Annotated in this window: 94 protein-coding genes (1 of these 94 running past the window's edge); 43 read left to right on the forward strand and 51 right to left on the reverse strand. The window is 66.2% G+C overall.

Features of this window, described 5'->3' with window-relative positions:
* The coding region (locus AC56LU_RS20100; RefSeq protein ID WP_497177518.1) for a DNA gyrase subunit A at positions 1 to 210 on the reverse strand (210 nt) is incomplete at its 3' end.
* Between AC56LU_RS20100 and AC56LU_RS20105 the strand changes: the two genes are divergently transcribed.
* From AC56LU_RS20105 to AC56LU_RS20120, 4 genes are read left to right on the forward strand one after another with little or no spacing between them, the layout of a single operon-like run.
* Complete coding sequence (locus AC56LU_RS20105; RefSeq protein WP_497177523.1) at positions 117 to 317, forward strand: hypothetical protein; 201 nt, start codon at positions 117 to 119, stop codon at positions 315 to 317. The genes AC56LU_RS20100 and AC56LU_RS20105 overlap by 94 nt on opposite strands.
* Positions 317 to 787, forward strand: coding sequence for a type II secretion system protein (locus tag AC56LU_RS20110; RefSeq protein WP_497177388.1), 471 nt, complete (start codon positions 317 to 319; stop codon positions 785 to 787). The genes AC56LU_RS20105 and AC56LU_RS20110 overlap by 1 nt, the downstream gene beginning before the upstream one ends.
* 5 nt (positions 788 to 792) lie before the next feature.
* Positions 793 to 1176, forward strand: coding sequence for a type II secretion system protein (locus AC56LU_RS20115; RefSeq protein WP_497177389.1), 384 nt, complete (start codon positions 793 to 795; stop codon positions 1174 to 1176).
* Between the two features lies 1 nt (position 1177).
* On the forward strand, positions 1178 to 1867 hold the full coding sequence (locus AC56LU_RS20120; RefSeq protein WP_497177390.1) for a type II secretion system protein: 690 nt from the start codon (positions 1178 to 1180) through the stop codon (positions 1865 to 1867).
* A 101-nt stretch (positions 1868 to 1968) separates the two neighbouring features.
* Here the strand turns inward: AC56LU_RS20120 and murJ are convergent, their stop codons facing one another.
* Entirely contained in the window at positions 1969 to 3519 is a 1551-nt protein-coding gene (gene murJ, locus AC56LU_RS20125; protein WP_497177391.1) for a murein biosynthesis integral membrane protein MurJ, read from the reverse strand.
* 232 nt (positions 3520 to 3751) lie between these two features.
* On the opposite strand from murJ, the gene rpsT reads away from it, so the two are divergent.
* Together rpsT and AC56LU_RS20135 are read left to right on the forward strand one after the other, a co-directional pair.
* Positions 3752 to 4018: a 30S ribosomal protein S20 gene (gene rpsT, locus AC56LU_RS20130; protein ID WP_027864728.1), complete on the forward strand. Its 267-nt coding sequence runs from the start codon at positions 3752 to 3754 to the stop codon at positions 4016 to 4018.
* 304 nt (positions 4019 to 4322) lie between these two features.
* Positions 4323 to 6557, forward strand: coding sequence for an NADP-dependent isocitrate dehydrogenase (locus AC56LU_RS20135; RefSeq protein ID WP_497177392.1), 2235 nt, complete (start codon positions 4323 to 4325; stop codon positions 6555 to 6557).
* A gap of 54 nt (positions 6558 to 6611) precedes the next feature.
* Here AC56LU_RS20135 and AC56LU_RS20140 read toward each other — a convergent pair whose 3' ends face one another.
* The gene (locus AC56LU_RS20140; protein WP_497177393.1) at positions 6612 to 7163 is read right to left on the reverse strand and encodes a pseudouridine synthase; all 552 of its coding nucleotides are present in this window, start codon (positions 7161 to 7163) and stop codon (positions 6612 to 6614) included.
* A gap of 181 nt (positions 7164 to 7344) precedes the next feature.
* Here AC56LU_RS20140 and icd point away from each other — a divergent pair, with 181 nt between their 5' ends.
* On the forward strand, positions 7345 to 8598 hold the full coding sequence (gene icd, locus AC56LU_RS20145) for an NADP-dependent isocitrate dehydrogenase (RefSeq protein ID WP_497177394.1): 1254 nt from the start codon (positions 7345 to 7347) through the stop codon (positions 8596 to 8598).
* A 134-nt stretch (positions 8599 to 8732) separates the two neighbouring features.
* On the opposite strand, the gene AC56LU_RS20150 is transcribed toward icd, so the two are convergent.
* Entirely contained in the window at positions 8733 to 8936 is a 204-nt protein-coding gene (locus tag AC56LU_RS20150) for a cold-shock protein (protein WP_091875187.1), read from the reverse strand.
* Positions 8937 to 9255: 319 nt separating this feature from the next.
* On the opposite strand from AC56LU_RS20150, the gene clpS reads away from it, so the two are divergent.
* From clpS to AC56LU_RS20170, 4 genes are all read left to right on the forward strand, one after another.
* Positions 9256 to 9558: an ATP-dependent Clp protease adapter ClpS gene (gene clpS / locus AC56LU_RS20155; protein ID WP_231060199.1), complete on the forward strand. Its 303-nt coding sequence runs from the start codon at positions 9256 to 9258 to the stop codon at positions 9556 to 9558.
* A complete protein-coding gene (gene clpA, locus AC56LU_RS20160) occupies positions 9555 to 11855 on the forward strand; it encodes an ATP-dependent Clp protease ATP-binding subunit ClpA (protein ID WP_497177395.1) in 2301 nt (766 codons plus the stop codon). Before clpS ends, clpA begins: the two co-directional genes overlap by 4 nt.
* A gap of 207 nt (positions 11856 to 12062) precedes the next feature.
* Entirely contained in the window at positions 12063 to 15485 is a 3423-nt protein-coding gene (locus tag AC56LU_RS20165) for a S41 family peptidase (protein ID WP_497177396.1), read from the forward strand.
* 135 nt (positions 15486 to 15620) lie between these two features.
* Positions 15621 to 17201, forward strand: a complete 1581-nt coding sequence (locus tag AC56LU_RS20170; protein WP_497177397.1) for a methyl-accepting chemotaxis protein — start codon at positions 15621 to 15623, stop codon at positions 17199 to 17201.
* A 54-nt stretch (positions 17202 to 17255) separates the two neighbouring features.
* Here AC56LU_RS20170 and AC56LU_RS20175 read toward each other — a convergent pair whose 3' ends face one another.
* The 6 genes from AC56LU_RS20175 to prpR all read right to left on the reverse strand — a co-directional run bounded on the left by AC56LU_RS20175 (position 17256) and on the right by prpR (position 24450).
* Positions 17256 to 18692 (reverse strand): PA domain-containing protein, encoded by a 1437-nt coding sequence (locus AC56LU_RS20175; RefSeq protein ID WP_497177398.1) that lies wholly within the window; start codon positions 18690 to 18692, stop codon positions 17256 to 17258.
* A complete protein-coding gene (locus tag AC56LU_RS20180; protein ID WP_497177399.1) occupies positions 18679 to 19098 on the reverse strand; it encodes a post-PEP-CTERM-1 domain-containing protein in 420 nt (139 codons plus the stop codon). The genes AC56LU_RS20175 and AC56LU_RS20180 overlap by 14 nt, the downstream gene beginning before the upstream one ends.
* Positions 19099 to 19471: 373 nt before the next feature.
* Entirely contained in the window at positions 19472 to 19936 is a 465-nt protein-coding gene (locus AC56LU_RS20185; protein ID WP_497177400.1) for an FKBP-type peptidyl-prolyl cis-trans isomerase, read from the reverse strand.
* Between the two features lie 71 nt (positions 19937 to 20007).
* Positions 20008 to 21192 carry a trans-sulfuration enzyme family protein gene (locus AC56LU_RS20190; protein ID WP_497177401.1) on the reverse strand — a complete coding sequence of 395 codons (1185 nt, stop codon included), beginning with the start codon at positions 21190 to 21192 and terminating at the stop codon, positions 20008 to 20010.
* Positions 21189 to 22568: a pyridoxal-phosphate dependent enzyme gene (locus tag AC56LU_RS20195; RefSeq protein ID WP_497177402.1), complete on the reverse strand. Its 1380-nt coding sequence runs from the start codon at positions 22566 to 22568 to the stop codon at positions 21189 to 21191. The genes AC56LU_RS20190 and AC56LU_RS20195 overlap by 4 nt, the downstream gene beginning before the upstream one ends.
* Positions 22569 to 22824: 256 nt before the next feature.
* Positions 22825 to 24450, reverse strand: coding sequence for a propionate catabolism operon regulatory protein PrpR (prpR, locus tag AC56LU_RS20200; RefSeq protein WP_497177403.1), 1626 nt, complete (start codon positions 24448 to 24450; stop codon positions 22825 to 22827).
* A gap of 158 nt (positions 24451 to 24608) precedes the next feature.
* Here prpR and AC56LU_RS20205 point away from each other — a divergent pair, with 158 nt between their 5' ends.
* From AC56LU_RS20205 to AC56LU_RS20235, 7 genes are all read left to right on the forward strand, one after another.
* Entirely contained in the window at positions 24609 to 24917 is a 309-nt protein-coding gene (locus AC56LU_RS20205; RefSeq protein WP_497177404.1) for a DUF485 domain-containing protein, read from the forward strand.
* A complete protein-coding gene (locus tag AC56LU_RS20210; protein WP_497177405.1) occupies positions 24914 to 26575 on the forward strand; it encodes a cation acetate symporter in 1662 nt (553 codons plus the stop codon). Before AC56LU_RS20205 ends, AC56LU_RS20210 begins: the two co-directional genes overlap by 4 nt.
* 200 nt (positions 26576 to 26775) lie before the next feature.
* On the forward strand, positions 26776 to 27666 hold the full coding sequence (prpB, locus tag AC56LU_RS20215; RefSeq protein ID WP_497177406.1) for a methylisocitrate lyase: 891 nt from the start codon (positions 26776 to 26778) through the stop codon (positions 27664 to 27666).
* A gap of 31 nt (positions 27667 to 27697) precedes the next feature.
* Positions 27698 to 28858, forward strand: a complete 1161-nt coding sequence (prpC, locus tag AC56LU_RS20220; protein ID WP_497177407.1) for a bifunctional 2-methylcitrate synthase/citrate synthase — start codon at positions 27698 to 27700, stop codon at positions 28856 to 28858.
* Between the two features lie 11 nt (positions 28859 to 28869).
* The gene (gene acnD, locus AC56LU_RS20225; RefSeq protein ID WP_497177408.1) at positions 28870 to 31476 is read left to right on the forward strand and encodes a Fe/S-dependent 2-methylisocitrate dehydratase AcnD; all 2607 of its coding nucleotides are present in this window, start codon (positions 28870 to 28872) and stop codon (positions 31474 to 31476) included.
* 71 nt (positions 31477 to 31547) lie between these two features.
* Complete coding sequence (prpF, locus tag AC56LU_RS20230) at positions 31548 to 32762, forward strand: 2-methylaconitate cis-trans isomerase PrpF (protein ID WP_497177409.1); 1215 nt, start codon at positions 31548 to 31550, stop codon at positions 32760 to 32762.
* 126 nt (positions 32763 to 32888) lie between these two features.
* On the forward strand, positions 32889 to 35495 hold the full coding sequence (locus AC56LU_RS20235) for a sensor domain-containing protein (RefSeq protein WP_497177410.1): 2607 nt from the start codon (positions 32889 to 32891) through the stop codon (positions 35493 to 35495).
* Positions 35496 to 35617: 122 nt separating this feature from the next.
* On the opposite strand, the gene xth is transcribed toward AC56LU_RS20235, so the two are convergent.
* Positions 35618 to 36385, reverse strand: a complete 768-nt coding sequence (xth, locus tag AC56LU_RS20240; RefSeq protein WP_497177411.1) for an exodeoxyribonuclease III — start codon at positions 36383 to 36385, stop codon at positions 35618 to 35620.
* Between the two features lie 479 nt (positions 36386 to 36864).
* Here xth and AC56LU_RS20245 point away from each other — a divergent pair, with 479 nt between their 5' ends.
* From AC56LU_RS20245 to AC56LU_RS20255, 3 genes are all read left to right on the forward strand, one after another.
* Positions 36865 to 37212, forward strand: coding sequence for a phiTE_015 family protein (locus tag AC56LU_RS20245; protein ID WP_497177412.1), 348 nt, complete (start codon positions 36865 to 36867; stop codon positions 37210 to 37212).
* On the forward strand, positions 37212 to 37427 hold the full coding sequence (locus AC56LU_RS20250) for a DUF1653 domain-containing protein (RefSeq protein WP_497177413.1): 216 nt from the start codon (positions 37212 to 37214) through the stop codon (positions 37425 to 37427). Before AC56LU_RS20245 ends, AC56LU_RS20250 begins: the two co-directional genes overlap by 1 nt.
* A gap of 69 nt (positions 37428 to 37496) precedes the next feature.
* On the forward strand, positions 37497 to 37943 hold the full coding sequence (locus AC56LU_RS20255; protein ID WP_497177414.1) for a hypothetical protein: 447 nt from the start codon (positions 37497 to 37499) through the stop codon (positions 37941 to 37943).
* A gap of 119 nt (positions 37944 to 38062) precedes the next feature.
* Here the strand turns inward: AC56LU_RS20255 and AC56LU_RS20260 are convergent, their stop codons facing one another.
* Positions 38063 to 39565: a leucyl aminopeptidase gene (locus tag AC56LU_RS20260; protein ID WP_497177415.1), complete on the reverse strand. Its 1503-nt coding sequence runs from the start codon at positions 39563 to 39565 to the stop codon at positions 38063 to 38065.
* A 75-nt stretch (positions 39566 to 39640) separates the two neighbouring features.
* Here AC56LU_RS20260 and lptF point away from each other — a divergent pair, with 75 nt between their 5' ends.
* From lptF to AC56LU_RS20285, 5 genes are all read left to right on the forward strand, one after another.
* A complete protein-coding gene (gene lptF / locus AC56LU_RS20265) occupies positions 39641 to 40807 on the forward strand; it encodes an LPS export ABC transporter permease LptF (protein WP_497177416.1) in 1167 nt (388 codons plus the stop codon).
* Positions 40804 to 41988 carry an LPS export ABC transporter permease LptG gene (lptG, locus tag AC56LU_RS20270; protein WP_497177417.1) on the forward strand — a complete coding sequence of 395 codons (1185 nt, stop codon included), beginning with the start codon at positions 40804 to 40806 and terminating at the stop codon, positions 41986 to 41988. Before lptF ends, lptG begins: the two co-directional genes overlap by 4 nt.
* Complete coding sequence (locus tag AC56LU_RS20275; RefSeq protein WP_497177418.1) at positions 41988 to 42359, forward strand: sirohydrochlorin chelatase; 372 nt, start codon at positions 41988 to 41990, stop codon at positions 42357 to 42359. The genes lptG and AC56LU_RS20275 overlap by 1 nt, the downstream gene beginning before the upstream one ends.
* 163 nt (positions 42360 to 42522) lie before the next feature.
* Positions 42523 to 44853, forward strand: coding sequence for a DUF4214 domain-containing protein (locus tag AC56LU_RS20280; RefSeq protein ID WP_497177419.1), 2331 nt, complete (start codon positions 42523 to 42525; stop codon positions 44851 to 44853).
* A 59-nt stretch (positions 44854 to 44912) separates the two neighbouring features.
* Positions 44913 to 47021 carry a DUF4214 domain-containing protein gene (locus AC56LU_RS20285; protein ID WP_497177420.1) on the forward strand — a complete coding sequence of 703 codons (2109 nt, stop codon included), beginning with the start codon at positions 44913 to 44915 and terminating at the stop codon, positions 47019 to 47021.
* Positions 47022 to 47028: 7 nt separating this feature from the next.
* On the opposite strand, the gene cobA is transcribed toward AC56LU_RS20285, so the two are convergent.
* The 6 genes from cobA to AC56LU_RS20315 are packed head-to-tail and all read right to left on the reverse strand — an operon-like array spanning position 47029 to position 53014.
* Positions 47029 to 47760, reverse strand: a complete 732-nt coding sequence (cobA, locus tag AC56LU_RS20290) for a uroporphyrinogen-III C-methyltransferase (protein ID WP_497177421.1) — start codon at positions 47758 to 47760, stop codon at positions 47029 to 47031.
* 12 nt (positions 47761 to 47772) lie between these two features.
* Complete coding sequence (locus AC56LU_RS20295) at positions 47773 to 49080, reverse strand: sulfate adenylyltransferase subunit 1 (RefSeq protein WP_497177422.1); 1308 nt, start codon at positions 49078 to 49080, stop codon at positions 47773 to 47775.
* On the reverse strand, positions 49080 to 50018 hold the full coding sequence (cysD, locus tag AC56LU_RS20300) for a sulfate adenylyltransferase subunit CysD (RefSeq protein WP_497177423.1): 939 nt from the start codon (positions 50016 to 50018) through the stop codon (positions 49080 to 49082). The genes AC56LU_RS20295 and cysD overlap by 1 nt, the downstream gene beginning before the upstream one ends.
* A 25-nt stretch (positions 50019 to 50043) precedes the next feature.
* Complete coding sequence (locus AC56LU_RS20305; RefSeq protein WP_497177424.1) at positions 50044 to 50760, reverse strand: phosphoadenylyl-sulfate reductase; 717 nt, start codon at positions 50758 to 50760, stop codon at positions 50044 to 50046.
* A gap of 9 nt (positions 50761 to 50769) precedes the next feature.
* On the reverse strand, positions 50770 to 51333 hold the full coding sequence (locus tag AC56LU_RS20310) for a DUF934 domain-containing protein (RefSeq protein WP_497177425.1): 564 nt from the start codon (positions 51331 to 51333) through the stop codon (positions 50770 to 50772).
* A complete protein-coding gene (locus tag AC56LU_RS20315; RefSeq protein ID WP_497177519.1) occupies positions 51326 to 53014 on the reverse strand; it encodes a nitrite/sulfite reductase in 1689 nt (562 codons plus the stop codon). The genes AC56LU_RS20310 and AC56LU_RS20315 overlap by 8 nt, the downstream gene beginning before the upstream one ends.
* Before the next feature lie 179 nt (positions 53015 to 53193).
* Here AC56LU_RS20315 and AC56LU_RS20320 point away from each other — a divergent pair, with 179 nt between their 5' ends.
* The 4 genes from AC56LU_RS20320 to AC56LU_RS20335 all read left to right on the forward strand — a co-directional run bounded on the left by AC56LU_RS20320 (position 53194) and on the right by AC56LU_RS20335 (position 57851).
* Positions 53194 to 54132 carry a CysB family HTH-type transcriptional regulator gene (locus tag AC56LU_RS20320; protein ID WP_497177426.1) on the forward strand — a complete coding sequence of 313 codons (939 nt, stop codon included), beginning with the start codon at positions 53194 to 53196 and terminating at the stop codon, positions 54130 to 54132.
* A 16-nt stretch (positions 54133 to 54148) separates the two neighbouring features.
* Positions 54149 to 54808, forward strand: a complete 660-nt coding sequence (locus AC56LU_RS20325; protein ID WP_497177427.1) for a class I SAM-dependent methyltransferase — start codon at positions 54149 to 54151, stop codon at positions 54806 to 54808.
* Between the two features lie 112 nt (positions 54809 to 54920).
* A complete protein-coding gene (locus AC56LU_RS20330; protein WP_497177428.1) occupies positions 54921 to 57254 on the forward strand; it encodes a DUF4214 domain-containing protein in 2334 nt (777 codons plus the stop codon).
* Positions 57255 to 57377: 123 nt separating this feature from the next.
* Positions 57378 to 57851, forward strand: coding sequence for a hypothetical protein (locus AC56LU_RS20335; RefSeq protein ID WP_497177429.1), 474 nt, complete (start codon positions 57378 to 57380; stop codon positions 57849 to 57851).
* Between the two features lie 22 nt (positions 57852 to 57873).
* Here the strand turns inward: AC56LU_RS20335 and nhaA are convergent, their stop codons facing one another.
* The 3 genes from nhaA to AC56LU_RS20350 form a co-directional block, all read right to left on the reverse strand.
* The gene (gene nhaA / locus AC56LU_RS20340; protein WP_497177430.1) at positions 57874 to 59091 is read right to left on the reverse strand and encodes a Na+/H+ antiporter NhaA; all 1218 of its coding nucleotides are present in this window, start codon (positions 59089 to 59091) and stop codon (positions 57874 to 57876) included.
* Between the two features lie 205 nt (positions 59092 to 59296).
* Positions 59297 to 60784: an alanine/glycine:cation symporter family protein gene (locus AC56LU_RS20345; RefSeq protein ID WP_497177431.1), complete on the reverse strand. Its 1488-nt coding sequence runs from the start codon at positions 60782 to 60784 to the stop codon at positions 59297 to 59299.
* Between the two features lie 193 nt (positions 60785 to 60977).
* Positions 60978 to 61385 carry a DUF2141 domain-containing protein gene (locus AC56LU_RS20350; protein ID WP_497177432.1) on the reverse strand — a complete coding sequence of 136 codons (408 nt, stop codon included), beginning with the start codon at positions 61383 to 61385 and terminating at the stop codon, positions 60978 to 60980.
* A 94-nt stretch (positions 61386 to 61479) separates the two neighbouring features.
* Here AC56LU_RS20350 and AC56LU_RS20355 point away from each other — a divergent pair, with 94 nt between their 5' ends.
* Positions 61480 to 62034: a sterol desaturase family protein gene (locus AC56LU_RS20355; protein WP_497177433.1), complete on the forward strand. Its 555-nt coding sequence runs from the start codon at positions 61480 to 61482 to the stop codon at positions 62032 to 62034.
* Here AC56LU_RS20355 and crtB read toward each other — a convergent pair.
* The 9 genes from crtB to AC56LU_RS20400 all read right to left on the reverse strand — a co-directional run bounded on the left by crtB (position 61937) and on the right by AC56LU_RS20400 (position 72951).
* Complete coding sequence (gene crtB / locus AC56LU_RS20360) at positions 61937 to 62911, reverse strand: 15-cis-phytoene synthase CrtB (protein WP_497177434.1); 975 nt, start codon at positions 62909 to 62911, stop codon at positions 61937 to 61939. The two genes, AC56LU_RS20355 and crtB, sit on opposite strands and share 98 nt — an antisense overlap.
* Positions 62908 to 64437, reverse strand: a complete 1530-nt coding sequence (locus AC56LU_RS20365) for a phytoene desaturase (protein WP_497177435.1) — start codon at positions 64435 to 64437, stop codon at positions 62908 to 62910. The genes crtB and AC56LU_RS20365 overlap by 4 nt, the downstream gene beginning before the upstream one ends.
* A complete protein-coding gene (crtY, locus tag AC56LU_RS20370) occupies positions 64434 to 65624 on the reverse strand; it encodes a lycopene beta-cyclase CrtY (protein ID WP_497177436.1) in 1191 nt (396 codons plus the stop codon). Before crtY ends, AC56LU_RS20365 begins: the two co-directional genes overlap by 4 nt.
* Positions 65617 to 66933, reverse strand: coding sequence for a glycosyltransferase (locus AC56LU_RS20375; protein WP_497177437.1), 1317 nt, complete (start codon positions 66931 to 66933; stop codon positions 65617 to 65619). The genes crtY and AC56LU_RS20375 overlap by 8 nt, the downstream gene beginning before the upstream one ends.
* 17 nt (positions 66934 to 66950) lie before the next feature.
* On the reverse strand, positions 66951 to 68006 hold the full coding sequence (locus tag AC56LU_RS20380; RefSeq protein WP_497177438.1) for a polyprenyl synthetase family protein: 1056 nt from the start codon (positions 68004 to 68006) through the stop codon (positions 66951 to 66953).
* A gap of 346 nt (positions 68007 to 68352) precedes the next feature.
* On the reverse strand, positions 68353 to 69366 hold the full coding sequence (locus tag AC56LU_RS20385) for a porin (protein WP_497177439.1): 1014 nt from the start codon (positions 69364 to 69366) through the stop codon (positions 68353 to 68355).
* Positions 69367 to 69487: 121 nt separating this feature from the next.
* On the reverse strand, positions 69488 to 70681 hold the full coding sequence (locus tag AC56LU_RS20390; RefSeq protein WP_497177440.1) for a PAS domain-containing sensor histidine kinase: 1194 nt from the start codon (positions 70679 to 70681) through the stop codon (positions 69488 to 69490).
* A gap of 121 nt (positions 70682 to 70802) precedes the next feature.
* Positions 70803 to 71582: a LytR/AlgR family response regulator transcription factor gene (locus AC56LU_RS20395; protein WP_497177441.1), complete on the reverse strand. Its 780-nt coding sequence runs from the start codon at positions 71580 to 71582 to the stop codon at positions 70803 to 70805.
* An 82-nt stretch (positions 71583 to 71664) separates the two neighbouring features.
* Positions 71665 to 72951, reverse strand: a complete 1287-nt coding sequence (locus AC56LU_RS20400) for a sensor histidine kinase (RefSeq protein WP_497177442.1) — start codon at positions 72949 to 72951, stop codon at positions 71665 to 71667.
* A 303-nt stretch (positions 72952 to 73254) separates the two neighbouring features.
* Between AC56LU_RS20400 and AC56LU_RS20405 the strand changes: the two genes are divergently transcribed.
* Positions 73255 to 74193, forward strand: coding sequence for an exopolyphosphatase (locus tag AC56LU_RS20405; protein ID WP_497177443.1), 939 nt, complete (start codon positions 73255 to 73257; stop codon positions 74191 to 74193).
* A gap of 8 nt (positions 74194 to 74201) precedes the next feature.
* Here the strand turns inward: AC56LU_RS20405 and AC56LU_RS20410 are convergent, their stop codons facing one another.
* The 6 genes from AC56LU_RS20410 to AC56LU_RS20435 all read right to left on the reverse strand — a co-directional run bounded on the left by AC56LU_RS20410 (position 74202) and on the right by AC56LU_RS20435 (position 79776).
* Positions 74202 to 74540 (reverse strand): rhodanese-like domain-containing protein, encoded by a 339-nt coding sequence (locus AC56LU_RS20410; RefSeq protein ID WP_497177444.1) that lies wholly within the window; start codon positions 74538 to 74540, stop codon positions 74202 to 74204.
* Between the two features lie 29 nt (positions 74541 to 74569).
* Positions 74570 to 74983, reverse strand: coding sequence for a hypothetical protein (locus AC56LU_RS20415; RefSeq protein WP_497177445.1), 414 nt, complete (start codon positions 74981 to 74983; stop codon positions 74570 to 74572).
* A complete protein-coding gene (locus tag AC56LU_RS20420) occupies positions 74980 to 75303 on the reverse strand; it encodes a metalloregulator ArsR/SmtB family transcription factor (protein WP_497177446.1) in 324 nt (107 codons plus the stop codon). The genes AC56LU_RS20415 and AC56LU_RS20420 overlap by 4 nt, the downstream gene beginning before the upstream one ends.
* 81 nt (positions 75304 to 75384) lie before the next feature.
* Positions 75385 to 77775, reverse strand: coding sequence for an EAL domain-containing protein (locus AC56LU_RS20425; RefSeq protein WP_497177447.1), 2391 nt, complete (start codon positions 77773 to 77775; stop codon positions 75385 to 75387).
* Between the two features lie 128 nt (positions 77776 to 77903).
* Positions 77904 to 79172 carry a nitronate monooxygenase gene (locus AC56LU_RS20430; RefSeq protein WP_497177448.1) on the reverse strand — a complete coding sequence of 423 codons (1269 nt, stop codon included), beginning with the start codon at positions 79170 to 79172 and terminating at the stop codon, positions 77904 to 77906.
* Between the two features lie 118 nt (positions 79173 to 79290).
* On the reverse strand, positions 79291 to 79776 hold the full coding sequence (locus tag AC56LU_RS20435) for a YajQ family cyclic di-GMP-binding protein (RefSeq protein WP_497177449.1): 486 nt from the start codon (positions 79774 to 79776) through the stop codon (positions 79291 to 79293).
* Positions 79777 to 79921: 145 nt separating this feature from the next.
* Here AC56LU_RS20435 and murB point away from each other — a divergent pair, with 145 nt between their 5' ends.
* Together murB and AC56LU_RS20445 are read left to right on the forward strand one after the other, a co-directional pair.
* Positions 79922 to 80950 carry a UDP-N-acetylmuramate dehydrogenase gene (gene murB, locus AC56LU_RS20440; protein WP_497177450.1) on the forward strand — a complete coding sequence of 343 codons (1029 nt, stop codon included), beginning with the start codon at positions 79922 to 79924 and terminating at the stop codon, positions 80948 to 80950.
* A gap of 11 nt (positions 80951 to 80961) precedes the next feature.
* Entirely contained in the window at positions 80962 to 81672 is a 711-nt protein-coding gene (locus tag AC56LU_RS20445; protein ID WP_497177451.1) for an SDR family oxidoreductase, read from the forward strand.
* A 156-nt stretch (positions 81673 to 81828) separates the two neighbouring features.
* On the opposite strand, the gene AC56LU_RS20450 is transcribed toward AC56LU_RS20445, so the two are convergent.
* The 6 genes from AC56LU_RS20450 to AC56LU_RS20475 form a co-directional block, all read right to left on the reverse strand.
* Entirely contained in the window at positions 81829 to 84459 is a 2631-nt protein-coding gene (locus AC56LU_RS20450) for a sensor domain-containing protein (RefSeq protein WP_497177452.1), read from the reverse strand.
* A 128-nt stretch (positions 84460 to 84587) separates the two neighbouring features.
* Positions 84588 to 85820: an argininosuccinate synthase gene (locus AC56LU_RS20455; RefSeq protein ID WP_497177453.1), complete on the reverse strand. Its 1233-nt coding sequence runs from the start codon at positions 85818 to 85820 to the stop codon at positions 84588 to 84590.
* 99 nt (positions 85821 to 85919) lie between these two features.
* Positions 85920 to 86846: an ornithine carbamoyltransferase gene (argF, locus tag AC56LU_RS20460; RefSeq protein ID WP_497177454.1), complete on the reverse strand. Its 927-nt coding sequence runs from the start codon at positions 86844 to 86846 to the stop codon at positions 85920 to 85922.
* Positions 86847 to 87065: 219 nt separating this feature from the next.
* Positions 87066 to 87968, reverse strand: coding sequence for a ribosome small subunit-dependent GTPase A (rsgA, locus tag AC56LU_RS20465; protein WP_497177455.1), 903 nt, complete (start codon positions 87966 to 87968; stop codon positions 87066 to 87068).
* Positions 87965 to 88297, reverse strand: coding sequence for a 4a-hydroxytetrahydrobiopterin dehydratase (locus AC56LU_RS20470; RefSeq protein ID WP_497177456.1), 333 nt, complete (start codon positions 88295 to 88297; stop codon positions 87965 to 87967). The genes rsgA and AC56LU_RS20470 overlap by 4 nt, the downstream gene beginning before the upstream one ends.
* Positions 88294 to 89556, reverse strand: coding sequence for a M48 family metallopeptidase (locus AC56LU_RS20475; RefSeq protein ID WP_497177457.1), 1263 nt, complete (start codon positions 89554 to 89556; stop codon positions 88294 to 88296). Before AC56LU_RS20475 ends, AC56LU_RS20470 begins: the two co-directional genes overlap by 4 nt.
* 49 nt (positions 89557 to 89605) lie before the next feature.
* Here AC56LU_RS20475 and orn point away from each other — a divergent pair, with 49 nt between their 5' ends.
* Both orn and AC56LU_RS20485 read left to right on the forward strand, forming a co-directional pair.
* Positions 89606 to 90187 carry an oligoribonuclease gene (orn, locus tag AC56LU_RS20480; RefSeq protein ID WP_497177458.1) on the forward strand — a complete coding sequence of 194 codons (582 nt, stop codon included), beginning with the start codon at positions 89606 to 89608 and terminating at the stop codon, positions 90185 to 90187.
* A gap of 78 nt (positions 90188 to 90265) precedes the next feature.
* A complete protein-coding gene (locus tag AC56LU_RS20485; RefSeq protein WP_497177459.1) occupies positions 90266 to 92776 on the forward strand; it encodes a hybrid sensor histidine kinase/response regulator in 2511 nt (836 codons plus the stop codon).
* 4 nt (positions 92777 to 92780) lie between these two features.
* Here AC56LU_RS20485 and AC56LU_RS20490 read toward each other — a convergent pair whose 3' ends face one another.
* On the reverse strand, positions 92781 to 93731 hold the full coding sequence (locus AC56LU_RS20490) for an MBL fold metallo-hydrolase (RefSeq protein ID WP_497177460.1): 951 nt from the start codon (positions 93729 to 93731) through the stop codon (positions 92781 to 92783).
* A 137-nt stretch (positions 93732 to 93868) separates the two neighbouring features.
* On the opposite strand from AC56LU_RS20490, the gene AC56LU_RS20495 reads away from it, so the two are divergent.
* Entirely contained in the window at positions 93869 to 95023 is a 1155-nt protein-coding gene (locus AC56LU_RS20495) for an HPP family protein (RefSeq protein WP_497177461.1), read from the forward strand.
* Positions 95024 to 95156: 133 nt separating this feature from the next.
* Here AC56LU_RS20495 and AC56LU_RS20500 read toward each other — a convergent pair whose 3' ends face one another.
* Positions 95157 to 95849 (reverse strand): UPF0149 family protein, encoded by a 693-nt coding sequence (locus tag AC56LU_RS20500; protein ID WP_497177462.1) that lies wholly within the window; start codon positions 95847 to 95849, stop codon positions 95157 to 95159.
* Between the two features lie 109 nt (positions 95850 to 95958).
* The gene (locus tag AC56LU_RS20505; protein ID WP_497177463.1) at positions 95959 to 96999 is read right to left on the reverse strand and encodes an alpha/beta hydrolase; all 1041 of its coding nucleotides are present in this window, start codon (positions 96997 to 96999) and stop codon (positions 95959 to 95961) included.
* Between the two features lie 164 nt (positions 97000 to 97163).
* Between AC56LU_RS20505 and AC56LU_RS20510 the strand changes: the two genes are divergently transcribed.
* A complete protein-coding gene (locus AC56LU_RS20510) occupies positions 97164 to 98180 on the forward strand; it encodes a serine/threonine protein kinase (RefSeq protein WP_497177464.1) in 1017 nt (338 codons plus the stop codon).
* A 95-nt stretch (positions 98181 to 98275) separates the two neighbouring features.
* Positions 98276 to 100597, forward strand: coding sequence for a coiled-coil domain-containing protein (locus AC56LU_RS20515; protein ID WP_497177465.1), 2322 nt, complete (start codon positions 98276 to 98278; stop codon positions 100595 to 100597).
* 57 nt (positions 100598 to 100654) lie between these two features.
* On the opposite strand, the gene AC56LU_RS20520 is transcribed toward AC56LU_RS20515, so the two are convergent.
* Together AC56LU_RS20520 and AC56LU_RS20525 are read right to left on the reverse strand one after the other, a co-directional pair.
* A complete protein-coding gene (locus tag AC56LU_RS20520) occupies positions 100655 to 101059 on the reverse strand; it encodes a DUF8785 domain-containing protein (RefSeq protein ID WP_497177466.1) in 405 nt (134 codons plus the stop codon).
* Positions 101060 to 101160: 101 nt separating this feature from the next.
* On the reverse strand, positions 101161 to 102192 hold the full coding sequence (locus tag AC56LU_RS20525) for a DUF475 domain-containing protein (protein WP_497177467.1): 1032 nt from the start codon (positions 102190 to 102192) through the stop codon (positions 101161 to 101163).
* A gap of 178 nt (positions 102193 to 102370) precedes the next feature.
* Between AC56LU_RS20525 and AC56LU_RS20530 the strand changes: the two genes are divergently transcribed.
* The 4 genes from AC56LU_RS20530 (at position 102371) to AC56LU_RS20545 (ending at position 111896) form a co-directional block, all read left to right on the forward strand.
* Positions 102371 to 102790, forward strand: coding sequence for a divergent PAP2 family protein (locus AC56LU_RS20530; protein ID WP_497177468.1), 420 nt, complete (start codon positions 102371 to 102373; stop codon positions 102788 to 102790).
* Between the two features lie 269 nt (positions 102791 to 103059).
* Positions 103060 to 104235, forward strand: a complete 1176-nt coding sequence (locus tag AC56LU_RS20535; RefSeq protein WP_497177469.1) for an efflux RND transporter periplasmic adaptor subunit — start codon at positions 103060 to 103062, stop codon at positions 104233 to 104235.
* A gap of 12 nt (positions 104236 to 104247) precedes the next feature.
* Positions 104248 to 107454, forward strand: coding sequence for an efflux RND transporter permease subunit (locus AC56LU_RS20540; RefSeq protein WP_497177470.1), 3207 nt, complete (start codon positions 104248 to 104250; stop codon positions 107452 to 107454).
* A gap of 188 nt (positions 107455 to 107642) precedes the next feature.
* Positions 107643 to 111896 (forward strand): ATP-binding protein, encoded by a 4254-nt coding sequence (locus tag AC56LU_RS20545; protein ID WP_497177471.1) that lies wholly within the window; start codon positions 107643 to 107645, stop codon positions 111894 to 111896.
* A gap of 108 nt (positions 111897 to 112004) precedes the next feature.
* On the opposite strand, the gene AC56LU_RS20550 is transcribed toward AC56LU_RS20545, so the two are convergent.
* The 4 genes from AC56LU_RS20550 to AC56LU_RS20565 all read right to left on the reverse strand — a co-directional run.
* Entirely contained in the window at positions 112005 to 112382 is a 378-nt protein-coding gene (locus AC56LU_RS20550) for a hypothetical protein (protein WP_497177472.1), read from the reverse strand.
* A 376-nt stretch (positions 112383 to 112758) separates the two neighbouring features.
* On the reverse strand, positions 112759 to 113772 hold the full coding sequence (locus tag AC56LU_RS20555) for an NAD(P)H-hydrate dehydratase (RefSeq protein ID WP_497177473.1): 1014 nt from the start codon (positions 113770 to 113772) through the stop codon (positions 112759 to 112761).
* 8 nt (positions 113773 to 113780) lie between these two features.
* Positions 113781 to 114551, reverse strand: coding sequence for a histidine phosphatase family protein (locus AC56LU_RS20560; RefSeq protein ID WP_497177474.1), 771 nt, complete (start codon positions 114549 to 114551; stop codon positions 113781 to 113783).
* A gap of 122 nt (positions 114552 to 114673) precedes the next feature.
* A protein-coding gene (locus tag AC56LU_RS20565) for an L-cystine transporter (RefSeq protein ID WP_497177475.1) crosses the window boundary here: on the reverse strand, positions 114674 to 115343 show its final stretch. 731 nt of this gene lie beyond the right edge of the window; only the last 670 of its 1401 coding nucleotides appear in the window; its start codon lies beyond the right edge, outside the window; its stop codon occupies positions 114674 to 114676.

Here is a 115343-nt window from a genome sequence, read left to right on the forward strand (position 1 = left end):
GTCGCCGACCACGGTGGCCGACTTGCGCGGCTTGGCGGTGTGGCCCAGGCCCAGCTCGTGCATCGAGTACAGGATGCGGCGCTGGACCGGCTTCTGGCCGTCCGACACGTCCGGCAGTGCCGACGCCGGCGCCGGTCGGCACCCCTGCTGCGCCGGCGTCGGTGCCGCCGTCGCAGCTGCCGGTGACGCCGCAGACCGGTTCGCCGCAATCGGGCCCGCTGCCGACGGCGCCGGCGCCCGCACCCGGCATCCAGGTCATCCCGGTCGCGCCGCCGCCTCCGGCCCAGCCCCAGGCGCAGTCCCGGACCACGCAGTAATGTTCCGGCGCGGCTTCACGCTCATCGAGCTCCTGGTGACGCTGGCGATCCTGGCCCTGCTGGGAACGCTGGTGGTGCCGGTGGCCCAGGTCACGGCCCAGCGCCGCGACGAAGTGGAGCTGCGCCGCGCGCTGCGCGAGATCCGCGCCGGCATCGACGCCTACAAGAAGGCCAGCGACGAAGGCCGGGTGGCCAAGGCGCTCGGGGCGACCGGCTATCCGCCGCGCCTCGAGATGCTGGTCGAGGGCGTGCGCGACCTGCGCAGCCCGAAGCAGGCGCACATCTATTTTCTACGCCGCCTGCCGCGCGACCCCTTCCATCCGGACCCGGACGCGCCGGACGCCGCGACCTGGGGCAAGCGCAGCTACGCCAGCGAGCCGGATGAGCCGAAGGAAGGCGAGGACGTCTACGATATTTATTCGATGTCGGCGAAGGCCGGCCTGAACGGCATCCCCTACAACAAGTGGTGAGCACCATGCCTAGTCGACGGCGCCTGCGCGCCTTTACCCTGATCGAACTGCTGGTGGTGCTGGGCATCGTGGCCCTGTTGCTGACGCTGGCGGTGCCGCGCTTCTTGCCGAGCATCGACGCCAGCCGCGAGACCATCCTCGAAGAGAACCTGCGCAATACGCGCGCGGTGATCGACCAGTTCCGGGCCGATACCGGGCGCTATCCGGAGTCGATCGAGCAGCTGGTCGAGAAGAAGTACCTGCGCGAGCTGCCGATGGACCCGATCACCGAGAGCCGCGACACCTGGCTGGTCGAGCCGCCGCCGGACGGCGAAGAAGGCGCGGTCGGCAACCTCAGGAGCGGCGCGCCCGGCAACGGCCGCAAGGGCAAGCCGTACGCGGAGTGGTAGGGTGCGCGCCCGCGAACCATCCAGGCAGGCCGGCTTCACCTACCTCGGGCTGATCATCTTCGTCTTCATCCTCGGCATGGTCGGCGCGGCCACGCTGAAGATCGGTTCGCTGCTGCAGCGGGCCCACGCGGAACAGGAACTGCTGGAGATCGGCTATCAATTCAGCACGGCGCTGCGGACCTATGCCGAGGCCACCCCGCGCGGCCAGCCGCCCCAGCCATCGACCCTGCAGGAACTGCTGCGCGACACGCGCTTCCCGAACCCGCGCCGCCATCTGCGCAAGATCTTCGTCGACCCGGTGAGCGGCAAGGCGGAATGGGGCCTGGTGCGGGCAGGCGAGGGCGGACGCATCCTGGGCGTGCACAGCCTGTCGCAGGCGGCGCCGCTCAAGCTCGCCAACTTCGACAAGCGCTTCCCCGGTTTCGAGAACCGCGAGCACATCGCCGACTGGAAGTTCATGGCGGACAAACAGGGGGCTGCTGCGCCGTTGGCGCCGCTCGCGCCGGGAGCCAGGCCCCCAGGCATCGCGTCGCCGCCACAGCCGCTGACGCCACCGGCCGCGCCGCCGCCCCAGTCCGAGCCGGAACCGCTGACGGACGAGCCGCCGGCGGAGGAACCGGAGAAACCGGCCGAACCGGAGGAAAACGAAGCGAAAGAACCGCCCGGCCAATCACAGGACTCAGGACGGTAGGGTGGGCGGGTTCCCCGCCCACGCGTTCAAACCTAGCAAGATCCGCCCGCGCGATTGCAACACCGACACCTATCACCGCGTGGGCGGGAGACCCGCCCACGCTACTTTGCGCGGCGCTTGAAGTCGCGCGGACGGAAGCCCAGCACCAGCAGCACGGTGAAGTAGGTGACGGCGGCCACGGCGATGATCGCCGCCAGCGCGCCGGCACGCAGCAGCGGCGTGGCGCGCAGCGCGATCCAGTCGAACTGCGCCTGCCCGTACCACGACACCGCGCCCATCACGGTCACCGCCACCAGCAGCTTGAGGAAGAACTTGCCCCAGCCCGGCTGCGGCACGTAGATGTGGCGGCGGCGCAGGCCGGCGTACAGGAAGGCGGCATTGATGCAGGCGCCCACGCCGATCGACAGCGCCAGGCCGGCCACGCCGAACAGCGGCACGAAGGCGATGTTCAGCACCTGGGTGGCCACCATCACGCCCACGGCGATCTTGACCGGGGTGCGTACTTCCTGGCGCGCGAAGAAGGCCGGCGCCAGGGTCTTGACCAGGATGAAGCCGAGCAGGCCGGCGCTATAGGCCATCAGCGGCAGCGCGGACATCGCCACGTCGGCGGCGTCGAACACGCCGTAGTGGAACAGGGTGGCGATCATCGGCACCGCCAGCGTCGCCATGCCGACCGAGGAGGGCAGCGCCAGCAGGAAAGTCAGGCGCAGGCCCCAGTCGAGCAGCGAGGAGTATTCCTGGGTGTCGCCCTCGGTATTCGCCTTGGCAAGGCTGGGCAGCAGGATGGTGCCGAGCGCCACGCCCAGCAGGGCGGTGGGGAATTCCATCAGGCGGTCGGCGTATTGCAGCGCCGTCACCGCGCCGGTGCCTTGCCAGGCCGCGATCGTGGTATTGATCAGGAGGCTGATCTGGGCCGCCGCCACCGCGAACACGGCCGGCCCCATCTTGCCCAGCATGCGGCGCACGCCGCTGTCGCGCAGCCCGGTCATCGGATTGAGCGAGATGCGCGGCAGCATGCCGAGCTTGACCAGCGACGGGATCTGCAGCGCCACCTGGGCCAGGCCGCCGACGCAGACGCCCACCGCCATCGCATAGATCGGCTGCGTGAAGTAATCGGCCAGCACCAGCGCGGAGACGATGAAGGAGATGTTCAGCAGCACCGGCGTGATGGCCGGAATCTTGAACTGGCGCCAGGTATTGAGCACGCCGCTGGCCAGGGCCACGAAGGCCATGCAGGCGATGTAGGGGAACATCATGCGCGTCATGAGGATCGCGGCATCGTAGGCGGCGGGCTCGCGCTGCAGGCCGCCGCCGATCAGGTAGATCAGCAGCGGCGCGGCGAGGATGCCTCCGACGCTGGTCAGCACGGTGGCCCAGATCAGGACCGTGGCCACGCGGTCGACCAGGGTCTTGGTGGCGTCTTGCCCGTGCTTGGTCTTGTATTCGGTCAGGATCGGCACGAAGGCCTGCGAGAACGCGCCTTCGGCGAACAGGCGCCGCAGCAGATTCGGCAGGCGGAACGCGATGTTGAAGGCATCGGTGAAATTCGAGGCGCCGAAGGTGGCGGCAAACAGGCTGTCGCGCAGCAGGCCGGTGACGCGGGACACCATGGTCATGCTGGAAATTGCGGCGAGGGTACGGAGCAGGTTCATGGGCGGGGATTATACTTGGGCAACACCCGCGCCGGCCCGGCGCACGCACCCGGAGGCGACAATTATTGAATTATGAATTGCCCTGATCGGTTTCCTTCGCTATAATCGTGGGCTGTACTGAATTCTGTTAGCAGACACGAATCGTTGGGCAGGCTCCCGTTGGTTTCACTGAGGCGCCAGTTTCACTCGCGAATGTTTGCAAACGCAACTTGACCCCGATTTAGGAAATTTCATGGCAAATACCGCACAAGCGCGCAAACGCGCTCGTCAAGCAGTTAAGCAAAACGCGCACAACTCGTCGCAGCGTTCGACCCTGCGCACCGCAATCAAGGCAGTTCGCAAGGCCATCCAGGCTGGCGACAAGGCCGCTGCAACCACCATCTTCCAGCAGTCCGTGTCGACCATCGACAGCATCGCTGACAAGAAGATCATCCACAAGAACAAAGCAGCCCGCCATAAGAGCCGTCTGGCTGCTGCCCTGAAGGCACTGTCCGCTTAATTAGCGAGGTGCGTGCGGCTGAATAGCCGCGCAGGCAGTTCTGTGCAGAGCAAGACCCGCCCGACTTCGGTCCCGGCGGGTTTTGTCGTTTCTTGCTTATGCTCGAGCTCGCCCGGCCTGCATGGCGGCGCCGGGCCCCGTGGATGTTCTAAAACCGTGGCGCACAGTAAAATACTGGTGCATAATGTGAAACGCCGTCTTATGTCTTATAGAAGACTTCAATCAGTCCTCCTGTTGAAGACCTGAGCGTGTCCACCTGTTTTTTGACTTCGCGCCGATCGCGCGAGCATCGAGGAAAAAGCGTATGAGCAGTGATCCGACCATCATCTACACCCTGACCGACGAGGCCCCGCTGCTGGCGACCCACGCCTTCCTGCCTGTCGTCAGCACCTTCACCAAGCCGGCCGGCATCAAGGTCGAGCAGGCCGATATCTCGGTCGCTGCCCGTATCCTGGCCCAGTTCCCGGAAAACCTGACCCCGGAACAGCGCGTCCCGGACGTCCTGAGCGAGCTGGGCAAGAAGACCCTGGAGCCGGACGCCAACATCATCAAGCTGCCGAACATCTCGGCCTCGGTAGGCCAGCTGACTGTCGCCATCAAGGAACTGCAGGGCAAGGGCTACAACTTGCCCGACTACCCGGCCGACCCGAAGACCGACGAAGAAAAGGCCATCAAGGCGCGCTACAACAAGTGCATCGGCTCGTCCGTGAACCCGGTCCTGCGCGAAGGTAACTCCGACCGCCGCGCGCCAAAAGCGGTCAAGGAATACGCACGCAAGAACCCGCACTCGATGGCCCCATGGTCGCAGGCGTCGCGCACCCACGTCTCGCACATGACCCATGGCGACTTCTACCACGGCGAAAAGTCGATGACCCTCGACAGCGCCCGCGAAGTCAAGATGGAACTGGTCACCAACTCCGGCAAGACCATCGTGCTCAAGCCGAAGGTCGCGCTGCAGGCCGGCGAGATCATCGACTCGATGTTCATGAGCCGCAAGGCCCTGCTGGCCTTCTACGAGCAGCAGATCGACGATGCCCGCGAAACCGGCGTGCTGTTCTCGCTGCACGTGAAGGCGACCATGATGAAGGTCTCGCACCCGATCGTGTTCGGCCACTGCGTGCGCATGTTCTACAAGGAAGCCTTCGAGAAGCACGGCGCCCTGTTCGACAGCCTCGGCATCAACGTCAACAATGGCATGGCCGACCTGTACAACAAGATCGCCGACCTGCCGGCCTCGCAGCGCGAGGAAATCGAGCGCGACCTGCACGCCTGCCAGGAACACCGTCCGGAACTGGCCATGGTCGACTCGACCAAGGGCATCACCAACTTCCATTCGCCGAACGACGTCATCGTCGACGCGTCGATGCCTGCGATGATTCGCGCCGGCGGCAAGATGTACGACGCCAACGGCAAGCTGAAGGAAGTCAAGGCAGTCATTCCGGAATCGACCTTCGCCCGCATCTACCAGGAGATCATCAACTTCTGCAAATGGCACGGCGCCTTCGATCCGAAGACCATGGGCACCGTCCCGAACGTGGGCCTGATGGCGCAGCAGGCCGAAGAATACGGCTCGCACGACAAGACCTTCGAGATCCAGGAAGACGGCGTGGCCAACATCACCGACCTCGCCACCGGCGAAGTGCTGATGAGCCAGAACGTCGAGCAGGGCGACATCTGGCGCATGTGCCAGGTGAAGGACGCCCCGATCCGCGACTGGGTCAAGCTGGCGGTCACCCGCGCGCGCAACTCGGGCATGCCGGCCGTGTTCTGGCTCGATCCGTACCGTCCGCACGAGAATGAACTGATCAAGAAGGTCAAGACCTACCTGAAGGATCACGACACCAGCGGCCTGGACATCCAGATCATGTCGCAGGTCCGCGCGATGCGCTACACCCTGGAGCGCGTCAAGCGCGGCCTGGACACCATCTCGGTGACCGGCAACATCCTGCGCGACTACCTGACCGACCTGTTCCCGATCCTGGAACTGGGCACCAGCGCCAAGATGCTGTCGATCGTCCCGCTGATGGCCGGCGGCGGCATGTACGAAACCGGCGCGGGCGGCTCGGCGCCGAAGCACGTGCAGCAGCTGACCGAGGAAAACCACCTGCGCTGGGATTCGCTGGGCGAGTTCCTGGCGCTGGCGGTGTCGCTGGAAGACCTGGGCCTGAAGACCGGCAACAACCAGGCCAAGGTGCTGGCCAAGACCCTGGACACGGCCACCGGCCGCCTGCTGGACAACCGCAAGTCGCCGTCGCCGAAGACCGGTGAACTCGACAACCGCGGCAGCCAGTTCTACCTGTCGATGTACTGGGCCCAGGAACTGGCCGCGCAGACGGAAGATGCCGCCCTGGCGGCCAAGTTCGCGCCGCTGGCCCAGCAACTGGCGGAGAATGAGCAGAAGATCGTCCAGGAACTGCTCGAGGTGCAGGGCAAGCCGGCCGATATCGGCGGTTACTACATGCCTGAGGAAGCCAAGGTGAAGGCGGTGATGCGTCCGAGCGCCACCTTCAACGCGGCACTGGAGTCGTTCGCGGCTTGAGCGATCGTTCGCTTCAAACAAGAACGCCGGCTTTCATGCCGGCGTTTTTTTGCATTACGTCGAGTACCGGACTTCGACGAATTCGCCCGGCATCAGGGGATGGGTCGCTAGAGAAAACGGCCCGATACTCGAGCGCACCAGCCGCAAGGTCGGCAACCCGACCGCCGCCGTCATCCGCCGCACCTGGCGGTTCTTGCCTTCTTCCAGCGTGATCGCGATCCAGCCCGTCGGCTTGTCCAGGCGCGCCCGGATCGGCGGGTTGCGCGGCCACAGCCATTCGGGCTCGGCGATCCGCACCGCCTTGCATGGCCTGGTGACGAAGTCGCCCAGATCGAGCGGCGCCTGCAGGCGGGCGAGGGAGGCGGTATCGGGCACGCCATCTACCTGCACCAGGTAGGTCTTGGCTTCCTTGTGGTCCGGGTGCGCGATCTTGTGCTGCAGTTTGCCGTCGTCGGTCAGCAGCATCAGTCCCTCGCTGTCGGCGTCCAGCCGGCCGGCAGGGTAGATGTTCGGGATGTCCAGGTAGTCGGCCAGCGTCTCGCGATGGTCCTGCGCCGAAAATTGGCAGAGGACCTGGAACGGTTTATTGAAGAGGATCAGAGGCATGGATTGCGAATGGGGTCATAAAAGGTGCTGCGTGGCGTCGTGGAAAATACTGGTGCATAATGCAAGACGCTACGAGCGTCTTATACAAGACTTGCAGTCGTATTCCACATTGTAGTTCATACCGCATGCAGGGCCCGACGCCGCGACCGCGGCCTGCCATGCGACCACCTGGGAGAGCACGATGGTCCAACATATCAAGGTCCCGGCCGACGGCCAGAAAATCACCGTCAACGCCGACTTTTCACTGAGTGTGCCGGACAATCCGGTCATTCCCTACATCGAGGGTGACGGCACCGGCGTCGACATCACCCCGGTCATGATCAAGGTCGTCGATGCTGCCGTGGCCAAGGCTTACGGCGGCAACCGCAAGATCAGCTGGATGGAAATCTATGCGGGCGAGAAGTCGACCAATGTCTATGGTCCCGACGTCTGGCTACCGGCTGAAACCCTGGACGTGCTCAAGGAATACGTGGTCTCGATCAAGGGCCCACTGACCACCCCGGTCGGCGGCGGCATCCGCTCGCTCAACGTCGCGTTGCGCCAGGAACTCGACCTGTATGTCTGCCTGCGCCCGGTGCGCTACTTCGCCGGCGTGCCCTCGCCGCTGAAGCAGCCTGAGAAGACCCACATGGTGATCTTCCGCGAGAACTCGGAAGACATCTACGCCGGCATCGAATGGGCCGAAGGCTCGGAGGGCGTCAAGAAGGTCATCAAATTCCTCACCGAGGAGATGGGCGTCAAGAAGATCCGCTTCCCGGAGACCTCGGGCCTGGGCATCAAGCCGGTCTCGCGCGAAGGCACCGAGCGCCTGGTGCGCAAGGCGATCCAGTATGCGATCGACAACGACAAGCCATCGGTCACGATTGTCCACAAGGGCAACATCATGAAGTACACCGAAGGGGCTTTTCGCGACTGGGGCTATGCGCTGGCGCAGAAGGAATTCGGCGCCGAGTTGATCGACGGCGGGCCATGGTGCAAGTTCAAGAATCCCAAGACCGGCCGCGAAATCACCATCAAGGATTCGATCGCCGACGCCTTCCTGCAGCAGATCCTGCTGCGCCCGGCCGAGTACAGCGTGATCGCGACCCTGAACCTGAACGGCGACTATATCTCCGACGCGTTGGCGGCCCAGGTCGGCGGCATCGGCATCGCGCCGGGCGCCAACATGTCGGATTCGGTGGCCATGTTCGAGGCGACCCACGGCACTGCGCCGAAATACGCCGGCAAGGATTATGTGAACCCGGGTTCGCTCATCCTTTCGGCAGAAATGATGCTCCGCCATATGGGGTGGGTCGAAGCGGCCGATCTGATCATCAGTGCGATGGAGCGCGCGATTACCTCGAAAAAAGTCACCTACGACTTCGCGCGCCTGATGGAAGGCGCCACCCAGGTGTCGTGCTCGGGCTTTGGCGAGGTGATGATCGAGCAGATGTAATTGCATCGTATCGTCGCACCGTTGAAAGTGACCCGCGACGTCGAAGCGAAACTCGCTTATGCTCCTACCCAAAGCGGGTAGGGCGAAAAAAAACCCCGCCTGGGCGGGGTTCTTCGCTTCCGGGAGGGGAACTATCAAGTGCCCTGGATGTTGGAAGCTTGCTTGCCTTTCGGGCCTTGCGTGACTTCGAATTGAACTTTTTGACCTTCTTTGAGAGTCTTAAAACCGTTCATGTTGATTGCGGAGAAGTGCGCGAACAGATCCTCGCCGCCATCATCAGGAGTGATGAAGCCAAAGCCTTTGGAATCATTGAACCACTTAACAGTACCAGTTGCCATAAAAAGAACTTTCAAATTTAACTAATCACACGAGCCATAAAAGCAAGAAGCTTCTTGCCCCCTCCTCAGCCTGCTCACTTCTTATCAACAAGTACATAAGTACAATGTCAATAACTGCATTGTTGGTTGAATAAACATCGAAGTCAAGGGGTTTTGGGGGGCTGTTGCCAAATTTTCCACAGCAGAGCTAACGCGGCTCTTGATTTCGTCAATTGGATCGCCATCTGCGCTTTCAGTGGGAATCGCGTAACATGGAAGCACATGAGAACGAGCTGATGTTTACGCTTGGCACAGACTTTGAAAGCATTAGAATACGCCCATGGCTACGAAGCATGACACCGAACAGCTGCTGGAGCGGCAGACCGTAAAACCGCCACCCTTGTACCAGGTGGCGTTGCTGAACGACGACTACACGCCGATGGAATTCGTGGTTGCGATCATCCAGGAGTATTTCAACAAGGATCGCGAGACGGCGACCCAGATCATGCTTTCCGTGCATCAGCACGGCAAGGGCGTCTGTGGGGTGTTTTCCAAAGATATAGCGTGTACCAAAGTGGAGTTTGTCTTAACGCATGCGCGTAAGGCAGGGCATCCCCTGCAGTGCGTGATGGAGGAAGTATGATTGCGCAGGAACTTGAAGTATCCCTACACATGGCCTTTGTCGAAGCCCGCCAGGCCCGCCACGAGTTCATTACCGTGGAACACCTGCTGCTGGCACTACTCGACAACCCATCAGCCGCCGAAGTCCTGCGTGCGTGCGCGGTCAATATCGAAGACCTGCGCAAGACCCTGACTAATTTTATCGGTGATAACACCCCGACCGTGCCCGGCACGGGCGAGGTCGACACCCAGCCGACGCTTGGATTCCAGCGCGTGATCCAGCGTGCAATCATGCACGTGCAGTCGGCCTCGAACGGCAAGAAGGAAGTTACCGGCGCCAATGTGCTGGTGGCGATCTTCGGCGAGAAGGATTCGCACGCCGTCTATTACCTGCACCAGCAGGGCGTGACCCGCCTCGACGTGGTCAACTTCATCTCGCACGGCGTGCGCAAGGACCAGCAGCTCGACACCAGCAAGGCGTCGGAAGGCGTGGAAGAAGCGCAGGTCGAAGGCCAGGCCAAGGAATCGCCGCTCGACCAGTTCACCCAGAACCTGAACAAGGCGGCTGCCGACGGCAAGATCGACCCGCTGATCGGGCGCGAGGAAGAAGTCGACCGCGTGATCCAGATCCTGTGCCGCCGCCGCAAGAACAATCCGCTGCTGGTGGGCGAGGCCGGTGTCGGTAAGACCGCCATCGCGGAAGGCCTGGCATGGCGCATCGTCCAGGAAGACGTGCCGGAAATCCTGCAGAACGCGGTCGTGTTCTCGCTCGACATGGGCGCGCTGCTGGCCGGCACCAAATACCGCGGCGATTTCGAGCAGCGCCTGAAGGCCGTCCTCAAGCAACTGAAGGACACCCCGAACGGCATCCTGTTCATCGACGAGATCCACACCATCATCGGCGCCGGTTCGGCATCGGGCGGCACGCTCGACGCCTCGAACCTGCTCAAGCCGGCCCTGGCCAATGGCCAGCTCAAGTGCATCGGCGCGACCACGTTCACGGAATTCCGCGGCGTGTTCGAGAAAGACCATGCGCTCTCCCGCCGCTTCCAGAAGGTCGACGTCAACGAACCGTCGGTCGAGCAGACCGTGGCGATCCTGCGCGGCCTGAAGTCGCGCTTCGAAGAGCATCACGGCGTCAAATATTCGGCGTCGGCGCTGTCGACCGCGGCCGAGCTGGCGGCGCGCTTCATCAACGACCGCCACTTGCCGGACAAGGCCATCGACGTGATCGACGAGGCGGGCGCGGCACAGCGCATCCTGCCGAAATCGAAGCAGAAGAAAACCATCGGCAAGACCGAGATCGAGGACATCATCGCGAAGATCGCGCGCATTCCTCCGCAGACCGTCAACCAGGACGACCGCAGCAAGCTGCAGACCATCGACCGCGACCTGCGCAACGTGGTGTTCGGCCAGGATCCTGCGATCGAAGCGCTGTCGGCCGCGATCAAGATGGCGCGCGCCGGCCTGGGCAAGACCGACAAGCCGATCGGCTCCTTCCTGTTCTCGGGCCCGACCGGTGTCGGCAAGACCGAGGTCGCCAAGCAGTTGGCCTTCATCCTGGGCATCGAGCTGGTGCGCTTCGACATGTCCGAGTACATGGAGCGCCACGCGGTGTCGCGCCTGATCGGTGCGCCGCCGGGCTACGTCGGCTTCGACCAGGGCGGCCTGCTGACCGAGGCCATCACCAAGAAGCCGCACGCTGTGCTGCTGCTGGACGAGATTGAAAAAGCCCACCCGGACATCTTCAACATCCTGCTGCAGGTGATGGACCACGGCACCCTGACTGACAATAACGGCCGCAAGGCGGACTTCCGCAACGTGATCATCATCATGACCACCAATGCGGGCGCCGAGAGCCTGACCAAGCGCTCGGTGGGCTTCGTGGATTCGAAGGCGGCAGGCGACGAGATGGCCGACATCAAGCGCATGTTCACGCCGGAGTTCCGCAACCGCCTGGATGCGACCATCAGCTTCCGCGCGCTGGACGAAGACATCATCCTGCGCGTCGTGGACAAGTTCCTGATGCAGCTGGAAGAGCAGCTGCACGAGAAGAAGGTGGAAGCCATCTTCACCGAGAAACTGCGCAAGTTCCTCGGCAAGAAGGGCTTCGATCCGCAGATGGGTGCGCGTCCGATGTCGCGCCTGATCCAGGACATGATCCGCAAGGCGCTGGCCGACGAGCTGCTGTTCGGCCGCCTGGTCAACGGCGGACGCGTCACGGTCGAGCTGAACGAGAAGGACGACGTCGTGCTCGAGTTCCCGGAAGGGGATGCACTGCCGCCGCCGGCGCCGGCCGAGACGGTCGAGATCGAATAAACTTCGGTCGTCAATAAAAACCGCGCTTCGGCGCGGTTTTTTTATGCGCTCCGTGTTTGCGTATTAACCTGGGTTCCCGCCAAGGCGGGAACCCAATTTCACACGCATACCACCAGCCAGCATTTTTTTGCACGTATGCACATCGCGCGACAGCACACGTGTGGCACACTCTTCCTCCTGAGTAACCTTGCCCTCGTGAACATGACCGTGTCCCGCACCATTCTCGCGCATTTGCTACTGCCTTCGCTGGCGCTCATCGGCAGCCAGGCGGCCGCCGCCGATCCCTACTTCCGTTTCCCCGCCATCCGCGGCGACAGCATCGTGTTCACCGCCGAAGGCGACCTGTGGCGCACCACGCTTGCCGGCGGCAAGGCCACCCGCCTGACCACCCACCCGTCGTCAGAAACGCAAGCCGCGATCTCGCACGACGGCAAGCTCGTCGCCTTTGCCGCCTCCTACGAAGGCGCGCAGGAAGCCTATGTGATGCCGATCGAGGGTGGCCTGCCCAAGCGCATCACATTCGAAAACGGCGGCGTGACGGTGCTGGGCTGGACCGCTCAGGGCGAGGTGCTGGTGAGTACCGAAAATTCGGTCGGACCGTCGAAACACCGCATTGTCGCGGCGCTCGACCCGGCCAAGCTGACGCGCCGCGTCTTGCCGCTGGCGGACGCCAACGACGCCGTGCTGAGCGACGACGGCCGCAGCGTGGTCTTCACCCGCATGGGCCTGTCGATGACCAACGATAACGTCAAGGCCTACCGCGGCGGCGCCCATGCCCAGCTGTGGCGCTACGAGCTGGGCGGCAAGGACGAGGCCACGCGCCTGTTCAAGGACGACAACGCCAACAACCGCCGCGCCATGTGGTGGCAGGGCCGCATCTACTTCATCAGCGACGCCGGCGGGGCCGACAATATCTGGTCCGCGCTCCCGGACGGCAGCGACCGCAAGGTCCACACCCGGCACACGGAATGGGACGTGCGCACCGCCTCGCTCGGCGACGGCCGCATCGCCTACCAACTGGGCGCGGACCTGCGCGTGTTCGACATTGCCAGCGGCGCCGACACACGCGTCGCGGCCAGCCTGGTCTCGGACTTCGACCAGCAGCGCACCCGCCGGGTACGCTCGCCGCTGGACGCGCTGACCAATATCGACATCGCCAACAAGGCCCAGCGCATCATCCTGACCGCGCGCGGCAAGGTGACCATCGCCGGCACCGGCAACTACCGCCGCGTCGAGATCGCGGTGCCGGAAGGCGCGCGTGCGCGCAACGCCGTCTTCAGCCATGACGACCGCTGGGTCTATGCCTTCGTGGACACCAGCGGCGAGAACGAGATCTGGCGCTATGCCGCCGACGGTTCGGGCAAGGGCGAGCGCCTGACCGTCGACGGCGCCAGCCACCGCTCGGGACTGTACCCGTCGCCGGACGGCAGGTACCTGGCCCACACCGACAAGAAGGGCCGCACCTGGCTGCTCGACCTGCAGGCCAGGACCAACGTCATCATCGACGACGCCAAGCAGGTCGGCGCCGACCGTCCGGACCAGGTGGTGTGGTCGCCGGACAGCCGCAACCTGGCCTTCGTGCGGGTCGGCAGCAGCGAGCAGCGCAACCAGATCGGCATGTATAACCTGGCCGGCAAGACCATGGCTTTTGTTACCACCGACCGCTACACGGCCGACTCGCCGGTGTTCTCGCCGGACGGGAAGTGGCTGTACTTCCTGTCGTCGCGCCACTTCAATGTGGGCAATGCCGGTCCCTGGGGCGACCGCAACATGGGCCCGGTGTTCGACCGCCGCGTCGGCATCTATGCCCTTGCATTGCAGCCTGGTGTCCGATTCCCGTTCAAGCCCGAGGACGAGCTGACCAAGCCGGAAGTGGCGTCGCCCGAATCGGCGGCGCGCGCCGCGGTCCAGACGCCGGGCAAGGAAGAAGCCGACAAGACCGCCGCGGTGGCGGCCGCCGCTGCAGCGACCGCCGCCGCCGCTGCCAACGACCCGAAAGCCAAGGCCGCGCCGACCCCCGCCATCGACTATGCGGGCCTGCGCGAGCGCCTGTACGAAGTGCCGGTCGCACCGGGCAACTACCGCGCCCTGGCCATCGACGACAAGCGCCTCTACGTCCTCGAATCCGACAACGGCCGCAGCGGCGCGCTGAAGACGCTGGAGATCTCGCGCAGCAGCCCCCAGCTCGAAGTCTTCGCGAACAACGTGCGCGAATTCGGCCTGAGCAGCGACCGCAAGCATGTCTTCTACCGTAGCTTCCACGCTACCGGGCCGGGCGAGATGCTGATGGTCGCCGCCGGCGCCAAGGCGCCGGCCGACGTCAGCAAGGCCAGGATCAAGATCGACGACTGGGCGATCAGCACCAATCCGCGCCTGGAGTGGACGCAGATGTTCAACGACGCCTGGCGCATGCACCGCGATTTCCTGTACGACGCCAATATGCGCGGCATCGACTGGAACGGCGTGCGCACCCGCTACGCGCCGCTGGTCGAGCGCGTGACCGACCGCGCCGAGCTGAACGACGTGCTCGGCATGATGGTGGGTGAGCTCGGCGCACTGCACTCGCAGATCGTCCCGGGCGATGTGCGCCGCGCGCAAGGGGAAGGTGTGCCTTCGAGCCTGGGCGCGGTGCTCACGCGCGTGAGCGACGGCTTCCGGGTCGACCGGGTCTACCGCAGCGAGCCGGAGCTGCCGTCCGAGCGCGGCCCGCTGGCGGCGCCGGACGTGGGCGTGAAGGAAGGCGACATCATCACGGCGGTCAACGGCAAGCTACTCACCGAGGCGCGCGACATCGCCGACCTGCTGCTCGACCAGGCCGACAAGCAGGTGCTGCTGCACGTGAAGGGCGCGGGCGATAAAGCGGGGAGCAAGGCGCGCCCCGTGATCGTGACGCCGGTGTCGATGGTGCAGCACGCCAGCCTGCGCTACGCGGACTGGGAGCAGAGCAGGGCCCAGCAGGCGGACCAGGCATCGAAAGGCAAGATCGGCTACCTGCACCTGCGCGCAATGACGGCGCGCGACATCAACGCATTCGCCCGCGATTTCTACGCCAACATCAACAAGGAAGGCTTGATCATCGACGTGCGCCGCAATAATGGCGGCAACATCGACAGCTGGATCATCGAGAAGCTGCTGCGCCGCTCGTGGGCGTTCTGGAGCGCGAACGGCAACCTGCCGCAGTCGAACATGCAGAACACCTTCCGCGGCCACCTGGTGGTGCTGATGGACGAGCTGACCTACTCGGACGGCGAAACTTTCGCCGCCGGCGTCAAGGCCCTGAAACTGGGGCCGCTGGTCGGCAAGCGCACCGCCGGGGCCGGCGTCTGGCTCAGCGACGGCAACAACCTGGCTGACAACGGCAGGGCGCGGGTGGCGGAGTTCGGCCAGTTCGCGGCCGATGGCGAGTGGCTGATCGAAGGCGTGGGCGTGACGCCGGACGTCGAAGTCGACAACCTGCCGCACGAGACCTTCGAAGGCCGCGACCGCCAGCTGGAAGTGGCGATCGGCCTGCTCGAGAAGAAAATGAAAGAACAGCCGATCCAGCCGTGGAAGCCGGCGGCGATCCCGGCGATCAAGCGCCAGTGGGATGCCGGCGAGGCCGCCGGCAAGGCGCCGCCGACCATGAAGTAAGCAGCGCGGCGGTCGGGAAAGCCGGCATTCCCGACCGCTCGGGTGACATCCTCGCTGTGGCAATGTCATCAAATTTCATCGCCATGTCATATTGAATTTCTAAACTGCAAGTATCTCTCGCTTAAGGTACTTGCAATGTTTCTCGCAAAGCTCCAGACCCGCACCAAGATCCTCGGCGCCTTCGGCATCGTCTCCTTCCTCCTCCTCGTCATCTCGGCCGTGGCCTTGTGGCGCATGCAGTCCAACGACGTGCTGACCACGGACCTCGTCTACGACAAGCTGGCCAAGCAGCAGCTGGCCTCCGACCTGCTTGGCGTCGAGCGCCTGAACGGCTCGCGCACGGTCGCCATCGCGCGCAGCGACAGCCTGGAGCTGGCGGATTACTTCGGCGCCCAGCTGGCCCACGGCGAAAAGGCCGCCGCCGGGATCGAGGCGCGTCTGGGCAAGCTGCCGCAGTCGGCGCGCGAAGCGGCCCTGATCGCGGAAAGCGCCAGGCACAAGGCGGCGCTGGCCAAGGTCCAGGCCGCGCTGTTCCAGGCCAAGGAGTTTGGCCAGACCGGGGTCGTCGAGCAGCTCGTCAGCGGCGACTGGGAGAGGAGCTACAAGGCCCGTACCGGCGCGCTGGAAGCGCTGCTCGCGCACGAAACCGCAGAAGCCCACCGCCTCGCCGAGGAATCGGCATCCGTCTCGACCTTCGGCAAGGCGCTGGTGCTGGCGCTCGGCCTGGGTGCGCTCGGCATCGGCGCGCTCCTCGCGTGGATGCTGACCCGGAACATCGTCGGCCCGCTGCAGCAGGCCGTCCTGCTTGCCGAGCAGGTGGCGCACGGCGACCTGCGTCCGGTCATCCGCCACCGGCGCGGCGATGAGATCGGCCGCCTGTTCGACGCCCTCAACGGCATGACCGGCGGCGTCTCGGCCACCGTGTCCCAGGTGCTGGCAGGCGCCCAGGCGATCGATTCGGCATCGGGCGAAATCGCCGACGGCAACCAGGACCTGTCGCGCCGCACCGAGCGCCAGGCATCCAGCCTGCGCCAGACCGTCAGCGCGATGGAAGAACTGAGCCAGGCGATCGCCCAGAACAACGCCAGCGCCCGCTCCGCGAACGTCCTGGCCCAGTCGGCCTCGAACGTGGCTGCCCGCAGTGCCCAGGCGGTCGACGAGGTGGTGGCGCGCATGGAGGCGATCAAGGCCTCGGCCGACAAGATCACGGACATCACCGGCATGATCGACAGCATCGCCTTCCAGACCAATATCCTGGCGCTGAACGCGGCGGTGGAAGCGGCGCGCGCCGGCGCCGAGGGCCGCGGCTTCGCCGTGGTGGCGGCCGAGGTGCGCAACCTGGCCCAGCATTCAGCCACGGCGGCGAAGGAAATCAAGGGCTTGATCGGCGCGTCGCGCGAGGAAATCGCCGCCGGCACCGACATCGCCGGTACCGCGGGCGAGACCATGCGCGCGGTGCTGGAGCACGTGCACGACGTGGCCGGCCTGCTCGATACCATCTCCACCGCCAGCAGCGAACAGGCCAGCGGTGTGGCGCAGGTGAGCCAGGCAATCGCCGAGATGGATGAATCGACCCAGCAGAACGCGGCGATGGTGGAGCAGGCGGCCAGCGCGGCCGAGTCGATGCGCCGCCAGGCGGCGGAGTTGTCGGAACTGGTGGCGACCTTCAAGCTGCGCCAGGCCGCGCCGGCGCCGCGCGCGCTGAGCGCTGCGTAAACGAAAAAACCGCCTGCAGGCAGGCGGTTTTGCATTGCTACGGATGCGGCGAGATTACCAGCCGATATCCTTGAACAGTTCCGTCGTCAGGTCGATCGGCGCCGTCACCGAGTGGGTAAGGTCGGCGCTGATCGACGGTTCCATCAGCTGGTTGCGGGTGGTCGCGGTAGTGTAGTGCGACACCGACGAACCGCCCTGGAACGGATTGGGCGTGAACATCGTAACGCGGCCCTGGGCATCGGCGCCCGAGAGCTGGGTCTTGGAACGTTCGAGCTTGCCCACGGTGCCGTTCGCGTTGCCGTTCGGCTTGGTCAGGCTGGCGAAAATGGTAGCGCCGTCTGCCTTGGTCACGCGCACAGCCGGGATGGTGATCGACGCATCGGCGCCGCCCAGGCCGGTCAATGCGGCGACTGCGTTGTCAGCCACGATCACGCCGATCGCACCGGCGTCCTGGGCATTCTTGACCTTGACGGTGAAGCCGCAGGTGCCGCGGCTGACCAGGGCGATCTTGCGACGTACGGCTTCGGCTTCGGCAGCGTTCAGTGGCGTACAGGCTTCAGAGAGGGCGCCGGAAGGCTGGCTGAGTGCGGCGATCTGGCCGGTCAGCGGCGACTTGTCGATCTTCGGACCGAAGTCGGCTTCGCCGACCGCGTACAGGTCACCGTTCGGCGAGTTGGCGCCGACGCCGATCACGCGCAGCTGGGCGGTCGGGGTCAGCACCGATGGTGCCGCCGCGGTCACGCGGGCGCCGGTCCAGGACAGGCCGTTCGGCTTGAGCGCCGATGCCTTGCGCTCGTCATTGGTCATATCGACCCACAGCTTGCCGGTGGTGTTGTCGAGAAGGAAAGTGTCCCAGACCGAAGCACGGCCGGCGAACGGCGCACCGGTCGCGCCGCTGGTGAAGGTCTGGAAGCCCAGGCCGTGGCCCATTTCGTGCAGCAGGGTAGCGACGAAGTCGATGTTGCTGCCTTCGTTGGCATCCAGGCCCAGGTAGAACGAGCTGCCGGCCAGGCAGTCCGGCTTGCCGAGATTGGAGTTGAAGCGCGCCGTGATCTGGCCGCCCGGTTGGCTCGAGATCTCGCTGCCGTACAGCTTGTTGGCCAGGGCATACGAGTACCAGACATCGGTCTTCAGAGCGCCTGGGAAGTTGGCGAACACCTGGGTGGCGCCGGCGCTGCCCAGCACGGCGCTGGTCGCGGTGCAGGCCTGTGGTTCGAAGGTCGCGTTGATGACGATCGGGACGTTGCTGGTCAGGGTCCTGCCCCAGATGTTGGCCGCATGCGTGAACGCGATCAGGCGCTGCTCGCCGATGGTGGTGCCGGTATTGCCGCCGACAGGCGTCGCCGGGGTCGTCTCATTGAAGCCGATCCCTGGGAGATTGTTGTTCTTGATGACGATCTGCGCAGCCGCCTGGGCAGTGCCCATGCTGCCGCATGCCAGGGCCAGGGCCGCGGCGACCAGAGTCAGGCTTGGACGCTTATTGAACTTCATTCTGGTGCTCCTTGGCGTTCGTGGACACTGGGGTAGAGAGGGCAGAGTGGGCAGCATGCGAGCCGTGGGCGCATTCGGCCTCGAGCTTGCCGTCGGCGGTGCGGCGCACCACGGTGTGCATCATCGCTTCTTCGTCGACGTGGGCGGCGAGCACGCCGTTCTGCTGCAGGCGGGCGACGCCGGCTTCCGGCGCACCGGAGGCGGCGCGCGCGGCCTTCTGGGCTTCACGGTCCGCTTTGCGGAGCGCGTTCAGCTGTTGCACCTCGGCGGCAGTCGCATTGCGGAGCTTGCCGTTCTTGTCCTTGGCAACGGTCTGGCCTTCCTGTCCGGCGGCGAACGCCGAACCAGCGAACGCCAGCGCCGCCATGGCGACGACGCTACGCAGCATGAATACACGGTTTTGCATGTTGTGTTTTCTCTCAGAAAAATATACGTCAATAGGTACAACTTTTCTTTCCCCGCCTACAGAGCCGGTTGACAACAACTATAGCTTTGGAAATAACGGAATTGCGAAAAATAATTAAAAATTTTGTATCTTTGTTGGCTTGAACATACGTATAAAATTTGGTTTTCGCTCTCAGGAGCTCAATGTAAATACATTGATTTTGTGCGTTGTTTTTATTTCGCAAAGCAGAGTCGTTGAAAACGTGGTATTGACCAGCGCGCGTTCATGGTCTAGGCGGGAGGATGGAGCAGGCAGGCGAGCCTGGAGGGGAACCAGGGTCTTGAATGAACAGGCACCGGCGAATTCCGCCGGTGCCATGGCGGGAGGAGCGCGCTCAGCGCACGTCGAGCAGCTCGACGTCGAAGATCAGGTTGGCGTTCGGCGGAATCGGGCCGGCGCCCGAGCTGCCATAGCCCAGGCTGGCCGGGATGATGAGGGTACGCTTGCCGCCGACCTTCATGCCCGCCACGCCCGCATCCCAGCCGGGAATGACCTGGCCGCCGCCGAGCGTGAAGCTGAACGGCTCGCGCCCGCTGGACGAGTCGAACTGGGCGCCATGCTTCGATTCCGTGTTCGGCTCGTACAGCCAGCCGGTGTAATGGACGACCACGGTGGCGCCGTTCACCGCCTCTTTGCCGGTGCCGGCCACGGTGTCGATCTTTTGCAGCGCCACGCTGTCGGCGGCCGCAGCCGCTGTTGTCGCCGCAGTTGTCGCTTGTGGAGCTTCATTGCGCTTGCAGGCGGTGGCGGCCAGCGCCAGGGTCAGACCGAGGATGCAATGGGAGAGCAGCTGTTTCAAGGTAGTCCTTCGTCGATGGTGGAGGTGGCCGCAGTATAAAGGAACGGCGACGGCATCCCCACCATCGGCGCTCAGATCGCGGCCAGCGCCCGGCGCAGGTCGTCGCGCTGGTCTTCCAGGTGCTCGATGCCGACCGACAGGCGGATCAGCCCATCGCCGATGCCCAGTTGCGCGCGCTGCTCCGCCGGGATGCTGGCATGGGTCATCAGGGCAGGGTGCTCGATCAGGCTTTCCACGCCGCCCAGGCTTTCGGCCAGCGTGAACACTTCGCAGGCTTCCAGGAAGCGCCTGCTGCCGGCCAGGTCGGTGGCCAGGTCGATCGACACGATACCCCCGAACGCGTTCATCTGGCGCCGCGCCAGCGCGTGCTGGGGGTGCGATTCCAGGCCCGGATAGAACACCTTGGCGACCTTCGGCTGCTGCTGCAGCCACTGCGCCAGCGCCAGCGCGTTGGCGCTGCTGCGCTCCACCCGCAGCGCCAGGGTCTTGATCCCACGCAGCACCAGGAAGCTGTCGAAGGGCCCCTGGATGGCGCCCACGGCGTTCTGGATGAAGCCGAGCCCCTCGGCCAGCGCCCCATGCCGTTCTTCCCTGCCGACCACCGCCACGCCGCCGATCACGTCGGAGTGGCCGTTCATGTACTTGGTGGTCGAGTGCACCACGATGTCGAAGCCGAGTTCCAGCGGACGCTGGTTGATCGGGCTGGCGAAGGTGTTGTCGCACACGGTGATGATGCCGCGCGCCCGGCACAGGGCCGCGATCGCGGCCAGGTCGGCGAGTTTCAGCATCGGGTTGGTAGGGGTCTCGACCCACACCAGCCGGGTGTCGGGCGTGAGCGCCTTGCCGAGGGCATCCGGGTCGGTCAGGTCGGCATAGGCGAAGCTGTGGCCGGCGCTCTTGCGGCGCACCCGCTCGAACAGGCGGAAGGTGCCGCCATACATGTCGTCGCCGGCCACGATGTGCGAATTCGCCGGCAGCAGTTCGAGCACCGCCGCGATCGCAGCCAGGCCGGATGCGAAGGCGAAGGCCGCGCTGCCGCTCTCGATGTCGGCCACGCAGCGCTCCAGCGCCCAGCGGGTCGGGTTGTGCGAACGGCCGTAGTCCAGGCCCTTGTGCACGCCAGGACTCTCCTGGCGGAAGGTCGAGGTGGCGAAGATCGGCGGCATCACGGCGCCGGTGCCCGGCTCGGGCGCCTGGCCGCCGTGGATCACGCGGGTGGCGAGGTGTTTTTTCGGTTCAAGCGGGTCGTTGTTCACGATAGGGTCCTACGCAGGTGGTTGAGCAGGTCGTAGCGGGTGATCAGGCCGTAGAAGTGCTCGCCATCGGCGATCACGGCGGTCAGTCCGCGGTCGAGGATTTCGCGCAGGTGGCCCATGCTGCTGGTGGGCAGCAGGGTCTGCGGCGACGGCGTCATGGTGCTCGAGACCGGCGCGCTGAAGTGGTTTGGCTCGGCCGTCACGTGCAGCAGCAGGTCCGATTCGTCGATCAGGCCGACCAGGCGGCCTTCCTTGTCGATCACCGGCATCTGCTGCAGGTCGGCGCTGCGCATGCGGTTGAAGGCGGTGAGCAGGGTGTCGGTGGGCGCCAGGCTGACCACTTCGCCCTCGTCGTAGCGGCGCCCGATCAGGTCGCGCAGGTCGCCCGTCTTCGGGCGTGCGATCAAGCCCTGGTCGACCATCCAGCCGTCGCTGTAGACCTTGGTCAGGTAGCGGGTGCCGGTGTCGCAGACAAAGGTGACGACGCGCTTCGGGCGGGTCTGCTCGCGGCAGTAGCGCAGCGCGGCCGCCAGCAGGGTGCCGGTCGACGACCCGGCCAGGATGCCTTCCTGCTGCAGCAGCAGGCGCGCGGTGCCGAAGCTCTCCTCGTCGGCGATCGTGTACGCCTTTTTCACGCGCGACAGGTCGGCGATGCCGGGGATGAAGTCTTCGCCGATGCCCTCGACGGCCCACGAACCGGCATCGGTCCGCAGCACGCCGGTGTTGACGTAGTCGGCCAGGATCGAGCCCTGCGGGTCGGCCAGGACGAACTCGAGGTTGGGCTGGGTCTTCCTGAAATAGCGCGACAGGCCGGTGAGGGTGCCGGAGGAGCCGACGCCGACCACGATCGCATCGAGCCTGTGGTTGACCTGGTCCCAGATCTCCGGGCCGGTGGTGGTTTCGTGGGCGCGCGGATTGGCCGGGTTGTTGAACTGGTCGGCGAACCAGGCGCCGGGGATCTCTTTCGCCAGGCGCGCGGCGACATCCTGGTAGTACTCGGGGTGGCCCTTGCCGACGTCGGAGCGGGTCAGGTGGATTTCGGCGCCGAGCGCCTTCAGGTGCAGGATCTTCTCGGCCGCCATTTTATCCGGCACCACCAGCACCACGCGGTAGCCCTTGATGCGCGCGACCAGGGCCAGCCCCAGGCCGGTATTGCCGGCAGTGGCTTCGACCACGGTGCCGCCGGGCTCCAGGTGTCCGTCGTGTTCGGCCTGCTCGATCATGGCACGGCCGATGCGGTCCTTGATGGAGCCGCCGGGATTCTGGGATTCGAGTTTCAGGAACAGCTGGCAGGGACCGGTGTCGATGCGGGTGACTTCGATCAGGGGGGTGTCACCGATCAGGGAAAACAGTGCAGCTTGCGACGCATGTTGCATAGTGCCTCCGAGAGGCCGGGCAGGGCCCGGACAGTGCGGCCGCTTCATGGGCGGCCGCTATGCGAAGAGCTGGCGCTTGGGTATGACTATGGGCGCCAGGCCATGTAAAAAAGTCATGATACGGCGATTATTTGAGCGAGTGTTGATCTTGTAGGGTGGGCGGGTCTCCCGCCCACGCGTTCAACCATCTCTCGAACAATCGCTTTGCTTGCTTTTCATGCGCGTGCTGAACGCGTGGGCAAGGAACTTGCCCACCCTACGTGTTCTCGGTCTTCAAGCGCCGCCACAAGGTCGTGCGGCTGATGCCCAGGTGCTTCGCCGCCGCGTCGCGCTGCCCTCCGAAGCGCGCCAGGACTTCGGCCAGGCTTTCTGTTTCCACCTGGGCCATCGGCAGGATCGTTTCCCTCGCTAGCTCAGGGGCAATCGACACCAGGAAACTCGGCGTCAGTGCCTGCAAGGGCTCGGCCGCCAGGAACAGCGCCAGCCGCTCCATCAGGTTGCGCAGTTCGCGCACGTTGCCGGGCCAGCCGTAGGCCTCGAGCAGGGGCGCGCAGGCCTTGATCTCGGCAGCCAGGTTCGGATGCGGCCTGGCGCCGATCGCCGCCAGCGCGTTCTTGAGCGACCACTCGCTAAGTGGCACGATATCCGCGATGCGCGCGCGCAGCGGCGGCAGCGCCAGGCGCAGCACCGCCAGGCGGTAGAACAGGTCGGCGCGAAAGCGCCCTTCGCGCACGCGCGCTTCCAGGTCGCAGTGGGTGGCGCTGATCACGCGCACCTCGATCGGGACCGGCCGGGTGCCGCCCACGCGCATCACTTCGCGCTCCTCCAGCACGCGCAGCAGGCGCGTCTGCAGCGCCAGGGGCATCTCGCCGATCTCGTCGAGGAACAGGGTGCCGCCGTCGGCCGCCTCGAACAGGCCGGCATGGCCGCCGCGGCGGGCGCCGGTGAAGGCGCCTTCTTCGTGGCCGAACAGTTCCGACTCGAGCAGCGATTCGGCGATCGCGCCGCAGTTCACCGCCACGAAGGGACGGTTGGCCGCGCGCCGCGGTCCCTCGCGGTGGATGGCCTGCGCCACCAGCTCCTTGCCGCTGCCGGTCTCGCCCTGGATCAGCACCGTGGCCGGCGACCGCGCGTACAACACCACGGTCTGACGCAAGCGCTCCATCGCGCCCGACTCCCCGCGCAGGTCGTGCAGGCCGCGCCGCACGCGCTGCGCGTCTGCTGCCGCAACACGGCGCCCGCGGCTCGCTTCCAGCCGCTGCACTTCGAGCCGGGTAATGCGCGCCATCTCGAGCGCATCGTCGAAGGCCTGGCGGATCGACGCCGCCGAATACAGGAACACGCCCGTCAGGCCGGCTTCCTCGGCCAGGTCGGTGATCAGTCCCGCCCCGACGATCACCTCGATGCCTGTCGCTTTGAGCTCATTGATGCCGGCACGCGCATCTTCTTCGGTGACATAGGTGCGCTGCGCGATCGCGATGCCGAAGGTGTCCGCGAACTCGGCCAGCTCGCGCATCGGTTCCTGGTAGCTGATCACGCCGATGCGTTTCGACACGCGCCGGGCCCGTGCCAGCGCCTGCATCACGTCGAAGCCGCTGGCCTTGGCCACCACCACCGGCACCGAGATCCGGCCTTTCAGGTAAGCGGCGTTCGAGCCGGCGGCGATCACCACGTCACAGCGCTCGGTCGCGAGGCGTTCGCGCAATGTCCGCGCCGCTTCGTCGAAGCCGAGGTGCAGCGGTTCGATCGAGGCCAGGTGGTCGTACTCGAGGGTGATGTCGCGGAACAGGTCGGACAGGCGCGATACCGAGACGGTCCAGATGACCGGCTTGTCGGCGCCGTCCGCCGCCTTGGGCGCGGGCTTGCGTAAGGGTTGACTCATGTTTCAAGTGTAGCCGATTCGCAGCACGGTGTTTCAGTTGAAACACGGCCGCTGTCAGCCACGCGTAAGCGAGCGTAAGACTGAGGTAAGCGCGCACCCGTAGGATGGAGCAAGCCTTGAATAACAGGCATCACCAGAATAGATATCAGGAGACAAAAGTGGAGCAAGACATCGTTCAGCGGGTCAAAGCCGACCCCGACTATCGCAAGCTGACCAGGGCGCGTTCGCGCTTCGGCTGGATCCTCACCTGGAGCATGATGATCGTGTACTACGGCTTCACGCTGCTGTGCGCATTCAACAAGGAGTTCATGGGCAGCCGCATAGGCAGCGGCGTCATGACCTGGGGCATTCCGCTGGGCCTGTTCGTCATCGTGTTCACGGTGGTGATCACCGCCATCTACGTGCGCCGCGCCAACAGCGAGTACGACGCGCTGACCGAAGCGATCAAGGCCAGGGTGGGCGCATGAGCTTCCCGAACCGTTCCTCCCTCGCGCTGGCCTTGATCAGCGTCAGCGCCGCCGCCATGGCCGCACCCGACCTCGGCCAGGCCACCCAGCAGCCCACCAACTGGACCGCGATCAGCATGTTCGCGATCTTCGTGGTGCTGACCCTGTTCATCACCAAGTGGGCCGCCGCCAAGACCCGCTCGGCCTCCGATTTCTATACCGCGGGCGGCGGCATCACCGGCTTCCAGAACGGCCTGGCGATTGCCGGTGACTTCATGTCGGCCGCCTCCTTCCTCGGCATTTCGGCCGCCGTGTTCCTCGACGGTTTCGACGGCCTGATCTACGCGATCGGCTTCCTGGTCGGCTGGCCGGTCATCACCTTCCTGATGGCCGAGCGCCTGCGCAACCTGGGCCGCTACACCTTCGCCGACGTCGCCGCCTACCGCTTCCACCAGAAACCCATCCGCGTGTTCGCGGCCTCCGGCACCCTGGTCGTGGTCGCCTTCTACCTGATCGCGCAGATGGTCGGCGCCGGCCAGCTGATCAAGCTGCTGTTCGGCCTGGAATACTGGATCGCGGTGGTGATCGTGGGCGTGCTGATGATGGTCTACGTGCTGTTCGGCGGCATGACCGCCACCACCTGGGTGCAGATCATCAAGGCGGTGCTGCTGCTGTCGGGCGCGTCGTACATGGCGTTCGCGGTGCTGGCGCAATACAACTTCAGCCCTGAAAAACTGTTCGCCACCGCCACCGAAGTCCACGCCAAGGGCGACTCCATCATGGGCCCGGGCAGCTTTTTGAAAGACCCGATCTCGGCGATCTCCTTCGGCATGGCGCTGATGTTCGGCACCGCCGGCCTGCCGCATATCCTGATGCGCTTCTTCACCGTGCCAAGTGCGAAAGAAGCGCGCAAGTCGGTGCTGTGGGCCACCACCTGGATCGGCTACTTCTACATCCTCACCTTCATCATCGGCTTCGGCGCGATCGTGCTGGTCGGGACCAATCCGGCGTTCAAGGACGCGGCCGGCAAGCTCCTGGGCGGCAACAACATGGCGGCGGTGCACCTGGCCCAGGCCGTGGGCGGCGACATCTTCCTCGGCTTCATCTCGGCGGTGGCCTTCGCGACCATCCTGGCGGTGGTGGCCGGCCTGACCCTGTCGGGCGCATCGGCGGTGTCGCACGACCTGTACGCCACCGTGTTCAGGGCGGGCAAGGCAGACAGCGCAAGCGAGCTGAAGGTCTCGAAGATCACCACCATTGCGCTCGGCATCATCGCCGTGCTGCTCGGGATCGCCTTTGAGAAGCAGAACGTCGCCTTCATGGTGTCGCTGGCCTTTGCGATCGCCGCGTCGGCCAACTTCCCGGTGCTGTTCATGTCGGTGTTGTGGAGTCAGTGCACGACGCGTGGCGCCACCGTCGGCGGCTTCCTCGGCCTGGCGACCGCGGTCGTGCTCACCCTGGTGTCGAAATCGGTGTGGGTGGACGTGCTGGGCAATGCCGCGCCGATCTTCCCCTACACCTCGCCGGCGATCTTCTCGATGGCAGTGGGCTTCTTCGGCATCTGGTTCTTCTCGGTGACCGACAAGAGCCCGCGCGCCGCGATCGACAAGGCCGGTTTCGAAGCGCAGGAAATGCGTTCGGAGACGGGCATCGGCGCGTCGGGAGCCTCCGGCCACTAAGGACCCGCGTCCTGGATCGAACCCCGCTGCGGCGGGGTTTTTTTTGCCACAATGTTTCAAATGAGTTTCATGTTTCATTTTTATGGAACATTTGAACGATGGAGCGATCGCAAGTCCTTGATTTCAAAGTGATGCGCAACTGGCACGCCACTTGCATTAATAGGGGCGTATCCAATCAACGTCATCCCGAAAGGTTAAGCATGAGCCACCACTCCGCCGGCGCCGCGTTCCGCAAGGCAGTCCAGGAAGAATCCCCGCTGCAGGTCATCGGCGCCATCAACGCCAACCATGCGCTGCTGGCCAAGCGCGCCGGCTACCGTGCGATCTACCTGTCGGGCGGCGGCGTCGCCGCCGGTTCGCTGGGCCTGCCGGACCTCGGCATCTCCGGCCTGGAAGACGTGCTGATCGACGTGCGCCGCATCACCGACGTGTGCGATTTGCCGCTGCTGGTCGACATCGACACCGGCTTCGGCGCCTCGGCCTTCAATGTCGCGCGTACCGTGCGCTCGCTGATCAAGGCCGGCGCCGCCGCCTGCCATATCGAAGACCAGGTCGGCGCCAAGCGCTGCGGCCACCGTCCGGGCAAGGAAATCGTCGGCAAGGACGAGATGGTGGACCGCGTCAAGGCCGCCGCCGACGCGCGCACCGATGAGAATTTCGTGATCATGGCGCGTACCGATGCGCTGGCCGTGGAGGGCCTGGACGCCGCCATCGAGCGCGCTGTTGCCTGCGTGGAAGCCGGCGCCGACATGATCTTCCCCGAGGCGATCACCAGCCTGGAGATGTATAAACAGTTCGCCGATGCCGTCAAGGTGCCGGTGCTGGCCAACATCACCGAATTCGGCGCGACCCCGCTGTTCACCCTGGACGAACTGCGCAGCGCCAATGTGGGCCTCGCCCTGTACCCACTGTCGGCCTTCCGCGCCATGAACAAGGCGGCCGAGAACGTCTACAACGCGATCCGCCGCGACGGCACCCAGCAGAATGTGATCGACACGATGCAGACCCGCGCCGAACTGTACGACCGCATCGACTACCACAGCTACGAGCAGAAACTCGACGCGCTGTTCGCCCAGAAAAAATCCAAATAATCGACGAGATAGAGATTCAGGAGATTCACGCATGAGCACCCAGAACAACGATACCCCAACGTTCAAGCCGAAGAAATCGGTGGCCCTGTCCGGCGTCGCCGCCGGCAATACCGCACTGTGCTCGGTCGGCAAGACCGGTAACGACCTCCACTACCGCGGCTACGACATCCTGGACGTCGCCACCACCTGCGAATTCGAGGAAATCGCCTACCTGCTGGTGCACGGCAAGCTGCCTACCCAGGCAGAACTGAAGGGCTACAAGGCCAAGCTGAAATCGCTGCGCGGCCTGCCGCAGGCAGTCAAGAGCGCGCTGGAAGCGCTGCCGGCCGGCGCCCACCCGATGGACGTGATGCGCACCGGCGTGTCGGTGCTCGGCTGCACGCTGCCCGAGAAGGACGACCACAACGTCCCGGGTGCGCGCGACATCGCCGACCGCCTGATGGCATCCTTCGGTTCGATGCTGCTGTACTGGTACCACTTCAGCCATTCCGGCAAGCGCATCGACGTGGAAACCGACGACGATTCGATCGGCGGCCACTTCCTGCACTTGCTGCACGGCGAAAAGCCGCGCGACTCCTGGGTGCGCGCGATGCACACCTCGCTGATCCTGTATGCGGAACACGAGTTCAACGCTTCCACCTTCACCTCCCGCGTGATCGCCGGTACCGGCTCCGACATCCACTCGGCCATCACCGGGGCCATCGGCGCGCTGCGCGGTCCGAAGCACGGCGGCGCCAACGAAGTGGCGCTGGAGATCCAGAAGCGCTACGAGAACGCCGACGAAGCCGAGGCGGACATCCGCAACCGCGTGGCGAACAAGGAAGTCGTGATCGGCTTCGGCCACCCGGTGTACACCATCAGCGACCCGCGCAACGTGGTGATCAAGGAAGTGGCGCGCTCGCTGTCCGCCGAGGGCGGTTCGATGAAGATGTTCGACATCGCCGAGCGCCTCGAATCGGTGATGTGGGAAGTCAAGAAGATGTTCCCGAACCTGGACTGGTTCTCGGCCGTCTCGTACCACATGATGGGCGTGCCGACCGCCATGTTCACGCCGCTGTTCGTCATCTCGCGCACCTCCGGTTGGGCCGCGCACGTCATCGAGCAGCGCATCGACAACAAGATCATCCGCCCGAGCGCGAACTACGTGGGTCCGGAAGACCTGCAGTTCGTGCCGATCGCGGATCGCAAGTAAATCAGGCAATCATGAATACCAATCACCGCAAACCCCTTCCCGGCACCGGCCTGGATTACTTCGACACGCGCGCCGCGGTCGACGCCATCCAGCCCGGCGCCTATGACACGCTGCCCTATACCTCGCGCGTGCTGGCCGAAAACCTGGTGCGCCGCTGCGACCCGGCCGGCATGACCGATGCGCTCAAGCAGATCATCGAACGCAAGCGCGACCTCGACTTCCCGTGGTTCCCGGCGCGCGTGGTCTGCCACGACATCCTGGGCCAGACCGCGCTGGTCGACCTGGCCGGCCTGCGCGACGCCATCGCAAGCCAAGGCGGCGACCCCGCCATGGTCAACCCGGTGGTCCCGACCCAACTGGTGGTCGACCACTCACTGGCCGTCGAATGCGGCGGCTTCGATCCGGACGCTTTTGCGAAGAACCGCGCCATCGAGGACCGCCGCAACGAAGACCGTTTCCACTTCATCGAGTGGACCAAGAAGGCCTTCCAGAACGTCGACGTGATCCCGCCGGGGAACGGCATCCTGCACCAGATCAACCTGGAGCGCATGTCGCCGGTCATCCAGTCGGAACAGGGCGTGGCCTACCCGGACACCCTGGTCGGCACCGACTCGCACACCCCGATGGTCGACGCGCTGGGCGTGATCGCGATCGGCGTGGGCGGCCTGGAAGCCGAGAGCGTCATGCTGGGCCGCGCCTCATGGATGCGCCTGCCGGACATCATCGGCGTCGAGCTCACCGGCAAGGCACAGCCGGGCATCACCGCCACCGACATCGTGCTGGCGCTGACCGAGTTCCTGCGCAAGTCGAAAGTGGTCTCCGCCTATCTCGAGTTCTACGGCCAAGGCGCGTCCAGCCTGACCCTGGGCGACCGCGCCACCATCTCGAACATGGCCCCGGAATTCGGCGCCACCGCCGCGATGTTCTACATCGACGAGCAGACCATCAAGTACCTGCGCCTGACCGGCCGCGAAGAAGAGACCGTGCAGCTGGTGGAATGCTATGCCAAGCAGGCCGGCCTGTGGGCCGACAGCCTGGCGACCGCGCAGTACGAGCGCACCTTGTCCTTCGACCTGTCGACCGTGGTGCGCAACATTGCCGGACCGTCGAATCCGCACAAGCGCGTGCCGACCTCCGAGCTGGCCGCGCGCGGCATTTCGGGCGTGGTCGAAAATGAGCCGGGCCTGATGCCGGACGGCGCCGTGATCATCGCGGCGATCACCAGCTGCACCAACACCAATAACCCGCGCAACATGATCGCGGCCGGCCTGATCGCGCGTAACGCCAACCGCGCGGGCCTGTTGCGCAAGCCCTGGGTGAAAAGCTCGCTCGCGCCCGGCTCGAAAGCCGTGGCCCTGTACCTGGAAGAAGCCGGCCTGATGCCCGAGCTGGAGAAGCTCGGCTTCGGCGTGGTGGCCTTTGCCTGCACCACCTGCAACGGCATGAGCGGCGCGCTCGACCCGGTCATCCAGCAGGAGATCATCGAACGCGACCTGTACGCAACCGCCGTCCTGTCGGGCAACCGCAACTTCGACGGCCGCATCCACCCCTACGCCAAGCAGGCCTTCCTGGCATCGCCGCCGCTGGTGGTGGCCTATGCGATCGCCGGCACCATCCGCTTCGACATCGAGAAGGATGTGCTGGGCGTGGACGCTGCCGGTCGCGAGATTCGCCTGGCCGACCTGTGGCCGAGCGACGCCGAGATCGACGCCGTGGTCGAGAACAGCGTCAAGCCGGAGCAGTTCCGCAAGGTGTATACGCCGATGTTCGCGCGCGTGGCCGACGATGGCAGCAAGGTCAGCCCGCTGTATGACTGGCGCCCGCAAAGCACCTACATCCGACGTCCGCCGTATTGGGAAGGCGCGCTGGCCGGCGAGCGTAGTCTGGCGGGCATGCGTCCGCTCGCGGTCCTGGGCGACAACATCACCACCGACCACCTGTCGCCGTCGAATGCGATCATGCTCGATTCGGCGGCCGGCGAATACCTGGCCAAAATGGGCCTGCCGGAAGAAGACTTCAACTCCTACGCGACCCATCGCGGCGACCACCTGACCGCGCAGCGCGCCACCTTTGCCAACCCGACCCTGAAGAACGAGATGGTGCGTGATCAGGCGGGCGCAGTGAAAGCTGGATCTTTGGCGCGCATCGAGCCGGAAGGCCTTGTCACGCGCATGTGGGAAGCCATCGAGACCTATATGGAGCGCAAGCAGCCGCTGATCGTGATCGCCGGCGCCGACTACGGCCAGGGCTCCTCGCGCGACTGGGCGGCCAAGGGCGTGCGCCTGGCGGGCGTGGAAGCGATCGTGGCCGAAGGCTTCGAGCGCATCCACCGCACCAACCTGGTCGGCATGGGCGTGCTGCCGCTCGAGTTCAAGCCGGGCGAGAACCGCCTCACGCTGGGCATCGACGGCACCGAGACCTTCGACGTGGTCGGCGAGCGGACGCCGCGTGCGGAGCTGCTGCTGGTGATCCATCGCCGCAGCGGCGAGCGGGTGGAGGTGGCGGTGACCTGCCGTCTCGATACCGCCGAGGAAGTGGCGATCTACGAGGCGGGCGGGGTGCTGCAGCGTTTCGCGCAGGATTTCCTCGAGTCGTCGGTGCCTAAAGTAGCTGCATAACCCGTGGGGTGGGCGTAATTCCGGGCATTGCCCGAAATTACCCCGCCCACCCTGCAAAAACGGACAATGTAATGGCCTTTATCCCCCAAATCAAAATCCCCGCCACCTACATGCGCGGCGGCACCAGCAAGGGCGTCTTCTTCCGCCTGCAAGACCTCCCCCCAGCCGCCCAGAGCCCCGGCCCGGCACGCGACGCGCTCTTGCAACGCGTGATCGGCAGCCCCGATCCCTACGCCAAACAGATTGACGGCATGGGCGGCGCCACCTCGAGCACCAGCAAGGCCGTGATCGTGGCAAAGAGCGAACGGGCGGACCACGACGTCGACTACCTGTTCGGCCAGGTCGCCATCGACAAGCCTTTTGTCGACTGGAGCGGCAACTGCGGCAACCTGTCGTCGGCGGTCGGCTCGTTTGCCATCGCCGGCGGCCTGGTCGACCCGGAGCGCATTCCGCAAAACGGCATGGCGCTGGTGCGCATCTGGCAGGCCAACATCGGCAAGACCATCATCGCCCACGTCCCGGTCACGAACGGTGAAGTGCAGGAGACCGGTGAGTTCGAACTCGACGGCGTGACCTTCCCGGCAGCCGAAGTGCAGCTCGAATTCCTCGACCCGGCGGCCGAGGAGGAGGGCGGGGGCGGTGCGATGTTCCCGACCGGGAACCTGGTCGACGAGCTGGACGTCCCCGGTATCGGCACCGTGAAGGCGACCATGATCAATGCCGGCATCCCGACCATTTTCGTCAATGCGGAAGCGCTCGGCTACGACGGCACCGAGCTGCAGGAGGCCATCAATGGCGACCCGCGCGCCCTGGCCATGTTCGAGACCATCCGCGCCCACGGCGCGCTGCGCATGGGCCTGATCTCCAGCATCGAGGAAGCGGCCAAGCGCCAGCACACCCCGAAAGTGGCCTTCGTCGCCAGGCCGGCCGCCTACATCGCCTCCAGTGGCAAACAGGTCGCCGCCGGCGACGTCGACCTCCTGGTGCGCGCGCTCTCGATGGGCAAGCTGCACCACGCGATGATGGGCACGGCCGCGGTGGCGATCGGCACCGCCGCCGCGATCCCCGGCACCCTGGTCAACCTGGCGGCGGGAGGCGGTGAAGGTGCGGAACACAAGCGCGCAGCCGTGCGCTTCGGCCATCCGTCCGGCACCCTGCGGGTGGGGGCGGAAGCGGTGCAGGCGAACGGCGAGTGGAGTGTTGCCAAAGCGATCATGAGTCGCAGCGCGCGCGTGCTGATGGAAGGCTGGGTACGCGTCCCGGGCGATGTTTTCAAGTCCGATTGAAATGGCGCGACTGATGGGCCACAACAACATGGCCCATTTTTTGTGCTTGTTAGTTTTGGAACATCAGGGCTTTGTGGTTTATGATTGCTAAAAGGCAAGTTAGCCGCCAGACAATCAAGAATCACCATGGACCGACACTCCGGCGAGCTTTCGCTCGCAGCCGGCACCGCCCCGGCAGAGGCGCGCGATCTCGAGCACGAGATGCTGCGCATTGCGCTGCGCGACCAGCACGCCATCCTGGAAAACGCGCCGGTGGGGATCGTGTTTACGCTGCCGGGCCAGTTCAAGTCGTGCAACCCGCGCATCTGCGAGATGCTCGACTATTCGTACTCTGAGCTGAGCCGGCTGCGTCCAGTCGACATCTTCGCCTCGCCCGAAGCCTACCAGGCGCTGGTGGCCGAAGCCTATCCGGTGCTGGCCACCGGAGGGCTGTTCGAGAAGGGCGAACATCCGTTCCGCCGGCGCGACGGTTCGATCATGTGGGCGCGCCTGCGCGGCCGCGCGGTCGATCCGGCGGCACGCGAGGCCGGCACCATCTGGATCGCCGAAGACGTGACCGACGTGCGCCAGACGCTGTTCGAGGTGAAGGCGATCATGCAGAACGCCACCATCGGCATCATGTACACGCGCAACCGGATCATCCAGCGCTACAACCCGGCCTTCTCCACCATGTTCGGCTACCGCGACGGCGAAGCGCTGGGGCGCTCGACCCGCATCGTCTACCCGGACGAGCAGTCCTTCGAGGAGTTCGGCCTGAATGCCTACCCGCAGCTGGCGCGCGGGGCTCCCTACCGCGCGGAGACCGAATTCGTGCGCAAGGACGGCTCGCGCATCTGGGGGCAGCTCAACGGCTACCTGTTCAGTCCCGAAGACCCGGAGCTGGGCGCGGTCTGGATGTTCGAAGACCGCACGCGCGAGCGCCTGGATGAAATCCAGCTGCGCAACGCGCTGATGGAAAACCGCGCCATCCTGGACAACGCGGTGCTCGGCATCGCGGTGGTCGAGGACGGCGTCACCCTGCATTGCAACCGCAAGATGGAAGAGCTGTTCGGCAGCGCCGCCGGCGGCATGGACGGGGCCCCGGTGCGCACGCTGTACCCGGACGCGGCCAGCTGGACGATGGCGCGTGTCGACACCGCGCGCAGTTTCCAGGCCGGCCAGGCGCACACGGCGGAATACCGCATGGCGCGCCGCGACGGCACGCTGTTCTGGGCGCGCCTGTCGGGCCGCCTGGTCGATGCCGCCGAGAAGGGCGGGCGCAGCGTCTGGCTGATCGACGACGTCACCGCGCGGCGCGAGGCGGCCGATGCGATCCGCCGCGCGCGCGACGAGCTCGAGATCCGCGTGGCCGAGCGCACCGCCGAACTGGCCGGGGCGAACGCGCTGCTGCAGGAAGAAATCGCGGAGCGCCGCCAGGCCGAGGCCCGCGTGCACCACATGGCCTACCACGACAGCCTGACCGGGCTGCCGAACCGCGCGCTGCTGTCCGACCGGCTCGAGTGCGCGTTGCGTGCGGCGCAGCGGAACTTCACACAGGGCGGACGCAAGCTGGCGCTGATGTTCCTCGACCTCGACCGCTTCAAGACCATCAACGATTCGCTCGGCCACGCCACCGGCGACCAGCTGCTGCGCGAAGTCGCGCGGCGCCTGTGCACGGCGGTGCGCGACAGCGACACCGTGGCGCGCCTGGGCGGCGACGAGTTCGTGGTGCTGCTGCCGGACGTCGGCGAGGCCCAGGACTGCGCGCTGGTCGGCGACAAGATCATCGAGGCCCTGGCCACCCCGTTCCCGCTGGACGGCCACAGCCTGCACATCACGCCCTCGATCGGCATCTGCCTGTGCCCGGACGACGGCGACGACGTCGAGACCCTGATGCGCCATGCCGACGCCGCGATGTACCACGCCAAGGCGCTGGGCCGCAACAACTACCAGTTCTTCGACCAGCGCATGAACCAGGCGGCCGCGCGCCGCTTCGCGCTGGAATCGCACCTGCGCGGCGCGCTGGTGCGCGGGCAATTCGAACTGCACTACCAGCCCATCATCGACAGCGCCACGCGGCGCCTGCATGCGCTCGAGGTGCTGCTGCGCTGGCGCCGGGGTGGTGACGACTGCCTGGTAGGACCGGACGAGTTCATCCCGATCCTGGAAGAGAACGGGATGATCGTGCCGGTCGGCGAATGGGTGATCCGCGCCGCCTGCGAACAGGGCATGGCGTGGCAGCGCCAGGGCCTGCTCGCCGTGCCGCTGGCGATCAACCTGTCGGCGCGCCAGTTCATGCACGACGGGCTGGTGGAGTCGATCTCCCGCATTGTCGGCGAAACAGGCATCGACCCCGCGCTGCTGGAATTCGAACTCACCGAAACCGCGCTGATGCAGCAGGGCGGGCGCACGCTCGAGATCCTGCGCCGGATCAACGGCATGGGCATGCGCCTGTCGATCGACGACTTCGGCACCGGCTATTCGAGCCTGGCCTACCTGAAGCGCTTCCCGGTCCGCAAGATCAAGATCGACCGCGCCTTCGTGCGCGAGCTCGAAGCCAGTGCGGAAGACCGCGCCATCGTGGCGGCCGTGATGGCGCTGGCCAACAGCCTGGGACTGTCGGCGGTGGCGGAGGGCGTCGAGACCGAAGGCCAGTACGCCCTGCTGCGCGGCTACGGCTGCCAGTTCGCGCAGGGCTACCTGTTCGCGCGGCCGCTGCCGGCGGGAGAGGTCGCGCGGCTGCTGGCGTCGTAGGGTGGGCGGCTTTGCCGCCCACGCGTTCAAATTACGTGCGCATATTTGCAGCGCGACTTTTCACCTGTTTGTTGAACGCGTGGGCGTAATTCCGGGCACTGCCCGAAATTACCCCGCCCACCCTACATGTCGAGCGTCGCTACCACCGGCGCGTGATCCGACGGCTGCTCCCACTTGCGGGTCTCGCGGTCGATGTGGCAGGCGGTGCAGCGCTGCGCCAGCGCGTCGCTCAGCAGGATATGGTCGATGCGCAGCCCGCGGTTGCGGCGGAAGGCCAGGTTGCGGTAGTCCCACCAGCTGTATTGCTTGTCCGGCTGCTCGAACAGGCGGAAGGCGTCCGCCAGGCCGAGGGCCATCAGCTGCTGCAAGGCCTCGCGCTCCGGCGGCGTGAAGTGGATGTGGTTTTCCCATTCCGCCGGGTCGTGCACGTCACGTGCTTCCGGTGCGATGTTGTAGTCGCCCAGCACGCCCAGCTGCGGGTGTATCCGCATTTCCTCGGCCACCCAGCGCTGCAGGCCGTCCAGCCAGGCCATCTTGTAGGCGAATTTTTCGCTGCCGATTTCCTGGCCATTGACCACGTAGGCGCAGATGATGCGCATGCCCCCGACGGTGGCGGCGATCAGGCGCTGCTGCTCGTCCTCGAAATGCGGATTGTTCTTCTGGACGTCCTCGATCGGATGCTTCGACAGGATCGCCACGCCGTTGTAGGTCTTCTGGCCGCTGAAGGCGACCTGATAGCCGGCGGCATTGATTTCGCCAAGGGGGAATTTGTCGTCGGTGAGCTTGGTCTCCTGCAGGCACAGGACGTCGACCGGGTTGGCTTCGAGCCAGGTGAGCAGGTGCGGCAGGCGGACTTTCAGCGAATTGACATTCCAGGTGGCGATTTTCATGTGGCGCGAGAGCAGGTGGCGAAGGCGGCATGATAACCGTTCCGGCCGCCGTCGCATATTCGCCCATTATCCCGAAACCATGCCTGTCGAATAAACCACATTAATATGACAGTTGTATTTATGCTAGTCACACAGCAATTGTTATTAAACGGCCACTAACATTGTGTGCCGTATAAGAGCGTATGCTAGAATAACTTAATAGAATACTAAAGAAGTTGACGAATATATGTCGTGCGGGCTGTGAAATCGTTCGCAAAAGAATTAAACTAGCGTCAGAGCATTTAACACTGTTTCTGTACGGGAATATACTAATTGCGCTAGTGCAACTAATCTTGTACTATTTGCAGACTCTCAAACAAGTTCGGTTGCCGCTGTTTCGCCTTCGTGCGGACGTGTTGGCACGGTGCAAAATGGTACTATTCGAAATCTTGTTTTTTCGATAGCAAATGAACGCGAACGCTGATTTACAAAGGACAGAAATGCGCACTGCATTCGAAGCGTGGGCCCAACGCGAAGGCCATATCACTCGCCGCCGCGAAGACAAGCCCGAGGAATACCTCGTCTATGAAACCCAGCGTCGCTGGGTCATCTGGCAGGCTGCCCTGACGCATGGCGCCAAGGCCGCGGCCGAGGCCCCATCGAAGTTCGCCCGGGAAGCCGAACACAAGCCTGCGGTCACGCAGGACGAGGCGGCGGTACGCAACCGCGTGCTCAACGAAGTGCTCGACGCCTTCAGCGAACTGGACGAAGCCGCCGGCATGGAAGGCGTGCTGAAGGTCATCCAGAGCCTCAAGAAGCAGAAGAGCCTGGCCGACACCAAGGCCTGATGCCTCCACGGCGCTACCGCCACTACAAGGGCGGCATCTACGAGCTGGTCTGCGAAGCCGTGCTGGAAGCGGACCACACGCCCGTGATGGTGTACCGCGGCCTCGATGGCGCCGTCTGGGTGCGTCCGCGGGCCGCTTTCTTCGAGACTATCGATGTCGACGGTGCTGCCGTGCCGCGCTTTTCGCTGCTTCCGTCCGCGTTTCCAGACGAATAAAAACAAACCCTTCAGCATTTGCCGTCGGCTGCCGTTAATGGTGGCATGAAGCATAGCCCCGTGGGTCCCATGTCGCGTCTTTCCCTCTTGCTCCTGGCCGTGCCGCTGGTCCTGGGCGGCTGCGCCACCGTGTCCGATTCACCCCTGCAGCAGCTCGAACTGCACGCCGTGCTCGACTACAAGGAGATCGGCGGCGTAGGCTGTATCCTGAGCAACGACATGGGCCGCTGGTTCGTCGTCGCGCCGGGACGGGTGACGGTGACGCGCAGCACCCAGCCCTTGCAGGTCAGCTGCAAGAAGGACGGCGCGGGCATGGCCTGGGAACGCATTGAATCGCGCGTGGAAGTAGCCGGACTGGCGGGGAACGTGGTGATCAGCGCCGGTGTCGGGCACCTGGTCGATCGCTATACGGGCGCGGGGTTTGCATATCCGGCCAATCTGACCGTGCTGATGGAGCCCGTGCAGTCGCAGCAAGACCTGGTGGCGGCGCAGAAGGTCGAGAGCCGGGTGTTTTAAGCCTGGGTAGGTTCCAAAACAAATCAGCCCCGCATGCGGGGCTGATTTTTTTTGATGAAATAATATTTCACCCATCCGCCTGCGATGAAAGGATATTTCATCGCAGGGCGTCCGGCAGCTTACACGCGATTCATCAGGAAGGTGGTCAGGAGCGGAACCGGTCGGCCGGTCGCACCCTTGGCGGCGCCCGACTTCCAGGCGGTGCCGGCGATGTCCAGGTGGGCCCAGGTGTACTTGCGGGTGAAGTTCTCCAGGAAGCAGGCCGCGGTGATCGAGGCCGCGCCCGGGGTGCCGATGTTGGCCAGGTCGGCGAAGTTCGACTTCAGCTGCTCGTTGTAGTTCTCGCCCAGCGGGAAGCGCCATGCCACGTCGCCGGCCTGCTTGCCGGCGTCCAGCAGTTCCTGGGCCAGCGCGTCGTGCGCATCGTCGTGACGGGTGAACAGGCCGCTGGTGTGGTGGCCGAGGGCCACGATGCAGGCGCCGGTGAGGGTGGCGATGTCCACCACGACGGCCGGCTTGAAGCGCTCGGCGTAGGTGAGGGCGTCGCAGAGGATCAGGCGGCCTTCGGCGTCGGTGTTCAGGATTTCGATGGTCAGGCCGTTCATCGAGGTCACGATGTCGCCCGGCTTCGACGCGCGGCCCGACGGCATGTTCTCGCAGGCCGCCACGATGCCGATCACGTTCAGCTTCAGTCCCATCTCGCCAATGGCGCGGAAGGTTCCCAGCACCGAACCGGCGCCGCACATGTCGTACTTCATTTCGTCCATGCCGGGACCGGCCTTGATCGAGATGCCGCCGGTGTCGAAGGTGATGCCCTTGCCGACCAGCACCGTCGGTGCATCCTTCTTGCTGCCGCCCATGTGCTTCAGGACGATGAACTTCGGCGCTTCGTCGCTGCCCTTGGCCACCGACAGGAAGCTGCCCATCTTCAGCGCCTCGAGCTGCTTGCGCTCCAGGACTTCGATCTCGAAGCCGAATTCGTCGGCCAGCCGGCGCGCGGTAGTGGCCAGGTAGGTCGGCGTGCAGACGTTCGGCGACAGGTTGCCCAGTTCCTTGGTCAGCGCCATGCCGTTCGAGATGGCGACGGCCTGCGCCAGCGTGCCCTTGAGCTGGGTGGCGGCGTTGGCGGCATCGGCCGCGATGGTGATCTTGCGCACGCCGGCAAGGGCCGGGTCCTTCTTGCTCTTCTGGGTATCAGTACGGTGTTCGGTCTCATTGGCCGCGATCACAAGTGCGCGCACTGCCCAATTGATGTCACGGTCTTTCACATCCGCCAGCGGGAATGCGATAATGGCATCCTGGCTGCCCAGCGTGGCGAAGACCTTCAAGGCTGCGCCAACCGCGCTGCCGTAGCTCTTTTCGCTCACTGCCTCGATCGAGCCCATGCCCACCAGCAGCACGCGGGCCGCGCTGACGCCACTCACGCCGCGCAGCAACAGGGTCGAACCGGCCTTGCCGCTGATGTCGCCGGACTTGACCGCCGCGGTGATCTCGCCGCTGGCATCCAGCGCCTTGGCAGCCTGCGACAGCGTCTTGTTTTCGAACACGGCCACCGCCACGACGCCGGCTTTCGCGGCGGCCAGGGTGGTCTTGGTGTCGAATGCTTTTATGCTAAAGTCCATTTTTGTTTCTCCGGTTTGATTTTCGCGGCCCATTTGCATACTACGTGCCTAACCTGCAATTATAGCTATTATTGAATGATCTTTCGACGCGCCCTGCAACGTGAATTGGTCAGCTCGGCCGGCGCCACCTTTACGGTGCTGTTCACGATCCTGGTCACCTGGACCCTCATCAAGGTCCTCGGCACGGCCGCCGGCGGCAAGGTCGATCCAGCCGACGTGCTGGCCCTGATCGGCTTTGCCATCCTTAATTATCTTCCGACCATCCTGACCCTCACGGTCTTCATCTCGGTGCTGGCCGCGGTTACGCGCAGCTACCGCGATTCCGAAATGGTCGTCTGGTTCGCCTCCGGCATGTCGCTGCGGCGCTGGATTCGTCCGGTCCTCAGCTTCGGCCTGCCGATCCTGGCGGTGGTCGCCGCGCTGTCGCTGCTGGCCGCGCCCTGGGCCGCGCTCAAGCGCATCGAATTCGTCGAGCGCTTCCAGAAGCGCGAAGACCTCAAGCGCGTGGCGCCCGGCCAGTTCCGCGAATCGTCATCAAGCGACCGCGTGTTCTTCGTCGAACGTTCAACCACCGGCGCCACCGTGGTGCAGAACGTGTTCGTCAATTCGCAGGACGGGGCCCGCAGCTCGATCGTGGTCGCCAAGGAAGGCGTCATCGAGACCGACGCCAGGGGCGCCCAGTACCTGGTGCTGAGCAACGGCCGGCGCTACCAGGGCACGCCCGGACAGGCCGACTTCCAGTCGATGGAGTTCGAGCGCTACAAGATGCGGGTCGCGACCAGGGCGCCGGTGCTCGGCACCGACACGCCCAGCAACGCGCTTCCCACCTCGGTGCTGCTGCAGCACCATAACCAGTACACCCGCGCCGAGCTGCTGGCGCGCATCTCGGCGCCGATCATCTGCCTGGTGCTGATGCTGCTGGCCATCCCGCTCGGCTTCGTGAACCCGCGCGCCGGCAGTTCGGCCAACATGATCCTGGCGCTGCTGATCTTCTTCACTTACCTGAACCTGAACAAGATGATGGAGAACAGCGTCAAGCGCGGCAAGCTCGAGTTCGAGATGGCCTGGTGGCCGCTGCACCTGGCGGCCGGGCTGACCGTGGCGGCGCTGTTCGCCTGGCGCCTGAACGTCAACCACCGCTGGCATCCGCTGGCCGTGATCGGCGCCTGGAAGCGGCGCCGGTTGGCAAGGCAGGGCAAGGCCACGGTGGCGCAGCCGCTGGCGAAGGTGGAGGCCGAATGAGCATCCTGCAACGCTACTTCGCGGTCAACATCGCCCAGGCGGTGAGCTTCGTGCTGGTCGCCTTCCTCGCCCTGATCTCGTTCATGGACCTTACCGGCGAACTGCCGTCGGTGGGCAAGGGCGGCTACGAATTCCAGCATGCGCTGATGTACGTGCTGCTGCTGGTGCCGGGCAACGTGTACCAGGTGATGCCGGTGGCGGCCCTGATCGGCACCATCTACACGATGGCGCAATTCGCCTCCAGCTCCGAGTTCACCATCATGCGCGCCTCGTCCATGTCGACCCGCATGGCGGGCTGGATGCTGTTCAAGGTCGGCGTGGTGTTCGTCGTGATCACCTTCATCTTCGGTGAACTGATCACCCCGCGTACCGCGCCGCTGGCCGAGCGCTTACGCCTGGCGGCCAAGGGCTCGGCCCTGTCCGCCGACTTCCGCTCCGGCATGTGGACCAAGGACAGCATCCATGCCGATGGCGTCAAGGGCCCGGTGGTGGGCACGCGTTTCTTCAATGTGCGCCAGATCCGGCCCGACGGCCAACTGGTGGACGTGCGCCTGTACGAGTTCGACGCCAATATGCGCATGCGCGCCCTGATCACCGCCAGCGGCGCCAGCTACAGCGGCAACAACACCTGGCGCCTGACCGGCGTCACCGAGACCCTGTTCTCCAACAGCCGCGCGCTGCCGGCGCCGGGCACGCCGGTGCCGCAGGGGCAGTCGATCGCCGCCATCTTCGGGCAGGAGACCGCCGCCGTCGCCACCCGCAAGGCCGACACCCTCGACCTGGCCTCGGAGATCACCCCCAAGATCCTGTCGGTATCGCGTTCCGAACCCGAGCGCATGTCGGCCAGCGAACTGGCCGTGTACACGCGCCACCTGGCCGAGAACCGCCAGGAGACCGAGCGCTTCAAGGTGGCGTTCTGGAAGAAGATCATCGATCCGCTCTCGATCATGGTCCTGATGGCGCTGGCGCTGCCCTTCGCCTACCTGCACACGCGCAGCGGCGGCGTGAGCCTCAAGATTTTCGTGGGCATCATGATCGGCGTGAGCTTCCTGCTGCTGAATGCATTATTCTCGAATCTCGGCGCGCTGACGGCGCTGCCGGCCTTGTTCACGGCGGCCGCGCCCAGCCTGTTGTTCCTGCTGCTGGCGATCGGCGCCCTCATGTGGGTGGAACGACACTGATGACACGTGCACTGGTTCTCTTCGCACACGGCGCGCGCGCCCAAACCTGGGCCGCGCCCTTCGAGCGCCTGCGCGACCAGACCCGGGCCAGGTTGCCCGGCGTGCAGGTGACGCTCGCCTTCCTGGAACTGATGGAGCCGCGTCTGCCGGCGGCGGTCGACGCGCTGGTCGCCGACGGTGCCGACGACATCACGGTGGTGCCGGTGTTCCTGGGGCAGGGCGGGCATCTGCTGCGCGACCTGCCGGAGCTGGCCGACGGCATTCGCGCCGCGTATCCGGGCCTGCGCCTGCGGGTCGCGGGAGCGATCGGCGAAGACCCGGGCGTGCAGGCGGCAATGACGGATTACTGCGTCCGCTCCTTGCTGGATTAATATTATCCATACGTAATATTGATGAGCATGGCGACAAGGTGCTTGCCGCTTCTGCCAATATTTCGTTGCCTTTGTGCGTCTTGATTGGTGGAAATTTAATTTCCGTCTTTAAATAAAAAGTTCCGTACGGCATCATTGTTCCAATGCGTTTGGAACCAATGCCATGAGCACGGAAATCACCGACTATGCGCCGGTCGGCATCGTCGACGACCGCGACATCCTCTTCAGCACCCTGCGCGGCGGCGACCTCGCCGCCACCCTGAGCGCCGTGGACACCGGCCCGCTCACGGGCGGACGCTGGATCATCGATGGCCAGTCGCATGCCGGCCTGTTCAGCATTGCCTACAACCCCGCCACCGATACCGCGGCGCGCCTGCTGGTCGCCGACGCGGCCAGCCTGCCCCAGGCCGGCACCGGCGTATCGGTCACCGTCCATTACTACGACCGCTACCAGCTCGACGGCAACGGCAATCCGCTGCCAGGCAAGGGTGTCGTCGAGACGCTGGTCTATACGGTCGAAGCCGGCACCTCGCGCGAGCTGGAGGCCTTCGGCGCCGACCTGCTGCTCGGCAGTGCCGCGCCGGGAGCCAGCCCGGCACTGGCCAGCCTGTCGACCGGCGGTTTCGCCGCGGTGTGGCAGGCCCCTGGTGGCATGCTGATGGCCCAGCTGCGCGATGCCGCAGGTACGGCATCCAGCACGGGATCCGGCGCGCCCTTCACCCTGGCGGCGTCCGGCGCCGCGCCATCGGTGGCCGCGCTGGACGATGGCGGCTTCGTCGTCGCCTATACCCTCGGCGCCGGCAGCGAGACGCGGATCGCCTGGCGCATCGTCGGCGCCGACGGCAGCCTCATGGCCGAAGCCGTGACCGGCGGCGCGCAGACCGATACCGCGATGCCCGACGTCGCCGTACTGGCCGACGGTTCGATCGCCATCGCCTGGCGCGCCGGCGGCCAGGTGCATGTGCGCCACGTGGACGGCGCCGGCAATCCGCTTGGCGCGGAGGAGGTGTTCGGGACGCTCGGCAGCGCCTTCAGCCCGAGCATCACGGCGCTTGGTTCGCGCTATGCGCTGGCCTGGGGCGAGATCGGCGACGGCAACGTCTACGCCGCGCTGCCAGGGGGCGCCACCGTGCAGGTGACGCGCGACGGCCTGGGCGCGAGCCTGTCCACCGCCGCGCCGCTACCCGACATCGTGGCGCTGTCCGACGGCAGCTTTGTCGTCGCTTGGGACAGCTTTGCCAATTCGCCTTATGGCTTCACCGTCAGCGATATCTACTTCCAGCGCTACGACCCGGCCGGCAAGCCCCTGGGGGACATCAACCAGGCCAACATCGACAGCGGTGGCGGGCGCTTCGGCGCGAAGCTCGCCGCGCTGGATGACGGCGGCTTCATGCTGGCCTGGCAGGCGCAGGGCGGCGACTTCGACGCCAACGGCGTGTTCGGCCGCCGCTTCGGCGCCGACGGCACCGCGATGGATGCGCGCGAGTTCGGCATCAACGAAGAACGTGCCGGCGACCAGGCCGGCCCGGCGCTGGCCACGCTCGCGCACGGCGGCTTCGCGGCGGCCTGGATCGACACCCAGGACGACGGCGCGGCCCGGATCGAGGCGCGGGTGCTGGCCGGCACCGCGCCGGCGTTGCCGGAAGCTGGAAGCAGTGGAAGCAGCGGCAGCAGCGGCAGTAGCGGCAGCGAAGTCAGCGTGGTGGTACCGCCACCGGCCGAATCGGCGCCGGCGGAACCGCAGCCGGTCGTCGTCGCACCGGCGCCGCAGCCGGTCGTCGTTGCCCCGGCGCCGCAGCCGGTCGTCGTCGCTCCCGCGCCGGCGCCGGTCGTCACCGCCCCCGTCGCTCCGCTCCCTGCGCCTGCCCTGCCCAGGGTCGAGGTCAGTGGCAGCAAGGGCGCCGACCTGGTCCACATGGGAGCCAGCGCCGGCAACCAGCGCATCGACGCCCTCGATGGCCTCGATACCGTCCGCTACGGCGCCGCGAAAGCCGGCTTCACGCTGCAGCACGGCGCCGCCGGCCTGACCGTGCGCGATGCGGCCGGCGCCAGCGACGTGCTGCTCAATGTCGAGCGCATCGTGTTCGCCGACGCCGCGCTGGCCTTCGACATCGATGGTGTCGCCGGCCAGGCCTACCGCCTTTACACGGCCGCCTTCGACCGCGCGCCCGACGGGGCGGGGCTGGGCTACTGGATCGGGATGATGGACGCCGGCCTCACCCTGCGGCAGGCGGCGGACGCCTTCGTGGGCAGCGGCGAATTCGCCGCCCTGTACGGCGCGGCTGCCAGCGACGCGCGTTTCGTCGAGCTCCTGTACGACAACGTGCTGCACCGCCCGGCCGAGGGAGCGGGCCGCCAGTTCTGGATCGATGCGTTGTCAAGCCACGGCGTGTCGCGCGCCGAGGTGCTGGCGCAGTTCAGCGAAAGCGCGGAGAACGGCGCGCAGGTCATTGGCGTCATCCAGAACGGCATCGACTTCATCCCGTGGGCCTGAGGCACAGGCTTTTTCATTCCGGCGCAAGGAGCGCCGAACCCCATCCAGGACAGCTTTCCATGAGTACCGAAATCGACTACGCCCCGGTCGGCATCATCGACGACCGCGACACCCTGTTCACGACCCTGCGCACCGGCGATATCGCCGCGATCCTGACCCCGATCGATTTCGGCGTGCTGACCAGCGGCCGCTGGGTGATCGACGCGCAGTCGGTGCCGGGCCTGTTCAGCATCGGCTATGACCCGGCGGTCGACACCTCGGCGCGCCTGGTGGTCGCCAACGCGGCCCTGATGCCGGCCGCCGGCACGCCGGTCACCGTCACCGCGCACTACTACGACCGCTACCAGATCGATTACCAGGGCAATCCGCTCCCCGGGAAGGGTGTTGCCGAGACCCTCGTATACACGGTCGAAGCGGGCAGCACGCGCGAGCTGAACGGCTTCGGCGCCGAGACCGCGCTCGGGGCGGCCAGCGCCGGCGCCAGCCCGGCGCTGGCGACGCTGCAGGACGGCGGCTTCGCCGCGGCCTGGCAGGGCGCCGACGGGGCGATCCGGGCGCAGGTGCGCGATGCCGCCGGCAATGCGCGCACCGGCGCCTTCGCCCTCACGCCCGGCGGCGACGGCGTCGCCGAAGGCGAGCCTTCGGTGGCGGCCCTTGGCGGCGGACGCTTCGTCACGAGCTACACCACCGCAGTGGACGGCCAGCCGCGCATCGCCTTCAGGATCGCCGACGTGAACGGCCAGCTGGGCGCGCAGGTGCTGTTGGACGCCGCGCCGGCCGTCGATGCCGCCATGCCGGATGCCGTCGCCCTGCGGGATGGCTCCTTCGCCATCGCCTGGCGCGCCGGTGGCCAGGTCCACGTGCGCGTGGCCGATGCCGGCGGCAACCTGGTCGGCGCCGAGCAGGTCTACGGCAGCCTCGGCACCGCCTTCAGCCCGAGCATTGCCGCCACCGGCGCCGGCTACACCGTGGCCTGGGGCGAGATCGGCGACGGCAACATCTACGTCGCGGCGCAGGGCGGCGCTGCCACCGTGGTCAACGGCGACGGCCTGGCGGCGAGCATCGCCACCGCCGCGCCGCTGCCGAACATCGCGGCGCTCGCGGGCGGCGGCTATGTCGTCGCCTGGGACAGCTATGCCAACGAGCCGCTCGGCTTCACGATCAGCGATATCTTCTTCCAGCGCTATGACGCGTTTGGGAACAAGGCCGGCGCCGTCACCCAGGCCAATATCGACAGCGGCGGCGGGCGTTTCGACGCCGCCGTCACTGCATCGCTTGACGGCGGCTTCGTGATCGGCTGGCAGTCCGCCAGCGGCGACTTCGACGGCAATGGCGTATTCGGCCGCCGCTTCGACGCCGGGGGCAACGCGCTCGACCTGCGCGAGTTCGCCATCAACGAGGGCCGCGCCGGCGACCAGGCTCATGTGGAACTCACGGCGCTCGCGAACGGCGGCTTCGCCGCGGCGTGGGTCGACACCGCCGCCAGCGGCGCGGTGCAGGTCGAGCTGCGGGTGCTGACGGGAGGGGTGGACAACGGCGCCATGGGTTCCGACAGCGGCTGGTTCAGCGACAGCGGCCGCCACCTGGTGGCCGGCGCGGGCAACGAGCGCCTGTCCGGCTTCGACGGCGTCGACACGGTCAGCTATGACGGCCTGCGGGGCGGCTTCACGGTACTGCGGGATACGACGGCCGTCACCGTGATCGACAACGTCGGCATGAGCGGCGTGGATACCCTGGTCGACGTCGAGCGCATCCTGTTCGGCGACGTCGCGCTGGCGCTGGACATCGGCGGCACCGCCGGCCAGGCCTACCGCCTGTACAAGGCCGCCTTCGACCGGGCTCCGGACCAGGCGGGCGTCGGCTACTGGATCAGGATGATGGATGCGGGCGCGACGCTCGAACAGGTGGCGGCGGGCTTTGCGACCAGCGCGGAATTCAAGGATCTATACGGCGCCAACGCCACCGATGCGCAGTTCGTGGGACTGCTGTACAACAACGTGCTGCATCGGAGCGCCGAAGGCGCCGGCTACGACTACTGGATGAAGGCGCTGGCCGAGCTGCACACCCCGCGCGAGCAGGTGCTGGCCTTCTTCAGCGAGAGCGCCGAGAACCAGGCGCAGGTGATCGGGGCGATCCAGAACGGGATCGAGTTTACGCCATGGGGATGATTGGTCCTTACGGTTGATGCTCGCGTTTGGCGAGTGCTTCGCCCAGCATCACCAGCACCGGCCCATGCCCCGGCTCCAGGCCGCGCGCCAGGTCCGACAGCGTCAGGCGCAGGATGCGTTCATCCGAACGGCTGCAATTCTCCACCACCACCACCGGCAAATCCGCCCGCCGTCCTTCCGCCAGCAAGCGCTCGGCGGTGGCGGCGGCTTCGCGTCCTCCCATGTACTGGACCAAGGTATCGGTTTCGGGGAGGGCGGGCGGTGCGGCGATCCGCTGGTCCGGCTGGTCCGGCGCCGTGCTCGAGGTAAAGAAGGCGACGCTGCGCGCCACGCCGCGCTTGGTCAGCGGCTGCTTGGTCGCCGCCGCGGCGGCAACCGCGGTGGTAATGCCGGGAACAACCTCGACCTCGACCCCCACCGCTTCCAGCGCGCGCAGTTCTTCATCGGCGCGGCCGAACAGCATCGGGTCGCCGCCTTTCAGGCGCACGATGTGCTTGAACTTGCCGGCGCATTCGACCAGCTGCTCGTTGATATGGGTTTGCGCCGTGGAGCGCTGGCCGGAGCGCTTGCCGACCGAGATCAGCTCGGCCTGGCGGCACAAGGCCAGCATCTCGGGCGTGACGAGGGCGTCGTAGAGCACCACGTCCGCCTGCTCCAGCAGGCGCGCGCCGCGCACGGTGATGAGATCGGCCGCTCCGGGTCCTGCCCCGACCAGATAGACTTTTCCCATCTCCCGCATACGGCCCTCTCCTTATTGATCCAAACGAATCATACCCGCCGCAACGGTCTGGTGGGTGACCTCATCGATCAGGATGAAGGCGCCCGTGGCGCGGTTGTCGCAATAGGCGTCGGCCGCCAGCGGTTGCTGCACGGTGAGCTGCACGGTGGCGATGTCGTTCAGCTTCAGGCCCTGTGCCTCATGACGTTGCTGGGTGTTGACGTCGAGGATGCTGTCGACCTGCTTGACCTTGGCGCCGGTCTGGCGGGTGCCATGCTTGATCCAGTACTTGCGGCGCGCGTCGAGCGGCTCGTCCGACATCCAGCACACATCCGCCACCACCTGCTTCAGTTGCGTCGCCGGCTGGTCGGCGCCGGCCAGCAGGTCGCCACGCGAGATATCCAGGTATTCGTTCAGCAGCAGGGTAACCGACTGGCCGGCCGCGGCCGACTGCAGGGAACCGTCGAAGGTGACGATCTCTTTCACGGTCGCCTGCTGGCCGGATGGCTGGACCACCAGCCTGTCGCCGACCGCCACCCGTCCCGACTCGATGCGGCCCATGTAGCCGCGGAAGTCGTTCGCTTCGTGGCCGTTGTGGCGCGCCACCAACTGCACCGGGAAGCGGAAGGGCGCGTCGTGCGATTCGTCGTAGACCGACAGGCCCTCCAGCAGCTCGATCAGGGTCGGGCCGCCGTACCAGGGCATCTTGCTCGACGCGTCGACCACATTGTCGCCCGCGAGCGCCGACAGCGGGATCGCGGTGACGTCCTTCAGGCCCAGCGAAGCGGCGAATTCGGCATAGGCGGCCACGATGCGGTCGTACACGGCCTGGTCGTAGTTCACCAGGTCCATCTTGTTGACGGCCACGATCACGTGCTCGATCTGCAGAAGCTTGGCGATGGTCGAGTGGCGCTTGGTTTGCGTCAGCAAGGTCACACTGCCGTCGTCGCCCAGTTTGACCTTGGAGACGTCCACCAGGATGATCACGGCGTCGGCGGTCGAGGCGCCGGTGACCATGTTGCGGGTGTACTGCTCGTGGCCCGGAGTGTCGGCGATGATGAACTTGCGCTTCGGCGTGGCGAAGTAGCGGTAGGCCACGTCGATGGTGATGCCCTGTTCGCGCTCGGCTTCCAGGCCGTCGGTCAGCAGCGACAGGTCGATGGTGTCGCCCACGGTGCGCTTGTGCTTCGAGCGCGAGACGGCGGCCAGCTGGTCGGCGAAGATGCCCTTGCTGTCGAACAGCAGGCGGCCGATCAGGGTGCTCTTGCCGTCGTCGACGGAACCGGCGGTGATGAAGCGCAGCAGGCCGCTTTGGTGGAGACTTTCAGTCATGGCGTTCATCAGAAATATCCTTGCTTCTTGCGTTTTTCCATCGAGGCTTCGGAGGTCTGGTCGTCCATCCGGGTCGCGCCGCGCTCGGTCACTTCGGTGACGGCGGTTTCGGCGATGATGTTCTCGACCGTGCTGGCATGCGAGGCCACCGGGCAGGTACAGGAGATGTCGCCCACGGTGCGGAAGCGCACGGTGCGGGTTTCCACGGTTTCGCCTTCGCGCGGCGGGGTCAGGGGCGTGAGCGGCACCAGCAGGCCGTTGCGCGGGATGACCTGGCGCTCGTGCGCAAAATAGATCGGGGGCAGGGCCAGCTTCTCGCGGGCGATGTACTGCCACACATCCAGCTCGGTCCAGTTCGAGATCGGGAACACGCGCATGTTCTCGCCCGGATGGACTCGGGTATTGTAGAGATCCCACAGTTCCGGGCGCTGGGCCTTCGGGTCCCACTGGCCGAATTCGTCGCGGAAGGAAAAGATGCGCTCCTTGGCGCGCGCTTTCTCTTCGTCGCGGCGGGCGCCGCCGATGCAGGCGTCGAAGCCGTGTTCGGCGATGGTTTCCAGCAGCGTCACGGCTTGCGCCGCGTTGCGCGAATCGGTGGCTGGATTACGCAGGCGCACCGTGCCGCGCTTGATCGAGTCCTCGACCGAGCCGACGATCAGGCGCTCGCCCAGCTCCGCTACGCGCGCATCGCGGAAGGCGATCACTTCGTCGAAGTTGTGGCCGGTGTCGATGTGCACCAGCGGGAAGGGGAATTTACCAGGGCGGAAGGCCTTTTCGGCCAGGCGCAGCAGGACAACCGAATCCTTGCCGCCCGAGAACAGCAGGGCAGGGTTGCTGCATTCGGCCGCCACTTCGCGCAGGATGTGGATGGCCTCGGATTCGAGGGCGTCGAGGTGGCGCGCGTTCATGTCGGTGAGCACGCCGGGGTTGTCGAATACTGTCGTCATGTTGTTTTGCCTTTGGGTGACGTTTTCAAGCCGCCACGGATTTGATGCGAATGAGTTTGCCGTCGACCACGTGCAGGCCGCATTCCTTCGATTCGGGGTTCTCCCACCACCAGCGGCCGGCGCGCACATCCTCGCCCGGCTGGACCGCGCGGGTGCAGGGTTCGCAGCCGATCGAAGGGTAGCCGCGGTCGTGCAGGGCATTGTAGGGCACGGCGTTGGCGCGCAGGTATTCCCACACGTTGTCCTCCGACCAGTCGGCCAGCGGATTGAACTTCTGCAGGCCGTGCGCGGCATCGTCTTCCTGCACCGCCAGCTCGGTGCGGGTGGTCGACTGGGCGCGGCGCTGACCCGTGATCCAGGCCTTGTTGCCGGCCAGGGCGCGGCCCAGCGGCTCGACCTTGCGCACGCGGCAGCATTCCTTGCGCATCTCGACGCTGTCGTAGAAGGCGTTCAGGCCGTTGTTCGCCACATAGGCTTCCACCGCTTCCGGCTGTGGCTTGAACAGGGCGATCTCATAGCCGTAGGTGGCGCGCACGCGGTTCAGCATATCCAGGGTTTCGGCGTGCAGGCGGCCGGTCTCGAGCGAGAAGATCCCGATCGGCAGCTTCGCTTTCAGGATCAGGTCGGTCAGGACCATGTCCTCGGCCGCCAGGCTCGATGCGAACACGGCGGGCGAGAAGTCGCGGGCGATGCGTGCCAGGATGGCCTGGGTCTCTTCGACACGATGGTGGAGCTCGCTCATGGCAGTCCCTTAGATACCCGCACCGACGTCGGTGAGCTCGGGCGGCGTGCCGCGCGGCGCGCGGCGGAACAGCGGCAGCGGCTGGTCGCTGGATGCCTGGTAGGTTTCCGAGAACACGGTCAAACCCTTGAGCGCATCGTGGATGCTGCGGTCCTGGCGGGTGGCGAAAGCATCGAAGCCGACGCGCGACAGGGGCCACAGCTGGTCACGCAGCACGTCGCCGATGGCGCGCAGTTCGCCCTGGTAACCGAGACGCTTGCGCAGGTTGAACGCGGTCGAGTAGCCGCGGCCGTCCGAGAACTTCGGGAAGTCCACCGCGACCACGCCAAAGCGGTCCAGGTCGTCCTTGATGGCGGCGGCCTGTTCGTCCGGCGCCAGCCAGACGCCGATCTCGGCGCGGCTCGACAGCAGCGCGCGCTGCGCCTGCCATACGCCCAGGGGCACGATGAACTTGCCTGCCGGGACCTCGACGGTATCGACGCTCTCGCCCTCGGCCAGGCGCAGGACGCTCCAGTCGTCCTCGACCACGTCGCGGTGCTTGATGATCTGCTTGTGCAGGACGAAATTAGGCATAGTGGTCTTCTCCAACCAGTTCGCCCGCCGCGATCGGCGTGGCATACACGTATTCCTTGAACGGCGCGACGCCCAGGCGCTGGGCGGTGTCCACGAAGCGTTCGCCCTCGAAGCGCTCGCGCACATAGACTTCCAGCAGGCGGCCGACCACTTCCGGCATCTGCAGCGCCGAGAACGAGGGCCCGATGATCTTGCCGATCGCCGAGTTGTTACCCTGCGAGCCGCCGATCGACACCTGGTACCACTCGCTGCCGTCCTTGTCGACGCCGAGGATGCCGATGGCGCCCACATGGTGGTGGCCGCAGGCATTGATGCAGCCCGAGATGTTCAGTTCGATCTCGCCGATGTCGTGCTGGAAGTCGAGGTTGTCGAAGCGCTCCGCGATGGCGGCCGCGATCGGGAGCGACTTGGCATTCGCCAGCGAGCAGAAGTCGCCGCCCGGGCAGGCGATCATGTCGGTCAGCAGGCCGATGTTCGGCGTCGCCAGGCCCTTGGCCTTGACCAGCTGCCACAGTTCGAACAGTTTGCTCTGCTCGACGTCGGCCAGCACCAGGTTCTGCTCGTGGGTCACGCGCAGTTCGCCGAAGCTGTACTTGTCGGCCAGGTCGGCCACGAAGTCCATCTGCTCGGCCGTCGCATCGCCCGGCGGCACCCCGGTCTTCTTGAGCGACAGCACCACGGCGGCATAGCCCGGCACCTTGTGCGGCTTGACGTTGCGGTTGAGCCAGTTGGCGAAGGCGCGGTTGTCCGCATGCTGTACGGCCGGGTCGATGTCGTCCAGCTGCGCGTAGCCGTGCGGCTGGAACCATTGGGCGACGCGGTCGAATTCTTCCTGGGTCAGGGTTTCCGGACCGTCCTTCAGGTCGACCCATTCGGCCTCGACCTGGCGCGCGAATTCTTCCACGCCCATGGCCTTGAGCAGGATCTTGATGCGGGCCTTGTACTTGTTGTCGCGGCGGCCGTGCTGGTTATACACGCGCATCACGGCTTCGGTATAGGTCAGCAGGTGTTGCCACGGCAGGAAGTCGCGGATGACCGAGCCCAGGATCGGGGTGCGGCCCATGCCGCCGCCGGCCATGAACTTGAAGCCGACCTCACCGGCGTCGTTGCGCACCAAGGTCAGGCCGATGTCGTGGATGGCGATCGCGGCGCGGTCTTCGACGGCGCCGTTGATCGCCACCTTGAACTTGCGCGGCAGGGCGATGAACTCGGGGTGGAAGGTGCTCCACTGGCGCAGGATCTCGGCGAAGGGGCGCGGATCGATGATCTCGTCGGCGGCGACGCCGGCGAATTCGTCGGTCGTGATGTTGCGGATGCAATTGCCCGAGGTCTGGATCGCGTGCATCTCGACCGAGGCCAGGTCTTCCAGGATGTGGGGCGTTTGTTCCAGCTCAATCCAGTTGTACTGGATGTTCTGACGGGTGGTGAAATGGCCATAACCACGATCGTACTTACGGGCAATATGGGCAAACATGCGCATCTGCTTCGACGCCAGCAGGCCATACGGCACGGCCACGCGCAGCATGTAGGCGTGGCGCTGCATGTACAGGCCGTTCTGGAGGCGCAAGGGGATGAATTCTTCTTCGGTCAACTCATCGGAGAGGCGGCGCTCCACCTGGCTGCGGTACTGCGCGATGCGTTCGCGCACGATGAGATGGTCGTAGTGGTCGTAGCGGTACATGGTCTCGTCCAGTGAGGGCAGACCGTACAAACATTGTCCACCCGTTAAATGTCAGGCCAAGTGTAGGGTCCGACGCATATATTCCAAACTACGGAGAATTCATTTGCTTATATGCGTAACTTGAATAAGCATCTTAAAATGTCATCCGTAGCCACAATCACAAGAACCGATACCCCTTCATGAATCTTCACCAGCTGCGTTTCGTGCGCGAAGCCGTCCGCCAGAACTACAACCTGACCGATGCGGCCAAGTCCCTGTTCACCTCCCAGCCCGGGGTCTCGAAAGCCATCATCGAGCTCGAGGAAGAGCTCGGGGTGGACATCTTCACCCGCCACGGCAAGCGCATCCGTGGACTGACCGAGCCGGGCCGGCTGGTACTGCAGTCGGTCGAGCTGATCATGCAGGAGATCGACAGCCTCAAGCGCATCGGCAAGGAGTATGCGGCCCATGACAGCGGCAGCTTCACCATCGCCACCACCCACACGCAGGCCCGCTACATGCTGCCGAAAGTGGTGCAGGGTTTCATGCAGAAGTTTCCGAAGGTGCGCTTGTCTTTACTGCAAGGAAACCCGAAGCAGATCGCCGACATGGTCAAGAACGACCAGGCCGACCTGGCCATCGCCACCGAGTCGATCGCCGCCGTCGACGGCCTGATCACGCTGCCGTGCTACCAGTGGGAGCACGTGCTGGTGGTGCCGCACGAGCATCCGCTGACCAGGTCGAAGGCGGTGTCGCTCGAAGAAATTGCCAGCTACCCGATCATCACCTACGACGCGGCCTTTGCCGGCCGCAGCAAGATCGACCACGCCTTCGGCCTGCGCAGCCTGAAACCGGACGTGCTGCTGGAAGCGATCGACGCCGACGTCATCAAGACTTATGTGGAGCTGGGCATGGGTGTCGGCATCATCGCCGGCATGGCCTTCGATCCGGAGCGCGACCGCAACCTGCGCGCCATTCCCGTCGGCCACCTGTTCGGCATGAACACCTCGCGCGTGGCGGTCAAGCAGGGCGCCTACTTGCGCAGCTATATCTATACCTTCATCGAACTGCTCGCCCCGACGCTCAATCGCAAGATGGTGGAGTCGGCGATGCGCGGCGGCGACAACTACGACCTGTAATAATCAAGGAAACACCATGAGCACCAATCCAGTCGCGGAGTTCTACACGGCCATCGCCGACCATTACGACGCCCAGTTCCACGACGAGACCGACGAGGACCGCCAGGACGACCTCGACGACGTCGCCGAACAGGTTGCAGACCTGATGCGCGGCCATACCGTGCTGGAACTCGGTTGCGGCACCGGCTTTTTTACCGATGTGATCGCCGTGACCGCCGCGTCGGTGCTGGCCACCGACATCAGCGAAGCGATGCTGAACGTGGCGCGCGAGCATGGCGACGGGCTGGAAAACGTGCAATACCGTGTCGTCGACGCGCTGAACCTGCCGACCGACCTGGGCAAATTCAGCGCCGTGTTCGCCGGCTTCCTGTGGTCGCATTTTAAAAAGGAACAGCAGGACGCCTTCCTGGCCGGCCTGCGCGCGCGCATCGGCAAGGATGCGTTGTTGGTGCTGATCGACGACGAGTACGTCGAAGGCGCCAGCCCTTCGATTGCCCGCACCGACGCCCAGGGCAATACCTGGGCCCAGTTCGTGGATGCGGAGGGAAATCGCCACGAGCTGCCCAAGAACTACCCGACCGACAGCGCGCTGCGCAAGCGCCTCGGCACGGCGGTGCGCGAGATCAAGATCGGCCGCTGGGACAGCTGCTGGGCGCTGACCTGCAGATTGAAGTAAACGCCGGGGGTGGTTGCCAAATAGCAACGACTGGGCGCGAAGCCGCATAATATTTTCCTGTTGGTAACATTGCCCGCTATACTCGCTGGCACATTCGACAACAGGAGACATCGTGCTGGCACGCCGCATCGCATCCCCCCTCATTTTGACCTTGCTGGCTGCCTGCGGCGACGCCAGCCCACCGTCCACCGGCGTGCAGCAGTCGCGGTCCCTGATGACCACCACCGCCAGCGCGCCGGTTGCGGCCGACTACCATCGTGTCGTGCAGCAGATCTATGTGGGCTACTTCGGCAGGCCCGCCGACGTCGGCGGCCTGGACTGGCACGCCAAGGTGTTGCTGGCCGCCGGCGCGCCGCTCGACATCGCCGGCATTGCGCGCACCTACGACAGCAACGCCGCGCTGCGCGCCGAGATCGACAGCTTCGGCACCAGCGCCGAGTCAAACGCCCTGTACCCGGGCGACAACGGCCAGTTCATCGACGCCCTGTACCGTAACCTGTTCAACCGGCCTGCCGACGACGCCGGCAAGGCGTTCTGGGTCCGAGCCCTGGACGACAAGCTGATGACGCGCGCGAGCGCCGCCATCCAGCTGATGTCGGGCGCCGGCGGCAGCGATGTCGGCATCATCGCCAACAAGACCTCGGCGGCAGGCGCCTTTACCGGCCTGCTGGCGACGCCGGTGCAGCAACAGGGCTATAGCGGCCTGGCCGCCGACGCGGTCGTGCGCGGCATGCTGGCCCGGGTCGGCGGCGCCACCGACCTGGCCGGCTTCGACGCCACCATCCGTTCGACCATCCACGAACTGGCCGCGAACATTGCCGCCAGCAAGGGCTGGGATATCGTGGCGCCGGCGCCGGCCATGAACAGCGCCGCGCTTACCGCACCCGTGATCCTGCCGCTGCAGGTGGTGGCGCGTCCGCCCGCGGAGGCCGCGGCGCCGCCGGTGCCGGCAACCCTGGCGCCAGTGCCGGCCGGGACCAACCTCAAGCTGTGGCTGTACGATCCCCGCAGCAGCGCCGGCGCCGCCCTGGCAACCGGCATCTTCCTGCGCAACGTGACAGCCAATGGGGCCTGGAACTTCGTCGCCGCCGGCCGCGACGGCAGCCTGTACCAGCAGCTGACGCCAGGCGTTACCTACGAATTCGACGTGGTCGAGCCCGACAACGGACTGCAGCGGCGCCGCTACAACGCCAGCGTATCGGCCGCCGGCGCGGTCACGCTGCAGGACCGCAACGCCAACGCCAACGGCTACTACGCGGTCACCGTCACGGTCCCGGCCCAGGTCACGCCGGATGTCAAGCTGCGCCAGGACGCGCTGCGCCTGCTGGCCGAACGCCCGGTGTCGAGCTTCCAGCCGACCTCGCAATGCCAGTTGGCCGACCAGGTCACGCCGCAGCGCAGCTTCGCGACCGACCTGTCGGCCGGCTTCCCGAAGGTGCGCACGCGCCTGCCGTCCTTCGGTTCCGTGCGATCCCTGATCATCCCGGTGGACTTCCCGGAAGTGGCGGGCCAGGGCGATCCGGGCAGCCTGTTCACACCGGTGGCCAACGAAGTACGCGACTTCTTCCACAAGCAGTCCTACGGCCGCCTGGCCTTTGCGTTCGACATCCTGCCGAACTGGGTGCGCCTGCCGTTCAACCCATCCAGGTACGGCTTCACTTCGGTGAACGGCTCGGGCGACTTCACCTCCTACCGCAACGACATCTTCGCGATGCTCGACGGGCAGGTGGATTTCAGCCGCTATGACGCCGTCTACATCCTGGTACCGAAGGAAATGCCGATGTCGAAGATGGGCTATGGCCCGGCCATTACCGGCCCGACCTGGACCTCGACCGGCTACGTGATCAACGGCGCCACCGGCGGCGCCGACATGTACCTGCAGCCTGGCAATGAATGGCGCTGGATGGCACACGAGACCGGCCACGCCTTCGGCCTGTACGACGAAGACCTCGACCACAAGAGCCAGACCCTCGGCCACTGGGGCCTCATGGCCATGAACTGGAGCCGCAACGCGATCGAGAACAACGGCTGGGACCGCTACCTGCTGGGCTGGCTGCCTGAAGCGCAGGTGGCCTGCCTGCCCAAGGAGAGCCTGGGCGGCGCCGGCACCAGCGTCGCGCTGGAACCCCTGGTACGCCAGTCGGCCGGCACCAAGGCGGCCATGGTGCCGCTGTCGGGTACGAAGATCCTGGTGATGGAGTCGCGCAAGAACGAAGGCTACGACCGCATCGCCGCCGGCAACGAAGGCGTGCTGGTCTACACCGTTGACATGACGCTCGGCACGCTCAAGGGCGGCTACCGCACGGTGCGGCGTCCCGGCTCGGTCGATCCGGCTTTCGAGGACGCGGCGCTGCGCAGCGGCGAGTCGGTGACGGTCGACGGCGTCACCGTCACGGTGACGGCGTCGAGCAAGGACGGGGAGACGGTGAAGATCAGCCGGCAGTAAGCCGGTCTGAAGGCCGGGGAGGGCGCGCTGCTGCGTGGCGACACGTGCGGGCGGGGCCGATTACAGTTGAGCTAGCGGGCCCCGCAGGGCCCATTCAGCCAACGCCTTCCCGGAGTTCCCGACATGATATTACGTAGCCTGCTTCCTTCCATCCTGATCGGCGCCGTCGCCAGCGCGCGATCCATGACGCCAATGGCCACCATCGCCACGGCGCGCCTCGCACGACGCGATACCCCGGGAGAGCTGTTTCTCCTCGATCGGCCTCTCTTCAAATATGGCGCGCTGGCGATGGGCGCCGGCGAGCTATACGGAGACAAGATGAAGACCGCGCCGGACCGCACGGTGTTCCTGGGCTTGCTGGCGCGCGTGATGAGCGCCGGCATCGCCGGTGCGGCGCTGGCGCCGCGCGGCCGGGAGAAGGCGGGCGCGGCGGCGGCGATCGCCACTGCGGTGCCGCTCGCCTACCTGACACTGGCCGGACGCAAACAGGCCATGGCGCGCATCGGCCAGACCCGCAGCGGCCTGATCGAAGATGCGCTGGTGGTCGCCGCAGGCTCGGCGGTCGTCGCACTGTCGACTCGCCAAGGCCGCACCTAGCCGGCCCCGCCTGGCGACTGAGTCAGCGCGCCGGTTCGGGCGCTTCGTAGTCCATCGTATCGGTATCGGTATCGGTTGCCAGCGGACCACCCCACAGCTTCAGCCAGATGAAGCCGGCGACGCCCGCGATCAGCGAGGCGATCAGGATTGCCATCTTGGACGCATTGATGGTGTCGTTCGCACCCGTGAAGGCCAGGTTGGTGATGAAGATCGACATCGTGAAGCCGATGCCGCCCAGCATGCCGGCCCCGATGATGTGGCGCCAGGCCAGGTCGAGCGGCAGGCGGCACAGTCCCAGCGCTACAGCCGCAAAACTGAACAGGAAAATACCGAGGGGCTTGCCGGCGACCAGGCCCAGGATGATGCCGAGGCTGTTGTCGCTCAGGAGTTCCGTGGTCCAGCCCGCGCCGATGATGATCCCGGTGTTGGCCAGGGCGAACAGCGGCAGGATCAGGAAGGTGACCGGCTTGTGCAGGAAGTGCTCGAGCCGGTGCGAGGGCGAGTGGGTGTCGTCTTCCTTGGCCGAATACGGGATGGTGAAGGCCAGCAGCACACCGGCGATGGTCGCGTGCACGCCCGACTTGAGCATCAGGAACCACATGAGCGCGCCTCCCAGCAGGTAAGGCAGCAGGGCCATCACGCGCAGCACCCGGTTCATCGCCAGCAGGCCGGCAAACACGCCCATTGCGCCGAGCAGGTAGAGGAAGGACAGGTCGTTGGTGTAGAACACGGCAATGACGATGATCGCGCCCAGGTCGTCCATGACGGCGAGCGCGGTCAGGAAGATCTTGAGCGAGGCCGGCACCCGGCTGCCGAGCAGGGCCAGCACGCCGAGCGCGAAGGCGATGTCGGTCGCCATCGGGATGCCGATGCCGGCCTGGGTGGGCGTGCCGCCGTTCAGGCCGAAGTGGATCAGCGAGGGCAGGGCGATGCCCCCGGCCGCGGCCAGCATCGGCAGCATGGCGTTCCTGAGATCGGACAACTCCCCGTTTTGCAATTCGCGTTCGAGCTCGAGACCGATCAGGAGGAAGAAGATCGCCATCAGGGCGTCGTTGACCCAATGCTCGATGCTCAAGCCCGCCACGTACTGGTGCCAGAATCCGAGGTAGCCCGGACCGAAGGCCGAATTGGCGAGCGTCAGCGAGAGCAGCGTGCAGGCGATCAGGATGATGCCGCCGGCCTTGCTCGAGTGGATGAATTCTTTGAAAGTCTGGGAAAGGCGGCGCTCGATGCGGATCATGCGGCCCCCGAGGCGGCGTGGCAAAGAGGGGAAGCGGCAGGCGTGGCGCCGACGTGGCTGTGCAGGATGGTCATGAGGTATGGTCGTGAAAGAGCCGCGTGGCGGCCCGACCATCGCGCATCCTGTCGTGCCTGGACGGCACGAACACCCGCGATCATGATAACACGTCCGGCAGGCACGAGGCTGCCGGACGGCCGGGGTGATGCTAGCGCGCTGCCTCGTCGGCCAGCGCGGCGCCGGTCTTGCCCTGCTCGCCGGCCAGTTTGAGACGCTGCTCCCAGAAGTGCGCGTTCTCGATGCCCAGCGCCACCGGATCGAAGACCGGATCCTTGCCCAGCTTCTTCTGCGCTTCGTAGTCGCGCAGGCACTTGAAGGCCACATTGCGCATCAAGAGGATCGCGATCAGGTTCAGCCATGCCATCAGGCCCACGCCGAGATCGCCCAGTGCCCAGGCCGCGTCGGCGGTCTTGATGGTGCCGTAGAAGGTCGCGCCGATGATCGCCAGCTTCAGCAGGAAGGTCATCCAGGGGCGGCCGGTCGCGCGGTTGATGTAGGCGATATTGGTTTCGGCGATGTAGTAATAGGCCACGATCGTCGTGAACGCGAAGAACAGCAGGGCGATCGCGACGAACAGGGAGCCGAAGCCCGGCATGATGTTTTCGAGCGCCGTCTGCACGTAGCCCGGGCCGGCGGCCACGCCCTGGATACCGGTGAACATCGGGGTGCCGTCCGGCGCCTGCACGTTGTACTGGCCGGTAATCAGGAGCATGAAGGCGGTGGCCGAGCACACGAACAGGGTGTCGACATACACCGAGAAGCCCTGCACCAGGCCCTGCTTGGCCGGGTGGCTCACTTCCGCCGCCGAAGAGGCGTGCGGGCCGGTGCCCTGGCCCGCTTCGTTCGAGTACACGCCGCGCTTGACGCCCCACTGGATCGCCATGCCGATGATGGCGCCGAAGGCGGCGTCCGCGCCGAAGGCCGAGGTGAAGATCAGCGAGAGCACGGAGGGCAACTGCTCGATGTGCAGCGCAACGATGATGACGGCGACGACGATGTAGCCCAGCGCCATGAAGGGCACGACATATTCGGCGAAAGTCGCGATGCGCTTGACGCCGCCGAAGATGATGAAGGCCAGGGCGATGGACAGCAGGGCGCCGGTCACGGTGGTGTCGACACCGGCGGCGGTCTTCAGGCTTTCCGCGATCGAATTGGCCTGTACGCCCGGCAGCAGCAGGCCGGTAGCGAAGATGGTGACGAGCGCGAACAGCATCGCATACCACTTCACGCCCAGGCCCTTCTCGATGTAGAAGGCGGGGCCACCACGGAACTGCTTGTTGATCGATTCCTTGTACACCTGGCCCAGGGTCGATTCGACGAAGGCCGAGCTGGCGCCGAGGAAGGCCACCGCCCACATCCAGAACACCGCACCCGGACCGCCGAAGGTGATGGCGGTGGCGACGCCGGCGATGTTGCCGGTGCCGACGCGGCCGGCCAGCGTCATGGTCAGGGCCTGGAAGGACGAGACGCCCTGTTCGGAGCTTTTCCCGTCGATCATCAGGCGCGTCATTTCACGCAGGTGGCGCACTTGCAGGAAGCGCGAGCGGATGGAGAAATACAGGCCGGCGCCCAGGCAGAGCGCAATCAGGGCCGTGCTCCATACATAGCCGTTGATGGTATTGACCAACTCATTCATTTACGTGATCCCCGTAGCAAGGTCTTTGAATCTTATGGCCGGAAACGCTGCCCGGCCTCTCGTGGATAGCAAAGATACATGAAGCATCAACCGATTCCTACCGTTATTTTTGGGCCGCAGGAGCTGCCTCGAAAACGTGCACCGAAAGCTGTCGGACGGGGCGTGCCGGCACGTTTTCGGTGCGCCGCTTGCCTCAATGTAGCTTGATCGGCGCCACCGTCGTGCCTTCCTTGACTTCGATGGCAGCGTCGTCGAAGCCCGGTGGGCCGAAGCGGCCGGCGGCATCGCGGCTGAAACCATAGTTCTCTTTCGGGATGCCGATGAAGTTACGGTCGAGCTCGCCGTTTTCGTTTTCGTCCTGGTAGGCCACCACGGCCCAGGTGCCGACAGGAATATCGCGCAAAGCGACCACGGTTTCGCCGGCGCGGGCCGGGACCGAGGCGCTGTAGACGCATTGCTTGAGGAAGCGCTCGCGGTCGCACACGGCGACGTTGACCTTGCCCTTGCCGCCGGCCACGTTCGTCACCCGTACTTCGACCGTCGCAGCCGACGCAGGCAGCGCCGCCAGCAGCAGGGCGCAGGAAAGCAGTACATGACGCATGAATATCCTTTCGTTAATGGAGATGGGTGTACCGTCGCTGAACCGCAGCGGGTGCGTGCGACCCTTGTGCGGCGCAGCGCCTGTGGTAGGCTCGATGTATTCCGTTTACTATATTCGCACCATGCTGCTCAATGCCCTCATCGTCGTGCTTACCGTCGTGCTGATGGAAGTGTTTTCCATCGTCGCGCACAAACACGTGATGCATGGCTTCGGCTGGGGCTGGCACCGCTCGCATCACGAGCCGCGCACCGGCTGGTTCGAGAAGAACGACTTGTATGCCGTGGTGTTCGCGGGCGTGGCGATCGCCCTGATCTGGTTCGGTACCGAAGGCGCCTGGCCGCTGCAGTGGATCGGGGCCGGCATGACCGCCTACGGCGCCCTGTATTTCGTCGCCCACGACGGCCTGGTGCACCAGCGCTGGCCGTTCCGCTATACGCCGCGCAGCGGCTACCTCAAGCGCCTGTACCAGGCCCACCGCATGCACCATGCGGTCGAGGGCAAGGACGGCGCGGTGTCCTTCGGCTTCCTGTACGCGCCGCCGGTCCACAAACTCAAGCAAGCTCTGCATGCGCAGCATGGGGGACGTCCGCCGCGGCGCCAGGACGCTGCCACAGCGCCCTCGGCCGCGCCGCAGGATCACGCGCACTGAAGCGCGAGCCAAGGGCGCTGACCGCGCCCTTCATCAGCAGCCACAGTTTCGTCGCCTTGCCGGTGCCGGTGCGCGCATCCCAGGCGTGGGGGCCGCGCCGCTTCACCTCGATGCCGATCTCGCGATAGACATTGCGTGCGCTGGCAATCGCCCAAGCAGAGCGCAAGGGCAGGGCGGCAATGCCTCCGCGCGCCGAGTCGTAGTAGGGCTCGGCGTGGTCCACCAGCCGGGCCGCCACCTTCGCCAGGGCGGCGCGGTGGCGAGGCTCGGCCAGTTCGTCCACAGGGATGCCGGCCTCGCGCAGCCACTGGGCCGGCAGGTAGCAGCGCCCCATGCGGGCATCCTCGACGATGTCGCGTGCGATATTGGTCAACTGGAAGGCCAGCCCGAGGTCGCAGGCCCGGTCCAGCACCCGCTGGTCGTGTGCGCCCATGATCGAGGCCATCATCAGGCCGACCACGCCGGCCACGTGGTAGCAGTAGCGCAAGGTGTCGTCGATGGTTTCGTAGTGCGCGCCCTCGACGTCCATCGCGAAGCCGGCCAGGTGATCGAACGCGAAACGCGGATCGATGCGGTGGCGCAGCGCCACTTCCTGGAAAGCGGCGAAGGCGGGATCGTGCATCGGCTCGCCGGCATAGGCACGGCGGGTCTGCGTCTCCAGCAGCGCGAGCGCGGCGGCGGCATCGTGGGTCGCGGCGACGGCGGGATTGAAGCCCAGTTCCTGGCCATCGACCACGTCGTCGCAATGGCGGCACCAGGCGTACAGCATCAACACGCTGCGCCGCGTCGCCGGGTCGAACAGGCGCGCCGCCGCAGCGAAACTTTTCGATCCGACCTCGATGGTGCGGGTCGCGTGCTCCATCAGCGCTTCGCTCATGCCCGCACCGCCTCCCCGGACGCACCAGGCGCCCACGACTGCGCCAGGTCCTCCACCATCAGCCCGGCGGTCGCTTTGGCCGAGCCGATCACGCCCGGCACGCCGGCGCCGGGGTGGGTGCCGGCGCCCACCAGGTAGAGGTTGGACAATTCGCTGTCGCGGTTGTGTGGCCGGAACCAGGCGCTCTGGGTCAGGACCGGCTCCAGCGAGAAGGCCGAGCCGAGGTGGGCGTTGAGCTGGTCGCGGAAGTCCACCGGGGTGAAGAAGCGGCTAGTGACCAGCTGGCTGCGCAGGCCCGGCATGTAGCGCTGTTCGAGATAGTCGAAGATGCGGTCGCGGTATTTCGGCCCTTCGACCGACCAGTCGATCGGCGCATTGCCCAGGTGCGGCACCGGCGCCAGCACGTAGTGGCTGCCGCAGCCGGGCGGCGCCAGCGACGGATCGGTGACGCAGGGCGCGTGAAGGTAGAGCGAGAAGTCGTCCGCCAGGGTCTGGCCCTGGAAAATGTCCTTGATCAGTTCGCGGTAGCGCGGGCCGAAGCAGACCGTGTGGTGCTGCAGCTGCTCATGGTGCTTGTCGAGGCCAAAATAGAGCACGAACAGCGAATTGCTGAAGCGCTTCTTGCCCAGCGAGGCGCCTTCGGCCCGGCCGCGCGGGTGCTGGCCGAGCAGATTGGCATAGGTGTGGACCACGTCGGCGTTCGAGGCCACCGCGTCGGCCTGGAACAGGCGTCCGTCTTCCACCCGCACGCCGCTTACCCGCTTGCCTTCGGCCTCGATGCGCGCCACCGGCGCGTTCAGTTCGATGCGCCCGCCGATGTCCTGGAACAGGCGCACCAGGGCTTGCACCAGGGCGCCGGTGCCGCCGCGCGGGAACCATACGCCCCACCGGCGTTCCAGCGCATGGATCAGGGTGTAGATCGAGCTCGTGGCGAAAGGGTTGCCGCCCACCAGCAGCGAGTGGAAGGAAAAGGCCTGGCGCAGCTGCTCGTCCTGGATGAAGCGCGCCACCATGCCGTAGACGCTGCGCCAGGCCTGCAGGCGGGCCAGCTGCGGCCCGGCCGCGATCATGTCGCGGAAGGACAGGAAGGGCACGGCGCCGAGCTTCAGGTAGCCTTCCTCGAACACCGCCTTCGAATACGCCAGGAAGCGCCGGTAGCCCTCGACGTCGGCCGGGTTGCGCGCGTGGATCTGGCGGTCGAGCGCTTCCTGGTCGTTGGCATAATCGAAGTGGCTGCCGTCTTCCCAGCACAGGCGGTAGAAGGGCGTCACCGGCAGCATCTCGACGTAGTCGCCGATGCGCTTGCCCGCCAGCGTGAACAGCTCCTCGATGCACGAGGGGTCGGTAATGACGGTCGGGCCGGCGTCGAACACGAAGCCCTGGTCTTCATAGACATAGGCGCGGCCGCCCGGCTTGTCGCGTTTTTCCAGCAAGGTGACCTGCGTGCCGCTGGCCTGGAGCCGGATGGCGAGCGCGAGGCCGCCGAAGCCGGCGCCGATGACCACCGCTTTCTTTTGTTGGTTCATGCTGGTTTCCTGATCTGGTCGGGGTGGATCTTGCACGCCGCGGCCAGGGCTTGCGCCACCGGCACCGGCGGTTTGCCGCTGAGTAAACGCGCCTTGTCGCCCAACTGCAGCCGTCCGGCATAGAAGCGGGCGATCAGCGGCGCCGGCAGGCGGTAGAAGCGCTGCATCACGCGCCAGCGCCCGTCGGGACGGCCGGCGAGGAACAGCATGCGGTTGAGCAGCCGGAAGAAGCGTTGGCCCTGCCACGCGCGGCGGGCCTCGTCGCGGATCGCCGCGAACAATGCCGGGGCATCGAGCTCCGTCATGGCGGCGATGCGGTCGGCAAGCTGCACCGCGTGGGGCAGCGAATAGCCGGTGGTCGGGTGGAACAGGCCGGCGCGCAGTCCGCTGCTGGGCTGTCCGTGCAGGTCGGCCCAGAAGGCGTCGAAGTCGCCGGCCAGCACGATCGGCAGCGAGCCGTGTTCTTCGCGCACCACCTCCGCTACCTGCCAGCCGCGCGCGGCGACATAGGCCGTGATGTTGGCGCGCAGCCGCTCTGGCTGCCAGGCGGCGCTGTCGACGTAGTGCGTATCCTCGACCAGCACCCGGTCCGGCCCGAAGGGCAGCAGGTAGACGAAGCGGTAGCCGCCCTGCTGTTCGACGGTGGCGTCCATGATGACCGGGGCGGCGAGGCCGTGTGGCGCGGCCAGGCGCAGCTCCTGGCCGAGGAAGGTCTGGTAGCCGAGCGACAGCCGCGTGCTCGGCCGCATGCCGCGCCCGTCGATGACGGCGCGGGCGTGGATCGACTCGCCATTGGCCAGGTCGACCCTGGTCGGGGTGACGGTGTCGATCCGTACCCGGGTGCGCAGGGCGGCCCCCAGCGCCGGCTCGATCACGCGCGCGAAGTCGCCGGACGCGATGCTGGCGTAGCCGCCATCGAGGGTGCGCGCGAGCTCGGGGAAGGCCACCTCGTAGCGCGGCCAGCGCGTCGACACCAGCGGCGCGATCCAAGCCTGCTGCGCGGGTGTCAGGTCGGTGTCGTGGAACGACCAGGTATGGTTGCCCCCGATGTGGTCTTCACTCTCGAGCAGCAGCACGCGCAGCTCGGGGCGCAGACTGCGCAGGCGCCAGGCCAGCAGCCCGTTGGCAAGTCCGCCTCCGGCCAGCACCAGGTCGTAGGGGAGGGCGGCGGGCGCGGGCTTATCCAAGGCTGGCCACGCGTAACTGGTCCAATGCCGGCTGGCGCGCATCGCGCAGCGCGGCTTCGATGATGTCGGCCGCGCGCAGCGTGCCGCCGGCGGCGGCCACGCTGCCGGCCAGGGCGTCCAGGCGCGCTGCGAAGCCGGGTTCGCCGAGCAGGCGGCGCAACAGGCCGGCCAGGTGGGTGCTGCTGGAGAAGCGCGGCGATGCCTTCAGGCCCACGCCCGTGTGGACGATGCGCGCGGCCGTGCCCGGCTGGTCGAAGGCGATCGGCAGCGCCAGGATCGGCGTGCGCGCGGCGATCGCGTCCATCACGGTGTTCGAGCCCGCGTGCGAGACCACCGCATCGGCGCGCGCCATGACCGCCGCCTGGTCGGCGAAGGCGCATACCCAGGTGGCGCCGGCGCGTTCGAGCGCGCGCTCCTGCGCGGTATCCAGGCCGCCGCAGTGCGCCACCAGCAGCTGCGCGTCGAGCGCGCGGCAGGCGCGGGCGATGCGCTTGAACAGCGCGAAGCGTCCACCCTGCATGGTGCCGAGCGAGGCGAAGACGAAGGGGCGGCCGGCCGCGATCGCGGGCAAGGGCAGCCTGGCCGGTCCGCAGCCGGGGCGCTGGCCGGTGGGGCGCAGCGGTCCCACATGGTGGAAGTGCGGGGGCAGCGCGCGCCGCGGGAAGTCGAAGCCGGCCACGGTCTGGCTGACCTGGGCCAGCGGCGACAGGCAATCGTGCAGCGCGGCGTGCGGCGCCAGGCCGAGGCGCTGCGCATTGGCCGCGATGCTGCGTCCGTGCGGCGCCATCATCCAGTCGTAGACGCGGGTGCTGCCCTCGCAGATCGCGCGTGCGCGTTCGTCGTCGGCGTACTCGAAGGGCATGACGGCCAGCGGAATGCCGGGTTCGCGGTTCACGGGCAGCGCGCAGGCCACCGACACGAAGGGCAGGCCCAGTCCCTCGGCGACCAGCCCGCCGGCGGCTTCCATCTGGTCGGCGATGATGGCGTCGATGCCGAGGACGTCGATGGCGCGCGGCAGTTCGCGGCACAGCATGTCGGTGCTGCCCGCCATGTCGAGGATGACGCGGCGCAGCCCGAGCGGCCCGCCCGGGCTGGCGGCGCGGCGCAGCACTGCGGCCAGCGAGCCGGGAGGATGGGTGGCGCTGCCGACCGCATGAAAGCCGGCCCGCGGGTCGGCAACGAAGTCGCGGGCGTCGGGCTGGTGGATGAACGTGACCTGGTGGCCGCGCGCCACCAGTTCGCCGGCGAGCGCGCTCAAGGCGCTGAAATGACTGTAGAACGCGGGTGCGACCACCCCGAAGTGCGCCATGCGATACTTTCCAGGTTTCAGTTCACCACGGCTTCGCGGCTGCGCGCGAACTCGCGCTCGGCAACCCCGGCAGACCCGGCATCGAGCGGGAAACGCGGGCGTGCCTTGCCCTGCCCGAACAGGCTGGCCATGAACTGCGGCGTGGTGGCATTGGCGCCGAGCGCGTCCTGCAGGTGACGTTCGGCGTCGTGCAGATGTCGTGCCAGGCAGCGCCGGGCTTCGTCGAAACCGAGCGAAGCCAGCACGGTCGACTTGCCGAGATCCCTGCCGGTGTCCTTGCCGCTGTCGGCGCCGGTCAGTGCGATGTCCTTGCCCGGCAGGTCAAGAAAGTCGTCGCGGATCTGGAAGGCGTGGCCGGCCGCCAGTGCGAAGGCGCGCAGCGACTGCGCAACGCGCTCGTCGGCCTGGGCGATGATGGCGGCCATGTCGACGGCGACGCCGAGCAGCACCCCGGTCTTGAGTTCGTTGGTGGTGGCGATGGCGTCGAGGGTGCGGGCGCCGCCGTGCAGATCCTGGAACTGGCCGCGCACCAGGCCCTGGGTGCCGATGGTCTCGCTCAGGCGCGCCACCAGGCGTGCGCGCGTCACCGGCGGAATGTCGCCGGCATTGGCGAGCACGCCGAATGCACGGCTGAGCAGCGCCACCGAGGCCAGAATGGCGACATCCTCGCCGTATTGCACGTGGATGGCCGGCTTGCCGCGGCGTAGCTGGGCATTGTCCATGCAGGGCATGTCGTCCAGCACCAGCGAAGCCGCATGCACCATCTCGACCGCGCAGGCGACATCGGCCAGCGCCGGCGAGGTGCAGCCGAGGTCGCGCGCCACCAGCATCACCAGCAGCGGGCGCATGCGCTTGCCGGCGCTGAGCGCACCGCTGCGCATGGCGGCGGCGAGCGGGTCGGCCTGGTCGCCGCAGTCGGCCAGCAACTGGGCCATGCGGCGCTCGATGGCGTCGCGCAGCGCATCCACGTCGCGCGGATCGGCATTGCCGCCAGGCGCCAGTTCGAGACCGTCGATATTGCCGCTAAAGGTTCCGCTGCGGGCCCCATCGAGCCGGCGTCCCGTTGTCTTCATGCGCTACCCCTTTTGGTCAAGAAACAGGTACAGAAACTGTCGGATTTGCCGATGATCATACCCCAAGTAATGTTGGTCAATCGATAATCATTTCAATTGTGCGCCACGGATCGCATTGCTAGTTGTGTTACATGCGTGATCGTGCCTGCGAACTAACGCATTGATCCGAGCTAGCGTATTAAACTTGAAAACTTGGCTGGTTTGCTCCACGCGTCGAAGGTAAGCGGGTCAAGCCAGGGACATGGTAAAGCGGAAATGCCGGCGTGGGCCGGCAAGGGAGGCCGGCATTGCCGGCCTGTCGAGGCACACGCGGCGGGCGCCGCGCGGCCTGATGGCGGAAGCTGGCTTAGAACGAGTGACGCAGGCCCACATTGAACACGCGCGGATCGGCGCCCAGCGCCGTGGCCGGCGGCGTGACGGCCACCGACGAGGAGCTGATGCCGAAGGTGCCGCGTCCGTTGTTGCGCAGCTGGGCGTAGGTCGTGTAGATGTTGGTGCGCTTCGACAGCGCGTAGGTGTAGGCCAGCGACACGGTATTGCCCTTGGCGCCGCTCTCGTTCTTCTGCTGCTGGAAGTTGACGAAGAACTTGTTCGGGCCGGTGGTGAAGGCGGCGCCGATGTTGGCGTTCTCGTACTCGTTGTTGGCGCCAGTCTGGTCCGCCACCAGGTAGTTGCCCTTGATCTCGAACGCGCCCATGGTGTAGCCCGCGCCGAAGGCATATTCCTTGTCGTCGCCGGTGGCCAGGCGCTCCAGCACGTGGTAGCCGCCGCCCAGGTACAGGCCGCCGTTCTTGTATTCCAGCGACACGCCCATCAGGTCGCCCGACGGGTCGACGGTCTTCTCACCGGTCGAGTAGGCGGCGTTGACGATGAAGCCGGCCGCTGCGTTGCTCTTGTAGTTGACCGAGTTGGCCAGGCGGCGGGTCAGGCGGTTGGTGGCGAAGGCCGACAGGTTGCTGCCGTACAGGCCCTGGCCCAGCACGTCGGTGGCGGCTGCCACGGCGGCGATCGGGCTGTACTCGCGGCCCAGGGTCAGGGTGCCGAAGTTGCCTTGCAGGCCGACCACGGCGCGGCGGCCAAACAGGCTCGAATCGGCGGCGCCGGTGTCCAGGGCAACGCCGGCTTCGATGTTGAACAGCGCTTTCAGGCCATTGCCCAGGTCTTCGGTGCCGCGGAAACCGATACGGCTGCTCGACTGGTTGCCCGAGTTGATCACGGTACGGCTGTCTTCACCCGGTGCGTCGGTGTCTTCCACGCCGATCGATGCGTCCATCACGCCGTAGATCTGGACGTTGGTCTGGGCGTTGGCGAGCAGTGGCAGGGAAGACAGCAGCGCGGCTGCCAGGTACTTGAACTTCATGAAGAGCTCCTTTGGTTTGGACAGGATGTCGAGTTCTCAATAAACTCAGATCGAGGCGGATATTACCTACGGAATATTTCCGCTTAGTGACATCCTGATATGCCATCCTGCCAAACCCTCTTCAGCTGTTTTCCTCCTTGATGATGCTCTCGGCCAGGGGCAGCACGATGTCGATGCTGGTGCCGGATACCGCGTGGCTGCTGATGGTGATTTCGCCGTGCATGGCCCAGACCCGCTCGCGCATGCCGATCAGGCCCAGCGATTCTTTCTTTTCCATGTCTGCGGCGCGGATGCCGCGGCCGTCGTCGCGGATGCTCACGAGCAGTTCGTGGTCGCTGCGGTCGAGGTTGAGTACGACCCGGGTCGCGCCCGCGTGGCGCGCGATGTTGGTAAGCGCCTCTTGCACGATGCGGAACACGGCGGTACTGGCGGTGTCGTCCAGGCGCAGCTCGGCTTCGTCGGCCAGCAGCGCGCAGGCGATGCCGTGCCGTTCGACGAACTCGTCGCGCAGGCCCTGCAGGGCGAAATACAGGCCGCCTTCGTCGAGCGCGCGCGGGCGCAGGTTGGTGGCGATGCGGCGCAGCGAGGCAATCGCCATCAGGAGGTTGGTCTCCATGCCCTCGATCAGGCGCTGGCTCGGCTCGGGCAGCTTGGTGTTTCCCTGCAGCAGGGTGAGATCCATGCGCAGCGAGGCCAGCAGCTGGCCGAGGTCGTCGTGCAGCTCGCGCGCGATGTGGGTGCGCTCCTCTTCGCGAATGGTCTGCAGCGCCGAGGAGAGCTGGCGCAGCTGGTCGTGCGAGCGCGCCAGCTTCTGCTGCACCAGGTGGCGTTCGGAGACGTCGCGCAGGATCACGGTGCAGACCTCGTGTCCGTCGTGGTCGACGGTGGAGATCGAGCCTTCGATCGGGAACAGCTGGCCGTTGGCGCGGATGCCGGTGACGGCGTAGTCGGTGGCGCGCCGCCCCGCGCGTCCGCCGCCGGCGGGAAAGTAATCGCGGGGCGCCTTGGCATCGCGCGACGAAGCCTGGATGAAGCGTGCCAGCGAACTGCCCTGCATGAGGGCGACACTGCTGGCGAACATCTGGGCCGCGGCCGGGTTGGCGAACAGGATGACGGCTTCTTCGTCGATCGACAGGATGGCGTCGCTGGCGCTGTGTACGATGCGCCGACCGTCGAAGGCGCGCGCGGGCCGGTGCACGTTGCGCGCACGGCGCAGCGCGGCCGCGGCCTGTCCGGCGCAGTAACCGCCCAGGAACGAGAACACGAGAACCGCCGTGCCTGGTGCGCGCCGGCGGAAACGTCGCTGTGGTGTCATGCGGAAGCCGCAATGTGAGGGCCGTGGAGGCCGGGAGCTCTACATTACGGCGTGGGGGCGGGACGGGCGTTGATGCGAGACAAAGGGAACAGGGCAGGGGCGGGACGCCCCGGGCCCGGGCTCACATCTGCTTGAACAGGTGCAGGAAGCTGCGGCTCACCTCGAGCTTCTCCGGCCGCCCCTTGACCAGCACCAGGTGGCGCCCGCGGATGTCGCGCGTCACGCCTTCGATGGCGTTGACGTTGACCAGGGTGGCGCGGTGGATCTGCCAGAACAGCGACGGATCGAGTTCGTCGGCCAGGTCGCGCACCGGCTTGCGGATCAGGGCTTCGAAGCCGGCGGTCTGCACGCAGGTGTATTTTTCGTCCGAGCGGAAGAACAGGATGTCTTCCACCGGAATCATGCGCAGGTCCTGGCCGATGCTGGCCTGGATCCATTGCAGGTGCTTGGGCTTGGGCGCGGCGATCTTCTCGGCCAGCTGCGACAGCATCGCCTGCACGCTGTCGTTGACGGTGGCGCGTTCGCTCGGGCGTTCCAGGCGGCTTTTCAGGCGGTCCACCGTGAGCTTCAGGCGGTCCGGCTCGGTCGGCTTGAGCACATAGTCGATCGCGCCGCGTTCGAAGGCCTCGACCGCATACTGGTCGTAGGCGGTGACGAACACGATCTGGCTGCGGTCGCCGATGTCGCGCGCCGCTTCCATACCGGTCTTGCCCGGCATGCGGATGTCGAGGAAGGTCAGGTCGGGCCTGAGCTGGTCGACCAGCTCCACCGCTTCCTCGCCGTTCTTCGCTTCGCCGATGATCTCCAGCTCCGGCCAGGCCTCGGACAGGCGCAGGCGCAGCTGGTCGCGCATCAGTCTTTCGTCGTCGGCAATGATGGCGGTCGGTTTCGCGTTAGGCATGGTCATCCCTGTGGCAGTCAGTTTTAATAATTATTCAATGAAACAGCGCCGCAAGCAAGTCGGCTAGCATAGGCAGCATCGGTCACTTCGAGAGCTGGTAAGGCACCTCGATCATCGCGATCACGCCGCTCGGGCTGTTGGCCGCGATATGCAGCTGGCCGGCGTCGCCGTGCAGCAGCTTGAGGCGGTCGCGGATGGTCTGCAACCCGAGGCCGGTACCGTCGCTCGGCATCACGCCGAAACCCACGCCGTCGTCGGTGACGGTGACCAGGAGCTTGCTGTCGACCACCTCGGCGGTGATCTTGAGCGTGCCGCCTTCGGGTTTGCATTCGAGGCCGTGCTTGATCGCGTTCTCGACCATCGACTGCAGCATCATCGGCGGGAAGGCGGCGCTGCGCAGGCCGTCGGGGACCTGCATGACCACCGTCAAACGTTCTTCCATGCGCATCTTGAGCAGGGCCAGGTAGGCCGTGACCATGTCCACCTCGCGCCCGAGGCCGGTGACCACGGCGTTATCGCGCATCTGCGGCAGCACCGCGCGCAGGTACTGGATCAGGCTGCGCTGCATGGCAGAGGCGCGCGGCGGGTCGACCTGGATCAGGTGCTCGACCGAGGCCAGGGTGTTGAACAGGAAGTGCGGCTCGACCTGGGCCTGCATCATCTGCATCTTCGTTTCCGACAGCTGGCGCTGCATGGCTTCGCGCTCGGCCGCCGCGTTCGCCAGATGGGATTGCGCTTCGGCGCGCTTCTTGCCGCCGACCAGGGCCTTGGTGCCGAACAGCGCCAGCACGAACAGCAGCACGAAATTCATGAACCAGGTCGAGGCCTGCTTGTGGTAGCGCGACACCTTCTGTTCGGCGGCATCTTCCACGGCCGCATCGATCGCGTTCGACAGCTCCTCGCTGATCTGCGGCGGCAGTTCGATGTGGACCGACTCGCCACCGTCCGTGCCGGCAGCCGGGGCGGGAGGGGCTGCGGGGGCGGCAGGGGCTGCGGGTGGCGCATCGGGGGCGTCGGGCGCGTCGGGCGCGTCGGGCACGCCGCCGGTGTCGGGCGGCAATGGCAGTTCCGGCGTGGCGGCGCCGCTGCGTGGCCGGTTACGCGGATGGAAGCGGATCCCGCTCTCGTCGATGAGGATGGCGGCGTCGCTGCCGCGCCGGGCCTCGCGCTCGCGCGAGACGTATTCGTCGCCCGAACCGGAGAACAGCTCTTCCTGGAGGATGGCACCGGCGCTCAGGGTCAGGATCGCGAACAGGAAAAACTTCCACCACGACAGTTGGGTGACCCAGGTCGCCACGGCGTCGAAGCCGCGGTAGAGCCACGACAGGACGCTGGAAAAATAATGCGGGTTGGTGTTCCTTGCTTGCATGGTCTTCGCTCGTTACGCTCTAGTGCAAGCGGCGAGTGTACCTCTTCGCCGCTTGCGCGTGCCGGAAATACAACATTTTCGGCATCTACAACTGTTGGGATGATGCAACTTTACTGCGCGCCGTCGTTCGCAGCCAGCGCCATGCGACAGCCTGCACGTTCCGGGGAATGGATTGCGTTCAACCCAGCCAGGATGCGCCACCGCAAATGCTGACAAGCAGAAACGTTGCAAGGTATGATCTTTCGGACCCGCCCATCGAGGTCCGCTCAGTTCGCCATTGTCGACTCCTGAAAGGAAGTGCAGATGTCAGCCGACCACCAAAAATTCCGACTCGTAACCCGTAGTGACTTCGACGGCCTGGTGTGCGCGGTGCTGCTGAAGCACCTCGACCTGATCGACGATATCCTGTTTGTCCACCCGAAGGACATGCAGGATGGCAAGATCGCGATCAGCGCGCGCGACATCACGACCAACCTGCCCTATGTGGCGGCGGCGCACCTGGCCTTCGACCATCACCTGTCGGAAACCATCCGCAATACCGGCGCGCGCGAAAACCATGTGATCCACCCCGATGCGCCTTCGGCGGCGCGGGTAGTGTACGACTACTACGGCGGCGCCAGGACGTTTCCGGCAGCGTGGAACGACATGCTGGTGGCGGTCGACAAGGGCGACTCGGCGCGCTTCTCGCGCGACGAAGTGCTGTTCCCGCAAGGCTGGAACCTGCTTAATTTCCTGATGGACGCGCGTACCGGCCTGGGCCGCTTCCACGAGTTCCGCATCTCCAACTACCAGCTGATGATGGCCCTGATCGACTACTGCGCCCGGCATTCGATCGAGCAGATCATGGAGCTGCCCGACGTACAGGAGCGCAGCACCCTGTATTTCCAGCACGCCGACGCCAGCCGGGAACAGATCCGGCGCTGCGCCCGGGTGCACCGCAACCTGGTGGTGCTCGACCTGCGCAACGAAGAGGTGATCTATGCCGGCAACCGCTTCATCATCTATGCCCTGTTCCCCGAAACGAACATCTCGATCCACGTGCTGTGGGGCGTGAAGCAGCAGAACACCGTGTTCGCCACCGGCAAGTCGATCCTGAACCGGACCTCGAACACGAATATCGGCGCCCTGATGCTGGAGTATGGCGGGGGCGGGCACGAGAACGCCGGCACCTGCCAGGTAGACAATGAAATGGCCGAGGACGTGCTCGGCGCCCTGATCAACCGCATCAACAAGGATGGCTGACCAAATGCTCAGGCGCCGCTGTCGGTCGGCAGTTGGGCAGCGAGCCACCCGGTGATGCCGGCTGCCATCACGCGTACATCGGTATAGCCCAGTCTTCCCGCCCGGCGTGCTGCCCGGGGCGCTTTGCTGCACAGTGGATTCGAGCAGTAGAACACCAGGCTGGCATCGCGCTCGGGCGGCAGCGCGGACGGATCGAAGTCCACTCCCAGGCTGATCGCGCCCGGCACGCGCGCGGCGCGCCACGAGTGCGCCGCATTCAGGTCGAAAACTGCGGGGCGGTCGGCGCCAAGGCGCGCATGCAGTTCGTTCGGCGAAATACTTTTGACACCCATCAGCATTGCAAGCATGTCGGCACCTTGTCGGATCAGTGGTCGAGTCAGTTGCCGGCGCGGCGGGCGCCGATCCGGATGCAGCCGAGGGCGGCGCAGGTGACGCTCACGCCCAGCGCCAGGCCGCCGACCATGCCGGCCATGCCGAGCGGGGCGACCAGCCAGGCCAGCATGTAGCCGATCCCGCCCAGCACCAGGGACCAGCCGGCGAAGCGGCGCGCGGCCTGCTCGAGCGCCGGCGCGACACAGCGCATGCGTGACGCCAGCGCCTTCGGAATTGCATTCGCATACACCACCACCACGCCGCCCAGCAGGGCGCCGGCCAGGCGCCGCGCCCATTCCGGATCGAGGTAGGCCGGCGAGGCCCAGGCCAGAAGCGCCGAGGCGCCGAGGATGCACGCGGCTCCCAAAACCGCACGGCACAGCTGGGACACACGGGAAGATGCGGGGGACGGCTTCATGCTTGCTCCTTCTTTGGTGCAACAACGGGTGGACCGGCGGGCGGGCCTTCGGGCCGGGAGACGTTCAGCCCGAAGACTTGCGCGAAGCCCAGCAGGGCGTCTTCCAGCACCGACAGCCTGAGCCGGTAGGTGATGCTGCGGCCGTGTTTTTCCGCCTCGATCAGCCCGGCCGCGAGCAGCACGGCGAAATGGGCCGACATCGTCGGTTTCGACACATCGAACAGGCCGGACAGTTCCCCGGCGCCCATCGGCCCCTGTTGCAGGTGCTGCAAGACGGCGCGGCGGGTCGGATCGGACAGGGCTTTGAAAACGGAAGTCATGATTGATTGTTAGCTAAACGTCGAAATATTGCAAGCGATTTCGCACGCGGGGCATGTGTACATGCGGAACGGTGAAAACGCTTATCGGGCGTGGTAGCGCTGGGCCAGCATCGCGCGCACTGCATCCGGCGCCAGCGGTTCACTGAACCATTGCCCCTGCAACTGGTCGCAGCCGTGCAGGCGCAGGAAGTCCATCTGCTCCTCGGTCTCGACCGCTTCGCCAACCACCGCCAGATTGAGGTTGTGGCCGATGTCGATCAGGGTCTTGGCCAGCCGGTTGCCCTTGCCCTCGGGTGAGATGTCGTGCACCGCGGCTTTCGACAGCTTGACCTGGCGCACCGACAGCTGGCGCAGGAAGGACAGGTCGGAAATCCCCTTGCCGAATTCGTCCAGCGACAGCGCCACGCCGACCTCGTGCAGCTGGGCCGACAGCTCGCGCCCGAGGCTCGGATTGCGGATCAGGTCGGCCTCGGGAATCTCGATCTCCAGGCTGCCCGGCGGCAGGGCGTAGCGCGCCATGCGGGCGGCGAGGCCGGGAATGAAGCCGTGCTGGCTGTACTCGCGGTGCGAGACATTTACCGACACCGGCAGGCCGGTATAGCCGAGCTGGCGCAGTTCCTGCAGGAAGGCGCAGGCCTGGTCCAGCACCCAGTTGCCGATCTCGATCATCTTGCCCGACTCCTCGGCTTCGGCGAGGAAGGAAGCCGGCAGCATGATGCCGTGCTTCGGGTGGCGCCAGCGCAGCAGCGCCTCGAAGCCGCCAACCTTGCCGTTGCGTGCGTCCATGCGCGGCTGGAACAGCAGGAACAGTTCGTCGTGCTCGAGCGCGCTGCGGATGCTGTCGGCCAGCGCGGCGCGCTTTTCGCTGGCCGAACGCATCTCGGGCGAATAGAAATGCACGCCGCCGCCGTTGCCCTTGGCGTGGTACATCGCCATGTCGGCCGCGCGCACCAGCTCGGCCGTCGTCTTGCCATCTTCCGGGAACACCGCCACGCCCAGGCTGGCGCCGACCGCGATCTCGTTGCCGCCGAAGGCCACCGGCATCGTCATCGCGCGCCGCAGGCGTTCGGCCATGCGCAGCGTGAAGCGTACCGAGGGCTGGTCGACCAGCACCAGCACGTATTCGTCGCCCGACATGCGCGCCACCGTGTCGCTGTCGCGCACCGCCGCCTGCAGCCGGCGCGCCACCACCTTGAGCACCGCATCGCCCGCCTCGTGGCCGAAGGTATCGTTGATGGTCTTGAAGTTGTCGAGGTCGATCATCACGGTCGCCACCATCGAGGCATGGCGCTGGGCCAGGTGCAGCGCGTGCTCGAGCCGGTCCCACAGCAGGGTGCGGTTGGCCAGGCCGGTGAGGGCATCGTGGTTGATCTCGTGCTCGAGGTGCTCGGTGCGCTGCTTGGTGGCGGTGACGTCCTGCAGGATGCCGATGAAATGGGTCACTTCGCCATGCTCGTCACGCACCGGAGTGATGCTGAGGTCGTTCCAGAAGATCTCGCCGTTCTTGCGCATATTGCGAAAGACCACGCTGACCGCGCGCCGCTCGACCAGCGCCAGGCGCACCTGGCTGCGCTCGTGGGCGTCGAAGCCGGGCGCGGCCATGAAGCGGGGGTCGCGCCCCACGGCCTCGGCGGCCGGGTAGCCGGCGATGTGCTCGAAGGCCGGGTTGACGTACTCGACGATGTTGTCGCGCCCGGCGCAGCGGGTGATCACGATGCCGTTGCTGGCCGCGTGCAGCGCCCGTTCGCTCAGGAGCAGCTGGCGCTCCTTCTGGCGGCGCTTGGTGATGTTGATGCCCATGCCGAACAGGTACTGGTCGCCGTTGCAGCCGACCCGCGCGCCGCCCACCACCAGTGGGGTTTCGCGGCCGCTGCGCGAGACATAGTTCATCTCCATCGAGACCTCGGCGCCTTCCTCGAACACGCGCCGGATGTTCTCGAGCGCGAGCGGGCGCTCGTGCGGCTCGAACATGTCGATCACGCGCGCGCAAGCGAGTTCGTCCGGCGTCATTTCGGTCAGGCGTTCGAGGTTGTGGTTCCACAGCAGCAGGCGGCCTTCGCGGTTGAGGGCGTAGAAGGTCCCGGGCAATAGATCGACCACGTCGGACAAGGGGGTATTGCCGACGCGTTCGGCTTCGGACACGGATTCGGAGGGAATAAGCGCGATGCTGGCAGTCCACCCGCAGGCTTCGCCGCGCCTGTCGTACTGGCGCAGCAGGGACAGGGTGGCCGGGCCTTGGCGTCCGCCGGCAAAGTGCATCTTGAGCTTGGCGCCGCCGGCGGCAGCCAGGGTGGGCCAGCCGGTGTTGCCGAGCTTGCCCGAGTTGGGGACGACGAGCTCGGTGACTGCGCGTCCCGCGGCTTGATCGGGCGTCCAGCCGAACAGCGCTGCGCACGCGGGATTCCAGGTGACGACCTTGCCCTCGTCATCGGCCAGGAAGCACACCTGCGCAGACGGTTCCATGGTGGACATGCCGCACCCTCCGCGAAAAACACTCGTGGGACGTCCAGCTTACACGGGTTCGCGGCGCGAGGGCGCAAAACAGGCAAGCCACGGCGGGCCGTGGCTTGCTGGATACGGAACGACTGCAGAGCGTCGCGTCAGGCGGCGACGGTCTCCTGCTTCGACGGCAGCGCGACCTGGTTGTCGACGCTGAACTGGTAGTCCTCGAACACGTGCTGGGCCGACAGGATCTGGTAGCTGCCGTCGGCCAGGCGATGGGTGGTGTCCTTCAGGCGGTACGTATAGTGGCCGCAGGTCCAGCAGTTGAAGTTGCGCATGTGCGTGCACAGGCAGGTCTTGTCGAACACCGTGATGTTCTTGCCGTCCGGGCTGGCCTGCACTTCGCGGTTGTACGAGTTGATGTAGGCGCAGTTGCCGGTGGCGTCCAGCAGGTAGCCGTAGGATTCGCAGCCCGGGCGGATGCCCGAACCGATCGCCGGCGTGCTCTTGAGCATACGCATGGGGTAGCCGGTCGGCGACACGCCGTTGACGATGATGTCTTCTTCGCTGGCGCGGAAATATTCCTGCTTGACGTGGTCCGGCATGCCGCACTCGTGGGTCACGGTGAAGCGGGTCGCCACCTGCACCCCGGCGGCGCCTTTTTCAAGGAAGCCCACCGCATCCGAGCCGGTGAAGATGCCGCCGGCCGCGATGACCGGGATATCGAGCTGCTGCTCGCGCATGTAGGCATGGATCTCGTCCATGATGGTGTGCAGGTCGTACTGGCGCCAGTCGTCGATGCCGAAGCCGAGGTGGCCGCCGGCCAGCGGGCCTTCGACGATGATGTAGTCGGGCGCGCGGTCCAGGCGCGCGACCTTTTTCAGGAACAGCTGCAGCGCGCGCACGGAAGACACGATGATGCCCAGCTTGGCGTCGCGGAAGCGCGGGTGGTCCTTGATCAGGTCGAAGGAGCCCAGGTGCAGGCCGGCCGACATGGTGATGCCGTCGATGCCGGCGTCCAGCGCTGCCGACAGGCGGGTGCGCAGTGTCTCTTTCGGCGCGTTCATGGTCAGCTTTTCCATGCAGTTCACGAAGATCAGGCCATCGCCCTTCTTCGCTTCCATGGTCGCGCCGACATGCAGGCGGGTCGCCTCGGCCAGGCGGTCGAGGTCGAACTGCACCACCGCCTTGTTCATGTTGTTGATATTGAACTTGTAGAGCTTGGTCTTGTCCTTGACGAAGGTGGTGTCGAACTTGCGATCCGACACGTCCTGCACCATGGCGTCCGAGATATGGCCGATGCCGCCGAGGCGCGCGGCTTCGAGGGCCAGCTCGGAGGTCGAGATGTCCACACCCATCCCGCCGATCATGATGGGCACGTATTCCTTGTTGCCCAGTCGCAGGCGGAAATCATCAACACGTTTCATTGCAATCCTTAAACCGCCGTAGTTCCCTACGTGTATCAATGCATTGATCAACCGCAGTATACGGTCGTCATTCTACTCCCAGGCATGGCGCCAGCCACGCCGCGTTGGGCTCAAGACCTTAGTCGCGGAAATTATTAAACGCGAGGGGCAGATCCTGGATGTCCTTGCGCAGCAGGGCCATGGCGGCCTGCAGGTCGTCGCGCTTGGCGCCGGTGACGCGCACCGATTCGCCCTGGATACTGGCCTGCACCTTCATCTTGCTTTCCTTGATCAGCTTGGTGATCTTCTTGGCGTCCTCGGTCTCGATGCCGTTACGCACCTTGATGACCTGCTTGACCTTGTCGCCGCCGATCTTCTCGACCTTGCCTTCGTCGAGGAAGCGCACATCGACCTTGCGCTTGGACATCTTGTTGATGAGGACATCCTTGACCTGGCCGAGCTGGAAGTCGGAATCGGCCAACAGCGTCAGTTCCTTTTCCTTCTGCTCGACATTGGCCGAGCTGCCCTTGAAGTCGAAGCGGGTGGTGATTTCCTTGTTCGACTGTTCGACGGCGTTCTTCACTTCGACCATGTCTGCTTCGCAGACGACATCAAACGATGGCATGGCGGTTTCCTTTTTCTGGGTGATGCATATAGATGAACCCCTCTATTTTAACGGACAACGCCCCTCGGCGGCCACCAGATTTGCCCGTACGGCAACAGCGTGTCCCAAGCTTGCCACTATAATTGTCAAAAACTCCTGTCCCCCTATGCCAGCCGACCTGCCCATCCTCCACGACTTTTCCCTCGCTGCGCTCAACACCTTCCGCATTCCGGCGCGCGCCCGGCACTACCTGCGCGTGACCGGGGCGGCCGAGCTGGACGCGGTACGGCGCGACCCGGTGCTGGGCGGCCTGCCGCGCCTGGTGCTGGGCGGCGGCAGCAACATGCTGTTCACCCGCGACTTCGACGGCATCGTCCTGCACATGGCCGGCCTCGGCAAGGAAGTGCTGGGCGAACAGGGCGGCCGGGTGCTGGTGCGGGCGCAGGCGGGCGAAAACTGGCACGCTTTCGTGCAATGGACGCTGGCCCAGGGCCTGGGCGGACTGGAGAACCTGTCGCTGATCCCGGGTACGGTCGGGGCGGCGCCGATCCAGAACGTGGGGGCGTACGGCACCGAAACCAGGGACGTGTTTCACTCCTTGACTGCCTACGACATGGCCAGTGGCGAAGTGCGCACCCTGGATGCGGCGGCCTGCCGCTTCGCTTACCGCGACAGCCTGTTCAAGCATCCTGAAGGGCGCACCCTGGTGGTGCTGGACGTGACCTTCGCCCTGCCGGCGGATTGGTCCCCCAACCTGCGCTATGCCGAGCTGGCGAAAGCCGTGGAAGAGGGGGGGCAGAGCGCGCCCACGCCGCAGGACGTCGGCCGCACGGTCGAAGCGATCCGGCGCCGCAAGCTGCCCGACCCGGCCGAGATCGGCAACGCGGGCAGCTTCTTCAAGAACCCGGTCGTCACGGCAGGCCATTGCGCGCAGCTGCTGGCGCAATATCCTGCACTGGTGCACCACGCGCAGCCGGACGGCAGCGAGAAGCTGGCGGCCGGCTGGCTGATCGACCAGTGCGGCTGGAAGGGCCGGGCGCTGGGGGCGGCGGGCGTGTACCCGAAGCAGGCGCTGGTGCTGGTCAACCTGGGCCAGGCGACGGGCGAGGATGTGGTGCGGCTGGCGCGCGCGATCCAGGACGACGTGGCGGCCAGGTTCGGCGTGCAACTCGAACCGGAGCCGGTATTCATTTAACGGAGGCTGGCATGATCAAGGCAGTCGTGACGGGCCACAGCCGTGGCCTGGGCGCCGCGGTGGGGGCGGAACTGGTGGCGCGCGGCATTCCCGTGCTGGGACTGGCGCGCGGGCATGCGGAGATTGGCGAGGGCATGGAGCAGGCCGTGGTCGACTTCGGCGACGGCGCCGCACTTGCCTCCTTCCTGGAAGGACATACCCTGGGCAGCTTCCTGGCCGGCGCCGACACGGTGCTGCTGGTGAACAATGCCGGAGTCGTCACGCCGGTGGGGCCGCTGGCCGGGCAGGACCCGGTGGCTGCCCTGCGCGCGGCCACCATCAACGTGGCGGCGCCGCTGGCCTTGTCCGCCGCCCTGGTGCGCGCCGCGCCGCAGGCCGAACGGCGCATCCTGCACGTGTCGAGCGGGGCCGGGCGCAGCGCCTATCCGGGCTGGAGCGTCTACTGCGCCACCAAGGCGGCGCTCGACCAGCATGCGCGCGCCGTGGCGCTGGACGCCGATCCGCGGGTGCGCTGCGTCAGCCTGGCGCCGGGCGTCATCGATACCGACATGCAGGCCGAGATCCGCGCGACGCCGGACACGCGCTTTCCCTTGCGCCAGCGTTTCGTCGACATGAAGGAGAGCGGCGTGCTGGTGACCCCGGGCGCGTGCGCGGCGGCGCTGGTCGATTACTTGCTGGCCAAGGGCTTCGGGCAGGAGCCGGTGGACGACTTGCGCGGCTAGTGTCCTGAATTTGAAGTTCGTTGATGAATCAATGTGGCGAAATCGCCCTGAGACAAGGAACAAAGCACAGCAAGGCCGGGGCCTTGCGCGCATTTGTGACGCCGTTTCAGGGGGATTCTCGCCCACATTTATTCAACGAATCTCGAATTCAGGATACTAGGCCTGCGTCAGCAGGCGTTCGAACTCGGCGGCCGGCAGCGGGCGCGAGAACAGGAAGCCCTGGCCGTAGTCGCAACCCGAGCGGACCAGGCATTCTCGCTGTTCCGTCGTCTCGACGCCCTCGGCGATGACCTTCAGGCCCAGCCTGTGGGCCATGACGATGATGGTGTCGGTGATCGTGCGGCTGAAATTGTCGTGCACCAGTTCGGCGATAAAGGACTGGTCGATCTTCAGGTAATCGATGTCGAGCCGCTTCAGGTAGCTCATCGAGGAATAGCCGGTGCCGAAATCATCGATCGACACCTGCATGCCGCTCGCCTGCAGCGTGCCCAGCTTCGACATCACGTTCTCCGACAGGTTCAGCAGAAGGCTTTCGGTGATCTCGATGTTGATGCAGCGCGGGTTCATGCCGATGGCCTCGAGGTAGCCCGCCCAGTTGGCGCAATCGGTCTGGGCCTGGGTCTGGAACTGGAGCGGCGACTTGTTGATGCTGATCTGGAAGTCGTGGCCCAGCAGTTGCGACCAGTGCAATGCATGGTCGGCCGCGGTACGGAATACCCATTCGCCGATCTCGTGGATCAGGCCGGATTCCTCGGCCACCCCGATGAAGCTATCCGGCGCGAGCATGGTGCCGGAGGCGTGGTGCCAGCGCAGCAGGGCCTCGGCCTTGACGATCGTTCCCGTGGCGAGGTCGACGACCGGCTGGAAGTAGAGTTCGAGCTGCTTGCCCGGCACGGCGTGGCGCAGCTCGGCGAGCAGCTTGAGGCGGCGGATGGCTGCCGCCTGCATGTTCGCTTCGAAAAAAGTCAGCTGGTTGCGCCCGCCCGACTTGGAACGGTACATGGCGTGGTCGGCGTTGCGCATCAGTTCTTCCGGATCGTGCGCGTCGTCGGGGAAGCGGGCGATGCCGATGCTGCCGGCGATGTGCAGCACTTCGGCCCGGATCCGGAAGGGCAGGGCAAGCGCCTCCAGGATGGTCTGCGCGACCGCCTCGACGTGAGTCAGTTCGCCGGCCTCGGTCAGGATCACCGTGAACTCGTCGCCGCCGAGGCGCGCCACCGTGTCGCCCTTGCGCACGCAGCCCTGGATGCGCTGCGCCGCCTCGACCAGCAGCAGGTCGCCGGCGTCGTGGCCGAGCAAATCGTTGACCTCCTTGAAGCGGTCTAGGTCGATGAACAGCAGCGCCACCTGGCCGGTCTCGTCCTCGGCGCGGCGGATCGCCTGTTCCAGGCGGTCGCGGAACAGCGCGCGGTTGGGCAGGCCGGTCAGGGTATCGTAGTGGGCGCGCCGCTCCAGTTTCCGGGTGAACTGGCGGATCGTCTCCTCGCTGTGCTTGCGGCCCGAGATATCGTCGCTGAAGCCGTACCAGATGGTCTCGCCGGCCGCGCCCGCGGTGGGCGTGCCGATCACTTCGCGCCAGCAGTGTTCGCCATTGGGCATCTCGATCTGGAACTCGGCCCGCAGCGCCTGCAGCTGGGAGGCCGAGCGTTCCAGGGCGCGCCGCAGGTGGGCGCGCTGGGCCGGGGCGATACGTTCGGCCAAGCGCTCGAGGTCGGTCTGGATCGCATCCGGGCCGAGACCGAACAGCTGCTCCGCCATGCCGCTGATGAAGGGGCAGGCATAACTGCCGTCCGCATGCCGGACCAGTTCGAACAGGGCGCCGGGCACCTGCTGCGCCAGCCGCGCGAGCCGTTCGTTGCTTTCGGCCAGCGCCTGTCGCATCCGGTAGCTCTCGGTGATGTCGGTGATGGTGCCGATCATGCGCAGCGGCTGGCCCGATGCATCGCGCTCGACGACGCTGCCGCGCGAGCGCACCCGGATCCATTCGCCGGTATAGCGCCGGATGCGGTATTCGCAGGTATAGAGGCTTTCCTCGCCGCTCAGGTAGCGCTCGACGCAGCCGCGCACCTTGAGGACGTCGTCGGTGTGGATGCGGCTGGTCCAGACCAGCGGCGTGGCGCCCTCCAGGCTCTCGGTGACGCCCATGATCTCCTTCCACTTGGCCGAGAAGCTCACCGAATTCTCGTCCATGCGCCAGTCCCAGACACCTTCCCCGGTACCGTCCAGCGCCAGCACCAGGCGTTCTTCCTCGCGCCGCAGCGACTCGGCCAGCCGGCCCTGGGTGGCGAAGGCTTCCTCCAGCGCGCGGTGGGCCTGCTGCAGTTTGTCCTCGCGGTTGATGACGTCGGAAATGTCGTGCACGGTGCCGACCAGGTCGGTGCAATGGCCGTGCGCATCGTACACCGGCGTGATCGACACCCTCCCGACCTTGCGCCCGGCCGGGTAGTCGCTATGCTCTTCCCAGCGCTGGGTCTGGCCGGTGCGGATAGCGGCGCGGTAATGCTCGAGCACGATCGAGAGCGAGGGCTCGGGAATGACCTCGTCGACGGTCTTGCCGATGACCTGCTCGGGCTGCAGGTGGGTTGCCTTGTAGAAGGCCGGATTGACGTAGATGAAGCGGAAGATGTCCGGCTGCTCGACGTCGAGCTGGTAGACGACGTCTTCGATGCTGTTGCAGATGATCGCAATGGCTTCGCCCGCGGCCGGGCGGCCGCGTGCCGCCGGCGGGGCGGCGACGGCGTTACTGCGGCGCGCCTGGGCGCTGCCGGTGTCGGGGTAGGAAGACATGATCGCTCGAATTGGACAGTGCCGGCCACATTCTAGCCCGGAAAAGGAAGCAGGGCAGGTCTGGTGCAACCGGTGACGGCGCCATGAAAAAAGCCGCCCGCAGGCGGCTTCCCGACAACGCGAAACCCTTACTTCCCGCGTGCCGCGCGCGCTTTCGCGGCAATGCGCATGCGCAGCGCGTTCAGCTTGATGAAGCCGCCCGCGTCCGCCTGGTTGTAGGCGCCGCCGTCTTCGTCGAAGGTCGCGATGGTCATGTCGAACAGCGAATCCGTCTTCGAGTCACGCGACACCACGATCACATTGCCCTTGTAGAGCTTCACGCGCACCCAGCCGTTGACGGTGGCCTGGGTATGGTCGATCAGGGTCTGCAGCGCGACGCGTTCCGGCGCCCACCAGTAGCCGTTATAGATCAGCGAAGCGTAACGCGGCATCAGGTCGTCCTTCAGGTGCGCCACTTCGCGGTCCAGCGTGATCGATTCGATCGCACGGTGGGCCTTGAGCATGATGGCGCCGCCCGGGGTCTCGTAGCAGCCGCGCGACTTCATGCCGACGTAGCGATTCTCCACCAGGTCAAGCCGGCCGATGCCGTGCTTGCCGCCCAGGCGGTTCAGCTCGGTCAGCACTTCGGCGGCGCTCATGCGCTTGCCGTTCAGGGCCACGATGTCGCCCTTTTCGTATTCGATGTCGAGGTACTCGGCTTCGTTCGGCGCCTGTTCCGGCGACACGGTCCAGCGCCACATCGATTCCTCGGCTTCCGCGCTCGGGTTTTCCAGGTGCCGGCCTTCGAAGGAGATGTGCAGCAGGTTGGCGTCCATCGAGTAGGGCGCGCCGCCGTTCTTGTGCTTCATGTCGATGTCGATGCCGGCGTCTTCCGCGTACTTCAGCAGCTTCTCGCGCGACAGCAGGTCCCACTCGCGCCACGGGGCGATGATCTTGACGTCGGGTTTCAGCGCATAGGCGCCCAGCTCGAAACGCACCTGGTCGTTGCCCTTGCCGGTGGCGCCGTGCGAGATGGCGTCGGCGCCGGTTTTGTTGGCGATCTCGATCAGGCGCTTGGCGATCAGCGGACGCGCGATCGAGGTGCCCAGCAGGTATTCGCCTTCATAGACGGTGTTCGCGCGGAACATCGGGAACACGAAGTCGCGCACGAATTCTTCGCGCACGTCGTCAATGTAGATGTTTTCCGGCTTGATGCCGAACTTGATCGCCTTGGCGCGCGCAGGCTCCAGTTCTTCGCCCTGGCCGAGGTCGGCGGTGAAGGTGACGATTTCGCAGTTGTAGTGATCCTGCAGCCATTTCAGGATGACCGAGGTGTCGAGGCCGCCGGAGTAGGCAAGGACTACTTTTTTAATGTCGCTCATGGAAGATTCCAGTAGGGAGGGGAGGTGGGGTCGGGATGGTCAGCCGGCCCGCTGTTGGAAACAACGGGGCCGACGATCAAGCACAGGTGGGTAAAAAAATCAGTTGTCTTTAATGCGTCCCAGCAGCAGGTATTCGATCAGCGCCTTCTGCACGTGCAGGCGGTTTTCCGCCTCGTCCCAGACGACCGACTGCGGGCCGTCGATGACCTCGGCGGCGACCTCCTCGCCGCGGTGGGCCGGCAGGCAGTGCATGAACAGGGCATCCGGGACGGCGCGCGCCATCTTGGCGCCGTCCACGATGAAGCCGTCGAAGGCCTTGAGGCGCTCGGCGTTTTCCTTTTCGTAGCCCATGCTGGTCCAGACGTCGGTATTGACCAGGTGCGCGCCTTCGCAGGCATCGGATGGGTTGTCGAACAGGGTAAAGCGTTGCGTGGACACCAGCGACGGGTCCATTTCATAGCCCTTCGGGGTTGCCACGTTCAGGTGGAAACCGAACACCTCGGCCGCCTGCAGCCACGAGTACAGCATGTTGTTGGCATCGCCGATCCAGGCCACCGTCTTGCCGGCGATCGGGCCGCGGTGCTCGTAGAAGGTGAAGATGTCGGCCAGCACCTGGCAGGGATGGTGTTCGTTGGTCAGGCCGTTGATCACCGGGACGCGCGAGTTGGCCGCGAAGCGTTCGATGATCTCCTGGCCGAAGGTGCGCACCATGATGATGTCGCACATGCGCGACATGACCTGGCCCGCGTCTTCCACCGGCTCGCCGCGCCCCAGCTGGCTGTCGCGCGTGTTCAGGTAGATCGCGGCGCCGCCCAGCTGGTGCATGCCGGCTTCGAAACTCAGGCGGGTGCGGGTCGAGCTCTTCTCGAACACCATCACAAGGGTGCGGTCGACCAGCGGGTGGTACACCTCGTAGGCCTTGAACTTGCGCTTGATGACCTTGGCGCGCTCGATGACGTACTCGAATTCATCCAGGGAGAAATCGGAGAACTGCAGGAAATGCTTGATGGGCTTTGCGACTGGCATATCGTCTTTGCTTTACTGTTATCCCTTGAATTATAAGGGCTTTTGCTTTCCGTTAGGGAAACCGCTGTTTTTCGTAGGGTGGGCGGCTTCGCCGCCCACGCGTTCAACTGTCGGATGCTCTACCGCTGCGCAAGCCGGAGTTGAACGCGTGGGCGTTTGTAAGTCCGGGCATTGCCCGAAATTACCCTGCCCACCCGACGAAAGCATATCCGTTCCGGGCTAATACAGCGTCTGGGAAGACTCGTGCAGCAGCTGCGCATACAGCTGGTGCCGCATCTTCGCGATCTTGCCTTCGCCCACGGCGCCCAGCACCGCGCAACTAGGCTCGGCCAGGTGGCGGCAGTTGTAGTACTTGCAGCCACCGAGGTAGGGCTTGAATTCCACGAAGGCCCGCTCCAGCATCCCTTCCGTCAGGTGGTACAGGCCGAATTCCTGGAAGCCGGGCGAATCGATGATCGCAGCCCTGGTGGACGAAGCATCGGGCAACCAGTACAAGCGCGTAAACGTGGTCGTGTGCTTGCCGGTATCGAGCGCTTCCGAGATCTCGCGCACCGCGATGTCCGCATCCGGCACCAGCAGGTTGATGAGCGACGACTTGCCCATGCCCGACTGGCCGATGAAGATCGACGATTGCCCGGCGAGGAGCGGCATCAGGGTCTCGACCGCGTGCTGGGGGCGCTCGCGGGCCGACAATTCGTGCACCGGGTAACCGAGCGAGGCATACAGCCCGGCGCGTTCGCGGGCGCGTGCCAGGGGCTCCTCGACGTCGACCTTGTTCAGGATGATGTGGGCCTCGATGCCGGCCGCCTCGGCCGCCACCAGCGAGCGCGAGACCAGGTCGTCCGCGAACCCCGGTTCGGTGGCCACCACGATGAACAGGCGCGAGATGTTCGCCGCCAGCAGTTTCGATTTGTACTGGTCCGAGCGGTAGAGCAGGGTGCTACGGTCGGCGATCTTCTCGATCACGGCCTGGTTGTTCGAGGTGCGCTGGAGGTGCACGATGTCGCCCACCGCCACGTTGGTCTTCTTGCCGCGCGTGACGCACTGCAGTTTCTCGCCGTTGGCGTCGGCCAGGTAGTGGCGGCCGTGCGCCGCGATGATGGTAGCGGTCAAGTCACTCATGCGCCGCCCCGCTGCGAATACAGCGCGTCGGCTTTCGCCGCGCAGATGAAGTCGTTCTGGCTCAGCGCGTTGCCGGCCGAGTGCGTGGTGTAGCTGACCGTGCAGCGGCGCCAGGCCACCAGCATGTCGGGATGGTGGTTTTCGGCTTCGGCCATGCCCGCCAGCGCATTCACGAAGTCGATGGTGGCGCGGTAGCTCGCGAACCTGAATTCGCGCGCGATCGTGCCGCCGGCGGCCTGCCAGTCCGGCACGTCGGCCAGGCGGGCCTGGATGCCTGCGGGGTCCAGTGCCGGTGCGCCGTGGACGCAATGTTGGTCGAGAAGAGTCATGCTGCCGCCATCGTCAGGTGTTTCACCCGTACCGAAGCCGGCGGGTGCGAATCGTAAAAGGCTGAATGCAAGGGGTCCGGGGTCAGGGTCGAGGCGTTGTCCTCGTACATCTTGACCAGGGCCGAGACCAGGTGGCTGCTTGCGGTGTGTCTGGCGGCGAAGGCGTCGGCCTCGAATTCGTGCTTGCGCGAGGTGATGGAATTGAGCGGCGACAGCACGAAGGTAAATACCGGCAGCACCAGCGCGAACAGGATCAGGGCCATGCCGTCGTTCGAGGCGTTCATCATCGGCAGCACGCCCAGGCCGGTGTAGAACCAGGCCCGGGTCTTCAGGTAGCCCAGCAGGGCCAGGAAACCGAGCGACAGCGCGAAGATCACGACGATGCGCTTGACGATGTGGCGCAGCTTGAAGTGGCCCAGCTCGTGCGCCAGCACGGCTTCGATCTCGTGCGGGTCGAGGCGCGCCAGCAGGGTGTCGAAGAAGACGATGCGCTTGTTGGCCCCAAAACCGGAGAAGTAGGCGTTGCCGTGCGCGCTGCGCTTGCTGCCGTCCATCACGAACAGGCCTTTCGAGGCAAAGCCGACGCGCGCCATCAGCGCTTCGATGCGCTCCTTGAGACTCATGTCGTCGAGCGGAGTGAACTTGTTGAACATCGGCGCGATCACGGTCGGATAGAGCACCATCATCAGGAGCTGGAAGCCGCTCCACACGCACCAGGCCCACAGCCACCACAGGTCGCCGCTCTTCTCCATCAGCGCCAGGATCACCCACAGCAGCGGCAGGCCGATCACGGCGCCGACCAGCATGCCCTTCACCATATCGGCGATCCACAGGCCGGGCGTCATCTTGTTGAAGCCGAAGCGCTGCTCCAGCACGAACTGGCGGTACCAGTCGAAGGGCAGGTCGAGCAGGCTGGAAAGCACCACGAACGCCACCACCAGCGCCATCTGGTGCGCCATGCCGGGGCCGGTGACGCCGAGCAGGGACATGGACAGCGCCTGCAGCCCGCCCAGCAGGGTAAAGCCGATCAGCACCACGCCGCCCCACAGCATCGACACGACGCCGAGCCGGGTCTTGGCCACCGTGTAGTCGGCCGCCTTCTGGTGCGCCGCGAGCGGCACCTTTGGCGCAAACTCGGCCGGGACGCTGGCGCGGTGGCGCAGCACGTGCCGGATGTGGCGGTTGGCCAGCCAGAAGCGCACGCCCAAGGTCAGCGCAAAGAAAACGACGAACAATACCGAAAACCCGAGTGAAGACATTCTGTGCCTGTGAGAAAATGCAGGATTACGCAATAGAGAAGAGAGAATTATGTCACAAGCTACACAAACCGAAGGCGCCGCCGCCGTGCGCCCGAATGAATTCAACCTGGTCTGGCTCGACATGGAAATGACCGGCCTCGACCCCGATAATGACCGCATCATCGAAGTCGCCGTGGTGGTCACCGACCCGGAGCTGAACATCATTGCCGAAGGCCCGGTGTTCGCGATCCACCAGTCGGACGAGACGCTGGACAAGATGGACAACTGGAACAAGGGCACCCACGGCAAGTCGGGCCTGATCGACCGCGTCAAGGCCTCGACCGTCACCGAAGCCCAGGCCGAACTGGAACTGATCGCCTTCCTGAAAAAATACGTCCCGGCCAACAAGTCGCCGATGTGCGGCAACTCGATCTGCCAGGACCGCCGCTTCATGGCGCGCGGCATGCCGAAGCTGGAAGCCTTCTTCCACTACCGTAACCTGGACGTGTCGACCCTGAAGGAGCTGTGCCGCCGCTGGAAACCGGAGCTGGCATCCGGTTTCAAGAAGCACCAGAAGCACACGGCGCTGGCCGACATCAATGAGTCGATCGAGGAACTGCGCTACTACCGCGAACACTTCATCAAACTGTGATGCGTAAACTGTAATATGCAAGTGGCGCCTGTTTTGCAAAATGCACTACAGGCAACAAAAGCTGTGCGACAATCGGCCATGGCCTCTCCACTGCACACCGGACCCGATGGCGATGGCGGCATGCGCACGAGCATCCGCCGCCATGCGTGGTCCCAGACCCCGCTCGGTCCGATCGAAGGCTGGCCGCCGGCCCTGCGCACGGCGGTCGACATGATGCTGCATTCGGCCTTCCCCATGTTCCTGGCGTGGGGGCCGGACCTGATCTTCCTCTATAACGACGCCTACGTGCCGCTGCTCGGGCAGAAGCACGGACGCGCGCTGGGCGAACGCTTCTGCGACCTGTGGTCCGAGGTCTGGAAGGAGATGGTCCCGCTGATCGACCGCGCCCTGTCGGGCAAGCCGGTGTACTTCGAGGACATGCCGATGACGGTGGTGCGGCGCGGCTACCCGGAGCGCGCCACCTTCACTTTCTCGCATGCTCCGCTGATCGGCGACGACGGCCAGGTGGCGGGCCTGTTCTGCACCGTGATGGAGACCACGCGCCGCGTCGCCGCCGAGCGCCGCGCGGCCTTCGAGCTGACCGTGTCGGATGCGCTGCGGCCGCTGGCCTCGAGCGAGGAGGTGATTGCCACCGCCAGCGCGCTGCTGGGCGGCGAGCTGCACGCGGGCCGGGTGGTCTACGCCGAGATGGTCGACGCCACCGGACGGCTGTCGGCGCCGCGCTGGTGGGCGCGCGACGACCGCAAACGCTTGCGGGCCGATCTACAGCCGCGCTTCAGCCTCGACGAATTCGGGCCCGCAGTCGGAGCCGCGCTGCGTGCCGGCGACGTGGTACGCATCCACGACACCGCGCGCGACGTACGCACCATCGGCTACCGCAGCGCCTACGTCGCCGACGGGATCGGGTCGATGCTGGTGGTGCCGCTGGTGAAGTCGGGTCGTCTCACGGCCTGCCTGGGCATCGACTGCCCCCAGCCGCGCTACTGGAGCGAGGACGATATGCAACTGGCGCGCGACCTTGCCGAGCGCACCTGGGCCGCGGCCGAAACCGCGCGCGCCCAGGCCGAGCTGCGCGCGGAACGCGACCGCAGCCGCCACATCTTCGACACCATCGCCGAAGGTTTCGCGGTGCTCGACGCCGACTGGAACATCGTCGAAATGAACGCCGAAGGCCTGCGTCTGAGCCGCGGCAGCGCGGACCAGATCATCGGACGCAACCACTGGGAAGTGTTCCCGCAAACGGTCGACATGGACGTCGGCCGCATGTACCGGGAGGTGATGCGCACCCGGGTGGCCTCGGCCGCCATCTACGGTTATACCTATCCCGACGGCGAGCGGACCTGGATCGAGGTGCGCGCCTATCCGATGCAGGACGGCAGCATCGCGTCCTTCTTCCGCGACATCACCGACCGCAAGCTGGCCGAGGAAAAGCTGGTCGAGGCGGACCGCCGCAAGGACGAGTTCCTGGCCATGCTGGCGCACGAGCTGCGCAACCCGCTGGCGCCGATCAGCGCCGCCGCCGAGCTGCTGCGCATCGGGCCGCTGGAAGAAGCGCGGGTACGCCAGAACAGCAACATCATCGGACGCCAGGTGCGCCACATGACGCGCCTGGTGGACGACCTGCTGGACGTCTCGCGCGTCACGCGCGGCCTGATCACCCTGGAACGGGCCCGGGTCGGCATGCGCGCGGTGGTGCAGGAAGCGGTGGAGCAGGTCAGGCCCATGATCGAGGCGAGGCGTCAGCGCCTGTCGGTGCGCCTGCCGCCGTCCTGGGCGCAGGTCGAAGGAGACAAGGCGCGCCTGGTGCAGGTGGTGGCCAACGTGCTCGGCAACGCCACCAAGTACACGCCGGAAGCCTGCGCGATCGATCTGCGCGCCGAGGTGCTGGCAAAGGGCGACAACAGCGCGCTGGTGATCAGCGTGCGCGACGAGGGCATCGGCATGGAGCGCGAGCTCACCGAACGCGTGTTCGACCTGTTCACGCAGGCCGCACGTTCGTCCGACCGCTCCCAGGGCGGGCTGGGCCTGGGCCTGGCGCTGGTGCGCAACCTGGTCGAGCTGCATGGCGGGACGGCCGGCTGCTCCAGCCCGGGACTGGGCAAGGGCAGCACCTTCGCGATCACCTTGCCGCTAATGCAGGACGCGGTTCCGGAGGCAGCGCCGGAGCCTGGCGCGCCAGGCAGGGATGCCGGGGCGCCGCAGCCCTTGAAAGTGCTGGTGGTGGACGACAACGTGGATGCGGCCGAGACGCTCGGCCTGCTGCTGGCGGCGCACGGACACGAAGTGGTGGTCGAGCACGATCCGCTGCGCGCGCTCGAGCGGGCGCGCAGCAGCACGCCGGACGTCTGCCTGCTCGACATCGGCCTGCCCGGCATCGACGGCCGCGAACTGGCGCGGCGCCTGCGCGCCCAGCCCGAGACGGCGCAGGCCGTGCTGGTGGCGGTCACCGGCTACGGCCAGCAACAAGACCGCGACCGGACCCGCGAGGCCGGCTTCCAGCACCACCTGGTCAAGCCGCTCGACTTCGAGCTGCTTGTGCGCCTGCTGGACGACGTGCGTCCCGTGGGCGCCTTGCCGCAGGACGCGTAGGGGTTCAGCGCATCTGGGTGTAGTTGACCGGAATGAAGCGGTAGCCCTTGCCTTCGCTGCGCAGGTAACCCATGCCCGGGAACTGCAGGTGGGCGCCGCCGATCAGGTAGCCGCCCTTGGCCGCGGCGTCGAATTCCTTCTTGCGCGCCGCCGCCGCGGCCTTCTGGTCGCTGTCGAACTGGATGGTCACGGCGGGATTCGCCATCTGCACCGCCGCCACGTGGATCAGGTCACCGATCAGCAGCAGCTTCTGGCCGCCGCTTTCCACCATGTAGGTGGTGTGGCCGGGAGTGTGGGCGCCGGTCGGATTGCTGCGGATGCCCGGCACCAGCTCGGCGCTGCCTTCGAAGGGCTTGAAGCGGCCCGCCTTCACGTAGGGGCCGAGGGCGGCCTGTGCGGCCTGGAAGCCGCCCTTGTCCTTGGACTTGTCCATGTTCGCCTGGCTCAGCCAGTAATCCGATTCGGCCTTGTTGGCGCGCACCACCGCGTTCGGGAATACGACGGCTGCGTCCTTGACCAGGCCGCCGACGTGGTCGCCGTGGAAATGGGTGATATAGATCTCGTCGATCTGGTCCGGCTTGTAGCCGGCGGCCTGCATGTTGGCGACCAGCTTGCCGAGGGTCGGGCCGAAGAAGCTGCCGGCGCCGCTGTCGATCAGCACCAGCTTGCTCCCGGTGTTGACCAGGTAGGCATTGTCCGAGGTTTCCAGCGGCGACTTCAGGTGGGCCGCGCCGAGGGCGGCGGCGGTCTTTTTCGCATCCTGGGCCAGCAGCTGGTCGACCGGCAGGTCCACCGTGCCGTCCGACAGCGGGGTGATCTCGAACTGGCCGAGCATGATGCGGCTGTAGCCCGGGGCCGGGGTCTTGGCCATCGGCGCGGCGGCGAAGGCGGCGCTGGCGAAGCAGGCGGCGCTGAGGGCAATGGCGAGCAAGCTGCGTTGTTGGATTGTTTTCATCGCGGGTCCTTGTTGTGTGGTTTTAGCATTGCACATGCTACATGATTGCCTACGGGAATACCCACTGCCGGCATGGGGGAAACGCGGTTTCGCAAGCTGTGGTGTAATGGCAAGTTCCATTGTTGCAAAACGAATCCATGTTCTCGTCACTCCTGGAGAGACTGCAGCGCCTGCGCCCGGCCGGCCCGACTTCCCTCACGCACCAGGTGCCCGCCGCGCTCGGCGCCCTGGCGGCGCTCCTCCTGACCACCCTGGTCAGCCGCGCCGCCCTGGACGCCGCCGCCGCGCCCTTGCTACCCTATTCGCTTCCCTTCCTGATCGCACCGATGGCCGCCTCGGCCGTACTGCTGTTCTGCCTGCCGGCGGCGCCGCTGGCCCAGCCCTGGCCCGTCATCGGCGGCAACGTCGTGTCGGCGCTGGTCGGCGTGGCCTGCGCCCAGGCGGCCGACCCATTGGTGGCAGCGCCCCTGGCGGGCGGCCTGGCGATCGCGGCGATGGCCTCGCTGCGCTGCCTGCATCCGCCGGGCGGGGCGGTGGCCGTGACCGCCGTGCTGGGCGGGGCGGCGGTGCAGCAGGCCGGCTTCTGGTTCGTGCTGGCGCCGGTCGGGCTCAATTCGGTGCTGATGGTGCTGGGCGCGATCGCCTGGAACAACCTGGCGGGACACCGCTATCCGCATGTGCAGCCGGCGGCCCGCCCGCCCGAGGAAAAGGCCGGCTTCGCCCGGGAAGACCTGGATGCTGCGCTGGACAGCTACGGCGAGACGCTCGACGTCAGCCGCGACGACCTGGCCACGATCTTTGCCGAGACCGAACAGCGCGCGGCCGAGCGCCGGGCGCGCAGGAATCAACTGAGCAGCTGCGGCGAACTTGCGCATCCCGTGCCCGCCAGCTTGAGCCCGGACATGCCGCTGGCGACGGCGCGTGCGCTGCTGGTACGGCACGGCGTGCCGGCGCTGCCGGTGGTGGACGCCGCCGGCTGCCCGATCGGGGTGCTCAGCATGGCGGGCCTGGTGGCGGCGGGCGGCGCCGCCAGCCGTCCCTTGCCGGCGCGCGCGCGCCGTGCGACGGCGCTGCTGTTCGGGCGCGACACGGTGCCGACCGTCGGCCAGCTGATCGAGCCCGACTTCGTCGCCGTGCGCAGCGCGGCGCCGGTGACGGCGCTGCTCACGCGCTTCCATGAAGGCGCGAAGCAGGTGTTCGTGGTGGATGAAGAGGGCAGGCTGGCCGGGATGGTGCAGCCGGGGGATTTGCTGGTGGGGCTGGAGCTGGGGTTGATGGACGCGGCTGCTTGACGCTAACGGGCTATTCACCTGTGCGTTGACCGCGTGGGCAAGAAACTTGCCCACCCTACAAGTGCGGGGTTCGTAGGGTGGGCGGATTTTCCGCCCACGCGTTCAAGCGGCCGTGCCGATGCCGCGAAAGGCGTCAGTTCGTCTCGGCCCCGCAGCACTTCTTGTACTTCTTGCCGCTGCCGCAAGGGCAGTCGTCATTGCGCCCGACCTTCGGTTCCTCGCGCTTGACGGTGTCGACCGCGCCTTTGCGCAGCGGCAGCCAGTAGCGGTAGATGGCCGGGATATTCGCTTCGATCTCCAGCGCCAGCCCATGCGCCTTGCGCGGGTCTTCGACTTCCGGCAGCTCGGCTTCGTCGATCTCGTCGGCGCCGAGCAGGTAGATCGGGCGCATCAGTTCGGCGACCTCGGACTTCCAGACCGGCTCCCAGGAACCGGGGCGCAGCTCCATGCCTTCCCAGAAGCCCCAGCACCAGGCTTCGGCGTCGATCAGGTTCTCGCCATTGATCTCGTGTTCGCAGAACAGCGGCTCGAATTCCTTCGGCGCGGCTTCGAAGGTGATCAGGACTTCGTTCATGAAGCGCATGATCAGGTTGAGGATGCGCTGTTCTTCCTTCGGGTTCTTCCAGCTTGGGGCCTGCTTGCCGTCCTGGCCCCAGACCCGCGGCAGCCACTCGGCCGGCATGATGGTTTCCGGGCCGATCGCGATCGCGGTCAGGTAACCGTGCAGGGTGTCCATCGTCATCGCGTCCTCGGGGGAGCGGTCGGACAGCAGGAACTGGTCGAGTTCGTCGAATTCTTTGTCGCTGAGGGGTTCGTCGAGATGCATGTGGGGCTCTTGTTGCGTTTTGAAGGCGCCAGTGTAACGCCTGCGGGCCTGAAGGGCACGGAAAACGTGTGGTGACACCGTCACCCTTCAGGCCTGCAAAGCTCAGCCCTTACTTCCTGGCCGCGAACGCTTTCACCAGCGCATCCGCCGCATACTGCTCGGCCTCCTTCGCCTTCCCCACCACCGCGCCCATGCCGAAGAATTCGTGCGCCACGCCGTTCCACGCGCGGTAGGCGACCGGCACGCCATCCTTTTGCAGCTTGTCCGCATACGCCTTGCCTTCGGTGAGCAGCGGGTCGATCTCGGCCGCGACGATGGTCGCCGGCGGCAGGCCCTTGAGCGACGCGGCCTTCATCGGCAGCGCATAAGGGTTCTTCGGATCACCGCCGTAGTGCTTGAAGAACCAGCCCATCATCGCCTTGTTGAGCGGCTTGGCGTTGGCGTTGCGCTTGTAGGACGCATTGTTCATGTCGTCGTTCACCACCGGATAGACCAGCAGCTGGTGCAGCGGCAGCTGGGCCTTGCGGTCGCGCGCCATCATCGACACCACGGTCGCCAGGTTGCCGCCGGCCGACTCGCCGCCGACCGCGATGCGGGCCGGATCGCCGTTGAACTCGCGCGCATGTTCGATCGTCCACAGGTAGGCCGCATAGGCGTCTTCCGGCGCGGTGGGGAAGGTGTGCTCGGGCGCCTGGCGGTAATCGACCGATACCATGATGGCCTTGGCCATCTTGGCGAGGGCGCGCGGCGAGGCCTCGTACACCTTGGTGTCGGCGATCACGAAGCCGCCGCCATGGTAGTACACCATCACCGGGAAGGGACCAGCCCCCTCCGGCGTGAAGATGTGGACCGGGATGCTGCCGCCCTTGACGGCGACCGTCATCGTCTTCATGGTCACGCCCGGTTCGGGCGCGGTGTTCTTGCCCATGTCGGTCAAGACTTTCTTGACGGCGTCGGCCGGCGTGGGCTGCTTGCGTGCCTCGGCCGGGGTGAGTTTCTCGATCGGTTTCGGATTCAGCGCGGCATGGGCGTCGAGCACCTTCTGCATGTCGGCGTCGGCCTTGGGCGGCTGTGGCGACTGGGCCTTGGCTACGTTCCAGACGAGGGCGGCGGCAATCGCCGTCAGCGCCAGGGGAATCGCTTTCTTCATCTTGTATTCCTTATACAGGCCGTATGCCACGCGATTGCGTTCAGGTACGTGCCAAATTCGATAATTGCTTGGCCGCTGCCTTGCTATCTGTTCGTGCACGCACTAAATTCGTCAAATTTCAACAGCGGCTAGGAGGGACTGGCCGCGGCGCTTACAATGCGGGCATGGAGAACCCGTCTACAGAAACAAGCGAAACCGGCAGCCACGCCCACCCGTACGCACGGCTCGACCCGCAAGCGGTGCTCGAGGCGGTCGAGAGCGTCGGGCTGTATGCCGACGGGCGCCTGCTGGCGCTGAACAGCTACGAGAACCGCGTCTACCAGGTCGGCCTGGAAGAGGGCGCGCCGGTGGTCGTCAAGTTCTATCGGCCGGAGCGCTGGAGCGACGAGGCCATCCTTGAAGAGCACGCTTTCGTGGCCGAGCTGGCGGAGCGCGAGATCCCGGTGGTGCCGGCAAGCGAGATCGCCGGGCGCACACTGCACACCTTCGCCGGCTACCGTTTCTCGGTGTTCCCGCGCCGCGGCGGACGCGCGCCGGAGCTGGGCGACTCCGCCACCCTCGAATGGATCGGGCGCTTCATCGGCCGCATCCATGCGGTCGGCGCGCTCAAACCCTTCCAGCACCGGCCCGCGCTGAATCCGCAGACCTTCGGGCGCGACCCCTTCGACTACCTGCTCAACCAGGGTTTCATCCCGCCGGAGCTGGCCACGACCTGGGCCAGCGTGGTCGAGCAGGCGCTGGAGGGCGTAGCGCGCTGCTACGAGCGCGCCGGCGACCTGCCGTCGCTGCGCCTGCACGGGGACTGCCACGGCGGCAACGTCCTGTGGACACCCGACGGCCCGCACTTCGTCGATTTCGACGACAGCCGCATGGGGCCGGCGGTGCAGGACCTGTGGATGCTGCTCTCCGGCGAACGCCAGGAAATGGTGGGGCAGATGGCCGACGTGCTGGCCGGCTACGAGGATTTCTGCGAATTCCACCCGCGCCAGCTTTACCTGGTCGAGGCGCTGCGCACCCTGCGCCTGATCCATTATTCGGCCTGGCTGGCGATGCGCTGGGACGACCCGGCCTTCCCGGCGGCTTTCCCATGGTTCAACACGCAGCGCTACTGGCAAGACCGCATCCTCGAGCTGCGTGAGCAGGTGGCGCTGATGGATGAGCCCCCGCTGTGGCCCGTATAACAGGAATTGGCCCCGTTTCGCCGTCCAGTTCGGCGTGACGCGTCCGGGCGAATTGCCGGATAATTGCCTGGACGCCGCCTGCCTTCGAGAACACCATGGAACCCATCAAGCCCGAGCACGATAAGTACGACGACAGCGACTTCCCGATCGACCTCTCCCATGCGGGGAGTGTCGTACCGCAGGGCCGCGCGCCGATGGAGATGCGCGACATCCACGAAGCCATTGCCCGCGTCGAAGCCGAAGCCAAGGCCAATGTGGCGGCCGAGAGCCGGGTCCACGCCGAGGCGCGCGCCCGTTCGCTGGCCGAGGAGCGCGCCGCGATGGACGCTGCGGCGACCGCGGCGGCGCTGGCCAGCGCCCAGGCCTCGGAAGAGGCGATCGCAGCCGACCGCGACCGGCTGGAATCGCTGCGCGCCGCCGCCCGCGCCTCGAGCGAACGGCTCGAAGCGATCCGTCAGGAGACTGCCGAGCTGCGCGCCCGCGTGCAGCACGAAACCGAGACCCGCATGGCGCTTGAAGCACGCGCCCGTGCGGAGGAAGACGCGCGGCGCCGCGCCGCGGCCCAGGTGGAAGCCCAGGCCGACATGGCGGCCCAGGCCGCGAAGGCGGCCGAGGAGCTGATGCTGCAGACCGAGCAGGCGCGCCTGCAGGCGGCCGAGCGCATGGCGGCGGTGGAAGCGGCCACCGAGGAAGTGCTGCACAACGCCGGCGCCGATGCGCGGGTGGCGATCCTGGCGCGCGAGCGCGAACGGGCCGAGCACGGCGCCCGCCAGACTGCCGAGAAGCTGGTCCAGGCCGAGGCCGAGGCCCTGGAGCTGACCCAGCAGCGCGAGCGCGCCGACGCGCTCGCCCTGGCTGCCGCCTTCGCCCGTGCCGCGGCCGAGGCGAGGGCGTTGGAAGAAGCGCGCGCGCTGGCCCATATCGAACAGGAACGCGAGGCGATCGCGCTGGCCCAGGCCGAGTCCGAGCGCGTCGCGGCCCAGTCGCTGCGCATGCGCCTGCAGACCGAGAAGGAATTGCGCGACGCCGCTACCCACCGCGAGCGCATGGAGCAGATGGCCGCCGCCAGTGCACAGGCGCGGCGCGAGGCCGAGACCCGCATCCTGGCGGCGACCGAGGCCCGCATCGAGGCCGACCGCAAGCTGCGCGACGTGGCTGACGAACGCGCACGGCGCGAGGAAGAGGCGAGCCGGCAGGCGCAGGCCAGGGTGGAAGCCGAGGCGCTCGCCGCCCAGCAGGCGCGCGAGCGCGCCGCGGCCGACGAGGCGCTGGCGCAGGCGGCGCAGCGCGAAGCCGGGGAACAGCAGCGCGAGCGCGCCCTCGCGGAAGAGCGAGCGGCCTTGATGGAAGGCTCCGCCGCGGCCAAGGCCGAGGAGAATGCGCTCGAGGAGACGGCGATGGCCGCGGTGCGCCAGCAGGCCGCGCTTCAGCAGCAGGTTCTGGAAGCCGCCCGGCTGCGCGCCGAGCAGGCCGAGCACCTGGCGCAGGCCGAGCGCGAGCGGCTGGCTGCCGAGCAAACAGCGCTGGCGCGCGAAGAAGAGCGCCTGGAGGCCGAACGCGAATTGACGCGCGCCGCCGAGGCGCGCGCCCAGGCGGAGGCGGACATTGCGGCACAACTCCGCGCGCAGCGCGATGCCGAGCGCCGTCTTGAAGCCGCGCAGCAGGCGGCCCTGGAGGCGCAACGGGCGCAGGCCAGGTCCGCGATCGAGGAAGCCGAACATGCCGAGGCGGCCGCCGCGGCCCAGCGGGCGCAGGCAGGCCGCGCGGCCGAACTGGCCGCGGTGCAGGCCGAGCGCGCCCAGGCCGAGGAACGCCAGCGTGACTTGAGCGCCACCGCGATCGCCGACGAGCGCGCAGCAAGCGAAGCTGCGCGCGAATCGCTGGCGCTGGCCGAGCGCAAGCTGGCGGCGCAGCGCCAGCAGGCCGCGGCCGATGCGCGCGCCAACGAGGCCGCCAGCGCACGGCTGGCGTCGGAACAGGCCGCGGGCCAGGCCGCCCAGGCGCGCGCCGCGGCCGAGGAGGAGCAGGCTCGGCTGGCGCGCGAGCGCGAGCTGCTGGAGCAGGCGGCGCTCCAGGCGGCGGTCGAGAAGCGCGAGGCCCAGCGCGCGCTGCTGGAGCACGCCCAGCGCCACGCCGGGATGCAGCGCAAGGCGGCCGAGGCGACCCAGCGCATGGCCGAGGCGCGCAAGGAGCTGGCAGACCTGGAAGCGCAGCGTGTTGAAGAGCAGTCAGGCGAACTGGCGGCCACCGAGCGCGCGATCGGCGAGCGCAAGGCCGAGGCCGAGCACCGGGTGGCGTCGGTCAACATCACGCGCGAAGTGCTGGGCAGGTTCAAGCAGGCGCCACCGGCGTCGGCGTCGCAGGCGGTGACGCGGCTGGCGGATGTGATTCTGAATCAGAGGAAGAGCGAAGAGTAGACGTGCGTTGGTGATATGCCAGGCATATCACCAACGCTCATTGATACGTCCAGTGTATTACTGCGCGGCCGGCGCCTGGCTCGGCGCCACCGGATTCACCGGCCCGGTACTCGCCTTGGTCGCGAAATACTCGGTCTCGCCAAAGCACGAGGTCGGCACGCCGACGTGCTGCTCGTAGGTGACCTGCACCCGCTGCCCCATCGCATTCTGCAGCTGCTGCACCACCGCGTCGTCGCGCACGGTGAAGGAGAAGCGTTCCGGAATCGCCCCCGGCATGCTCGACAGCAGGATCTCGCCCTCCCAGGTCTTGCACAGCCAGCCCTTCTTCGAGAATTTCTGCAGGTAGCCGGCCCGTTCGCCCTCCGAATACGACCACGTCAGGGTGAACCAGGTGTACAGCCCGAACAGCACGACGAGGGCGGCTAGGGAAGACAGGAGGATGGCGGTAGCGCGTTTCGGCATGGTTGTCGGTTCTACGTGATGGGGTTGTCAGGATGGCAGCTTCAAGGCCGCGCTCATTCTGCCACGGCCGCGCCAAATCGCAAAACGGACATGGAAGCTTCTCAGGACTGCTGCATTCTCCGCCGGTAGCGCACCGACGACCACAGCGACACCAGGATGAAGGCCAGGCCCGACAGCCCGGTGAACCATTCGGGAATGTGATAGTGGACGCTGGCGAACATGATCAGGGCCAGGATCCCGATCGCGTAGTGCGCCCCGTGCTCCAGGAACACGAATTCGTCCAGCGTGCCCTTGTAGACCAGGAACACGGTCATCGAGCGCACGAACATGGCGCCGATCGCCAGGCCCAGCATGATGATCACGACGTCATTGGTGATCGCAAAGGCCCCGATCACCCCGTCGAAGCTGAACGAGGCATCCAGCACCTCCAGGTAGAGAAAGCCGCCGATGCTGCCCTGGGCGATCATCTTGCCGACCGTCGGGTCTTCTTCTTTCTGCTCGAGCAGGCCGCTGAGCCATTGCACGCCGATGTAGATCAGTACGCCGGTGACGCCGGCGACCAGCACCGGCAGCTTGCGCACCTCCGGCATCAGATACATGGCGCCGCAGACGGCCAGCAAGGTCAGCATGATGGCCAGGCCCTCCGAGCCGTACTTGCCGACCTTTTCCTCGATCCAGCCGAGCCAGTGCAGCTCTTTTTCTCCGTCGAACAGGAAGTTCAGGAAAACCAGCAGCAGGAAGGCGCCGCCGAAGGCCGCCACCTCGGCGTGCTTTTCGGTGAGGTGGCGCGAATATTCCTTGGGATTGTCGATCGCCATGTGCCAGACCTCGATCAGGCCGAGCCCGGTCGCTGCCGACACGATGACCAAGGGGAAGATCAGCCGCATGCCGAACACGGCCACCAGGATGCCGACAGTAAGGAACAACTTGCGCCAGAACTCGTTCCAGCCGCGCAGGACGGAAGCGTTGACGACCGCGTTGTCGAAGGAAAGCGACACTTCGAGCACGCCGAGCACTGCCGTGATCCAGAGCGCATGCAACATGCCGGAAATCCCGCGGTGCTCGTAGCCCCACCAGCCGGCCAGGCCCATCAGGATGACCGTTACAGCGATCGACAGCCGGAAATGCCGCATACCATCCCCTGCAGATTAGTCTAGTTAATAGAATACTACCGTTCCGGTCGCGCTTGCGTCGCTACGGATGTCCTTGTTTCGCGGGTTTTCATATCGGTGCCAGCTTGCTTCTGAGATAATTCTGCGCGGCACAAACTTTGCACTCATTTACCTGTATTTCATTGCTCCCGGACTCAAGATGGATTTCGCCTACCTCGTAACACCCGTGCTGACCTGGATGGTTGTCGGCCCGATCAAGTTCCTGATCACCAGCGTGCGCCAGCGCCGCTGGGCCTTCAATTTGGTGGGCAACGGCGGCTTCCCCAGCAACCACAGCTCCGTCGTCACCAGCATGGCCACCCTGATCGCACTGCGCGAAGGAATCGGCCACCCCGCCTTCGGGGTCGCGGTCACCCTGGCCTTCATCGTGATGATCGACGCCAACAGCCTGCGCCAGCACGTCGGCCGCCAGGCCGCGGCGCTCAACAAGCTGGCCTGCGAAACTGTCGGTCACGTCGTCCTGCGCGAGCGCATGGGCCACACCTTGGTCGAGATCGGCGGCGGCATCGCCACCGGCATCGGCATGGGCTTCCTGATCCACGCCATCTTCGGCAGCTGAATTCGCGGCTGGCTTCGGCATCCAGTCGGATGGGGTGAGCCGGGTGGACAAGCCGGACGTCCGCCTGTCCGCGCCGTGGCCAAAAAACCACGCGCTTCAGGCCGGCCGGAATGCAGCTCATCGCCAAATATCGCATTTCATCCCTCGATTTCGGCAGTATGCAGCGTCCTCACTTGAACTTGGTAGCCCCCTACTTGATACTGCGCGCTGGCTGTCTTTATCTGTATTTTTACAAGAATAACCACTGAGTCCATTCTCTGGAGAACCAAATGCTGCGCAAAACACTACTCGTCCTTGCTATCGCCTCGGCACTCGCCGCTTGCAGCAAGGAGGCCAAGGAGCCTGCCAAGCCAGGCGCTGAGACAGCCCAGGCCGGCGGAAAGTCCGATCCGAAGGACAAGCGCCCGACGCAGCTGCAGGTCGCGCCGGAAGACGTGCTGACCGTCCAGAGCGATACCCTGAGCAGCGGCCCGGTCGTCACCGGCTCGATCCAGCCGGAGCGCAAGGCCGACCTGCGCGCCGAGGTCTCGGCCGTGGTGCTGCAGGTACTGAAAGAGAATGGCGAGCCGGTCAAGCGCGGCGACGTGCTGGTGCGCCTCGACGAAACCGCCATCCGCGACAGCCTGGTGTCGGCCAACGAAGCCGTGCGCACCGCCAGCCAGGCCCTCGACCAGGCCAACCGCCAGCTCGAGCGCATGAAGACCCTGCGCGCTTCCGGCATGACCTCGGCCGTCGGCCTGGACGAAGCCGAAGTGCGCCGCAACAGCGCCCAGAGCGAGCTGTCGGCCGCCAAGAGCCGCGCCGCCACCGCACGCCAGATCAGTTCGCGCACCGTGGTGCGCGCGCCCTTCGACGGCATCGTCTCCGAGCGCAAGGTCTCGGCCGGCGATACCGCCAACGTCGGCAAGGAACTGGTCAAGGTCATCGATCCGAACAGCATGCGCTTCGAAGGGCGCGTCCCGGCCGACTCGGTCGGCACCGTGAAGGTGGGCCAGAAGGTCAATTTCCGCGTCAACGGCTACGGCGAGCAGCAGTTCGCCGGCGTCGTGCGGCGCATCGATCCGGCCGCCAACGCCATCACCCGCCAGGTCGAGGTGCTGGTCGAGTTCGCCGACAAGTCGCAGCCGAAGGTGGCCGGCCTGTATGCCGAAGGCCGCATCGACGCCGCCAGCACGAATGCCCTGATGCTGCCGGAAGCGGCAGTGGTGCGCTCGGGCGACAAGGCCTATACCTGGCGCATCAAGGACAAGACCCTGTCCCAGGTCAATCTGGTCGTCGGCGCACGCGACCCGCGCACCGGCAATGTCGAGATCAAGCAAGGGCTGTCCAGCGGCGACATCGTGCTGCGCGCCCCGACCTCGAACCTGAAAGACGGCCAGAAGGTCGAAATGCCCGCCGCCCGTGTTGCCAGCGTAGGCGGCAACAGCGCCGTGCAGGGCAAATAAGGAAAACAAGAAATGTTCCTCTCTAATTTCAGTGTCAAGAAACCGGTCGCCACGGTCGTACTGATCGTGGCGATGATGGCCATGGGCCTGCTGGCCCTGTCCAAGCTGAAGGTCAACCAGAATCCGGACGTCGAAGTGCCGATCATCGTGGTCGACATTCCGTACCCGGGCGCCTCGCCGGAAACCGCCGAGCGCGAGATCACCAACCGCATCGAGAAGCAGATGCTGGCGATCCAGGGCGTCACCGAAGTCAATTCCAATTCCTACGAAGGCGGCGCCTCGATCTGGATGGAATTCGACTTCGACCGCAACCTGATCGAAGCCTCGGACGACGTGCGCAACGCCATCGCCGCAGTGCGCTACAAGCTGCCGGTCGAGATGCGCGAACCGATCCTGCGCCGCATCGACCCGGCCTCCGAGCCGGTGATGTCGCTGGCGCTGTCCTCGAGCTCGCAGAGCCACGCGGAAATCTCGCGCTACGCCGAAGACGTGCTGGCCGATAAATTCCGCGCCATCGACGGCGTCTCGACCGTGAACGTGAACGGCGCCCTGCGCCGCGAACTGTCGGTCCTGCTGCGCGCCGAGAAAATGCGTGAGTTCAACGTGTCGGCCTCGGACGTGACCAACGCCCTGCGCACCCAGAACACCAATGCGCCGGTGGGCAAGCTGCGTAGCGAGCTGGACGAGAAAGGCATCCGCCTGGTCGGCCGCATCGAGCGTCCGGAAGATTTTTCGCAGGTCGTGGTCAAGCGTAACGGCGACCAGATCGTGCGCCTGAACCAGGTGGCCGAGATCAAGGACGGCTACGCCGACATCAACAGCCTGTCGATGCGCAGCGGTAAGCCGAACGTGGGCATCCAGGTGTCGCGTTCGCGTGACGCCTCGACCGTCTCGCTGGCCAAGAAGGTCCACAAGGTGGTCGAAGAGACCCAGAAAGAACTGCCGCCAGGCACCAAGCTGGAAGTCACCCGCGACGGCGGCGAAGACGCCCAGATGAGCCTGAACAACGTGATCGAAGCCCTGGTGCTGGGCGCGATCCTGACCATCTTCGTGGTCTATGCCTTCCTGAATTCCTGGCGTTCGACCCTGATCACCGCGCTGTCGCTGCCGACCTCGGTGCTGGCCGCCTTCATCGCGGTCTGGCTGTGCGGCTTTACCCTGAACTTCATGACCCTGCTCGGCCTGTCGCTCGCCATCGGCGTGCTGATCGACGATGCGATCGTGGTGCGTGAAAACATCGTGCGTCACATGGAACTGGGTTCCGACCGCCGCACTGCGGCCCTGGAGGGCACCGCCGAGATCGGCATGGCCGTGACCGCGACGACCTTGTCGATCATGGCCGTGTTCATCCCGGTCGCCTTCATGCCGGGCATGTCAGGCCAATGGTTCGGTCCGTTCGCGCTGACCGTGACCTGCTCGGTGATCGTGTCGCTGTTCATCTCCTTCACCCTCGACCCGATGCTGTCGGCCTACTGGGGCGACCCGCCAGGCCACCACCATGCCCCGAAGAAGGGCATCGGCAAGGCCCTGGACAAGTTCAACATCTGGTTCGACCACCAGGCCGACCGCTACAGCCGCGTCATCGCCTGGGCGCTGCACCACCGCCGCTGGATGGCCGCGATCGCCATCGCCAGCTTCGTCGGCGCCATTGTCCTGCAAGCCAAGTTCGGCGGTTCGAGCTTCCTGCCGAAGTCCGACCAGGGCACCCTGATGGTCGAGATCCGCGTGCCGGCCTCGTCGAGCGTGGAATATTCGCGCCGCAAGGTCGAAGCGGCGGCCGAACTGGCGCGCGCCATCCCGGAAGTCAAGGACACCAACAGCAACGCCAACACCGGCGGCGGCCGCGTCTATGTCGACATCGGCAAGCGCAGCGAGCGCAAGCGCAGCGGCGCCGAGATCGCGGTCGAACTGCGCGAAAAGGTCGGCCGCCTGGTGGGCGCCGAGTACACCGTGATCGACGACCTGAACGGCGGCGGCAAGCCGGTCCAGATCCAGTTCACCGGCCCGGATTCGCGCAAGCTGATGGAGCTGACCACCGCCTACATGGAAAAGCTGCGCGCCGTGCCGGGCGCGGTCGACGTCACCCTGTCGGAGCAGGACCCGAAGAACGAGCTGCAGATCGTGCTCGACCGCGGCCTGGCCAACGCCATGGGCATTTCCATCAACGACGCCGCCCAATCGCTGCGCGTGGCCTTCGCCGGCATCGAAGTGGGCGACTGGGTCGACCCGAGCAGCGAGACCCGCGACGTCGCCGTGCGCCTGCATCCGGACGACCGCGTCAACACCGACAGCATCGAGCGCCTGCCGATCGCGGTGCAGGGCACCGGCATGATGGTGCCGCTCGAGCAGATCGCCAGCATCACCATGGGCAAGGGCCCGGCAGCCATCCGTCACAAGAACGGCGAGCGGATGATCACCGTGTCGGCCAACGCCCAGGACCGTTCGCCAGGCGAAGTGACGGCCGACGCCATGGCACTGGCCAAGAGCTTCGATTTCCCGCCGGGCTATGGCCTGCAGCTGGGCGGCGCCGGCCAGGACCAGCAGGAAGTGTTCACCGCCATGGCCATCTCGCTGCTCTCCGGTATCGGCCTGATGTACCTGATCCTGGTGATGCAGTTCGGCTCGTTCACCGCACCAATGGGCGTGATGCTGTCGCTGCCGCTGTCCCTGATCGGCGTGGTGCTGGCGCTGCTGCTGACCAACAACACCCTCAACCTGATGAGCCTGATCGGCGTCATCATGCTGATGGGCCTGGTGGCGAAGAATGCCATCCTGCTGCTCGACGCCGCGCGCGTGCTGGAGAAGGAAGGCATGGAACGCGAGGAGGCCCTGATGCAGGCTGGCCGCAAGCGCCTGCGTCCGATCCTGATGACGACCTTCGCGCTGATCGCCGGCATGCTGCCGGTGGCGCTGGCCCTGGGTGACGCCGGCCAGTTCTACCAGCCGCTGGCCATCGCGATCATCGGCGGCGTGATCACGTCGACCTTCCTGACCCTGCTGGTGGTGCCGAGTTTCTACGACAGTATCGAGATCGCCCGCGACCGCATGTTCGCGAAGTTCAACCGCCGCGCGGGCCGCTACAACGTTGCGCTGGCCTTCCTGATGACCTTCGTCGAGGCCATCCTGGCGCTGACCTTCGTGCGCCTGATCTTCCGCATCATCGTGCGCCTCGGCCGCTACGTGAGCGGGCGTGGACGCGGTAGGGTGCAGCCGGCCTGAGCGAATTTCCCGGGCGAGCTTGTCGCCCGCCCCAAAAGCCAGCCTTCGGGCTGGTTTTTTTTCGCCCTTGACCGTCGCGAATGCGCAAATTCCTCAAATACGATTGTGCGTTTAATAACGTGCATATGCTCTGATGCATTAAAATCGCTAGATTGCAATTGTCCCGCTTACCGAGAAAGTGTTTTTCCATGTCTGATTCGACCCTTGTGGCGCCCGGCGGCCGGCAGTCCGACTTGAACTGGCTCGCCGGCGGCGGTGAAATGGGCGCGCTGATCCGGTCGATGGACTGGTCCGCCACGCCGCTGGGACCGCTGGACCGATGGCCGCAGAGCCTGCGCACCACGGTCAGCCTGTGCCTGTCGTCGACCTTTCCCATCCTGGTCTGCTGGGGCGAACAGGATATCCAGATCTACAACGATGCCTATCGCCCGATCTGCGGTGACCTGCACCCGCGCTCGATGGGCGGGCCGTTCAAGGAAATCTGGGCGACCGCCTTGCCGGTGGTGGGCGAGGCGTTCGATCGCGCGCACAAGGGGGAGGGCGCGTATATCCGCGACCAGCGCATGTTCCTCGACCGTCATGGCTACCTCGAGGAAGCCTTCATGACCTTCTCGTTCTCGCCGATCCGCGACGAGTCGGGCGCGGTGGGCGGCATCTTCCACCCGATCACGGAAACCACGGCCCAGGTGCTGGGCGCCCGCCGCACACGCGGACTGCGCGAGCTGAGCGACGCCCTGGCCAGCGCCCGCAGCGCCAGCGAGATCGGACGCCAGCTCGCGGCCGGCCACGCGGCGCTGGCCGAGGACCTGCCTTTCGTCCTGTTCTACCAGCACGACGCCGCCACCGGCCAGCTGCTGCTGCGCGGCCGTGCCGGCATCGATGGCCATTGCGCGCTGGCTCCTGCAACCCTGGCCCTGGACGACGCCGTCTGGCCGTTCGCCCGGGCGGCCGCCGGCCGCGGCACCCGCCGCGTCGACGGCCTGGCCGCGCGCCTTGCCGGCACGCGCTGCGGCACCTATGACGAGGCGCCGGAGACGGCGATGGTGATGCCGGTGATCCTGCCCGGGCAGGTCGAACCCTACGGTTACCTGGTGGCGGGTGTCAGCGCCCGGCGCGCCATCGACGCCGACTACCGGAATTTCTTCGAACTGCTTGCTGCGGCCATTGGCACCGCGGTCGGCAACGTCACGGCCTACGAACTGGAGCAGCGCCGCGCCGAGGAGCTGGCCAAGATCGACCGCGCCAAGACCGCCTTCTTCTCCAACGTGTCGCACGAGTTCCGTACGCCCCTGACCCTGATCCTGGGGCCGCTCGACGACGCTCTGGCGGACCTTGAGGAGCCGCTCGGGCCGGCGCAGCGGCGCCGCATCGACCTCACGCACCGCAACGCGCTGCGCCTGCTCAAACTGGTCAATTCGCTGCTCGACTTCTCGCGCATCGAAGCCGGGCGGGTGCAGGCCAGCTACCAGCCGGTCGACCTGGCGCGCCTGACCACCGACCTGGCCGGCATGTTCGAATCGGCGATGGCGCGCGGCGGGCTGGCCTACCGGGTGGAGACCGAAGCGCTGGAGGCGCCGGTTTTCGTGGACCGCGACATGTGGGAAAAGATCGTGTTCAACCTGCTGTCGAACGCGTTCAAGTTTACGCTCGAGGGCGGCGTCACGCTCCGCCTGGCGCGCCACGGCAGCATGGCGCGCCTGTCGGTGATCGACACCGGCATCGGCGTCCCGGCCGGCCAGGTCGAGCGCGTGTTCGAGCGTTTCCACCGCGTCGAAGGCGCCGCCGGCCGGACCTATGAAGGCACCGGCATCGGCCTGGCGCTGATGCAGGAGCTGGTGTGGCTGCATGGCGGCAGCATCGCCGTGCACAGCGTCGAAGGCGAGGGCACCCGCTTCGACATCGACCTGCCTTTCGGCCACGCGCACCTGCCGGCCGAACGCATCATGCCGGCGTCGGCGCAGGAGAAGGAAGGCCAGCGCCTGGGCGCCGCGTTTGTGGAGGAAGCGCTGCGCTGGCTGCCGGACGAGGCGGCCGGCCCGGCCGGGCCGGTTCCGGTGGTGCTTCCGCTCCCGGCCTGGACCCCGCAGGCGCCGCCGCCCGGTCCGCGCCCGCGCATCCTGGTGGCCGACGACAACAACGACATGCGCGCCTACCTGAAGTCGCTGCTCGACCCGTATGCGGAGGTGAGCGTGTGCGCCGACGGCGAGGCGGCCTTCGCGCTGGCCCGGCGCGATCCGCCCGACCTGCTGCTGAGCGACGTCATGATGCCGCACCTGGACGGCTTCGGCCTGATCGCGCGCATCCGCGCCGACGCCGCGCTGCGCCAGCTTCCGGTCATGCTGCTGTCGGCGCGCGCCGGCGACGAGGCCAAGATCGAGGGCCTGCAGGCCGGGGCCGACGACTACCTGGTCAAGCCGTTCGCCGCGAGCGAGCTGTTGGCGCGGGTGCGCGGACAAGTGGCGCTGGCGCGCGAGCGCCGCCGCGAGCACCAGGAAACGGCGCGCCGCGAAGCGTATTTCCGCGCCCTGGTCGATGCTTCCCCCGCGATGCTGTGGACCACCGACGCCGGCGAGCAGTGCACCTACCTGAGCCAGCGCTGGTACGACTTCACTGGACGCCGCGTCGAGCAGGACCTGGGCCGGGGCTGGCTCGAGAACGTCCACCCGGACGACCAGCAGCGTACCGCCGATGCCTATCTGGAGGCGGCCGGCGCGCGCGCGCCGTTCGCGATCGAATTCCGGCTGCGGCGCCACGACGGCGCCTACCGCTGGGTGCTGGATTCCGGCCTGCCGCGCAGCGACGAAGCAGGGCGGGCGAACGGCTACGTCGGCACCGTCATCGACGTGCACGACAGCAGGACACTGCAGAAACGCTTCGAACGCGTGACCCAGGCCGGCGACATCGGCATCTGGTATGCCGACGCACCCTTCGGCCATTTCCGCCTGAACCGAGAGCTGGCGGTCCAGTTCGGACTGGACGGCAGCTGGCATGCCACCCTGGACGAACTACTGTCGGCAGTCGATCCGGCCGACTGCGGCCGCTTTGGCGAGCGCGTGCGGCAGGCCTTGCACGAAGGCAGCGCGCTCGACATCGAATTCCGTACCGCCGGCGCTGCGGGGCGTCCGGTGCGCTGGCTGCGCGCGCTCGGCTGGTGCGAGTTCGATGCCGACGGCCGGCCGCTGCGCTTCGACGGCGTGAGTTTCGACGTCAGCATCCACAAACAGGCCGAGCAGGAGCTGCGCTACCTGGCCGAGGAGCTGACGGCGAAGAACCGCCAGCAGAGCGAGTTCCTGTCCACGCTGGCGCACGAGCTGCGTAATCCGCTGGCGCCGATCCGCGCGGGCATCGAGCTGATGCAGGCGGGCGTCAGCGCCACCAGCGGGCGCGAGGTGCACGCCATGATGCGGCGCCAGGTGGATCACATGGTGCACCTGGTCGACGACCTGCTCGACATGGCGCGCCTGTCCGAAGGAAAGATGACGCTGCGCCTGGAACACGTGGCGCTGGACGGGGTGGTGCGCGACGCGGTGGAGATGGCCATGCCGCTGGTGAACGCGCGCGGCCACCGCCTGGCATTGCGCTTGCCGGAGAAGCCGGTGGCGCTGCACGTGGACCCGCACCGGGTGTCCCAGATCGTCAGCAACCTGGTGAACAACGCGGCCAAGTACACGGCCGGCGGCGGCGACATCGCGGTCGACGCCCGTGTCGAGGGGGGCGAGGCGGTGATCGCGGTGGCCGACAATGGCATCGGCCTGGCGGCCGATGCGCTGGAGCGGGTATTCGACATGTACGCCCAGGGCCAGGGTAGCGAGCTCATGGGCGAGGGCGGCCTCGGCGTGGGACTGAATCTCGTCAAACGCCTGGTGCAATTGCATGGAGGCACGGTCTTCGCGGAAAGCGATGGGCTCGGCAGAGGCAGCCGGTTTACGGTGCGCCTGCCGCTGCCCGATCCGGACAGCGCCGCGGCGCCGGAGCCGGATACGCCTCAGCCCGCCGCACCGGCCACGAACGAGGAGGCGGCAGGTCCGCTGCGCGTGCTGGTGGTTGACGACAACAGGGATGCGGCCGAGATGCTGGCTACCCTGCTCGAGATCGGCGGCCACCGCGTCGAGGTGGCCGAGGACGGCGCCGGCGCATTGCGCGCGGCGCGCGCGCTCCTGCCCGAGGTGGTCTTTTTGGACATCGGGCTGCCCGACATCAGCGGCTACGAGGCCGCGGCGGCCTTGCGCCGCGTCGACGGCATGGCCGGGGCGATGCTGGTCGCCTTGACCGGCTGGGGAACGGAGCAGGACCGCCTGCGCGCGCGCGAAGCCGGTTTCGACCACCACCTGACCAAGCCGGCGGAGTTCGATGCGGTCGAGCGCTTGCTGGCCGAAGCCGTGCAGCTGCGGATGAACAGGAAATCGGCAAACGACCAGGCCAACCCTGCCGGGCTGACCTAGTGGGCTGACCTAGTCGAAAAAAAACAGCGCACGAAACCAGCTTCCGGCGAGGCCGGAAGTCCCGGGGCCCGCGACGCGGGCCCCGTTCGTTGCGAGGCGGATGGTCTATCAGCCGCCGGTGCTAGGCGGGGTAGTGCCGGTGCCGGTGGTGCCGGTGGCCGGTGGCGGCGTCATGCTCGGGTCGGTGGTGGTGCCGGTGGCCGGCGGCGTGGTCATGCTCGGGTCGGTGCCGGTCGCCGGCGGGGTGGTCATGGTCGGATCGGTGGTGGTGCCGGTGGCGCCCGTGGTGCCGGTGCCGGTGGCGCCGGTGCCGGTGTCACCCGTGGTGCCGGTGGTGCCCGAGGTGCTGCTCGGTGCCGTGGCCGACGTGTCCGGCGTGGTGGTCGTGGTGTCGGTCGCCGGCTCGTTCTTGCGGCAGGCGCCCAGCAGGGAGGCTAACACGGCAGCCGTCAGCAGGATTTTTGGTGCTTTGGTCAGTGCTTTCATTGTTTAAACTCCTCGTTCACGTCTATCTTGTGCCGCAGTGTCCAGTGAAGGCTTGGACGGCTGTAGCGCCAGGTTAGGTCCTCTGAGGGTTCGGAAACCCAGCAGTGGAACCATCAGGGAACCGACGCAATACGCGGCCCCGGTCAGTGCACGAATCCGACTGGACTTGGACTGACGGCCGGGCCGCCAGTTCGCCGGATCGCATACTGTCGTACTTGATTCCGCAATGCACTGCGGAACGCACGGGTTCAGGAGTATTCGACTCCCGTTCCCTTGCCCACCGGCGTGTGCCGATTGGTTTCGCCGGCGCCCCAAAAACCTGCTGCGCGTTGCACTGGCGGTCTGCGATGCTCCGCTACGGCGGACCGGCTGTACTCTAGTACAGCTGCGCTTCTCGACCACCATTGCCGCCGCTCGCGACGGTTTTTCGGGGCGCCCTCTCGCCGGCATCCTTGCCGGCGATGTGTTCCAACAGCGCGGGTATCTCTTGTGATATTTCCCGCGCCAAATATCCCAAAGTGCCCATGCGTTCGGCGAGGCGCTCGCCGGCGCGGGCATGCAGCACCACGCCCCAGCAACCCGCCTGGTCCAGCGGTGCACCGCGGGCAGCCAGGCCGGCGATGATCCCGGCGAGCACGTCGCCCGATCCGGAGATGGCCAGGCCCACATTGCCGCCTTCATGCTGGTACAACGTTCCATCGGGCGTTGCGATGACAGTGCGCGCGCCTTTTAATGCGACCACCGCATTCCACGCGCGCGCCGCGTCGAGTGCACGCGAATCGGGCAGGTCGACGATCTCGTCCTTGGGGATGCCGGTGAGGTGCGCCATCTCGCCGGCGTGCGGCGTGAGGATGACAGGACGCGCGAAGCGCCAGGGCGCACCAGGCGGCCAGCCCGCCGGCGGATGCAGCAGCGCGCCCATGGCGCAGGCGTCCAGCACCACGCGCGTATCGGCCGCCTCGAAGCGCGGCAGCAGAGCATGCACCAGTTTCGACGTGGCCGGCTCGTCGCGCATGCCCGGTCCGATCAGCACGGCGTCGACGCGCTCGGCCAGCGGATCGAGGCAGGAGACCGCGTCCATGCTGAAGCCGGCGCTTGCATGCTCGAGCAGGCCGATCACGCGCGCCTCGGGCATGGCCAGTGCCACCAGCTGGGCCACGCTCTGGCCGGTAGCGATGGTGAGCTTGCCGGCGCCCGCGCGCAGCGCCGCGGTGGCGGCCAGGATGACCGCGCCCGGCATCTCGCAGCAGCCGCCGACGATCAGGACGTGGCCGCGGATTTCCTTGTCGCCTTCGACGGCCGGCATCGGCACCGGCCAGCCGCGCAGCAGGGCTGTGTCGACGTCATGCACGGCAGTGGCGCGGCGAGGCGTGTCGATGAATGTTTCCATGGATGGGCTCAGGCCTTCGGTGCGGCAGGCAGGTCCTTGCTGGCGGTGACGGGCGTGCCGGTCGCTTCGAGCGGCGCAACGAAATTGACCAGGCGCAGGGAGAGGTGACCGCCCTTGCCGAGGTCGGGATCGTATTCGTAGGAAGTGACCGAGCAGTTCGGCACATCGCCGGCGCGGTCGAATTCGAGGATGGTCTTTTCGTCGAGGCGCTCGAACAGGTAGCGGAAGCAATTGACCGTGACCTGGTGCGCGACGATCAGTACGCGCTCGCGGCAAAACTCGCGGTTCAGGGTGTCGATCACGCTGCGCAGGCGCAGGATCACATCGCACCAGCTCTCGCCACCGGGCGGACGGAAGTAGAACTTGCCGACGTGCTGGCGCTGTTCGTACAGTGCGGGATGGTGGTGCGCGATGCCGTAGGTGGTAAGGCGGTCGAGGATGCCGAATTCTTTTTCGCGCAGGCGTTCGTCGGATTCGATCACCAGCCGGGAACGCTGTACCGGGTCCAGCTGCTGCATCAGGAGATCGGCGGTTTCGAAGGCGCGCACGTAGGGCGAGTGCAGCACCACGGTCGGCTGCCGGTCCGGGGGCAGGGACGCAAACCAGGCGCCCAGGGCCTGCGACTGGCGCTCGCCCAGCTCGGACAGGGGCACGTCGACGTCGCGATCGGCGATGTCGATGAGGTGGCCTGCGGCGGCTTCGGCGAGGTCACGCGCGACATTGCCGGCGCTTTGACCATGCCTTACCAGCCATACTTCTTGAGGCCACTTTTGTTCCATCACTAGTCCGTCTCTGATATTGACTTGACATCATCATAGACGGATTCTACGGGCGCAAAGCGCACGATTGCAGGCCTTCCGCACAGGCTCGCAGCCGCGTCGGAAGGCTCTTACACCGTGATTTATACGGCTTGTGTTTCGCTGTCCAGATTGATTTCCGCGTCGCTATGAAACACACGCATATCGGTCTGTCCGAGTATGCGGCTGGTCAGCGTACCGGCGGTAATGGAACCGCTGACGTTGAGTGCCGTACGCCCCATGTCGATCAGCGGTTCCACCGAAATCAGGAGACCCGCCAGCGCCACCGGCAGGTCCATTGCCGACAGCACGATCAGGGCCGCGAAGGTGGCGCCGCCGCCGACCCCGGCTACGCCGATCGAGCCGAAGGCGATGATCGCCAGCAGCGGCAACAGGAAGGAGGCGGTGAACGGGTCGATGCCGACGGTCGGCGCGATCATCACCGCGAGCATCGCCGGATAGATGCCGGCGCAACCGTTCTGGCCGATGGTGGCGCCGAACGAGGCGGCGAAGTTGGCGATGCCTTCGGGCGTGCCCAGGCGCGCGGTCTGGGTCGCCACGCTCATCGGGATCGAGCCCGCGCTGGTGCGCGAGGTGAAGGCGAAGACCAGCACCGGGAAGATCTTGGTGACGAAGCGCAGCGGGTTCAGGCCGCTGCCGGTCACCAGCAGCAGGTGCACGCCGAACATCAGCGCCAGCGCGCAGTAGGACGCGGCGACGAAGCTGGCCAGGCCGAGGATGTCCTGCAGGCTCGAGCCGGCCACCACCATGGCC

The sequence above is a fragment of the Telluria sp. PB2R4 genome, from assembly GCF_059685695.1.

Bases quoted from the DNA above. Each gene is read 5' to 3' on its own strand.
- AC56LU_RS20400 (WP_497177442.1), bottom strand. From the start codon at position 72,951: ATGCAAGCAAGGAACACCAACCCGCATTATTTTTCCAGCGTCCTGTCG.
- AC56LU_RS20210 (WP_497177405.1), top strand. From the start codon at position 24,914: ATGAGCTTCCCGAACCGTTCCTCCCTCGCGCTGGCCTTGATCAGCGTC.
- AC56LU_RS20450 (WP_497177452.1), bottom strand. From the start codon at position 84,459: ATGTCTTCCTACCCCGACACCGGCAGCGCCCAGGCGCGCCGCAGTAAC.
- rsgA (WP_497177455.1), bottom strand. From the start codon at position 87,968: ATGAGTGACTTGACCGCTACCATCATCGCGGCGCACGGCCGCCACTAC.
- prpB (WP_497177406.1), top strand. From the start codon at position 26,776: ATGAGCCACCACTCCGCCGGCGCCGCGTTCCGCAAGGCAGTCCAGGAA.
- clpA (WP_497177395.1), top strand. From the start codon at position 9,555: ATGATTGCGCAGGAACTTGAAGTATCCCTACACATGGCCTTTGTCGAA.
- AC56LU_RS20495 (WP_497177461.1), top strand. From the start codon at position 93,869: ATGTTCTCGTCACTCCTGGAGAGACTGCAGCGCCTGCGCCCGGCCGGC.
- AC56LU_RS20255 (WP_497177414.1), top strand. From the start codon at position 37,497: ATGTCGCGTCTTTCCCTCTTGCTCCTGGCCGTGCCGCTGGTCCTGGGC.
- AC56LU_RS20365 (WP_497177435.1), bottom strand. From the start codon at position 64,437: ATGAACCAACAAAAGAAAGCGGTGGTCATCGGCGCCGGCTTCGGCGGC.
- AC56LU_RS20430 (WP_497177448.1), bottom strand. From the start codon at position 79,172: ATGAAACGTGTTGATGATTTCCGCCTGCGACTGGGCAACAAGGAATAC.
- AC56LU_RS20350 (WP_497177432.1), bottom strand. From the start codon at position 61,385: ATGCGTCATGTACTGCTTTCCTGCGCCCTGCTGCTGGCGGCGCTGCCT.
- AC56LU_RS20135 (WP_497177392.1), top strand. From the start codon at position 4,323: ATGAGCAGTGATCCGACCATCATCTACACCCTGACCGACGAGGCCCCG.
- AC56LU_RS20525 (WP_497177467.1), bottom strand. From the start codon at position 102,192: ATGCGGCATTTCCGGCTGTCGATCGCTGTAACGGTCATCCTGATGGGC.
- AC56LU_RS20455 (WP_497177453.1), bottom strand. From the start codon at position 85,820: ATGAGCGACATTAAAAAAGTAGTCCTTGCCTACTCCGGCGGCCTCGAC.
- cobA (WP_497177421.1), bottom strand. From the start codon at position 47,760: ATGCGGGAGATGGGAAAAGTCTATCTGGTCGGGGCAGGACCCGGAGCG.
- AC56LU_RS20305 (WP_497177424.1), bottom strand. From the start codon at position 50,760: ATGAGCGAGCTCCACCATCGTGTCGAAGAGACCCAGGCCATCCTGGCA.
- clpS (WP_231060199.1), top strand. From the start codon at position 9,256: ATGGCTACGAAGCATGACACCGAACAGCTGCTGGAGCGGCAGACCGTA.
- AC56LU_RS20445 (WP_497177451.1), top strand. From the start codon at position 80,962: ATGATCAAGGCAGTCGTGACGGGCCACAGCCGTGGCCTGGGCGCCGCG.
- AC56LU_RS20140 (WP_497177393.1), bottom strand. From the start codon at position 7,163: ATGCCTCTGATCCTCTTCAATAAACCGTTCCAGGTCCTCTGCCAATTT.
- icd (WP_497177394.1), top strand. From the start codon at position 7,345: ATGGTCCAACATATCAAGGTCCCGGCCGACGGCCAGAAAATCACCGTC.
- AC56LU_RS20235 (WP_497177410.1), top strand. From the start codon at position 32,889: ATGGACCGACACTCCGGCGAGCTTTCGCTCGCAGCCGGCACCGCCCCG.
- AC56LU_RS20555 (WP_497177473.1), bottom strand. From the start codon at position 113,772: ATGGAAACATTCATCGACACGCCTCGCCGCGCCACTGCCGTGCATGAC.
- lptF (WP_497177416.1), top strand. From the start codon at position 39,641: ATGATCTTTCGACGCGCCCTGCAACGTGAATTGGTCAGCTCGGCCGGC.
- AC56LU_RS20505 (WP_497177463.1), bottom strand. From the start codon at position 96,999: ATGAAGAAAGCGATTCCCCTGGCGCTGACGGCGATTGCCGCCGCCCTC.
- prpC (WP_497177407.1), top strand. From the start codon at position 27,698: ATGAGCACCCAGAACAACGATACCCCAACGTTCAAGCCGAAGAAATCG.
- AC56LU_RS20335 (WP_497177429.1), top strand. From the start codon at position 57,378: ATGATATTACGTAGCCTGCTTCCTTCCATCCTGATCGGCGCCGTCGCC.
- AC56LU_RS20280 (WP_497177419.1), top strand. From the start codon at position 42,523: ATGAGCACGGAAATCACCGACTATGCGCCGGTCGGCATCGTCGACGAC.
- AC56LU_RS20535 (WP_497177469.1), top strand. From the start codon at position 103,060: ATGCTGCGCAAAACACTACTCGTCCTTGCTATCGCCTCGGCACTCGCC.
- AC56LU_RS20395 (WP_497177441.1), bottom strand. From the start codon at position 71,582: ATGCCTAACGCGAAACCGACCGCCATCATTGCCGACGACGAAAGACTG.
- AC56LU_RS20380 (WP_497177438.1), bottom strand. From the start codon at position 68,006: ATGAAGACAACGGGACGCCGGCTCGATGGGGCCCGCAGCGGAACCTTT.
- AC56LU_RS20295 (WP_497177422.1), bottom strand. From the start codon at position 49,080: ATGAACGCCATGACTGAAAGTCTCCACCAAAGCGGCCTGCTGCGCTTC.
- AC56LU_RS20420 (WP_497177446.1), bottom strand. From the start codon at position 75,303: ATGACTTCCGTTTTCAAAGCCCTGTCCGATCCGACCCGCCGCGCCGTC.
- AC56LU_RS20385 (WP_497177439.1), bottom strand. From the start codon at position 69,366: ATGAAGTTCAAGTACCTGGCAGCCGCGCTGCTGTCTTCCCTGCCACTG.
- AC56LU_RS20425 (WP_497177447.1), bottom strand. From the start codon at position 77,775: ATGTCCACCATGGAACCGTCTGCGCAGGTGTGCTTCCTGGCCGATGAC.
- AC56LU_RS20530 (WP_497177468.1), top strand. From the start codon at position 102,371: ATGGATTTCGCCTACCTCGTAACACCCGTGCTGACCTGGATGGTTGTC.
- AC56LU_RS20405 (WP_497177443.1), top strand. From the start codon at position 73,255: ATGTCAGCCGACCACCAAAAATTCCGACTCGTAACCCGTAGTGACTTC.
- prpR (WP_497177403.1), bottom strand. From the start codon at position 24,450: ATGAGTCAACCCTTACGCAAGCCCGCGCCCAAGGCGGCGGACGGCGCC.
- prpF (WP_497177409.1), top strand. From the start codon at position 31,548: ATGGCCTTTATCCCCCAAATCAAAATCCCCGCCACCTACATGCGCGGC.
- nhaA (WP_497177430.1), bottom strand. From the start codon at position 59,091: ATGATCCGCATCGAGCGCCGCCTTTCCCAGACTTTCAAAGAATTCATC.
- crtB (WP_497177434.1), bottom strand. From the start codon at position 62,911: ATGAGCGAAGCGCTGATGGAGCACGCGACCCGCACCATCGAGGTCGGA.
- AC56LU_RS20475 (WP_497177457.1), bottom strand. From the start codon at position 89,556: ATGTCTTCACTCGGGTTTTCGGTATTGTTCGTCGTTTTCTTTGCGCTG.
- cysD (WP_497177423.1), bottom strand. From the start codon at position 50,018: ATGACGACAGTATTCGACAACCCCGGCGTGCTCACCGACATGAACGCG.
- AC56LU_RS20250 (WP_497177413.1), top strand. From the start codon at position 37,212: ATGCCTCCACGGCGCTACCGCCACTACAAGGGCGGCATCTACGAGCTG.
- AC56LU_RS20115 (WP_497177389.1), top strand. From the start codon at position 793: ATGCCTAGTCGACGGCGCCTGCGCGCCTTTACCCTGATCGAACTGCTG.
- AC56LU_RS20320 (WP_497177426.1), top strand. From the start codon at position 53,194: ATGAATCTTCACCAGCTGCGTTTCGTGCGCGAAGCCGTCCGCCAGAAC.
- AC56LU_RS20315 (WP_497177519.1), bottom strand. From the start codon at position 53,014: ATGTACCGCTACGACCACTACGACCATCTCATCGTGCGCGAACGCATC.
- AC56LU_RS20345 (WP_497177431.1), bottom strand. From the start codon at position 60,784: ATGAATGAGTTGGTCAATACCATCAACGGCTATGTATGGAGCACGGCC.
- lptG (WP_497177417.1), top strand. From the start codon at position 40,804: ATGAGCATCCTGCAACGCTACTTCGCGGTCAACATCGCCCAGGCGGTG.
- AC56LU_RS20275 (WP_497177418.1), top strand. From the start codon at position 41,988: ATGACACGTGCACTGGTTCTCTTCGCACACGGCGCGCGCGCCCAAACC.
- AC56LU_RS20515 (WP_497177465.1), top strand. From the start codon at position 98,276: ATGGAACCCATCAAGCCCGAGCACGATAAGTACGACGACAGCGACTTC.
- AC56LU_RS20540 (WP_497177470.1), top strand. From the start codon at position 104,248: ATGTTCCTCTCTAATTTCAGTGTCAAGAAACCGGTCGCCACGGTCGTA.
- AC56LU_RS20355 (WP_497177433.1), top strand. From the start codon at position 61,480: ATGTATTCCGTTTACTATATTCGCACCATGCTGCTCAATGCCCTCATC.
- AC56LU_RS20545 (WP_497177471.1), top strand. From the start codon at position 107,643: ATGTCTGATTCGACCCTTGTGGCGCCCGGCGGCCGGCAGTCCGACTTG.
- AC56LU_RS20310 (WP_497177425.1), bottom strand. From the start codon at position 51,333: ATGCCTAATTTCGTCCTGCACAAGCAGATCATCAAGCACCGCGACGTG.
- xth (WP_497177411.1), bottom strand. From the start codon at position 36,385: ATGAAAATCGCCACCTGGAATGTCAATTCGCTGAAAGTCCGCCTGCCG.
- AC56LU_RS20285 (WP_497177420.1), top strand. From the start codon at position 44,913: ATGAGTACCGAAATCGACTACGCCCCGGTCGGCATCATCGACGACCGC.
- AC56LU_RS20150 (WP_091875187.1), bottom strand. From the start codon at position 8,936: ATGGCAACTGGTACTGTTAAGTGGTTCAATGATTCCAAAGGCTTTGGC.
- argF (WP_497177454.1), bottom strand. From the start codon at position 86,846: ATGCCAGTCGCAAAGCCCATCAAGCATTTCCTGCAGTTCTCCGATTTC.
- AC56LU_RS20110 (WP_497177388.1), top strand. From the start codon at position 317: ATGTTCCGGCGCGGCTTCACGCTCATCGAGCTCCTGGTGACGCTGGCG.
- AC56LU_RS20560 (WP_497177474.1), bottom strand. From the start codon at position 114,551: ATGGAACAAAAGTGGCCTCAAGAAGTATGGCTGGTAAGGCATGGTCAA.
- AC56LU_RS20260 (WP_497177415.1), bottom strand. From the start codon at position 39,565: ATGGACTTTAGCATAAAAGCATTCGACACCAAGACCACCCTGGCCGCC.
- AC56LU_RS20180 (WP_497177399.1), bottom strand. From the start codon at position 19,098: ATGCAAAACCGTGTATTCATGCTGCGTAGCGTCGTCGCCATGGCGGCG.
- AC56LU_RS20490 (WP_497177460.1), bottom strand. From the start codon at position 93,731: ATGAAAACAATCCAACAACGCAGCTTGCTCGCCATTGCCCTCAGCGCC.
- orn (WP_497177458.1), top strand. From the start codon at position 89,606: ATGTCACAAGCTACACAAACCGAAGGCGCCGCCGCCGTGCGCCCGAAT.
- AC56LU_RS20415 (WP_497177445.1), bottom strand. From the start codon at position 74,983: ATGAAGCCGTCCCCCGCATCTTCCCGTGTGTCCCAGCTGTGCCGTGCG.
- AC56LU_RS20175 (WP_497177398.1), bottom strand. From the start codon at position 18,692: ATGAAGTTCAATAAGCGTCCAAGCCTGACTCTGGTCGCCGCGGCCCTG.
- AC56LU_RS20550 (WP_497177472.1), bottom strand. From the start codon at position 112,382: ATGAAAGCACTGACCAAAGCACCAAAAATCCTGCTGACGGCTGCCGTG.
- AC56LU_RS20325 (WP_497177427.1), top strand. From the start codon at position 54,149: ATGAGCACCAATCCAGTCGCGGAGTTCTACACGGCCATCGCCGACCAT.
- AC56LU_RS20510 (WP_497177464.1), top strand. From the start codon at position 97,164: ATGGAGAACCCGTCTACAGAAACAAGCGAAACCGGCAGCCACGCCCAC.
- AC56LU_RS20195 (WP_497177402.1), bottom strand. From the start codon at position 22,568: ATGCAACATGCGTCGCAAGCTGCACTGTTTTCCCTGATCGGTGACACC.
- AC56LU_RS20435 (WP_497177449.1), bottom strand. From the start codon at position 79,776: ATGCCATCGTTTGATGTCGTCTGCGAAGCAGACATGGTCGAAGTGAAG.
- AC56LU_RS20170 (WP_497177397.1), top strand. From the start codon at position 15,621: ATGTTTCTCGCAAAGCTCCAGACCCGCACCAAGATCCTCGGCGCCTTC.
- murJ (WP_497177391.1), bottom strand. From the start codon at position 3,519: ATGAACCTGCTCCGTACCCTCGCCGCAATTTCCAGCATGACCATGGTG.
- AC56LU_RS20390 (WP_497177440.1), bottom strand. From the start codon at position 70,681: ATGACACCACAGCGACGTTTCCGCCGGCGCGCACCAGGCACGGCGGTT.
- AC56LU_RS20500 (WP_497177462.1), bottom strand. From the start codon at position 95,849: ATGCATCTCGACGAACCCCTCAGCGACAAAGAATTCGACGAACTCGAC.
- AC56LU_RS20520 (WP_497177466.1), bottom strand. From the start codon at position 101,059: ATGCCGAAACGCGCTACCGCCATCCTCCTGTCTTCCCTAGCCGCCCTC.
- AC56LU_RS20410 (WP_497177444.1), bottom strand. From the start codon at position 74,540: ATGCTTGCAATGCTGATGGGTGTCAAAAGTATTTCGCCGAACGAACTG.
- AC56LU_RS20245 (WP_497177412.1), top strand. From the start codon at position 36,865: ATGCGCACTGCATTCGAAGCGTGGGCCCAACGCGAAGGCCATATCACT.
- acnD (WP_497177408.1), top strand. From the start codon at position 28,870: ATGAATACCAATCACCGCAAACCCCTTCCCGGCACCGGCCTGGATTAC.
- AC56LU_RS20375 (WP_497177437.1), bottom strand. From the start codon at position 66,933: ATGGCGCACTTCGGGGTGGTCGCACCCGCGTTCTACAGTCATTTCAGC.
- AC56LU_RS20470 (WP_497177456.1), bottom strand. From the start codon at position 88,297: ATGACTCTTCTCGACCAACATTGCGTCCACGGCGCACCGGCACTGGAC.
- AC56LU_RS20485 (WP_497177459.1), top strand. From the start codon at position 90,266: ATGGCCTCTCCACTGCACACCGGACCCGATGGCGATGGCGGCATGCGC.
- murB (WP_497177450.1), top strand. From the start codon at position 79,922: ATGCCAGCCGACCTGCCCATCCTCCACGACTTTTCCCTCGCTGCGCTC.
- rpsT (WP_027864728.1), top strand. From the start codon at position 3,752: ATGGCAAATACCGCACAAGCGCGCAAACGCGCTCGTCAAGCAGTTAAG.